The sequence below is a fragment of the Bilifractor sp. LCP19S3_H10 genome (assembly GCF_052119185.1).
Classification (GTDB): Bacteria; Bacillota; Clostridia; order Lachnospirales; family Lachnospiraceae; genus Bilifractor.
In genome coordinates this window covers 1-115,343 of the sequence record NZ_JBQKFT010000005.1, presented here as the reverse complement: position 1 = coordinate 115,343, position 115,343 = coordinate 1, and the positions used below count along the sequence as shown (strand labels likewise).

The following is a 115,343-nucleotide window of genomic DNA, read 5'->3' as shown; positions in this document are numbered from 1 at the left end:
ACTGTCCCGCGGATCAGTGCCTTGATGGACTCCAGCGCCTCCTGTACCTTACCGGTGTAGATCTGAGGGATGACCGCTCTTTTTCCCGAACGGACAACTTCAAGACATTTTTCCGCTGCCTCTCTGCTTCCCTCGCCCTTAAGGGCACTCATTTCCACAACCTCACAGCCGAGCTCCGCCGAAAGCTTCTTCATGTTGATCTTATCGCCATTTTTTCTGACAAGATCCATCATATTCAGAGCAATTACAGACGGAATTCCAATCTCCAGAAGCTGTGTTGTCAGATACAGATTTCGCTCAATATTGGTAGCATCAATAATGTTCAGAATCGCATCCGGTTTTTCTTCAACAAGATAATTTCTGGATACCACTTCTTCAAGTGAATACGGAGAGAGCGAATAAATACCCGGAAGGTCCTGAATGATAACATCCCGGTTTCCTCTCAGCTTTCCTTCCTTCTTCTCAACGGTTACTCCCGGCCAGTTGCCCACGTACTGCGTGCTTCCGGTCAGATCATTGAACAGTGTTGTCTTTCCGCAGTTCGGATTGCCTGCAAGCGCAATCTTGATTGCCATGTCCTTCCTCCTGTTACTCGTTTTATATTTAATGTGTTGCTCTATGTTTTATCTGCTGCATTTGTATTCGTGACTCATCACGTATATTGTGATCCGTCACCCGTGGAAGAGTCTGTTTTAACAAATGTAAGCTTAGACTAACTTTGTGTCCATAAAAAAACGCATTCTCCCGGACGGCAATCATGCCATCTCAAGAATATCTGCGTCTGCCTTTCGAAGAGAAAGTTCATATCCTCTCACAGTGATCTCTACCGGATCTCCGAGGGGTGCCACCTTCCGGACGTAAATCTCGGTCCCCTTTGTGATCCCCATATCCATGATTCTTCTCTTTGTTTTTCCCTCGCCGTGTATCTTCACCACGGTTGAAGTCTCTCCGACTCCAATGTCTCTCAGTGTCTTCATCTGTTCCTCCTGATGGTATTTCTGTTCTGACCGCCCGATTTGTCGCTCATGCCGCGGAAACCATGATCCGTGATGCCATTTCCTTGACGAGTGCAAGCGAGGAATCCTTGATCTTGATGATCAGATTCCCGCCGTGTGAAGAAATGACCTGAATCTCAGCACCGACCACAAACCCCAGATCCTCCAGGTGTTTCTTTGTTTCGGCGGCACCACTGACCTTTCTGACAATAACCCAGTCTCCCTCTGATGCAAATGTTAATGGAAGCATATCAGTTCCTCCTTCCGCTACTCATTTTGCTGTCATTGCTGACATCGGGCCTGCTGGTGCATATGCCACATACGGGCAGGTCCTTCACGGCTGTATCTGTGCATAAGATAGAACAGTCTTACTGTTGTTAGATATATATCATCTCAGCAAGAACAGTCTAATTGTTTTTCGCGGTAATGTCAAGGGCAAAATCCCAGAGCAGCTGCAAAAAGCCGTACCTCCTTACGCAGGCGCAGAAAGCCAGAATCCCCGCACAGATGAAGAACACTGCATCTGTGCGGGGATCTCAGCAGGATCAGTTCCGGCAAAAACTATTAATCTTCGACGATTCTTCCGTCGATACCGATGGTCACAACGTTCCACGGAAGGAATTTTCCGCTGTTTTTCAATGCGTTCTCCGCCGCATACTGCAGTCCTCCGCAGCACGGGACTTCCATCCGCACGATGGTGACACTCTTGATGTCATTCCGCTCAATGATTGCCTGAAGCTTGTCTGTGTAGTCCAGCGGGTCAAGCTTCGGACAGCCTACGAGAACGACATGATTTCTGATAAAATCCTCATGAAAACGCGCATAGGCATAAGCGGTGCAGTCAGCTGCGATCAGAAGCTTTGCTCCGCTGAAAAACGGGGCAACTACGGGAACCAGCCGAAGCTGAACCGGCCATGTCGTCAGCCGGCTGACCGGTTCCGCCGCGCGGCGGCTGTCCGTTCTCTCACTTCCGAAGGCTTCGGAAGGAAGCGTTTTCCCTCCCTCTTCTCCTTCGTCCGACTCTTTATCCCGGTTGATCATCCGGAGTCTGCTTCCCGGACATCCGTGGAACTCTGTTTCTTCCTGTCTCATTTTCATTCTCTCCTTGACCGCTTCTCTGTCATACTCTTCTGCTTCTCTCTCAGTAATCGTGATCGCCCCTGCCGGACATTCCGGAAGGCAGTCCCCGAATCCATCGCAATAGCTGTCGCTGATCAGGTGTGCTTTTCCGTTCACCATCTCAATTGCGCCTTCATGACACGCTTTCGCACAGAGACCGCAGCCGTTACATTTTTCTTCATCTATATGTACAATTTTCCGAATCATTTACTTTCCTCCGCCTCTCTTCTCTCCTTCTGCTTCTTCGCTACAGCCATAAGCTGCTCATAAGCCTCTTCACCAACGCACTGCTTTGCGTATGCACACCACTGCACACAGCTCAGCGCATCATTATACACGACAAACCCACAGTTCTCACACTTTACTTCCGTATCGGTGGAGAACATCTCAATCAGATGTCCGCATTTCGGACATTTTTTCTCCGTGATTGTCGGCGTCTTATCTCTTCCCTGACACCCCATCATTACTGCCATCGTAATTACCTCCGTTCTCAACTCCGGCAGGTGGACTTTACGTACACTGTGTACTCACTGTCCTCTGCCTGAATGTGTGAACAATATATCATATATTTATGTTTTCTTCTGTATCATTTGTTACGAACAAGCACACTTAACGGATCGTGGGCGCCCGATGCAGGGCACACGTACCCCCGGTACATGCGTATGCCCTTCACGGTATTGCAGGGTCCAAGCGCGGCCGCTGGTCGGCATGACCCCCGGTATATGCGTGTGCTCTTCAACACGCATTGATCTGGTTTGGTTTTTAATTTTGCACAATTCGAAAATCGCTTTTATCACAAACTTGTGTTTAATTATTCTAACATAAATTAAAAAGCGTCTTGAAATAATACAGGAATAATGATAATCTGTTTCGTATAAGCATTTAAGTATTTAATGCTTATGGATAACAAGTTCTATTGATTTATATCAGATACGTTCTCATGATATTTACATTTCGCGGACGCTTTGCGATCACCAATATACAATCATGACACGTTCTCCTATCATGGATTTACAGGAAAGCAGGTAAATAATTATGACCATACAGAAATCAGCGGAAGATTATCTTGAAGCAATGCTAATGATGAAGGAGCAGCACGGATATATCCGCTCCATTGACATTGCCGACCACCTCGGCGTAACCAAGCCCAGCGTCAGCTACGCGACCAAGCGTCTCCGTGAAAACGGTTTTATCACCATGGATCATTCCGGCTTCATCACCCTGACCGATAGCGGTATGGAGATTGCAGACCGCATCTACAGCCGCCACAAGATGCTCACCGACTTTTTTACCGCCATCGGCGTTTCTCCCGAAATTGCAAGGACTGACGCCTGCAAGGTCGAACATGACATCAGCGAGGAAACCTTCAAGGCAATGTCCAGGTACAATGAAATCCTGAAAGAGACGCAGAACAAGGCAGCAGCTGAATCCTGAGACAAGAACGTTCTCCTTTCCGCTTGACCATAACTGTTCAAACGCTATAATATATGTTAATTGCAGTTAACTGCATGGAAGCATGGAAAGGAGAACAAAATGTATAAGACTACAGCATCTATTGAGGGAATGAGCTGCGGAATGTGCGAAGCTCATATCTGCGATGTCATCCGCAAGACTTTTCCCCACGCGAAGAAGGTTTCTGCCTCTCATATCAAGAACACTGCTACCTTCCTGACAGATGATGAAATTGACAGCAGTCTGCTGAAGGAATGTATCGAGGAAACCGGTTATCACTATACAGGATGCCGGACGGAACCTTTCGAGAAAAAGGGGCTCTTCCACTTCGGAAAATCCAAGGACTAAATCTGTTCCAAAAAATCCGATAATTAATTTAAAAAATGTTTGACATTTCTAACTAGTTATGATATTGTATTAACCGAAGTTAGTAATCACTAACTGCGCTGCATACAAAATCCTTTCAAAATTGTGATGTCCGGAACGCCACGGACATCGCGGCCGCTTTGGCGCTGCCGTGCATTATCCTAAGCGGGGAATGCAGATCCCTCCGCACCGGCTCCCGGACCTCTCCGGGCAGGGAGCCGGAGAAAATCTGCATTCCAGAAAAAATGCGCGGCAGTCCAATCCGCCGGTCTTACAAAGGACTGCGGACACGCAGTGTGCAGCAACAGACATTTGGGAATGTATACCCATCATAACTAAATGGGACGTGCCCATCACACGCCCCGCCTCCTCAAATGAGAGGTGGCCTCATCACCCACCTCTAATATCTATCCGAAGCACTGCCTCCCATCAAGGCAGTGCTTTATTTGGGTTCTGCGCCTCTCTCGTCCGCCGCTTCCTCTCTCCTCTCTGACGCCGGTTCCGTGCTTTCATTCCGGCCAGCCTCATGGCCGTTTTTTTCTGCCTGTGCCCGCTCCCTGTCACGTTTCTTGCTCTTCCGGTTTTCCAGTACCACCAGAATATAATTGTTGTATACATAATCCGAAATTGCCGCGAACGGAATTGCCAGAAGTATTCCGGGTACGCCGAACATTCTTCCTCCGACAATAATGCAGACGAGAATCCACACCGATGAGACACCCAGCGTGTTGCCAAAAAGCTTTGGCTTGATGACATAACCGTCAATTGTCTGCAGAATTATTGTAAAAATGATAAACCACAGAGCGTGCCATGGATTGTTCAGCACAAGGATAAACGCGCCGACAACCCCGCCGACGATCGGTCCGAAGGTCGGCGCCAGATTTGTCACTCCCACCACCACGGAAATCAGAAGATTATAGGGCAGACCCGCAATCAGGAAAAACACAAAGTTTGAGACTCCGATGATCAGCGCGTCCAGAAGTTCTCCAACAATATAACGGATCATGATTGTATTGCAGTGATTCCAGAATTTACAGGAGCTCTGAAACATCCGTTCTGAGAGAATCGCGTGCATCAGCTTTCCGAACCCCGCCTGAAGCCTGCTCTTGTCCGCAAGAAAATAGATCGACATGATCACGGCAATCACCCAGGTCATGATGTTTCTGCCGATCGAAAACGACGTATTGATGATGCTGTCTACATTAGATGGGATTTTCCCCACTATGGTATCCAGAAGCGCCTGACCGCCGTTGAGAATCTTGGAAAAATCAAACCTTGATCCGGCTGCCTTCTCCTGCAGATTCGCGAGGAGCGTTCGAATCTCATCCGCATATACATTGACATTATTGAAGAAAGTAATTATGCTGTTTACAATCTGCGGGATCAATGCCACCATCAGGAACACAAATCCGGCCAGAATAATCAGGATCGTACAGACAACGGCCAGATTTCTCCGGGCTGTCTCCCTGCGCATCCGGCGGAACACGAAGTGTTCGAATACCTTGGTCAGCGGATCCATGACATACGCGATAATCAGCGCGATAATTACCGGATTGATAAAACCGAAGAAGGCAGCGATGCCTCTGCCGACCACATCAAGATGCGAAAAAAACAAATATACAAGAACGCCGATGCTGATTGCCAGCGCATTGGATGCCCAACGGTTTTTCAGGATGTTTTTGTTGAACTTCATAGGTCACTCCCGGAGTTGTAAGATACAGATTTATGCGCTGCGGTTGCTCCCGCTCGGTTCACGCAGTTGCTGCGCCTGCTTTATGCGGCCGCCCCGCCCGATTCATGGCAGCCGGCTTCATGCGGCCGCCCCGCTCAGTTCACACGGCCGGCTTCCCGCATGTTCCATAGTAATATAGTTCCTGTTTTAATGCAAGAAGGATGCTTGTCCGCAAACGCCATAAGACACCGTACGCAACCCCCACGGGCACTGCCCCTTTCATTAAACCTCCGTTCGATCGGAGGGTTATTCCATACAGAAAGGACGCTTATATGCAGCACAATTTTTTTGCCACGATCTCAAGAATGAAATACATTGAAAGATGGGCGCTCATGCGCAATTCCAGACCAGAAAACCTCAGCGAGCATTCCCTTGAGGTCGCCATGATCTCTCACGCGCTCTGCGTCATAGGAAATGTAAGATATGGGAGACATCTGAACGCAGAAAAGGCCGCACTCTGCGGCCTGTACCATGACGCGTCGGAAATTATAACCGGTGACATGCCGACGCCTGTGAAATACGCGAATCAGAAGCTGAAAACAGCTTACAAGGAAGTGGAGGCGGACTCCGAAAACCGTCTGCTCGATGAACTTCCGGATGACCTCCGTCCCGCCTTTGAAGGGATTTTCCATGCAGAGAGCACGGAAGAAGAGCACTATATGCGCCGTCTGGTCAAGGCCGCCGATAAAATCTCCGCGCTCATCAAATGTATCGAGGAGGAAAATTCCGGCAACCGGGAATTCCGGACAGCGAAATCAACCACCGAAGAATCCATCCGTCATCTCGCCGCTGAAATGCCGGAGGTAACCGACTTCGTGAACGAATTTCTTCCTTCATACGGAAGGACTCTCGATGAACTGCTCACAGAATCAGTCCGACCAAAAACACAACCACACAACAGCTGATCGCCACCGCGAAAAGATCTTCTGTGATCCACGCCACAATCAGCCCGACAATCAATGCCGCCGCGCCTGCTGCAACGTGATTGGTGGCCGTGAGAATGGCCGGAAAGGTCATCACCGCCAGAGTCACATACGGGACGTAATAAAGGAAGGACCGGAACCACCTGCTGCGGATCGGTTTCCGGATGAACAGAAACGGCAGAAGCCGGATGGCATAAATGGTCAGTGCCATGATCAGCAGAGAAAGATATATGTTTTCTGACATCTCAGTTCACCTCTCCCTTCTCCGCCGATTCTTCTCCGTCTTCTCGCGGACGCAATGCCGCCGCAATTCCCGCAATCACAATCGTCAGAATGATGACCCGGAAGCCGGAGGAAATACCGGAAAGTCCGGGAATCACGGAAAACAGCCAGCTTGCAAGCATCGATACACCTACCAGACCGCCGATAAAATGATTTTTCTTCGCCGGCGGAATAATGATCGCAAGGAACATCCCGTACATGGCGACGCCGAGCGCATTGGAAGCCCAGGCCGGCAGGATGTTCCCCATCAGCACGCCGAGAACCGTCCCCGCGCACCAGCCCGAGACCGAAACGGCAGTAATCCCGTAGGTATACCGCGGATCGAGGAAGCCGTCCACAGAGACGGACAGTCCGAAGATCTCATCCGTCATACAGTAGGCCAGGAGGAACCGGTGCAGGGGGCTGTTCTTCGGATCAAGCTTCTGTGTGAGCGAGCAGCTCATGAGAAAATACCGGAGATTGACAATGACCGACGTTGTGATCATCTCGAAGATGCCGGCGCCCGCCGAGATCAGATTAATCGCCGCGAACTGTCCTGCGGACGCCACCATCGTCAGCGACATCACAAAAGACTGCACACTGTTCATTCCGGCGTTTCTGGCCGAGATTCCCAGCGCGAATGAAACGGCAAAATAACCCATACAGATCGGAATTCCGTTGCGCAAACCGTACGCAAACCATCCCGCTGCAGAATGGGGTACCTTTTTCTTTTTCCCCACAGTATCCATCATATCCCCCTGCACACTTCCTTTACTGCCTTATCACAAAGCAGCAAAAAACCTCTTCATCTCTACCAGATCTACCAGAATACCACCGCATTCTCGCACCGACGGTCCAAAGAATTCTTCATCCGAAGGCCTCAGTACGCAATGACCTCGCATCCGTTCTCTGTCACAAGCACCTGTACCTCCCACTGTGCGGACGGAAGACCGTCCTCAGTATAGATCGTCCAGCCGTTTTCCTCATCCTGGAAAATATCATCGCGTCCCATATTCACCATTGGCTCAATTGTGAAGCACATACCCGGTACCATCAGCATCTCCGTCCCCGGAACACTGACGTAGCTCACCCACGGATCCTCATGGAATTCAATTCCGCACCCGTGGCCTCCAATTTCACGCACAACGCTGTAGCCATTCTCCACCGCGTGCTGATGAACCGCGTTTCCCATGTCCCCAAGACAGGTCCACGGCTTCACGTTCTTAATGCCAATCTCGACACATTCCTTCGTGACATCCACAAGCTTTTTCTTCTCCGGTGATACGTTCCCCATGCAGAACATGCGGGAGGAATCCGAAAAATAGCCATGATAAATGGTGGAAACATCTACGTTGATGATATCTCCGTCCTTCAGAATAACATCCGGAGAGGGAATGCCGTGGCACACCTCCTCGTTAATCGAGGTACACACGCTCTTCGGGAACCCCTCGTAATTCAACGGTGCGGGGATTCCGCCCATCTTTGTGGTCGTATCATACACGATCCGGTCAATCTCCTCTGTACTCATACCGATCTTTATTCTGGACGCAACCTCGTCGAGCACCGCGATGTTGATTTTCGCGCTGGCCTTGATTCCCTCGACCTGCTCCGGGGTCTTGATCAGCTTCCTTTCGGGAACGATAAATCCCTTTACCTCAAATTCACGGATTTTTTCATCAAAATCCATATGGCAATGTTTATACTTCTTTCCGCTTCCGCACCAGCAGGGCGCGTTGCGGTCTAATTTCTTATCTTTGAACTGCATATCTGCACTCCCTTTCTGTAATTGGAACGGGACAAACCGAAAGCGGCTGCCGCAGAATGGATCCACTGCACACCTGAACAATCAGTGCCCCGCCTTCAGACAAGAACCGAAAGCGGCTGCTGCAGAATGGATCTGCAGCAGCCGCATGGGTTCATCATCATTCTGCTGTATCAATCAGCTCCTTCAGATGCTCTCTGTCCATCTTCGTGCACATGGCAACGAGCTGATCCAGCGGTACATTGTGAAGCTGCTGCTTCTGACCGCGAACCGTAATGGATACAGTATCCGAAGATGCCTCCTGGTCGCCGACAACAACGATATACGGATCCTTGAAGGTCTTGTAGGTCTTGATCTTCTCGTTCATGTTCTTGTCCGCGTAATCAACCTCTACACGGATACCCGCGTTCTTGAGGGCGTTTACAACCTTCTTCGCGTAGTCGTTATGCTCCGGACGAATCGGAACAACAGCCACCTGATACGGGCTCAGCCAGAACGGGAAAGCTCCCTTGTAGTTTTCGATCAGAATACCGATGAAACGCTCCATCGATCCGAAGATCGCGCGGTGAATCATTACCGGCTGCTTTACGGAGCCGTCCTGTGCCGCGTACTTCATATCAAAATTCAGCGGAAGCTGGAAGTCCAGCTGGATGGTTCCCATCTGCCATTCTCTTCCGAGAGCATCCTTCATCTTAAGATCGATCTTCGGTCCGTAGAATGCTCCGTCGCCCTCGTTCACCTCATAGTTGCCCGGTCCGTATACATCGTCCAGAATATCCTTCAGATCCTTCTCGGCTTTGTCCCATACCTTGATGTCACCCATATAATCATCCGGTCTGGTGGAAAGCTCAGCCTTGTAGGTCAATCCGAAGGTTCCGTAGATCTGTGTCGCGATGCTCATGATATCCTTGATTTCAGAAGCGATCTGCTCCTCAGCCACAAGGATATGCGCGTCATCCTGACGGAACATCTGAACACGGAAGAGACCGTTCAGCTCTCCGGATTTTTCCTTTCTGTGGATGACATCTACCTGATTGATGCGGAACGGAAGATCTCTGTAAGAGCGCAGATGCTTCTTGTACACCAGAATCGCGTTCGGGCAGTTCATCGGCTTGCACGCATAGTAATCGCTCTCATCCTCCTTCACACCCGGGATGATGAACATATTCTCTTTATAGTGGCCCCAGTGACCGGAAGTCTGCCAGAGCTTGGAGTTGCTGAGAACCGGTCCGGAAATCTCCTGATATCCGTGATCCTCATGAATTCCTCTCCAGAAATTCAGAAGAGCGTTGAACATCTTCCAGCCACGGGGAAGCCAGTAAGGCATTCCGGGAGCGCTCTCGTCGAACATAAACAGTTCAAGCTGCGGTCCGAGCTTCTTGTGATCCCGCTCCGCGGCCTCGCGCAGGAGTTTTTTGTACTCCTTGAGCTGCTGCTTGTCCGGAAATGCGGTGACATATATTCTCTGAAGCTGATCCCTGTTCTCATCACCTCTCCAGTACGCGCCGGAAATGGAGCGAACCTCGAAAGCGACATTCATCAGCTCCTGGGAGTTCTCTACGTGAGGTCCTCTGCACAGGTCAACGTAATCATCGCCTGTATAGTACAGGGTGATGGTCTCGTCTTCCGGAAGTTCCTCGATCAGTTCTGTCTTGAACTTCTGATCCTTGAAAATTTCAAGCGCCTCCGCTTTGGATACAACCTTCCGTGTCCACGGTTCTCTTCTCCGTATCACCTCATGCATCTTGTCTTCGATGGTCTTGTAATCATCGTTGTTCAGCGTCCTCGGAAGTATGAAATCGTAATACAGTCCGTTCTCAATCTGCGGACCGATTGCATACTGTACATTCTCTTTACCGAAGAGTTCAATGACAGCCTTCGCAAGGATATGCGCGAGTGAATGACGATAAACCGCTAAAAATTCTTCTTTTTCCATAGTACGTCTCTCCTTTGCTAAGATCGCTACCAGCGATCTGCCTTATATAACTGCCACGCGCCGCTGCATTGCGCCGCTTTGCCTGACGAGTTCGATTATATACCCTCAGACTCGTATTGTCACCCGGAAATCAAACTTCGGCCGGTGTTTCCCTGAATATTGCGACTATCCTGCCGCTCAAACCATGCGTAAAAATACTTACATCAAGATGTGGTAAGTCTTTGCACAAGTTACACACTCCTGGCTTACACCCCGTGCCTCGCGAAGCCTTTTTGCGGCTGCTCAGTTGTCTTCCGCAGTCTTCTGCTGTGTCTGCCGTGCTGCCTCTCATCCGAGAATCTGTCTCACCATCTCCGGCGTGAAGGTAACACCCGCAAGGTCCCCCGTTTCAATCTGATAAAGGGCATTCGCCGCCAGATGTTCCGCCGCCTGCTCCAGATCACGGCAGCCGGGCATCCGGGCAAATTTCTCAATCACGACATCGGCCGCGTCATCCGGAATGATGCACTCTTCTGCCTTCATCCCCATCCGTTTCAGGATCTTCGGAAGAGAAAATCTCGAGAAGATAACCTTCTTTTCTTCCGGCGTATAATCCGGAATATCGATAACCGCGAATCGGCTCATCAGTGGAGCGCTGATCCGAGACTTGTCATTTGCCGTCGCGATCGGATAGACGCCTCCCGTCGGAATCATGCACTCGATGTAGTTGTCGGTATATCCCAGATTATCCAGAAGTGTCAGCAGAGCGTCCGCGGGATTTGCGCCGGAATCCCCCTGATCTGCCTTATCCAGTTCATTGATGATGAAGACAACATTGTCGGAGCCTGCTCTCGAGAACGCCTCCATGATCAGACCCGGTTTCGCGTTCGCGTAAACTCTCGGACTTCCGGTCAGTGCCTCCGGATCCGTTATCGCACTCATATCCAGCGATGCCCATGGAAGTTTCAGGATCCTCGCGACCGCATAGGCGATCTGCGATTTTCCCACACCGGCAGGACCGGCCAGAAGGAGTCCATAGGCAGGAAGAGTGTGTGTGCGGTTGATCTGGATGATCGTCTCAATGATTCTCTGTTTCACCTTTTCCAGTCCGTACAGCTCCTCGTCGAGAATTTCACGGGCGCGCTTCGGATCGATCGACTCAAACCATGCGCCCTTCCACTGAATATTCAGCATCATGGAAAGCGCACGCTGCGCATGCCGTCTCTCGTCCTGGCTGATGGTATTGGTCCGGATCAGAGACAGATTCCGCTGTGCCCATCTCCGGATATTCGACGGAAGGACAGCTCCCGCACACGCCAGAAAATCCGTCATGCTTGAAATGTCCGTCAGCTTTACCTGCTCTTCCTGCTCCTCCTCTTCCTCCTCCGGGTCAGATTCCTCCTGAAATCTCCCCGCCAGAATCCGTCCGATCGTCATCTGCAGAAATCCGTCCGTGCCTGCGGCAACCTTTCCCGAATAATTGACCGCATGAACCTTGTAAATTCCGAAACCATCCGCCATCTGACAGCCGGACAGCCTTACCGGAACCTGATTTTCTCCCAACCATCTGATCAGCCGTTCAAACCTGCGGTCCACCCTGAGGATATCGGTATACTCCGGACCAGCCCCGGTCTTATACTCAAACCCAGTCCTTCTCGAAGGATTCATGAAATTGCCTGTAACATGGTGCTTCAGTTTTTCCCCGGACGGCTGTCTCAGTATGAGAAACGGATGCTCCGGATTCGCTGTATCCGCCTCAGAATCAAATGTCGTATAGGTACATACGGGGCCATCCGGACTTTTTGCCTTCTTCGCCTCCCGAAGAGATTTCAGGTCAAATACCTGACTGCCTCTTGACTGGATTTCCGTCATTTCAATTCCTCCGATAGATAAAAATATAAGAACGTTGTCTTCAGCTAATAAGTTATGGTGCCCTCCGGAGTTCAGCTGCCGCAATACTGATCCCAGAGTATACCTGTCACAGCGAATTTGCCACAATAGGCCTGCAGGATTGCAATTGTTTCTTCACATACTCTTTGAGTCTAACAAAATCGGCTTCGCAAATCAATATTTGCATATGCGACGCGCGTGACGATCCTGTCTGCGTTTTCGAAGAGCTTATACAGTAAACCCCATACGATAAGTCGTGCCACATACTGTATAAGCTACGGATTGCTCCGTGCTTCGCACTCCCGCAATCCTACAGGTATTCGCGTTTTCGCCGTGTTTCACACGGCTTCACGCTCATACCTGTTGCCTTCGAAATCGCATACAGTCTCTTACACACGCTTCGCGCGTGACGATCCTGTCTGCGTTTTCGAAGAGCTTATACAGTAAAAAGGAGCGCGGCCATCGGCCGCACTCCCGTCATTTTAAATGATATTCATCTGAACAATACTGACTTTCAGACAATTAGTCGTACAGGTTCGGAGCGATATCCGGATCGTCGATGTTGTCTGCGTTGTACCAGTAACCTGCTGTCGGAACATCCTGAAGCTCCTGTCCGTTAGCAGCTGCTGTCAGAGCATAGATTGCGTAATATCCCATCATCAGAGGAGACTGGGTAACTGCGCCATAGAGCTGTCCGCTCTGTACTGCTGCCTTGATGGTAGAACCAGCGTCGAAGCCGACACCGATAACGTCGCCGTTGGATACGTCAGAACCAAGAACGGAAAGGTTAGCATCTGCTGCCAGAACACCTTCTGCTGCGGTCTGGTTGGAACCGAAGATTGCGATGGTATCCTCTTTGGAAAGGATGGTCTGTGCCTCTGTGGAGCAAAGCTCTACAGTTGTCTGTGCCGGAACTGCTACCTCGATTACAACATCTGTGTCACCGGTATCAGCGCCTTCAGCGTTGTTTACATAGAACTCGTTGCCTTCTACGGAAACGGTCTTGCCGTCTGCCTGGATGAGCTTGATCATCTCGTTGATGAATCCAAGACCACGCTGCTGAATGTTCAGAGCGGTAGCATCCTGGTTAACCTCACCGATACGAACCTGGCCGTCAGCGTTCTTGATCTCATCCTTGATCGCGTCATACATGTTGTCTGCTGCTACAGAGCCTGCCTGTCCGTTATCTGTTGCTACGGTACATACGATGGATCCGTCCGGAGCATCCGCAACACCTGTATCAAATGCTACAACAGGAATTCCGTCTGATGCGCAGGTCTTCAGAGCGTCAAGTACGGAAGTTGTATCGCAGGCTGCAAGGCCGATTCCTACCGGCTTGGAAGAAATTGCGGAGTTCAGCATGTTAACCTGGTCAGCGATATCAGACTCGGAGTTCGGTCCCTGGCAGTCATAGGTAACACCAAGCTCGTCAGCTGCCTTCTTCATACCCTGCTGAGCGGCATCCCAGTAAGTGGACTGGAAGGACTTAACCAGCATCGGGAAGTTGTAAGCCTCGTTTGCCTTCAAGCCGTCAAACTGCTTTGTAGCGTCATCTGTGCTCTCTGCCGCGGAGCTGCTGGATGTGGATGCAGCAGCAGTCTCAGAACCGCTGGTCGATGCTACGGCTTCTGTGGAAGAGCTGGAAGTGGATGCTGCAGCGCTGCTGGAAGTGGATGCTGCTGAGCTGCTGGATGACTCAGATTTGCTTGCTGATGTACTCGTGGATCCTGATCCGCATCCTGCAAGCAGAGTTGCTACCATTGCTGCACTCATTAAGGTTGCTACGACTCTACGTTTCATGTTTTTCCTCCTTTAAATACATTTATTAGTTTTTGTATTTATTTGCATTCCGAAATGTCCCTTCCGGAAATAACAAATCCAATATATCATTTTTTGAATAAACTGTAAACATTTTTTGAACAATCTGTGTCCAAAATCATCCACAAATTATTGTTTGAAATTTTGTCGCTTTCGTATAAATTCTTTGAAAATGTCAAATCTTTTTCTGAACCCGCGGCCGGATGCAATTCTCAGGCTCGTTGCCGTCAAATATGTCTGACAGCAAAGAACCTTCTGCACCCGCCCGTGGCTGAATGCAAGCTTCAGACTGCAGCTGCGCGGCGTTTCTTGATGATATCAATCAGTACGGCTACAATCAGAACCACACCGGTGATAATCTGCTGCCAGTTCGCCTGCAGACCGATGTAGGGAAGACCTGTCTTCAGGAGGCAGATGATCATTACACCGATGAAGGTACCGATAATGGAACCGTAACCGCCGGTTGCGGATACACCGCCGACAAATACTCCGCCGATGGCATCCATCTCAAGTCCGGCTCCGGTACCAGGCTGTACGGTGGGCGTTACCGCCGCATAGGCGATCGCCGCAAGTCCTGTAAAGAAACCGCAGACAACATAAACCATTACGTGATAGAATTTTACATTAATTCCGGAAAGAGCAGTTGCCTCTCTGTTCGATCCGATGGCAATGGTATAACGGCCGAATCTGGTGTGATTCAGAACGAACTCCATGACAAACATCAGCACCAGCATCACGAAAAATCCGATGGGGAACTTGAACGCTCCTCTTCCGGAGCCGAAGGTCAGCTTGAAGATCGAGTGAAACCATCCGCCGGGCTGCTGCAGCGTCGGCCACGGAGTAGCCGGGCACATAGATCCGATACCACGGGTAATCATACAGGTGGAAAGAGTGGCAATGAACGGAGCCAGTCCCATGACACCGATCAGAACTCCGTTCAGAAGTCCGATCGCGCATCCGAAGAGGATGCAGATCAGCATGGCAGCCACAACCGGAATGTTGTTGTTCCGGATCAGGGTTCCGCCGACCAGCGCGTAGCATACCATACCGGTACCAATGGACAGGTCTACACCTGCGGTAATCAGCGGGAAGGTTACGCCAAAGCCCATCAGCATGTCATAGTAAGAGAAGTCCAGCATACTAAGGATAGAAGAATACTTACGGAACTCCTTACTAAATATGAAATAGATTACCATCAGCAGAATTGCGATGAGTAACGCTATATATCTCTGATCATTCAATAAAGATTTCTTCTTCGTCATGTCTGTCTCCCCCTCAATTGATATTCCGAGTAGCCTTATCCATGATGTTCTCCTGTGTGGCTTCCTCGATCCGGATTTCACCGGTCTTCTTGCCCTCACACATAACCACGATACGGTCACTCATTCTGAGAATCTCAGTCATTTCAGAAGAAATCATGATAATCGATTTTCCTTCTGATGCCAGCTTGTTCATTAATTTGTAGATCTCGTTCTTCGCGCCTACATCGATACCTCTGGTAGGCTCATCAAAGATCAGGATATCACTGTTACGAATCAGCCACTTGGCAATGACAACCTTCTGCTGGTTGCCGCCGGACAGGTTCATAACTAGCTGATCCGCGCTCGGTGTCTTTGTCGCGAGTTCCTTGATCAGTCTCTCTGTCTCCTTCTTTTCTTTTGCCTTATTGATAAAAGGTCCGTTTGAAAAATCATCGAGACATGCCAGTGTAGAATTCTCAATGATCGATTTCTGTACAACAACTCCGAAACGGCGTCTGTCCTCGGAAAGGTATCCGATGCCGGCTTTTACCGCGTCCTGCGGGTTGTTGATCGTAACCTCATGCAGCTTTCCGTCCTTGCCCATGATGGAGATTGTTCCACTCTGCTTCGGATCTGCGCCGAAGATTGCTCTCGCCGTCTCAGTACGGCCAGCACCCATCAGACCGGAGAATCCTAGGATTTCTCCCTTGTGAAGTTCAAAGCTCACATCCTGAACCATATGGCCCGCGTTGAGATGATCCACCTTCAGAACAACCGGTGCGTCCGGCGGACACATGCTGTGCGTCTTCGGATCCTCATAGATTACACGTCCTACCATCATGTTGATGATGTCTTCCTTCGTGGAATCCTTGGTAATCAGCGTTCCTACATATCCGCCGTCCCGCATGACCGTTACACGGTCTGTGATGACCTTGATCTCGTCCATACGATGAGAGATGTAAATAATACCCATGTTCTGCTCCCGCAGATCACGGATGATCTTGAACAGATCATCAATTTCCTTCTCTGTCAGCGCGGCAGACGGCTCATCGAAGATAATCAGCTTGCAGTCATGGGAAATTGCCTTGGCGATCTCGCACATCTGCTGCTTTCCGACTGTCAGATTCTTCATCTTCTCTCTCGGGTTGATATCGATCTTCAGCCGCTCAAACAGCTTTTTGGAATCCTCGATCATCTTTCTGTCATCGATACGGATTCCCTTCTTCGGCTCCCGGCCGATGAAGATATTCTGCGCAACGGTCAGATCGCCGACCATGTTCAGCTCCTGGTGCACGATGACTACGCCCGCGTCCTGAGCCTCTCTTGTGTTGTGGAACTCTACTTCTTTTCCAAAATATGTGATCGTTCCGGAATCCTTCTTGTAAATTCCGGTAAGAACCTTCATCAGTGTTGATTTTCCGGCACCGTTTTCTCCCATCAGCGCATGTACTTCACCGGCTCTTACCTCGAGGTTTACATGATCCAGTGCGTGAACGCCAGGAAAAGATTTATCGATACCCTTCATTGTTAAAATGACTTCGCCCATTCTCTTCTCCTTTCCTTAGTTCTTTCTGCGTCTGGCGGTTACATCGGCGTATACTGCGACGATAACGATGATACCTGTTACAATCAGCTGTATATCTTTACCAAGTCCAAGTGCAAGGATTCCCTCCTGCAGCAGTGAAATGATAAATACACCGATTACCGTTCCGAGAATAGATGCAAGGCCGCCGACCATGGAAGTTCCTCCCATGACGCATCCTGCGATAGCCTCGTTGTTGTACTGATCGCCATATCCCGGCTGAACTGTGGTATATGCTGCCACGAAGAAGATTGCCGCGATACCGGTAAGAAGTCCGCACATTACATATGCGCTCATCTCCCACTTCTTCGTGTTGACGCCGGACAATCTGACCGCTTCACGATTGGATCCCAGACAGAGAATATAGCGTCCCATCTTTGTATTGTAGAGAATGATGCCGCAGATAACAGCTGCGATGGCGAAGATCACCAGGCCGACCGGGAAACCGTTGAAGGATACGATGTTACGGAACCATCCGTTCACCGGATCCGTGGAAAGCGGCCAGCTCTGTGACTGCGTCTTGGTGAATACGGCAGCAGCACCCTTCGCGATGTTCATCGATGCCATGGAAATGATAAACGGCGGGACCTTCTGATACGCCACCATATATCCGTTGAAAATTCCAAATACCAATCCGATAATGATTGCAATGATGATGTCCGCAACCAATGGCATTTTGTAGGAATTCAGGCAATAGCCTCCGACCAGCGCGCAGCAGAACATAACCGGTCCGATCGAGAAATCGATACCTCCTGTTGCGATTACAAAGGTAACGCCGAGTGACAAGAAGCCAAGAAAATAAACGTAGTTCATGGTATTCAGCAGGTGCTTTGTACCCGCGGCCGCAAATCCTTTGATTCCGACACAGAATGCCACGTACATGAGAATCAATACGCAAATCAGTATGATTCTGTTGAATCCGATTTTCTTGACGATTGGGTTTTGCTTGATCTTTTCCAATTTTCTCCCTCCCGATGCATAGTTTTTGCCTTTCAAAGCTCCGGACGATCTGCGGTTATCGGCACCCGTGGCATCCGGCGTTTTGTGAGATTTCACCAAAACCTGTCATGGTGAAACGTTTCGCTGTGTCTTATTATGGCTTAATTCACATTTCTTGTCAATAGTTTTTGCACAAATAAACCGTGTAAATTCACAGTTTGTCGTTCAATTGCACAAACTCTAAAACTCTGCACATTTATTCTCAGCACTCGCATCCCCCTATCGGGCGAATCGAATCCCCCTTCATCACCGTTGCCTTCAGCACAACGTTTCTAGGTGCAAGATCTTCCTTGCTGTTGATCCGTTCCAGCAGCAGCTCTACACTTCTGGACCCAAGTTCCTCCATCGGCTGCTTCATCACGTAAAGCTTCGGACTGATGATCCTCGGCAGAAGAAGATCATCAAATCCAAACAGAGAAATATCTTCCGGGCAGTGAAATCCGGACTCATTCACCGCCATCACAACTCCCAGGTTAATATCGTAATTTGCCATAAAAACCGCCGTCGGCCGCTCCGGCAATGCCAGAAGCTCTTTCATGCTCTGATATCCGTAATCCACCGTCTGGCTTCCCGTCTTGATGTATTCTTTTCGCATCTCAAGCCCATGTTGTTCCATCGCCTCCAGATATCCCTGCATTCTCTGCGCTCCGGTGTATTCATGATCAGAACAGATAATTGCAATCTTTCTGTGTCCCGCACCAATCAGAGTATTTACTGCTTCCTCCGCGGCTTCTTTATTATTGATGGTAACACAGTCTTCCCTGTTTCCATTCAAGGCCCGGTCAATCAACACAATGGGGATGCCGGCATCCCGTGCCGGCTGCAGAAAATCCGCATCCCGCTCTGCCGGTATAATGATGATACCATCCACCTTCTTATTAAGAAGAAACTGCAGATTCGAGTGCTCCATCTCCGCGTCTCCGGCGGAATCGCAGATCAGCACACCATAGCCTTTTTTTCTAAGTTCCTTACCGATGGTGCTCAGAATCGTCCCGTTGAAGATACTGGCAATGTTGTACACGATGACACCGATTGTCTTTGTCCGGTTCGTGACCAGTCCCCTTGCGATTTCATTCGGCCGGTAATGCAGGCGCTTCACTGCTTCCTCGATCTTCTCCCTGTTTTTCGGGAGTACATTTCCTCCGTTGAGATATTTTGAAATTGTCGCAAGCGAAAGGCCGGTTTCCTCTCTGATATCCTTAATGGTTGCAGGCATATTTTTCCCCCTCTTACTCTCTCCGGCGAATTTTTTCGTCACATTTCTAGAACAAAACGTTTCGTAATGAAATAATTATATATTTTTGCACAAATTATTTCAAGAGTATTCTTAAGCTCTATCACTTCTGGCTGCCCATTCCCCTATTTCGAAGCAGGATCATCTGCTGCGTTATTTCTTCTGTTCGATCATTCTTCTTCTCGATTATTCTCTTTTGGCCCAAGGTCGTAAATTCAAGAATTTCTTCCTTACACACAGCACCTTTTCGTTTTACTCTCGCCGTTTACAGGGGTCGTAAATACCAGAATTTCTTCCTTACACACAGGACAGATCTGTCCGTTCTGAACAAGGGAATCTCAACTGTCCTTGCTGATGTATGCGGACCATTCAGACATGATTATGAACGGTCCTGGATAATTCCCTCCTGCACAGGTGAACGGAACTTCCGAAGAGAAATCAGATATAAAAAGCTACCGCCTAAAAGTTCATAGCCGTATGAAATATGGATTGACAGCGTTGGAGCAGGCTGTCAGTATGGAATTAAAAGGATAAATCAGAATTAGAAGCTCGTAATTCTACAGGCGTTTACCAAACCTCACAAGGTTTTCATAAAGTCCTCCGAATACCTGCAGGATTTCGGGAGTGCGGAACACGGAGCAATCCATATCTTATACGGTTTGTGGCACGACGTATCTTATGTGGGTTTCCTGAGGTATGTATGAGCATTTTGAAAAGATAGAAAATTAACAGGAGGAAAGCGAATGAGCGATATTATTCAAATCGATAATCTTAACAAAAGCTTTGGAAGTGTAAACGCTGTTCAGGATTTGAGTTTTCGCGTGAAAAAGGGAGAGCTGTTTGCTTTTCTTGGTATCAATGGGGCAGGAAAATCAACTACAATCAATATCATGTGCGGACAGCTGTCGAAAGACAGCGGAAGCGTTTTTATTTTTGTGTCTTGCTATGTTATAATCTAATTACAAATAGGTCAGTCGTACTTATTATAAAGGTTATAAATACAATGCAATTAGGCACAAATAATCATTCGATATTCGTGCTGCACTATCATCTTATCATGTGCGTAAAATATCGGAACAAGGTAATAGATGACGAGATTTCTATACGTCTGAAAGAAATATTTGTCAGGATCGCTCCTACATATAACATAACATTGGAAGAATGGAATCATGATGTCGATCATGTTCATATTCTTTTTAGAGGACAGCCAAATACAGAGATCAGTAAATTTATCAATGCCTATAAATCTGCAAGCAGCCGTATCATAAAGAAAGAATTTCCTATGATACGTAAATTCCTTTGGAAAGAGATGTTTTGGTCACAAAGTTTTTGTTTACTGACTACAGGAGAAGCTGCTGTAGACATTATTAGGCAATACCTTCAATCTCAGGGTAAGAAAAATGGCAAACAGGGCAATTAAGTATCGGATATATCCTACAACGGAACAAAAGATCATGTTTGCAAAAACCTTTGGCTGCTGCCGCAAGGTTTATAATCTCATGCTCGCAGATAAGGTGGAAGGCTATAAAGCAACTGGTAAATTCCCAACGGTTACACCGGCAAAGTATAAGAAAGATTATCCATATCTCAAGGAAGTCGATAGTCTTGCTCTCGCCAATAAGCAGCTGGATCTGCAGGCAGCTTTTCGCAATGCTTTTAGCAAAACCCGTAAGAAGAAAAATGGTTTTCCAAAGTTCAAATCCAAAAAACATAGCCGAAAATATTATACGACAAACAACCAGAAAGGTACGGTTGCGATTATAGACAACAGGTATATCAAACTTCCAAAGGTTGGTAAAATCAAAGCTGTGATCCACCGCATTCCTGATAGCAGATGGATCATAAAATCTGCTACGGTTTCCCAGGAATCAGATGGAAAATTCTATACTTCTGTTCTTTTTGAATTTGAGCTGGTCGAAAACGGTTATATAGCCGACAAGACAAATGCGATCGGACTTGATTATGCGTCGGATGGCTTATATGTAGACAATAATGGTATTGTCGGCTCAAGCCACAAATACTATCGTGAAAGTCACAGAAAGCTGGCAAAGGAACAGCACAAGCTATCACGAAAAGCAGGTTCTAAAAAGAATGAGATAAAGTCGAATAATTATCTCAAACAACTCCGCAAAGTGAATAAGGTTCACAGACATATTGCTAATCAGCGGCTGGATCATCTACACAAAACATCTACTAAGATAGCCAATCAGTATGATGTTGTTTGTGTGGAGACATTGAATATGCGATCTATGGCAAATCATGGGTTCGGTAACGGAAAAGCCACTCTCGACAATGGATATGGAATGTTTCTTTCGATGCTTGAATACAAGCTGTCTGATAGAAATAAGTATCTTGTCAAAGTAGATAAGTGGTTTCCTTCCTCGCAGCGATGTCATTGTTGCGGCAAAATCCATCCGGAGATGAAAAGTTTGCAGACACGTATCATAAAATGCGATTGTGGGCTCACTATGAGCCGTGACCAGAATGCAGCAATCAATATCCTGCATGAGGGATTACGATTACTTGCTGAAACAGCCTAAACAAAATATATAGTAGGGATGGAATAGCCCGAACTTATACGCCTGTAGACATTGTGTAAGACATTGAGTTACGTATCATCGTAGCCAACGCAGTAGTGGTTGAAGCAGGAAGCTCCGACTTCTATAAGTCGGAGTAGTTCACTGGTGCAGGATAAGGCAAATGGTACGATAAGAGATTTAAGAATATCTCCCATGAAGCCAGCTGCACTCTCGCTGAGTTATTATGTTGCGGCCTTGCTTTCAACACTGATTATTTGCTTTTCTGCAACGGGTATCTGTCTCGCTTATGTGGCTATTGTCGGCTGGTATATGTCGCTCAAAGACATATTCTTTTTGTTTCTGGATGTTTTACTCCTTGTTTTGTTTGGAACAGCATTATCTTCGATTATTAACTTTTTCTTATCAACGCAAGAGCAAATTTCAGCAGTAGGCACAATCATCAGTGCGGGATATGGGTTCATTTGCGGCGCATATATGCCTATTTCTTCATTCGGAAAAGGGCTGCAAAAAATAGTCTTATTTTTGCCGGGTACTTATGGTACATCACTTATCCGAAATCATACCATGCAAGGGGCCCTTGCCGAGATGCAAAATCAAGGTATTCCAGCAGAGGTTATTGAAAAGCTTAAAGATTCCCTTGATTGCAATCTTTATTTTTTCGGAAGTCAGGTAAATATCGGAACAATGTATATGATACTTGGAATTACTATTTTGGTATTGGTTGGGATTTATATTCTGTTAAACAAATTAAAAGATACTATATAAACTTGTCGTGATGATAATGATTTGCCTTGAATTTTTTCCTTAACAGCGAACCCAGTATAGTCAGATATTAACAAAAAGGAGAAGCGCTATGAAAAACAAATTGTTTTTTAAACACATCCTGTTGTTGATAGCAACAACCACTTTGGTTCCGCTTCTGTCTGTACTCATCCTGCACAATACGGTCTTTGCAGCAGCGATACCCGCAGATTTAAAGGAATCCTCAGAAGCCATACAGAAGATGGCTGCGGAATGTTATGAAACGGAACATTCCAAAAAGCCCGACCAGATCACGATCGATTATGACAGCGCCTACGGAATTTATATTGATGTAGATCTTTTCAGCGGAAGCAGTAAATCATTCCGGGAAGTCATGGATTTATGTGCGAAGGCTCCCATGTGCTATATCGTGCCGATTCAAGCAGATGGGCAGACAGCCATTGTTGAAGTCAGTAAAGGACTTCCTCTGAACACTTCCACCTCGAGTCTTCTTACGGAAGAAGAAAAAGAAGAAATCAAGAGCAATGAGGGAAAATGGATACCCGCAAGTCTCACCTTTGAAACGACTCCCCAGAGCACAGAACAGCAGGTTCATGAACTGCTGGATAAAAACGGACTTTCTTCCGAAACAGACCATTGCCTGATAGGCGGAGTTCCCGGAATTCATGATCTGATTCTGGTTGCAGATGCCGGGAACGGCTGTGTCTACATTCCGTTTGACAAGAGTATCTCCACCGCCTATGAATCCAGCGCTAACACAAAGGCCCTCTCAAACGAGCCGATTACAGCCGATTCCTCGGAGGGACAGAGCGCAATGATTACTTCAGACAGTCAAAATATTGCGCAAACCGGAGTGGATGAGGAATTAAAGGAAGGACAGGCGTATTCCTATGAAGATTTTCAAAAGATCGCCCTTAAGAACCGTCAATATGAACAGGCGGACGATATCGTTTCCGGAGATGCGACAGCCGCCGGCCATTCATTCGGATACCATGTCATTCTTGGAATTGGGATCGGAATCATAATCGCAGTCGCAGCGGTACTGATCAGAACGCGATTCAAAAACCGATAAATTGATAAACCGATACACCCGAGAAACCGATAAACCGAGAATATCTTTACTAAGAATCAGTCCGTAAAATAGCGAGATAAAACACGCTGCGCGAGTTTTATCTCGCTATTGCGACGCTCGCGTAAATTAATTTAGGCCCGGCAGCAAGCTGCCGGGCCCATTCAAGCCTCTCATTCTTTGAAGGTCACTGTTCTCAATATCCCTTCACATCAAAATAGTATTCATGCTCTTCCACCGGAATATTTTCCCGCTTCACATGTTCGATGTTAATCCAGGTTCCCTTGCTGATATTGTATACAAGCCGGTAGAGCTGCTCCTTCGTTCCCTGGGCTTCCATGACGACGGATCCGTCCCATTCGTTTTCCACCCAGCCGGTAACGCCCAGCTCCCTTGCCGCATACTTTGCACGATACCGGAACCCGACTCCCTGTACATCGCCGGTAAAGGTCATTCTCTCTCTGATGATTTTTTCTCCGTTTATATCCATAATGAAATCACGACTTCTGTGCCTTGCCTCTGCCTGTCTTTGCCTTTGCCTTGGAATCCTTGTCCTTGGAACTCTTCGTCTCTCTGGATTCCTTTGCCTCCTTGCCGCCCTTATCCTTAGCTTTTTTTAATTTCTTCTTTCCGACTGCTTCCACCACCGGAAGCCGGTACTTGTCCTGATAGGAGTCAAACTCATCGACAAACTCTGATTCGCCGCCGTATTTCACCTCGTTCAGGTATCCGTGCGTCTCGAAGCTGGAATTCTTTGTCTGGATGATGCAAACGCCGACATTGGAACAATGATCAGACACTCTCTCGCAGTTCGTAATGTAATCGGTCAGGATAATACCCAGTTCCACCCTGCACTCGCCGGTTTTCAGGCGATCGATATGACGATTCTTGATCTCCTTGGTCAGATCATCAATGACCTCTTCCAATGGCTCAATCAGCTTTGCCTGCTGCTGATCGTCTTTTTCAAAGGACTCAAGGGTAAGGGTCATGATCTCATTCAGAGCTTCCGTCAGAACCGCAAGTTCCGACTTTGCATGTGCGGAAAACTGAAGCTTCTGATCATGCATCTGTCTCGCAAGCTTCGTCATATTGATCGCGTGGTCACCGATACGCTCGAAATCATTGATGCAGTGAAGCATCTCGGAGATCTGATCGCTGTCCGACTCTGTCATATCCTTGGCGGAGAGGCGCACAAGGTATGTGTCGAGCTCATCCTCCAGATAGTCGAGTTCCTCCTCTTTCTTGACAATCCTTTCAATTTCCTCCTTATCGAAGTGCTCGAACATACTCAATGCGCTGGAGAACGCCTCACGCGCGATCTTCGCCATCTCGATTGTTTTCTCCCGGCACTGACCGACCGCGAGACCCGGGGACAGGAGCAGACGCTCATCGAGCAGTGTGTACTTCTCCATCTCGGTCTTATCGTTTTCATCGACCTTGACCATTCGTTCAACCAGGCGCACAAGCTTCTGTGAGAAAGGCAGCAGAATGACGATGGTTCCGATGTTGAAGATCGTATGGAAGACCGCGATCTGGAAAGAATTGATCACATGATTAAAAATCGGGAGTCTCAAAATATATCGGAGAACAATATAAAGCACCAGCCATATAATGGTGCCGAGAATCTTGATCAGGATGTGCAGTGCAGGAACCCGCTTCGCCTTTCGGCTGACGCCGATGCTTGACAGAATCGCCGTCACACAGGTGCCGATGTTTGCGCCCATGACAATCGGTATAGCCATGCCAAAGCTGATTTTTCCCGTCAGGGAAAGTGCCTGAAGTACACCGATGGATGCCGCGGAAGCCTGAATAACCCCGGTAAATGCCGTTCCGACAAGAACGCCGATGATCGGATTGTCAAACGCAATCAGAATGTTCTGGAACTGGGGCATCTCTGCCAGCGGAGAAACCGAATCCGACATCAATGTCATGCCGTACATCAGGACAGAGAAGCCGCAGAGAATCGTTCCGATGTCTTTTTTCTTCTGTTCCTTGCAGCCCATAATCATGATGACACCGATGATCGCCACAATAGGAGCAAAATTCTGCGGTTTCAGCATGGACACAAAGATGTTGTCCGAGGAAATGCCGTTCAGGGAGAGAATCCAGGCCGTAAGCGTGGTTCCGATATCTGATCCCATGATCACATTTACTGTGGAAGCAAATTCCATAATACCAGAATTGACAAGACCGACAAGCATGACAGTAAGAGCCGAAGACGACTGAATCGCGATGGTGATGATCGCGCCCAGCGCAAGGCTCTCAAGAGGGTTCGCCGTGAGCTTTTTCAGGATGCCCTCCAGACGGCCGCCCGCCATTTTCTCCAGGTAATTCGACATGACATTCATGCCGAAAAGGAAGAAAGCCAGCCCACCAACAAGTGCGAACAGATTATATATTGACATCAATTTTCCTCCTGCACCGGAAGCCCCATTGCCCCGGTACAACTTGCTTTTCCGATAGTCCTGCAAGCTTCACGGCGGCCATCTATCCGTTTTTCCGCACCGCGCAGCTGATATGACAATTTGAAAGGTCTTCCATGCCATATCCAATGCTTCTCCGACTATCTTTGTGTTTACACTACCTTTACGATTGTAGCATAACATTATCCCTCACTTAAACCAAATTTTATAATTTCGGAGATATTTTTTTCCACATAATTCACAAAGAACTCCCATATAATTCACAAAGAACAGGGTGAACATCCTTCACCCTGTTCCTCATGTGGATTATATTATCAAGATGCAAAGCATCCAGTCCCCGGCGCACTCAGTCGCCCTGCTCTGTCGACAGAAGGATACGGTCATTGTTGAAGCTTCGACCGGTTCCCTGCGCGAATTTCTCCAGCAGATCCTCTACTGTCATGCCGTCCCGCTCTTTTCCCTTTACATCAAACACAATTCTGCCGTCGCTCATCATCAGCGTCCGGTTCCCGAGCTCCAGCGCCTGATTCATGTTGTGTGTGACCATCAGACAGGTGATTTTTCGCTCAGCGACAATCTTTCTCGTAAGATCCAGAACCTTCGAAGCGGTAGCCGGATCCAGCGCCGCCGTATGCTCATCCAGAAGAAGGATCTTCGGCGTTACCATCGTCGCCATCAGAAGCGTCAGTGCCTGTCTCTGACCACCGGACAGCAGTCCGACCGGATTCTTCATGCGATCCTCCATCCCCATATCGAGAAGGGAAAGCTGCTCCCGGAAGAATTCCTTCTCCTTCTTGCTGATTCTGCTGAAAATCGCATGTTGTTTCTTCGAGGCTCTCAGATAAGCAATGGCAAGGTTCTCCTCGATCGTCATATGAGGAGCCGTTCCCATCAGGGGATCCTGAAAAAGTCTTCCTATATAAACGCTCCTCTTGTACTCCGGGACATAGGTGATATTCTTCCCGTCAAGAATGATGCTTCCGCAATCCGGGTAAAAGCTTCCCGCAATCGCATTGAACATCGTTGATTTTCCCGCGCCGTTGGAGCCTACGATTGTGGCAAAATCACCATCCTCGAGCACAAGATTTACACCGGTCAGCGCCTTCTTCTCATTGACCGTTCCGACATTGAAGGTTTTTCTGACATTCTTCAGCTTCAGCATGATCTGTCACCTCCCTCTTCCTCTTCCGCTTCTTCCATACTCATCTTCATGGAGGCACGCTTCTGCGCGTGCAGCGCAATCAGCTTCCGGATCTGCGGAGCGGTGAGCGCCACCGCGACAATCAAAGCCGACACCAGCTTGAATGCTTCTGTCGGGATTTTCAGCCGCAGCGCGACAGACATGACAAATCGATACAGAACCGAACCGATGATCACACCGATAATCCGCATCAGCATGCCGCGATTTTTGAAAAACATTTCCCCGATGATCAGCGAAGCAAGCGCGACTGTGACCATTCCCGTTCCGAGGTTGATATCGCTGTTCCCGTTATACTGTCCGATCAGACATCCCGCCATTCCGGTCAGTGAGTTTGCGACGCACAGACCTACAATCGTCGTAAATGCCGGATTAATGGAAGAGGCGCGCACCATTGCTGGGCTGTCTCCGGTTGCGCGGATCGAAAGGCCAAGCCTTGTTCCGAGAAACCAATGGATCGCGAGCACGATCACGGCAAGAATGATCAGCAGAAGAACAAACGGGCTCCAGCTTTTCCACACCTTAGAGGGGTTCAACGATTTGAACATATCAAAAACCGTCGGAGAGCCGAACAGCGACAGGTTGGATGAAAATCCCATGACCGCCAGGTTGATGGTGTAAAGACCCGTATTCACAATAATGCCGGCCAGAATACTCTGAACGCCGAATTTTGTCTGCAGGATCGCGGTGATGAATCCCGAGCAGACCCCTGCAGCCATTGCGGCAAAAATAGCCAGAATCGGGTGTCCCGCAATTGTTACCACCGCTCCGACCGCACACCCCAGCGTATAGCATCCATCCGTTGAAAGATCACAGATATCCAGAATACTGAAGCTGATAAACAATGAAAGCGCAACCAGCGCATAGATCAGTCCGAGCTCCAGAGCTGTCTGGACAATTCCTATCGTTAGAAAACCTGACACGTTCAAACCCTCCCGAAATTCATTCTCTAACCACGAGATAAAACACGCTGCGCGAGTTTTATCTCGCTATCGCGACGCTCGCCGCACACGAATACTTCGCATTCGGCTGCGGCTCACTGTTCGCGTAAATTCAAAAAGCTGACGCGATTGCATGCGTCAGCTCCATTCTATCACGCAATATATGGTTTCGTGAAGCCTCACACGACTAAAGTCACGAGTGTGCGGCAGCTAATCATCAATTCTCAAACTCTTTTGCGGTTGTTGTCTCCTCGACACTGGTGCAATAGGGCTTGAACGCCGCCTTAACCTTATCCAGATCATAGCCAAGTGTCTCGCACACATCCGTATTGATGGTCGCGATACCATTGTCAAAGGTCTGTACCGGAGTTTTTGCAGGGTCAGCTCCATTTACAAGAACATCTGCGACCATGTCAGCCGTAGCAGTTCCGAGATTTGCGTAATCAACACCATATCCGACAAACGCTCCGTTCAGAGCAAAAGAATCCGCTCCGCAGTAATGCGGGATTCCGGCCTCCGCAAGCTTCTGATATATTGCCAGCTCAGCGGTCATCACCGTGTTATCGGTCGGTGTGAAGATTGCGTCGACTCCCTCGGCGATCAGCGCATTAGCCGCGTCGGTGATTCCCGTCGTATCCGTTCCGGTTTTCTCTATATACTTGATTCCTTTTTTGTCCAGGAATGCCTTTGCATCCGCGATCGGCTGCTTGGAGGCATCTTCGCTGTTGGAATACAGAAGACCCACATAGGAGAGATCCGGGTTCTGGGCCAGCATAAGATTCAACACCGCCTCGGTATTCAGCGCATCGGAGGTACCGGTGATATTTGACCCGGGCGCATCCATGCTCTCAACGAGATTTGCGCCGACCGGATCCGAGCATGCTGCAAAAACGACCGGGATCGGGTCATCCTTCGTCGCCGTCTGCATGATCTGTGCCGTCGGCGTGGCAATCGGGACGATGATATCTACCTGGTCCGCAATCAGCTCGGATGCGATCTGCTGGAGCACGGTTCCATCCGCCTGTCCGTTATAGGTGTAGTCGGAATAATCGAAGGTGACGCCAAGCTCCTTCCCCTTTGCGTCCAGCTCTGACTCAATGTTGGACTCAATCTGATTCAGGGATGCGTCGTCCACATACTGCACAATGCCCACCTTGTAGGTTTTCCCGGATGCAGTCCCCGCTGAACTTCCGGATACAGACGTTCCGGTAACAGACGCCGCAGCCGACTCAGAAGATGACCCGGCCGCTGACGCGGAGGAAGCAGAGGAACCCGCTGCCGATGTTCCCGATGCTGTGCTGTTGCTGCCGCATGCTGCAAGTGAGAATGTCATGATGCCGGCTGCCGCGACTGCTGCGATTTTTCTGAATGCTGGATTTTTCATAGTTTTGTTCTCCTCTCTTACTTGTTCATTCCTTCTGCTGAAAACATATGTGCCTTTCATGCCGGAATTGTTTGAACGGAGGGGGATGGTATCCTGTTGCCTTCGAAATCGCATTCAGTCTCTTACGCGCGCTTCGCGGAAGGCGGCCTGACTGCGTTTTCGAAGAGCTGTTCAGTCTCTTTCGCGCGCTTCGCGTGCGACGAGCCTGTCTGCGTTTTCGAAGAGCTTATACAATAAAAATAGCTCTTGTCCCGTATTTGGGACAAGAGCTGTAATTTCTCCTGCGATACCACCCAGATTAGTATACCGGAACTGCCGGACGGGATTCCGTTCCCGATGGCTTCTTCTTCCGAATACTCTCTCATTCCACACACCTGCATGTGCTCCCGATTGATAACGGATGGGTTCCCGTCGGTTCCTACCTGACATATTCCTGCCGCTCAGACCGCCCTCAGAAGTCCATTCACTCCGCATCTACGGCTGCAATCCCACCACCTGCAGCTCTCTTGTACGCTTCCTGCAAAGCTACTATTCTTCCTCAATGGTTTGAGTCGATTATAAGCAGAGCAGGATTTTTTGTCAAGAAATTTTTCACAAACTCACTCACCTTTAAAATTCTTCATGATAAATATCTCTTCACGCCTGATCATTGTTTCTTTGCCTTTACAGACTTCTGTCCCTCTTCATGATCAATCTTCCCATGGTTTTTCGGGCTTTCCCGAAAGCAACGGGTCAACGTAAGCGTATCGCTCCGGTTCTTTCCCGATTTTTCTGAAATAAGCCTTGATGTCTGCCTCGTGGCCGATATCATTCGGCTCATAGATTCGTTCTTCACGGATCTCATCAGGAAGATACTGCTGCTCCACCCAGTGATTCGGATAGTTATGCGCATACTTGTAACCGACACCACGGCCAAGCTTTTTGGCACCTTTATAGCTGGAGTCCTGCAGATAGGATGGAATCGGCAGATTTCCCGTTTTCCGGACCAGTGACAATGCTTTTTCAATGCCTAGATAAGCAGAATTGGATTTCGGTGCGGAAGCAATATAGGATGCCGCCTGTGCGAGAATGATTCTTCCCTCCGGCATTCCGACACGCTCTACACCGAGCGCCGCCGATGCTGCAACACAGATAGCCATCGGGTCTGCATTTCCGACTTCTTCTGATGCCGCTACCAGCATCCTGCGCGCAATATACTTCACATCCTCTCCCGCCTCCAGCATGCGTGCCAAATAATAAAGCGCCGCATCCGGATCTGAACCGCACATGGACTCGATAAAGGCAGCGATCGTATCATAATGATTATCGCCTGTCTTGTCATAGCGGATTGCCTTCTTCTGTATGCACTGCTCTGCCACTTCCAGCGTAACGTGGATTTTCCCGTCGCTTCCCGGTTCTGTGGTAAGAACGGCGAGCTCTATGGCATTTAGCGCGGCACGGGCATCCCCATCCGACACATCTGCAAGGAAATCTGCTGCCTCCTCTGTGATCTCTGCATGGTAGGGCTTTACTCCTCTGTCGGAAGTGAATGCTCTGTGAATTAAGGTCAGGATATTCTCCTTCGACAAGGGTTTCAGTTCGAATATTCTCGATCTCGAAAGCAGCGCTCCATTCACTTCAAAATACGGATTCTCTGTCGTTGCGCCAATCAGAATCACCGTGCCGTCTTCCACATAAGGCAGGAGATAGTCCTGCTGTGCCTTGTTAAAGCGGTGGATCTCATCGATAAAAAGAATCGTCTTTCTGCCGTAACCTCCCAGGTTTTCTTTCGCCTTTGCAACAACTTCCTCCAGGTCTTTCTTTCCCGCAATCGTTGCATTCACCTGGTGGAAATCTGCAGATGTCGTCCTCGCGATCACACGGGCAAGCGTTGTTTTCCCCACGCCGGACGGGCCATAAAAGATGACCGAGCTGATCCGGTCTGCCTTGATGGCACGATACAGCAGCTTGTCTTTCCCGATAATGTCCTCCTGTCCGACTACTTCGTCCAGAGTCTGTGGACGCATTCTGGCGGCAAGAGGAGCTTCGTTTTCTTTCCGCTTCCCGGCTGCATATTCGAAAAGATCCATCTTCTGTCCCACCACCCTTTACTTTTGTTCTGTATCTCCATACAGTTCTTTTTCGTACTTGAAACCCCAGTTCATAATCGCATAAAATACTGGGAGCAGATCTCTTCCCATCTCCGTCAGGGAATACTCCACGTGCGGCGGAATCTCATTGAATTGCTTTCTTGTGATCAAACCGTCGTCCTCCAGTTCCCGGAGTCCTTTGGTGAGCATCGTATTTGTAATGCCCGGAAGATCCTTCTTCAGCTGTCCGAATCGAACTGTGTCATAAATGCACATCTCATACATAAGCTGTGATTTCCATCTGCCCTGCAGCATTATGAGAAGCGGAGTGACAGGGCAATGCCCATCCTTCGTTACAATTCCTTTTTTTATATTCTCCAGATACTCCGGGTAACTCATATATTCTTCCGGTCTTATTTCTTTTTTCTCTGTCATGGCACTTCCTCTCAGAACAGATCTGTCCACTTTTTGATACCTTCTGCAGAAACATCCGCTGTACCCAATATTAATATGCTGCCTTATTTGTACATTTAAGATACCATATTTAAATTATCTATCAAGTACGCAGTTTTTTCTAACATAGTATCATGTATGATACCATTCGTACATTACCGGCATTTGGAATGTAGCCATAAACCATATTTTCCTATATCAATTAATATGCCGGACACGACTTTATAAAGTGCCATCTTTTAAAACAATTGATCTGTTTATTTCCTGAATGTTCTCTCCAACTGTTCCCGTATCTGACCGATCACCTTCAGATATTCTTCATCTGATTTTCCAGTCGGATCCTCAAGTCCCCAGTCATCATCAAAATTTCTCCCGATGAACGGACATTTCACCCCGCATCCCATGGATATGGCGATGTCCGGAGCCGGGATGTCCCGGATCGTCTTCGAATACTGAGAATGCATGTCAATTCCAAATTTTTCTTTCATGATACGGACTGCATTCTGATCGATCTGTTCCTTCGGAACGGAACCCGCTGAGCAGAATTCGTACCCTTGATATCCGGCATACTTTGCAAGTGCTTCGGCCATCTGACTGCGGCAGGCATTATGCGTACAGATGAATGCTACGATTTTATCTGCTGTTTTATCTGCTGTTTTATCTGCTGTTTTATCTGTTGTTTTATCTGACATTTGAAAACCATCCCTTTGTCTTATTTGCAATTTTTACGAGTGTCAGCATGACCGGCACCTCTGTCAGTACGCCTACAGTCGTCGCAAGTGCCGCAGGGCTTGTGGTTCCAAATAGCGCAATCGCAACCGCGACGGCCAGTTCAAAGAAGTTGGATGCGCCGATCATGCCGGCAGGTGCTGCGATTTCAAACGGCAGCCGCATTAGTCTGCCCGCTCCGTAAGCAAGGAAGAAAATCACAAACGTCTGGATGATGAGCGGAACCGCAATCAGCAGGATGTGCAGCGGGTTACCAAGAATAACCTCTGCCTGTGAGCTAAAGATGATCACCAGAGTCAGAAGGAGTCCGATCGTCGTGGCGTTGTCAAACTTGTGGACAAATTCATTCTCCAGATAGTCTTTTCCCTTCTTTTTTGTTACCGCAACGCGGGTGATGACGCCTCCTGCAAGCGGAATGACCACGAAGAGAAAAATGCTTACGAAGAGCGTACTGTACGGTACGGTTACGTTCGAAACGCCCAGCAGGAACTTCACGATCGGCACAAAGGCGATCAAAATGATCAGATCATTTGTCGCTACCTGCACCACGGTATAGGCAGGATTGCCGTTCACCAGAGTGCTCCAGACAAAAACCATCGCCGTGCAGGGAGCAGCACCAAGCAGCACCGCGCCTGCCAGATACTGTGTCGCCAAATCCGGGGTAATGAAATTTTTAAATACCACAAAGAGAAAAAGCGACGCAAAGCCATACATCGTAAACGGCTTGATCACCCAGTTGACGATCCACGTCAAAAAAAGTCCCTTGGGATTTTTCCCGACTTCCTTCACACTCTGGAAATCCACCTTGATCATCATCGGATAAATCATGATCCAGATGAGAATCGCAATCGGTATGGAAATGCCGGCGATCTCCATTCGTCCCAGCACCTCCGGAACGGCTGGGATAAAGTGGCCAATCACAATACCGGCCGCCATGCAGAGCAGAACCCAAACCGTCAGATATTTCTGAAAAAAGCTGATACCAGCCCGCTGTTTTGTTTCCATTGATGTCTATCCTTTCTGTTATGTCATTCGTGACCTTGCTTATCTTTTATGTCATGCGTGGCCTTACTTATCTTTTATGTCATGCGAGTCCCAACTTATTTAACAGTTTCTGTATATCAGACGCTTTCAAAACCTTTCCCATGGAAACGACCTGCTCTCCCACCACCAGAGCGGGCATACGCATCACACCATACTTTGCGATTTCCTTCATATCCGTGATGTATTCAATCTTTGCCGGATCGCTCATTGCAGATACTGCGTCTTTTGTATTTTGCAGAAGCGTCTGGCAATTTTTACACCCGGAACCCAGGATTTTGATTGTTAAAACATCCCCTGTCTTCAGTCCTGCTTTGCCCACTATCCTTAACTTTTCTTCCTGGACTATATCAGCAGCTGTTTTACCGCAGGAGCACTTTGCCTTCACTGCTTCCTCCTTGTTTTCTTTCTTTTTTCCAAATAATCCCATTTTCATTTCTCCTTCCGCTACTAATTATTGCCGCATCCGCAGCCACAATTCTTTTTATCCGTTTCTTCCGTCACACTGCCGCAGCACCCGCCTGCTGTCCCATTTGTCTTCCCGCCTCTTGCCGGAGGTACCCATCCGGTATCATCACCCACATACGTAATCGCTCCAACAGAGCACCGGCTGCCACAGCCATGACAGTGATCTATACAGTTCTCCGGATGAATCACTCTCGGAGTCGACGCGGCTGCCAGATCATAAACGCCATGTGCACACATCCCGCTGCAGGTGCCACACTCTGCACAAAGCAAATAGTCAATAACCGGATACCAGGTCCTTGCCATAACGATTCCTCCTTCAAATTCCTCAGATAATGAAAGGTTGTATAAAGTTAAAGAAATAACCCACGATCATAATACCAACGGTACAGATTGCAATAAACGTTGCCAGAAGCTTCGGCTTCACAGCTTTCCGCAGCATAATCAGTGACGGGAGCGAAAGCGTTGTCACCGCCATCATAAACGAGAGCACAACACCGAGAAGAGCACCTTTTGACAGCAGCGCCTCTGCAATTGGAATCGTTCCGAAGATATCTGCATACATAGGAATTCCGATGACCGTGGCCAATATCACGCCCAGCGGATTCCCATCTCCAAGAACTTTCTCCACCACGCCCTCCGGAATCCAGTTATGAATTACCGCGCCGATCCCGACGCCAATCAGGATATAAGGAAATACTTTCTTAAACGTTGAAACAACCTGATCTCTCGCATAGATAAGCCGATCCTTAAAGGTCAGCTCCGGAGATTCAATGTTTACCACGCTGTTGCTTTGATAAATAAACTCTTCAACGTATCTCTCCATATGCAGGCGCTCAATCCATGTGCCGCCTGCGACAGCGACAATGAGTCCCAAAACGACATAGATCACAGCCACCTTTGTTCCGAAAATACTCATCAGAAGCAGCAGGCTTCCCAGATCCACCATCGGCGACGAAATCAGAAAAGAAAAGGTCACGCCAAGCGGAAGCCCTGCGCTGGTAAAGCCAATAAAAAGCGGAATAGATGAGCACGAGCAGAACGGCGTTACCGTGCCAAGCAGTGCGCCGATACAGTTAGCCCAGATTCCATGGAATCTGCCCAGGATCTTGCGGCTTCTCTCCGGTGGAAAATAGCTCTGGATATAGCTGATCAGGAAAATCAGAACACAAAGCAGGATCGTGATCTTTAATACGTCATAGATAAAAAATAAAACACTGCCGCCGATACGTGTATTCGTATCAAGGCCGAATCCTGTCAGCACGGATCCAATCAGAAAGTTCAGCCATTTCATGCCCAGAATCTGATTTTGAAGGAAGCTCCATATCATTGACAGTCACACCTTCCATCTGAACACCCGTTTTTTTTCTCACAATCCAGTGCACCGATAAAGCGCTGGAAATCCCGCAGGGTTTCGCAGTTCAAAGAGTAGTGGCTCCATTTTCCCTCTTTACGGACATTGACCAGCCCGCAGTCACAGAGAATCTTCATGTGATGGGAGAGCGTCGGCTGTGTAATATCAAACGCCTGAAGAATCACGCAGGCACACTTTTCACATCCGGAAATCATATTCACAATTCGAAGTCTGTTCGGATCTCCCAGTGCTTTACAAATGGAGGAAACCTGATCTTCTGTCATGCCAACATATAACCTTCTTTCTTAAGTATTGATGATCATCTATGTGTCAGGCTATCACGCGCATAGATATGTGTCAATATATCCCTGTAAAAAAACGAGATAAAACACGCTGCGCGAGTTTTATCTCGCTATCGCGACGCTCGCCGCACACGAATACTTCGCATTCGGCTGCGGCTCACTATTCGCGTAAATAAAAATGAGCACTATCTGACTTACGCTCTGTTTCTGTAAATCAGATAGTGCTCATTCTGTATAAAGCAATTCGGCTGTCAGAGATTGCCGTCTAAACAATTCGGCCGACAGAGATTGCTTTCTAAAATAATTCAGCTGTCAGAGACTGCTGTATAAATGTTTCCAAACGCTGCTCATTTTGGTCTGCACGGCGCATGAAGTAAGCTTTTTCCTGCCCGTCCCGTCATTCACTCTCAATCATACAATCTTCTCAGATAGATGACGATTCCGATCATATCCGCAACCGTAACGACAATTGAAATAATTCCCATGATCGGGGTCTCGATGAGTGCCATGAACACTTCCACTGCAGAGAGGATGATCAGAAATACCCCTACTGCCCTCTGATATCTGAGCCGGTTCTCCGGACTCAGTTTCCGCTTATCCCGGTACTTTCCACTGAACGCATCCAGAATTCCCTGTCCTTTTCCCGCAAAAAACACAATTGCAAGCAGGAAAAGTATTCCCGCAAGGAACCAGTCAAAGGTACTGTTAAACATAATCATCCTCCATATCCCGGCCGCCGGATCAGCTTCCGCCGTGCCGCTGCAAAATATCCTCCGGCCGTCGTATGCTCAGCTTCTAAATCTGCCATCCGGCCTCTATATTCCGTCTTTCTCCGTCTCCGGCCCGCGCATCATCAGAACGGCATCTTCCACCGGAGACGTGTAATAATTCCTGCGAACCCCGGTTTTCCGGAATCCGGCATTTTCATACAGCCGGATTGCTGGCGCATTGCTCTCCCGCACCTCAAGAAAAATCTTCCGGATGCCCCGCGCTCCCGCCGTCTGTATAAGTCCTGATACCAGACAGGTTCCAATATGGCGGTTCCGATATCTCCGGTCCACCGATACATTTGTGATGTCCCCCTCATCAGGGAGCCCGTATTCTCCGATGTATCCGACGATCCTTCCATCCACCACCGCAACAAGAAAATCCGCATCTTCCCTGTCCAGAAAACCCTGATAATCTTCTGCGGTCCATGGTCTGGAGAAGTTTTCCTGCTCAATTTTCTCTACCTCCGGAAGATCCGCCGAAACCATTCTCCGGATCTCAGGAGTCACAGGAACACTCTGCGCTGATGCATCATCCTTCCCTCTGTTCCCGCGCCTTCCCATCAGGAGTAATCCCTCGGCTTCAGCTTTTCCGAATTTTTCTCAATTTCCTTTACCGGAACACCCTTCGCGGTCTGTTCTCTCTCTGCCTGTGAGGCGCGGAGGTATTCCGGCCGGTGTTCATCTGCCGTAACCGTCATTCCCCGGGAAAAATATTTTTCGCCGAGAGCTCCGACCGCGCCTGCCCTCTGTCTGTTCAGGTGTGCAGGCGCCACGGTGAACGGAACCTTCAGCAGCTCGCGGATTCGGTCCAGATAAGGCCGAACCCCGTCCCCAAGCAGAATGACCGGCTCTCCGAGGCAGTTCAGTTCCTCCATAAGGTTCTCCACCGCTTCGGCGCACTGCGCCTTCACCGCCGTGAGCTCGTGATTCACAAACCGGTAGATCCCGGTATATACCTGGGCTCTCCGGGCATCCATCATCGGGACGATCAGCCCTTGTGCATCATAGAGATTATACGCTAATGCGTCGACCGTAGGTACCTCAACCAACGGCTTATCAAGTGCCAGACCGAGACCCTTCGCTGTAGCTGAGCCGATTCTGAGTCCGGTAAAGGAGCCCGGCCCCTTGGAAATGGCAATCGCGTCAATGCTGTTCAGATCCAGATCGATCATCTGCGCAATGGCATCCAGCATAGGAAGCAGCGTCTGCGAATGTGTCTTCTTGTAATTCACCGTGTACTCGGCCAGCAGCGTATCGTCCTCCAGAAGGGCGACGGACGCTACAAGACCTGAGCTGTCAATTGCCAGTATCTTCAATCGTAATCCTCCGATAATCAAATCCCTTGTCAGGATCTTTTTCAATCGTCACATGAATCGCGCCTTTCGGTATAATATCCCGAACCATATCCGCCCACTCAATCAGACAGACACCGCCGCCGTAAAAATAGTCGTCATATCCGACTTCCTCCATTTCTTCCGGCTCTTCAATCCTGTAGACATCAAAATGATAAAACGGTATTCTGCCGCTCAGGTATTCCTGCACGATCGTAAACGTCGGACTGCTCACCGGCTCGGTCACCCCGAGGCCCTCTGCCAGTCCCTTTGCAAATACGGTTTTCCCTGTGCCGAGATCCCCATCCAGTGTATAAATCGTTCCCGGAACCGCCTTCTCCCCGAGTTTCCGGGCAAATGAACGGGTTTCCTCCGGGCTTCTTGTCTCAATAACCATTCCGACTCAAGTCCCTCCGGTTTTCCTGTCATGTGTCGCACAAGCGTCTTTTATTTTATCACATTTTACCGTATAATAACATACGTTCCATTCCTGAAAACAGGGTGCTTATATCCGCTGCTCTTACAGCCTGTTCAAAATACACGGTTCGGCCTTACCGGTGACGGCCTGGTTCTCACATCCGTATTTATTTACAGCATGTTCAAGGGCAGTCCGTGGACAATAACTGCATCCTGACCAGGACACATTTTATAAATACAGATAACAAGGAGAAAAATTATGGCCAATCCTATCGTTACCATCACCATGGAAAACGGCGATGTCATGAAGGCAGAGCTCTATCCGGAAACCGCGCCGAACACCGTCAACAACTTTATCAGCCTTGTCCGCAAGGGATTCTATGACGGGCTCGGATTTCACCGCATCATCTCCGGCTTCATGATCCAGGGCGGTGATCCTGCCGGCAACGGAACCGGTGGCCCCGGCTATTCCATCCGCGGCGAATTTTCCGGCAACGGTTTCCGGAATGATCTTTCGCACGAGCCGGGCGTGCTCTCCATGGCTCGCGCTTCAGATCCGGATTCTGCAGGCAGCCAGTTCTTTATCATGCACAAATCCGCAGATTACCTGGACGGACAGTATGCCGCCTTCGGAAAAATCATTGAGGGCATGGACGTTGTGAACAAGATCGCCGAAGTTCCTACAGACTGGAGCGACCGCCCCACAGAGCCTCAGGTTATCAAATCCATGACCGTCGATACCCTCGGTGTAGATTATCCCGAGCCAGAAACGCTGTAAAGAATTGATGAGGTATGTCATCTGGCACGTACATTGGGATATCATTCTTCCCCAGATTCAAGAATGAGTTTTCCCCCGGCCACGCCAAACCAGGCGCGGCCGTTTTTTCTGAGTCGGGCTCTGGCAGAGGTTGCCTCCGTGATCTCCCTCGTAAAGCGTCCCTCATCTGAAGCAGGCAGAACAACACGGATCCGTACCACATCGGAAAAATCAGACTCTACCGTATGAATTTTCTCTTGTCCGATCAGATACTGAATCTTTCCCGCATCCGTGTAATCCGCGACGATGTCCAGAAGTACCCCGTTCTCCTTCTCGATCAGGATACTCTTCCCGATTCCATCTCTGGAAGCCTGTGTGTAGGCTCTCACAAGTCCTCCCGTCCCGAGCAGCACACCGCCGAAATATCTCGTCACCACTATGCAGGTATCCGTCAGTCCCGCTCCTGTAAGTACGTCCAGTATCGGCCGTCCCGCCGTACCCGATGGTTCTCCGTCATCGGAGGCCTTCACATTTCCACCATCCTTTCCCAGAACCCAGGCGTAACAGTTATGTCTCGCATCCCAGTATTTTTTCTTCATCTCTTCAACGAAAGATGCAGCCTCCTCAACACTTGTCACATGACGAACAGTAGCAATAAATACCGACTTCTTCTCCTCGTACCTTCCCTCGCCATTCTGATACACCGTGCGATACCGCTCAGGTAGATTTTCCCCTCCTTGAACGTCTGTCGCCCCGCTCGTTTTCCCGAATTCCTGCTCTGTCTTTCCCTCTGCTTTGTTTTTGGTTTTATTTTCTGATTTACTTTTTGTTTTGCTTTCGGTTCTTCTTGATTTTCCCATGGATCCATACTACCATAATTTATTCTTTATTTCATTCTGTAATTTTGATATAATTATCGGATTAAGGATTCCCGCAGTATTCCATCAGACAAGAGGCTCCTGTCACAGGCTCTGAAAGGGCATCTGCCGCCGGCTCTGAAATTCCTGCCGCTGGCACCTGCGGCCGCCTTCCTCTTTGTTTGCTGAATACCGGGCAATAAAGCAGCTCAAATGCCTCCTATTCTGAGGCATAAATGTTATTTTTTTATTTTCAACCGGGAAACATTGATCCGATCCGGATTCTTCCGGATACGGCGGGACACAGTTTTGCAAAATATCTGCCTATGACCTGAAAACATGGGGCGCAAAACCCAGGGAACAGTCTTCATGGCAAAGAACCCGGGAACTGTCTTCATGGCAGAGAACCCGGGGAACTGTCTTCACGGCAGAGAACCCGAAAACTGTCTTCCGTCCGGAACAGGATATGCCCGGAGAAGGAGCTTTCATGAATTTTGGCAAACACGGTGTTCAGCAGGAGCGCGAACGCCTGGATTCGGCTGCCCCGAAACTGGCAAGCCGCATCAGCGTATCCGTCCTGCGTGTCATCATTTACTTACTGATCGCAGCCGCCGTATTCGGCATCTGCCTCGGCATCGGTGCCTATCGCGGGATCATCGCGGACGCGCCGGAGATCACGGACTCCAATATCACGCCTCTCGGCTATGCGTCCTTTGTATACGACGGTGACGGAAATCAGATACAGAAGCTGAGCTCCGCAGAAGGCAACCGCGTCTCAATTTCCATCAACGAAATTCCAAAGAACATGCAGCATGCCATCGTTGCGATCGAGGATTCTCGTTTCTATCAGCATAACGGAGTTGATCCGCACGGAATGCTTCGTGCCATCATGGTCATGCTGAGTTCGAATTTCTCGGAATCTGAAGGAGCGAGTACCATCACTCAGCAGCTTCTGAAGAACAATGTTTTTACAGACTGGATGAATGAATCCAGGATGGGGACGATCAAGCGTAAGATCCAGGAACAGTATCTTGCCGTTCAGCTGGAGTCATCCCTTCGGAAGGCCGGAGAGGACCCCAAGTCGGTGATTTTGGAAAACTATCTCAACACCGTAAACTTTGGCAACAACGCCTACGGCGTGCAGACTGCGGCACAGACTTACTTCGGCAAGGACGCAAAAGATCTGACGCTTTCCGAATGCGCGGTGCTTGCCGCGATTCCCCAGAACCCCAGCCAGTTTAATCCGATCCTTTACCCCGAGGAGAATGCGGGCCGTATGAAGACGGTCCTCGAGTACATGCTCCAGCAGGGCTATATCACAGAGAAGGATTACAAAGAAGCTCTCGCAGATAACGTTTATGACCGGATTCAGGAGAACCAGAACAATGAGGTTACACAGGATTCCACGGTGTATTCCTATTTTGTCGATGAACTGATCAGTCAGGTCAAAGACGATCTGATGACCCAGAAGGGTTATACGGAGGCTCAGGCCAATAACCTGATCTACAGTGGCGGGCTCCACATTTATTCCACTGAGAACTCTGATATTCAGTCAATTATGGACAGTGAATTCTCGGATGAGTCGATTTTCCCCGCAGATTCCCAGATCAGTCTGGACTGGGCACTGACTGTTGATAAGGCTGACGGAAGCAGGCAGAACTACAGCGTTGAAATGTTGGTGCAGTACTTCAAACAGCAGGGAGATGCCGACTTTGATCAATACTTCAGCTCCCAGGAAGAGGCACAGAGTTACATCGACCAGTACAAGGCCTCCGTTGTCGGAGACGGTGATACCATCGTCGCGGAACGGACCGCATTCGTTCCGGAACCGCAGGCCTGCATGACCGTCATCGACCAGTCGACCGGATATGTCGTTGGCATCGTCGGCGGACGCGGTGAAAAAACAGCGAGTCTTACCCTGAACCGTGCGACGGATTCCCTTCGTCAGCCAGGCTCCACCTTTAAGATTCCTTCCACCTATGGTCCGCTCCTTGATAAGGGAAAAATAACCCTGACCTCCAGGGAAACGGACGATGCCGCATACTACGCGACCGGTCAGGAAGTCAACAACGCGGACAACACGCATCACGGCACAATGACGGTGAGAAACGCGATTCAAACCTCGAACAATGTCATCGCATTCAAGCTGATGCAGGAACTGACGCCTGAAGTTGGCCTCTCTTATCTGAAAAAGCTCGGCTTCACGACACTGGACAGCGACAATGACAACTCGCCCGGACTTGCTCTCGGCGGCATCACCAACGGTGTCAGTGACCTTGAACTCACGGCCGCATACGCAGCCATTGCCAACGGTGGCACATATAACCGCCCGGTATTTTACACAAAAGTCACCGATCACAGCGGTAAGACGATTCTCGAAAATTCAGGGCTGAGCCGCCGCGTCTTCAAGGAAAGCACCGCCTATCTTCTGACCAGTGCGATGCAGAGCGTCGTTCAATCCGGAACCGGAACACCTTATCAGCTTTCCTCCGGCATGCCGGTTGCCGGAAAGACAGGAACAACTGATTCCTACGTAGATCTTCAGTTTGTCGGCTATACGCCATACTACACTGCCGGCATCTGGACCGGATACGATACAAACGTGGAACTTCCCGAAGCAGACCGGACCTACATTTCCACACTCTGGACGAACGTCATGAGCCGTATTCATGAATCCCTTCCCATCAAGGAATTCTCGGTTCCGGATTCTGTAGAACAGCTTACCGTATGTGCAAACACAGGCCTTCTGCCGAATACCTATTGCCCTACCGTCACCGATTACTTTGACGTAGCGAATGCACCAACGACCATCTGCACCTACGACGCACCGGCGCCGACCGCAGCGCCGACTGCGGCCCCAACCGCTGCGCCTACCGCTACGCCCACTGCCGCAGCCGGCGACAATAATACCGATGCAAACCAGCATACGGAGAACACAACCGGTGAAGGTACCGGAGAGAATGCACCCGCGGAGAGCGCAGGCACCGAGGGGGACGCCTCTCCCGGCAACACCGGAGAGAATACCCAGACAGACCAGACCCAGTGACCGACTGCATGGATTTTCTGATCTCCTGATTGTGCAGAATCATTTAACCACCTGGAAATATGAGATTATTTACAGGATCATTTATTTTTTGATTGTACATGTCATTTATTCTCCGCCCGTCTTGTGACAGGCGGAGATTTTTTACGCGAACAGTGAGCCGCAGCCGAATGCGAAGTATTCGTGTGCGGCGAGCGTCGCGATAGCGAGATAAAACTCGCGCAGCGTGTTTTATCTCGTTGAAATTCTTGATTCCCGCCGCCCGGCAGTCCTGTGAGGAACAACGGATCCTGTAAATACACTGCAGCATGTGAAAAAATATATATAATATAACTTCCTGGAGTTAGTTTATTTCCTGGAGTTAGCTTATCTCCAGGCCCCATTAATTATCCTGTCAAAATGGGCGGAACAATAGCCCCCTGCAGATCATATGTCTTCAGGGGGCTATTGTTCAAATTTATTAACGATTATATTAACGATTATTATCCAGAGAAGATTTCTTCCTCTGCTCCACTGCCTGGCATCCACTCACGCATTACGTTCGCACACCGATTACGTTCACACTCATTACGTTCGCACACTTATTACCTTCACACTCATTGTGTTCGCGCACCGATTATGTTCACACTCTGCTCACGGATGGCTGCGTTTTCTCGCCAGATTAGCCTGAACACGTTTGTAAAGCTCCTGCGCCGCGTTGTAGCCCATCTTCTTCTGACGATGGTTAACGGCAGCCGTCTCAACGATAACCGCCAGATTACGTCCCGGACGGATTGGAAGAGAATGACATACAACCTTATTGCCCAAAAATTCCGTATACTCCTCCTCAAGTCCGAGGCGGTCGTATACCTTATCCTTATTCCACTCCTCCAGCTTGATGACCAGATCTATGGTATGTGTATTCTCAACGCTCTCGACACCGAACAGCGTCTTCACATCGATAATTCCGATACCGCGAAGCTCGATAAAGTGACGGGTGATGTCCGGCGAAGTTCCGACCAGTGTCACATCATCAATCCGGCTGATCTGTACCACATCATCCGTGATCAGACGGTGGCCACGCTTGATCAGCTCCAGAGCGGCCTCACTCTTTCCGATTCCGCTCTCACCCATAATCAGCACACCTTCACCATAGACATCGACAAGCACGCCGTGGATCGAAATTGTCGGCGCCAGCTGAACATTCATCCACCGGATGATCTCAGCGGTGAACGCAGATGTCGTTTTGTCGGTTCCAAAGACAGGCGTATTATATCTCCTGCATATTTCCAGGAGCTCTTCACCGGGCTGCTCTGAGGTTGTGAAAATAATACACGGAACCCCCTTCGAGACAAATGCCTCAAACGATTCCTTCCTCTTATCATACTCCATGCGATTCAGGTACGAAAGCTCCACAACTCCGATAATCTGAACTCTCTCATTTGCAAAATGCTCAAAATATCCGGTCAGCTGAAGGGCCGGACGATTGATTTCAGGAACCGTGATCTCCCTGTCCCCGAGATCCGTATCCGGAGTCAGGTTTTTCAGATCCATGTCCTTTTCGAGCTTTTCCAGCGTGATAAATTTAGATGTCATGCCGAATCCTCCCAGAAATTTGCAGGTAATTCGCACCCGTTCTCTTTCCTGCTCCGTGTGCGATGAGACCTGTTCTTTATGTAATCTTCCTTTGCAGATCTCTTTCCCGCGTCACATGTGGTGAGACCTGTTCTTTATGCAATCTTCCTTTGCAGATCTCTTTCCCACGTCACATGTGGTGAGACCTGTTCTTTGTGCAATCCTCTTTTTAGATCCCTTTCCCGCGCCGCACGCGTTGAGACCTGGCTGCAAATATGAAATGCCTTATATAAGACAGTATACCACGCACACACCTCTTTGCACGATTCTTTTCCTGCTCTAAAGTCAAAACTTTTCTCCCGTCAAAAGACAAGTCTTGTGTCCCGCAAATTGAACGTCTGCTCAATCACGATAACTGTTCTGCTTTTTTATGAAAAAAATCATAGACACTCTTCGCGGCTTTTTCATTCATCCCCGGCAGGCTTCTCAGCTTCTCGATGTCCGCCCTCCGGATCGCCTCGATGTCCGGGAAGGAGCGCATCAGCTCACGCCTCCGCTTCTCTCCAATATCCGGAATATCGTCCAGGATCGAATGCACCTGCTCCCTGCTTCGCAGCATCCGATGATATTCAATCGCGAACCGGTGTGTCTCATCCTGAATCCGGGTAACCAGATGAAAGCCCTCGGAATCTGTATCGATCGGAATCTCAACATTGTTGAAATAGATCCCTCTGGTCCGGTGCCTGTCATCCTTCACCATTCCCGCGACCGGTATCGACAGGTTCATTTTTTCAAGAACGGAAAGAGCGATGTTCACCTGTCCTCTGCCGCCGTCCATCAGCAAGAGATCCGGCAGCTTTTCAAAGCCGCTGTCTGCCTGAACCCCTCTCCGGAATCTCCTGGTAAGAACCTCCTCCATGCTTGCGTAATCATTCGGTCCCTCAACAGACTTGATCCGGAACTTCCGGTAATCCGCCTTCTTCGGCTTGCCCTGCTCATACACCACCATAGAGCCGACGCTCTGGTAACCGCTGATATTGGAGATATCGTACGATTCGATACGGTCCGGCGGCTCGATTCCGAGCCACTGCCCGATCTCGTTGACCGCTCCGATCGTCTTCGCGACATCCTTTTTGATCCGTTCCCGGTCCTGTGTCAGAATGATCTGCGCATTCCGCTTCGCAAGATCCACAAGCTTCTCTTTTTTGCCCTTCTGCGGAACGAGGATCCTCACCTTTGTACTGCCGGCATTTTTCTTCCCGGTCAGCCATTGCTCCAGAAGCTCCCTTTCCGCAATGTCATCCGAAAGCATGATCTCATGCGGAATGAAAGGAGTTCCGGAGTAAAACTGCTGCAGGAAGCTCTCCATGACCTCGCTGCGGCTCTCCTCGTTCGCGATTTTCAGATAAAAATGATCCCGTCCGATCAGTTTGCCGTCTCTGACAAAAAATACCTGCGCGATGGCATCCTCTCCGTCTGCCGCAAGTGCGATCACATCCTGATCCTCTCCGCTTCCGGAGGTGATCTTCTGTCTCTCGCTTACCTTCTTCACGGCACCGATCAGGTCTCTCAGCGAAGCGGCCTCCTCAAAATTCAGCGCATCGGCGGCCTCCTGCATTTTCGCCTTCAGTTCCTGAAGCACATCCTCCGTCTTCCCGTTCAAAAAAGCAATCGCATCATTGACCTGCTTCCGGTATTCCTCCTCTGAGATCCATCCCTGACAGGGTGCCTTGCACTGGTGGATGTGATAGTAGAGACAAGGGCGCTCCTTTCCCTGATCCTCGGGAAGTTTTTTGCTGCAGTTCCGGAGGTGATAGAGCTTCCGGACCAGATCGATCGTCTCCTTTGCGGCGGCCGCGTCCGGATAAGGCCCGAAATACTGCGACTTGTCCTTTTTCATCCTGTGCGCATACAGAACCCGGGGAAAATGCTCCTGCACCGTAACCTGGATAAAGGGATATGCCTTGTCATCCATCAGCATGGTATTGTACTTCGGCCGGTATTCCTTGATCAGGTTGCACTCCAGAACGAGGGCCTCAACCTCCGAATCCGTCACAATGTACTCAAACCGCGTAACCTGCGGCACCATGCTGTAGATCTTCAGCCTCTTGTTTCTGCTGTTAGAAAAATACTGCCGCACGCGGTTCCGCAGCTTAACGGCCTTCCCCACATACATGACCTCATCCTGAAGCCCGTGCATGATATAGACGCCGGGCTTCTGGGGCAGTTTCTTCAGCTCCTCCTGAATATCAAATGCCATAAATGCTCCTGTCTCTTCTGAATCATCCCAAGAAATGACGCACAGAGCAGGCCTTTTCATACGTTCCTCATCCGGACAGCCAGCCGGCTCTGCAGCCGCAGCCCGCTGCATCCCGGGTGTTCACGGTCGTGGCCGCTCTGCAGCAACGGCAGTCAGACAGCACTGTTCCCGTACTGTATCCGCGCTGTCAGACAGCTCTGCAGCCGCAACTCGCTGCATCCCGGGTGTTCACGGTCGTTCAGGACGGACGATTCTGCGAACGCTCCCCGATGACCGTATTCATGATTCTCATGAATTCCTTTCCGGTGATTGTCTCCTGAATAATCAGATAACCGGCAAGCCGGTCAAGCACATCCCGGTTCTCCCTGAGCATCTGCTTTGCCTTCTCATAGGATGCTTTCAGCATCTTCATGATCTCATGGTCAATCTCTGTCGCCGTCTCATCTCCACAGTCCAGAACTGCTCTGCCGTTCAGATATTTGCTCTCGGTCCTGGCAAGTCCCATCAGGCCGAACTTATCAGACATGCCGTACTGCGTGATCATCGCGCGGCAGATCTGTGTCGCCTTTTCAATATCGTTTGAGGCACCGGTCGTAACATCGCCGAAGACAATTTCCTCCGCCGCTCTTCCCGCGAGGAAGCCCGTCACCATGTCCTCCAGCTCCTTTCGCGAGTTCAGATATTTCTCCTCCTCCGGAACCTGCATAACATATCCAAGCGCTCCCATGGTACGCGGAATAATCGTGATCTTCTGTACCGGCTCGGAATGCTTCTCCAGCGCGTTCACGAGCGCATGACCCACCTCATGATAGGCGACGATCCGGCGCTCCTCCTTGCTGAGAATGCGTTCCTTTTTTTCCTGTCCCACAAGAACAACCTCGACGGCTTCCTGCAGATCCTTCTGGGACACTGCCCGCCTCCCGTGCTTGACAGCCAGGATGGCAGCCTCATTTACCATGTTCGCAAGATCAGATCCTACGGCTCCTGAGGTTGCGAGCGCAATTTCCTGAAAATTCACGGTTTCGTCGAGCATAACCTTTCTCGCGTGTACCTTCAGAATGTTTACACGCCCCTTCAGATCCGGGCGTTCCACAATAATTCTCCGGTCAAAACGTCCCGGCCGAAGCAGTGCGGGATCCAGCACCTCGGGACGGTTTGTCGCGCCGAGCACCAGAAGTCCCGATGCACTGTCAAAGCCGTCCATCTCGGCCAGAAGCTGATTCAGCGTCTGCTCCCGCTCGTCATTACCGCCGCCGTAGCTGGAATCCCTCGTTTTTCCGATGGCGTCGATCTCATCGATAAAGATGATGCATGGCGCCTGCTTTTTTGCCTCCTCAAACAGATCCCGCACACGGGAGGCGCCCACGCCGACAAACATCTCTACAAATTCCGATCCGGAAAGGGAGAAAAACGGGACATGTGCCTCACCGGCAACCGCTTTTGCCAGCAGTGTCTTTCCGGTTCCCGGAGGGCCTACCAGAAGAGCTCCCTTCGGAAGCTTCGCACCGATCTGTGTGTATTTCTGCGGATTATGCAGGAAATCAACCACTTCCTGCAGAGATTCCTTCGCCTCTTCCTCTCCTGCGACGTCCGCAAACGTTACGCCGGTTTCCTTCTGCACATAGGTCCGGGCCTTGCTCTTTCCGACGCCCATGACGCCGCCGCCCTTTCCCATATACCTTAGTACCAGGTTCAGGCCAATCATCATGATCAGAATCGGTATCACAATCTGAAATACCGCAGACATCACCTGCGAGCCGACGCTGGAGGATTTCTTCTCGTAAGTGATATCCGTGCCCTTCAGCAGCTCATTCAGGCCGTTCTCATCGCCGACCAGCGTGGCGCGGTAGGTATATAAGGACAGTTTGTCTCCCTCTTTGAACTTCGGAGTTACCGTCAGCGTGCCGTTCTGCAGCACAACCTTCGACACCTCATCCTTCTCCACCATCTGCACGAATTTGTCATAGGTGATTTCCTTCGATGAAGACGACTGGAACATGCTACTGATCACACTGAAAATAATCACTGCCAGCATAATCGCCGTCACGATGATCCAGATCGTCCGGTTATTCCGTCCCGGACCGTTTCCCGAATCCGGTCCGTCATTATCATTGAAATTAAATGACATATCCCTGTTCCCTTCTGAATTGGCCGAAAAATGCAATTCAAACAGTACGTATCCCTGTTGATCGCACGAGTTCTTATTTTCCAGCGCGCACCCTGTCCATCAGGTATCCCTGCTGATCGTTGTACTTTTCGCAGAAGGCATCCGTCGCCGCCCTGGTAAATACGGCGAGCTCCTTCTCCGCATTCATGACCTGCGGAGTCTCATATGCAAGACGATACACCTCGCCGGCAATCTTCGATATCAATGTCTCGCTCTTCATATGCCCCAGTCCGAGCAGAATCGAGCCATAATTCTTGTCTGTCTCACAGAGGTGGAAGTACAGAAGCGTCATATTAAACAGCTCCTCATAAAGCACCTCCTCGCCGATCTCACCGTACTCTCCGGCGAGCTCCACCTTCCAGTCCGACAGCACGGAAGCCTTTTCCTTTTCGATCTTTTTTCTCCCGAAAAATCCCTTCGATGTCGTGTGCACATAGTAAAGGCTCATCCAGCCGCGGATAAAATAGTCGACATCCTGGGAATTCAGCTTGCCGTAGCGCTCCTGCAGAAGTTTTGCCCGGAGCTCATTGTCCGGTGCATCTCCCTCCTCGGAAATTGCCTGATCCAGGATCTCCTTCCTCCTGCTGTAATCAAGCTCACGCATGTATCTCTCCACCCACTGCTTTCTCTCCATCTCGTCCTCCGATAATACTCTCTAATCCGATAATGCTCTATGATCCGATAACGCTCTATGATCTGATAACGCTATATGATCCGATAACGCTCTCTAATATGTTTCCGGTTCCCATCCAGAACGTTTTCGGATTCACCGTCATAATCTCCATACCTGCAGCAGAAAAAAATCAGATGAAAGCTTCCGCCGCATCCTTTATTCTGCCTGTCAAATGCAACAGCACAGCGGAATGCCGCCGCCTCCCAGGCAGGTACAGCATGCCAGCGTTCCGCAGATCGCCGCGGCGGTTCTGGCACAGGTGCTGCCTCCCTGACTGTCGGTTCCGCCATAACAGGGAGAACCCTCATAGCCATAACCCTGACCCATGTCATTATACCAGGCTCCTCCGGCTGAAATCTGCTGATAAAGCTGCCGGTACCGGCCGTTGTCCGGCTCCATATTGCATGCGGTCTGCGCGTCGTTCTGCGCAGCCACGTTGTTTCCAAGCCCGTAATTGGCCACGGCGTGCAGATAATACCACTCCGCATTCCGCTCCGGAATATTCTCCAGCACATTCATAGCCTCTGTGAAATGCCTTGTATTGATATAGTTTGCGGCCGCCTGCATCTCCGGATTCTCATACGGCGAATCCGATCTCTGACCATATCCGCCAAAACCGCCGTATCCATATGCGCCGGATCCTCCGGGAATCTTCCCGGACCGCTCGTCCATGATTTGTTTGTATGCTTCCTGAACAAGCTTGAACATCTCCTCTGCCTTGTCCTTGTTGGGATTGTTGATATTGGCATCCGGATGGTACTTGCGGCTCAGCCTGCGGTACGCTTTTTTTACCTCTTCATCACTGGCATCCCTTGAGACACCCAGTACTTTATATGGGTCCTGCATGTGTTCCTCTTTCTGTCTTCCGCCCGGATCCTGTCCGGCGGATCATTTTATTATAAATCATCCTTTGCTTCTTGCAAAGTCCTTTGCGCTTCGGCCATCTTCGCCCGCTTCGCGCGGTACTTCACCCAGATGCCCGAGTAGATGATATTCCGCAGCAGCTCCTCGTCCAGAAGGATCGGCAGCTTCTCAAAATATTTCGCAATTCCTGCCGCCTGCATTGTCAGGATATCGCCGGCGCGCATCTCATAATCCGCCTCTCCGCAGATCGACAGGAACGGATTATAGCTGCTGTTTCTGCGGTCCTTTTCCAGATCATCCCAGGCATCCATCAGATAGATGAACTTCCCGAGGTAAAAACCGATCTGCCCCAGATCTTCGGACCAGATATCCTCCCGATACCGGAAAATCTCTGACATAAGCCTGCCCGTCAGACCCGCAGCTCTGTCCAAAGAGCGGTCATTCTTCTTCTCAACCGCGTGCAGCTCTTTTACATATCGCAGAATCGCCTGTGTTTGCCTCGGATATTTCCGAGACGTTTTCAGGTAGGCCGGACGCAGGAGACGGTACGCCGCAAGGCTCGTCCCCTTCTTCTCATCAATCCAGTCATCCTCGAGATTGTGAAATACCAGCATCAGATTCATGTCAGCAGCATAAGCCGTGTATTCATTCCGGATCACCCGCTGCTTTCTTGCGGGATGAAGAATGCATCTCTCCTCTGTGATCCCGGAAGGTCCCTCGTACAGAGCATTCAGAAGAATTGCCAGAAACGTCATGTCATAGGTGAGTGTCGCCCGCGCGGCTTCTCCGCAGGAATCCTTAAGATCCCGACAGACACCGCAGTAAAACTCACGGTAACGGTCCAAATCCTTTCCCTTGAGTTCCTCCCGGTCAATCGTGATATATCCAAACATACATCCCTCCATCATCCGCTCATCAGGTATTTACGTATTTTTGATAAACTGTGTATGACACCTCGGGCAGGTGATCTGAATATGGCCCTTGCCCTTTGGCACACGAACCCTCTGCCCGCAGCTCGGACACCGGAAATACGCGTGATCCCTGTCCTTTGCCGCACGCATACCACCTGTAAAAAAAGACTTCACCCGGTTCCACCCGGACAGAAATCTCCGGTTCTCCTCCGCCCGTCTGCTGATATTTCTGGACATCATCCGGAAGAAAATCCAGACAAGCAGCATGGCCGTCACTATACTGAGAAAAATATTCGGCACAAAGGCAGACACAAAAAGCAGGGCAATCTCAACATACAGAAGCACCCGCCCCAGCTGATCCACTCCGTATCGCCCATACATCACACGGCTCACCCAGTCTCGAAATCGATTCATATTTATACCTCCCAAAGTCACGGCCCGATTCCGCCGCTTCCCGCTTCTCAATGTCAATACTTTATCGCGTTTATCCATTGATTGCAATTTTACAATATATAAAATTTTCCGAAAGACGCAATCTCCATTACGTACCAAACCTGACACTTAGAAGAGCTCAACGCTCAAGAGTAAGGCCGTAAACCGCACTCTGTCTCTGAACACTTTTCCGGCTTTCCTCACTCTTCCCTGACTCTTCCTTGGCTCTTCCTTGACTTCCCTGACTCTTCCTTGGCTCTTCCTTGATCTTACTTGACTTCCCTGCCTCTTTCTTGACATTTCCACTGCATGAAGATATCTTATAAAAGGTATCCTGATCAGTATACAAAACAACTGTGAAAAATTGGTGATTACGCACATTCGCCCTGATTATCAGGCTATACACCATTCGCAGATTATACATTGCCGCAGATTATGCATTATACCAGGAAGGGATCACAGAATGAACAAATCAGAAAACGGCCTCCCGGATGACCGGAAGAATATCACAGGGAACAGCAGCCACAGGAAATACCCCTGGACCATGCGCAGGATTACCGCCCTTGCAGGCATTATCCTTCTGCTCGTGATGTACGCCCTCACCATGGTGTTCGCACTGGTGAAAAGCCCATACTCGAAGGGACTTCTGATGGGATCGATTTTCTGCACCATAGCTGTCCCCGTACTCCTCTATGCCATGACAATGGTCGCCAGACTCGTCCGCGGGAAAGGAATTCCTGAAGCACACATATCAGCCCCGGCAACACATGCCCCGGATTCAGCCAAGGCTGCGGACCCGGAGGCACATGCAGCCGGAACATCCAATGCTCCAAATCCGAAAGCGCCTAAAACCGAAACGGCAAGCATCCCGGCCCCGGAAACGCCCACAACCGAAAAGGCCGGGATTGCGGACCCGGCATAATATAACACCGGGGACTGACTCCCGTGAAAAATAACCGGCTCTTATCCGGCACATCAGATTTCTTCTATATACTACACAATACTACACAGAGAGACCCGCAGGTGAACTCCATCACCTGCGGGTCTCTGTATCTTTAAATAATCATACGGCCAATCATGCGGCCGGCACAGGTCGCATGACTTCCGGCATCACTGTCAATCCTTATCCCAAAGCGCGTCTGTTCCGTCCTCGTCCCAGAGATCACGCCAGTCGGTTGCGCCCGGCCACAGGAATACCTGTCCCTTTACCAGCCGGTTCCCGCATTCCATGCCACGGATCTCTTCCATTTCCTCATCGGTCAGCGGATCCTCCGTCACACATTTCAGATTCGCCGTATAATTTTTCTCCTTGATCGAGAATGGAATCGGGGTGTGCCCCTTCTGAACCGCCCATTTAATCGCGATCAGAACCGGGTGTACGCCGTGAGCCTCCGCAATCTTGCGGATTACAGGCTGCTGAAGATCCGCCACATCTTCCGGTGTGCGGTCTCTCTCCGGACGGTCAGGCGAACCGAGCGGACAGAATCCCACGATTTCAATTCCCTGGGAACGAATATAATCATACAGCTCCTGCTGCTGGAAACACGGATGAAGCTCCATCTCGATGCAGGCCGGTTTGACCCGACACAGCGGAAGGACTGCCTTCAGCTTCGGCAGCGTCATATTTGACATACCAATGTGCTTTGTAAGGCCCATATCCACCAGGCGTTCCATCTGTCTCCAGGTTGCCATGAACCTCTTGACCGAAAACGGTTTGGAATTTGGATTCCGCTCCGTCACATCGCATTTCGGCGGATGATAATTCGGGAATGGCCAGTGAACATAGTACATATCCAGATAGTCAAGCTGCAGATCCCGCAGTGTGCGTGCACAGGCCAGAAGAACATCCCCTTTACCGTGCATATCGTTCCACACCTTGGAGACGATGAACATGTCCTCCCTCTTTACCTCTCCGCTCTGGAACGCCTCCGCAAAGACCTCTCCGATCTGGTCCTCGTTTCCGTAGCACGCCGCGCAGTCAAAATGACGGTATCCTACCCGGATAGCGCCGCGAACCGCGTCACGCACCTGCTCCGGTGTCGCATGATCGGACCCGAAGGTTCCCATTCCGACCGCCGGCATTTTTGCTCCTGTGTAGAGCGTTCTTTGAGGGATTTTCGCAGGATCAATAAATTCCATTTCTCATTCCTCCTCTTCTAAAAAATATCCATACATCTTTGATCAGGTTTATCCTTCTTTATCGTACTCTGATGATCTCCACGCGATCCCGGATAGCAGTCATGTCCTCCATCCGGAAAAATCCGGTTCTGTCGGTCATCGCGCTCGCTGCCGATATTGCGCTGGCAAGTCTCAGGCAATCCTTCATGTCCAGTCCCCGCGCGATCCCGGCGGCAAAGCCTCCGATCATGGAATCTCCGCAGCCGACTGTATTGACCGCATTGATTTTCGGGACGTGAGCCTCGTATACCCCTTCTTCACAGGACATAAGCGACCCTGCACTTCCCAAAGAAATCACAACGGTCGGAATTCCCTTTGCGTGAAGCTCACCTGCCGCCTCCAAAAGCTCGTCCCGGTTCCCCTCCGTCAGCGTTCTTCCGACCAGCATCTGAATCTCATCGATGTTCGGCTTGATCATGAACGGCCTGTAAGCGACGCACTCCTTCAGCGTGCTGCCGCTCGTATCCAGAATCACTTTTTTTCCTGCCGCACGCCCTGCGTCGATCAGCCTCTTGTACAGACTGCTGTCGCAGCCGGAAGGCATTGACCCCGAGATCGTCGCCACCGCAGCATCCGAGATATGCTCACTGAATGTCCGGACCAATGCGTCCTGATTTGTTTCCGTTGCCTCAAATCCGGGCTCCAGAAATTCTGTCTGCGTTTTATTCACTTCGTCCCAAATATTGATGCAGGAACGCGTCTCTCCGCTGCACCACACAAAATCCTCGCGGATTCCCTCCCGGTGCAGATGTTCCTGTACAAACTCACCGGAATGACCTCCGAGGAACCCGGTCGCCAGGATTTCCTCCCCGGCGATATGCGCAGCTCTGGAGACGTTCAGCCCTTTCCCACCGGCCGAGCGCTCGCAGATTTTTACACGGTTCACCTCGTTCACCCCGAAGCCGTCCACGACGTATCTGGTGTCCACCGCCGCATTTGCGGTTACTGTCAGTATCATACCATATCCTCTCTGTCTTTTTCCTGATTCAATTGCTCTCCATTCTGTTCTCAGCCAGAACTTATCCTTTTTACTTCTCGGAGTCGATCAGAATCTTTCCCTTTACCTTGCCGCGTTCCTTATACCACTGGAACGCATCCGCGATCTGAGAAAGCGGTACAATCTTCCAGATCATTCTCGGATCATATTTCAGCTGGCCTGTGGCAAAATAATGCGCCACATCGGTCCACTCATGACCCGGGAACGGAGCCGAATAGGACATCCAGGATCCGGTAAGCGTAAATTCCTTCCGGTTCAGATTCTCCCACTCGCTCACCGTAAATGTCAGTTCCTTCTTCGGTGTTCCGATGAAGCAGACGCCGGCCTTATTCGCCGCAAGCTGGAATGCCATCTTCATCGTGATGGTGTTGCCCGCCGTCTCATAGATATAGTCATAGCCGACGCCATCGGTCTGAGCCATCGCCTGATCCATAAAGTCATCGTCCAGGGTATTGATCCCGGCGTCCGCGCCAAGCTCTTCGGCAAGAGCCAGTTTTTCCGGAACGATATCAAAAACCACAACCTTCTTCGCGCCGAAGATCTTCGCCCACTGCGCCGTCAGCATACCGATCGGGCCGGTACCGAGAATCGCGACGGTGTGGCCGCCCTTGTATCCCGTTCTTTCCAGTCCGTGAAGCGCGATCGTTGCCGGCTCAAAAAGCGCCGCCTGCTCAAAGGAGATGGATTTGTCAAATTTCACTGCATTGATTTCCGGGACGCAGACATACTCAGCGAAGGATCCGAACTGACGGGAACCGATAAAGCTGTAATGCTTGCACAGAGAATAGTCGCCTCTCGCACAGTCCGGGCACTTCATGCAGGGAACCAGCGGAACGCCTGCCACATAGTCTCCCGGCGCCACCCTTGTCACGCCTTCACCGACCTCTTCCACGATTCCGGAAAATTCATGTCCCAGAACATTCGGGAAAAAGTGACACGCGTCACCGTTAACCCTCGGCACATCAGAACCGCAGATTCCGGTATATTTAACCTTGATCAGCACCTCTCCCGCCTTCGGCTGCGGCTTTTCAATATCCTCGTAACGAAGATCATCTCTTGCATGTACCACGCCTGCTTTCATCATGATTGCCATCTTTTCTTCCTCCTGAAGAATTTCTTACGAACACTGCATATTGCACAACATTTAACAAAGATATTTATTCAAATTGACAGCGGCCATCCGTCGCTGACAGTCTGTTGTCTCAAAAACTGCCCCCATTTCGTCTCATAAGTCCCTCGAGATCCCGGTACAGTTCCAGATATGTCTCATAATTTTTCTGATAAACAGCCGCGTTTCCGGGATCCGGCTCATGTCGTCTCGTGTCATGAACCGTGAGCGAAACCGCTTCTTCATAATCATGGTAGAATCCGCAGCCGACTCCGGCGAGCATAACCGCGCCGAGCGTCGTTGCCGTGTCAGAGGACGGAACGACAATCGGCTTCCCTGTGATATCCGACTTGATCTGCGTCCACAGCAGCGAATTCGCCGAGCCGCCCATCGCGCGGAGCAGCTCGACATGCGCCCCCGCTTTCTCAGCCACATCCAGATTATGCTTCAGGGCGTAGGCAACGCCCTCCATGCAGGCACGCACCATGTGCCCCTTTGTTTTCGAGAAATCAAGCCCGTAGAACACGCCCTTTGCGTCCGGATTCCAGATCGGCGAGCGCTCTCCGCTCATATACGGGAGAAAAACAAGTCCGTCCGATCCGGCCGCAACCTTTTCCGCCTCATGATTCAGCTGCACGAGAGACGGCTCTCCGGTCTTCTCCGCCAGGAGACGCTCCTCTCCGGCGAACTCCCGCTCAAACCACCGCATCACTCCGCCGCCTCCGGTCGTACCGCCCTGCAGCAGCCATTTGCCCGGAATGACATGAAACGACAGAATCAGCCTGGGATCCGCCTTATATTCATCCAGGCACACGCTCATGCCGCCAGCCTGTCCTCCCTGCTCCTGTGTATCCCCGTCGTGAATCACGCCGGCGCCAAGCGTTCCGCACGCGGCATCAAGACCTCCCGCAACTACCGGCGTTCCCTCCAGAAGTCCCGTTTCCTTCGCCGCTGCCTCTGTCACCTTACCGATCACCTGATCACAGTTCACGATCTCCGGCAGGAACTCCCTCGGGATTCCGATCTCGGATGCCATATCATAATCCCAGACACCCCTTCTCATATCAAAGCAATGCCAGCCGTACGCGTCACAGATATCTTCCGTCATCTTTCCGGTCAGACGGTATCCGATGTATCCGTTCGCGTGCAGAATCTTGTCCGTGTGCGCATAGACCTCCGGAAGGTTTTCTCTGTACCAGAGAACCTTCGGCGTGGTGTAGGAAGGCTGCAGCGCGTTTCCTGCAAGATCAAAAATCCTGTCCTGTCCGATCCGTTCATTGATCCGGTCACACACAGACTGCGCGCGGGTATCCATCCAGATCGGCGTATTCGTCAGATTCTTCCCGTCCTTATCCAGAGCGATGGCGGACCAGCCCTGCCCGTCGATTCCGATTCCACAGATATCCGCAGGCTTCACCTTCCCCTCAGCCCAGATCTTTGCCAATGCCTCACAGACGCCCCGGTACCAGTCCTCCGCATTCTGTTCCGCCCAGCCCGGGTGAGGATAATAAACCGGATAATCACCCGTCGCAGATGCCTCCACCCTGCCGTACCGGTCAAAGACAGCCACCTTACAGGCACTCGTTCCGATATCTATTCCCAGTAAAAACTCTCCCATAGTTTCCTAACTTCCTCTCCGGCATCCCAATGCTCCAACGCTGCGTTAGATAAAGCAGGGAACCTGTTCATTCTGCGTTATTCCGGCCAGGCGCCGGCCTGCCTACAGCATCATTTCGCGTTATTCCGGTCAAGCACCGACCTGCCCTCCAGTATCGTTGTACCGAGCCAGATATGCCTGCGCGCTGATGCATCAGACTCTCCATTTTCCGCATCTCCGATCTCACCGAGCCGCTGCAGCATAATCTCCGCTGCCTTCTCGCCGATTTCGTCAACCGGCTGATTGATGATCGTAAGTTTCGGGTGCACTGCCCTCGCGAACTGGGGGTTATCGAATCCCACGACGGAGAGCTCCCCTGGAATCTCGATTCCGGACTCGTTGGCGCCAATCATGGCACCTATCGTCATCCGATAATTCGAAATCACAACCGCCGTCATTTCCGGATGCATCTGCCGTAGCGTCTCAATTCCACAGGTGCCGCTTTCGATCGAATCATCTCCGTGAAAGATATAATCCTCGGCGCAGACAATTCCGTTTTTCTCACACGCCTCACGGTAGCCCCGCATTCTCTGCCTGGCAGCGTTGATCTCCTCCGGTCCGGCAATCATCCCGATATGCGTGTGCCCCTTCTTCACCAGAAGATCCACCGCCGAACGAATCGCCGCACGGTTGTCTACACAGACCGAATCCACATCCAGTCCCTCAATCTGCCGGTCAATCAAAACCACGGGCTTTTCCGTCCGGATAAACTTCCGGAGATTATTCCCGGTAGCGTCAACCGGAAGCACCACGAGTCCGTCTACCCTGCGTTTCAGAAGAAAATCAACAGCCTCCCTCTCCCTGGCGCTGTCTGTCCGGCAGTCGCAGACCAGCATGGCATAACCGTGCTGACGGAGAATATCCTCGATTTCGCTTAACACTCTCGCGCAGAACGTGCTGTTCAGCTCGGGAATTACCGCGCCGATCATCTTCGTCCGATTCGTCTTCAGCTGCCGCGCCGTCTCGTTTACTTCATAGTGAAGCTCCCCGATCGCCGCCTCGATCTTCGCCCGGTTCTTCGGCCGTACATTTCCTCCATTCAGATAGGAGGAAACCGTCGCTACGCCGCACCCTGCTCTCGTCGCAATGTCCTTTACCGTAGCCGCCATACTTCCTCCCTCCCGTCTTACGGCGTCGTTCAGTCGTTCTTTCGAAGCCCTCCTGCAGTTGCCTGACGATCACTCGTCCGGATCAATTTCTCTGCGTTTTCAGCGCTCCTGTCTCATTTCGGATCCGTCCGGCCTCAGCTCTCTGCTTTGCCGTCGCAGCTCTCTGCCTTACCGTCGCAGTTCTCCGCCTTGCCTTCTCAGTTCTCTGCCTTGCCGTCGCAGCCGCAGACCGTCATGCGGTACTTCACCTGCTCAACAACCGCCGCTCTTCCTGCTGCCTGATACTTCTTCGGATCGAATACGTCCGGATCCTCAGCGATGTATTTCTTGACAGCGTCTGTATATGCCTTGCGCAGCTCGGTCGCGAAGTTCACCTTGCAGATACCTCTCTCCACGCAGCTTCTCACCTGTTCATCCGTAAGCCCGGATGCTCCGTGCAGCACAAGCGGAACGTCAACCACCTCACGGATCTCTGCAAGCCGGTTCACATCCAGAACCGGTGTCCCCTTGTAGAAGCCGTGAGCAGTGCCGATGCCGACCGCCAGTGAGGAAATGCCCGTGCGCTCCGCGAATTCCTTCGCCTCCTGCGGATCCGTGTAGATGTCGTCACCGGAAGATACCGTGTCGTCCTCCTTGCCGCCGACCTTTCCAAGCTCGGCCTCTGTCGGGATACCGACTGCTGCCGCCATATCTGCTACCTTCTTGCTGATCGCGATGTTCTCCTCGAAAGGAAGCTTTGATCCGTCGATCATGACAGAGGTGTACCCCGCGACAATGCACTTCACGGCCATATCAAAGCTCGGGCCATGATCCAGATGAATGCATACCGGCACACTGGCTGTCTCTGCGACCGCCTTCACCATATTCGCGAACATCTTCGGGGTGGCGTATTTCAGCGTGCCGCCGGTGGTCTGGATCATAACCGGTGCCTTCAGTTCCTCGGCTGCCTGAACAATTGCCTGCACCATCTCCATATTCTCAGCATTAAATGCGCCGACTGCGTAATGTCCCTTCTGTGCATCCAGAAGCATCTGTTTTGAAGTAACGAGTGCCATGTAAGTTCCCTCCTTGTAATCATGCCCATTCGGAGGCCGTGAGATATGCTCCGGCAGACCGAATCGTTTCGGTTTTGGTTTCATTATAGGATGTCCCCACACCTCTGTCAATCACTTTTTCCGAATCGATTCGGTTTTGAGCGAAACGTTTCATTTTTCTATTGAATTGTGACAGAAAAAAAGATAAAATAGGTGTCAGCAGACTATATATGTGTGGTGTAAGGCACCACGGAGAAAGGAGTTTTTATCATGTTAAAAAATGTACCGGCAATCCTGCCGCCCGAGCTTCTGAAGGTTATCTGTGAGATGGGCCATTCTGACCGTCTGGTAATCAGTGACGGAAACTTCCCGGTTCCGACCAAGGGGAAGAACGCGGTCATCGTCCGCATGGACGGTCACGGCGTACCTGAAATTCTTGACGCGATTCTGCAGCTCTTCCCGCTGGATCCCTATGTTGAGCATCCGGTAAATCTGATGGAAGTTATGCCTGGCGACAACGTCGAGACACCGATCTGGGACACCTACAAGGAAATCGTTGCGAAGTATGACAAGCGCGGAGCCGACGCCATCGGCACAATCGAGAGATTCAAGTTCTATGAGGAGACCGAGAAGACCGCTTACTGTGTCATCTCCACAGGCGAAACCGCTCTCTATGCAAACATCATGCTTCAGAAGGGCGTTGTGACACCGGATATGCAGCCGGCACCTTATCAGAAGTAAAATCCTGCCTGCTATACGCGACAGACGATATCGGGCAGTCATGCAGAACCTCTTTGGAACAGACTGCATATCAGTAGAACAAACATAACAGACTGCATGTCAGTCATTAGAAAGGAGACCGCCGCACAGATTCAAATCTCTGTGTGGCGGTCTCCTTTTTCTCTGATATCTGATGCTCTTCTGCTACCTGATTTTTTTGAACGGAACGAGCATGGAATATGAGCAATTTACAGGAATGAACAGTTGAACACATCCGCGATGCTACATGAAAGCAAGAAAATGGAAGAAGCAAGAGGGCAGCCACAGCCGTCCCTCTCTACCATAGACTGCGTTTCCGCTGTCACTTCCCCTTCCCGCAGCAGTCCTTATACTTCTTTCCGGAACCGCAGGGGCAGGGCTCATTTCTTCCGATCTTTCTGGAGGTGCGCCGATAGGTTCCTCCGTTTCCAACCTCCGGCGACTGCTTTTTCATCATTTCATGGTAGGAATCCGCAAGCCGCCCGCGCAGGTCATCCAGTCCAATATCATCCATGTCTGCGTATTTCTGTATATCCTGAAGCAGTTCCTTCTCAAAGGCGGCCGCATCATTACGGGCACGGCCGATCAGCTCCGCCACGATCAGATAGCTCTGCGGATAATGTGTCTGGAAATAGGAAATCTCATTCTCGTGCTGCGGCAGATACTGAATCATCTGCCAGCAGGCAATCCTCGCGTTAATCCGGATGCCGTTCGCCACATATTCGTCCGAGGAATTCTCCATCTCACCGATGTGCTGCTCCGAATAAATGTTATTCACAAAATCTTCCAGCAGAGGGGAAATCTCCCTGTCGTCACGCAGGCTATAGGACTCTGCGGCTAAATAGGCGCTCGTGATGGTTTCCTGGTATTTCCCCTGCATCACCCCGAGCCTGGATACGAAAGTGACAAATTCCACAAACGGATTCCGAAGCCATTTTTTCTCCAGCTCCATACTCATGACCACGATCAGATCCGCGAGATATTGCTGATAATCCGCCACATGCTCCGCATGTCTCAGAAAATCCTTGTAATCCTCGAGGTCCTTCAGGAACAGATCCTGATTCATGGACACCTCGAGTTCCAGTGCTCTCTGGAACACACCGTCCATCCATCTCTCGTTGGGCACGAATTTCTCCTTATCGTACTGGATAATGTCCTCCCGGAACGCCTCCAGTGCTTTTTTCTTCAGCCCCAGATTTTCCAGGCAGTCCCCATACGCAGAATAAACCATCGGTTCGTACTCTTTTAACGGAAGAATTTTACCGAACTCGGCAGCAGCCTCCCGGTATTTCTTCTGCGCATGGTATGATTTTGCCAGCTGGACGGCCGCCTTCTCAAAATCCGGATGTGCCTCGATCACCTCCCTGAAGATCCGCTCCGCATCCTCAAATCTGCTTTTTTCAAAAAGGCACACTCCATAAACCGTCTGCACATACGGATAATCCGGCTTTTTCTGCAGAATTTCCCGGCACATCTCCTCTGCCTTTTCGGAATCGCCGTCTCCAAAGACATCCAGCATCGCACGGACCTGTGGCCGCATCTCCTCCGGCGCCTCTCTCACGTACTGTTCAAGTGTTTCCGCCACATTTTCATTTTTCACAGCTTTTACAATCTCTGCCATTGAACCATCCTCATTCTGATCAAATTTTCGATATCATACATTTACTGTATAAGCTCTTCGAAAACGCAAACAGGATCGTCACGCGCGAAGCGTGTGTAAGAGACTGTATGCGATTTCGAAGGCAACAGGTATGAGCGTGAAGCCGTGTGAAACACGGCGAAAACGCGAATGCCTGTAGGATTGCGGGAGTGCGAAGCACGGAGCAATCCGTAGCTTATACAGTGTGTGGCACGACTTATCGTATGGTCGTTACTGTCTGACAACATTTTAACGCAAAACCGGGTGTGCTGCCACCTGAAAAAAACTGCTCTGCCGCCTTAAAACCCGAAAGCACATTTTCCCACGTTCTGCCTACGTATCTGCCTACATATCTGCCTCCTGATCCGGATACATAAGAAATGACACCATAATTGCCGTTCTCTCCTGTGTGTCATTAAGGTCTACCTTGTATTTGTCTTCAATTCTTCTAATCCGGTACAGCAGGGTATTCTTGTGAATATGAAGGCGCTCCGAAGCCCTGACAAGACTTCTCTCCTCCTGCAGGTATACCTGCAGTGTATGAAAATACTCCGTATGATTTCTCCGGTCTGCAAAACGGAGCTGCTTCAGAACCGGATGTTCCAGATCAATGGATACATTTTTTCGCAAAATATTCTGCAGATAGTAAACGACACACTCCCGGCAAAACATGACGCGCCGCCCGTTCCGCTCCCCGTAATGCATCGCGATATCTGCCTGTTCAAAATACTGTCGAAGCTTCATCACATCCTGAAACGGATAACTGATTCCCATATACAGGTCAACCGGTTTCAGATACCGGGTCAGGTCCTGCAGAAAGCGGGAGAACTGCAGATGCGTCGCATTTACGACCATCATCAGGCCTTTATCGACCTGGAGCACATAGCAATCGGAATAAAGCTGTGAAATCTGATGAATCAGCCTCTCATACACCAGTTCACTTCCAGCACTCACCTGAAACCGGAGGACCCGTTTACTGTCCTCATCCTTCCAGCCGATTCTCCGGAAGAACTGATACACCGTATCGCTTTTCATCACCGGATCCTGCCGCAGCAGCCTCAGAAAGACCGCATTCTGCTCCGGAGCCTCCAGGACGATTCCATTTCGATCCCACCAACGCAGAATCTGAGCATTAAATACATGGAAAACCTGCCGTGCCGCCTCTCCGCCTTCCGTCCGGCCAAGTGTCACAAAGCTGAAGCCCCAGAAAAAGCCATTGATAAAAATATTCTGAACAAGAGAATTCTTTTTCAGTATTGGTTCCTGAAAATAATACGAGTTTCGATTCGTGAGATTGGACTGCAGGCTTTTTACCACAGGGACTACATGATCCAGAGGCATTCCTCCCTCTATCCGCAGCTGGTCAGCATACTCAGCCGGAACTGTTTTTTCGATGTACTGCCTTCCCGCAATACTTTTCAGGATAAATCCGCTGTTCATCACAACTACCATTTCCTGAAAAATATTCGCCGCCTCCTGCGTAATATCCTGCAGCGAACAGTGAGCATCAATCAGATCCCGCACATGAAGATCCCACTCCAGATACCTGTCGATGGTGTACTGAACCTTTTCGTAGATTTCCTCCATACTCCCGCAATCTACAACCAGATAATCATTTCTGTTGACACAGATCACCCTGTTCTTCATGGTCGGGATAAAATCCTCGGAAGGGCAGATATAGACCGTGTGCGGGCTGACATTGTCGCCCCTGAACAAAAGCGAAACATTACGGATACTCATCTCACCGCCTGAAATATGGCTGTCGATTGCATATTCCTTCAGATTGTCCCGAATGATCCACATGCTAAGATACATCTCGAATATTTCCTCCGTCCTCGGCCCTGACACCCGTCTCACCCGTCCAGAAAAACTGCCGCCTCTCTCGTCACACTTCCTCCGCCTTCGGTCCTGACACCCGTCTCACCTGTCAGATATCTTGTGATTCTATAACAGGTACCTGTGCTTATTATAGCATATTTATGTGTTTACAGCCCATATTCAACTGCTCCCTCAATGCATACAATAAAACCTATACGATGCATCACGCTACACACTGTATCAGTTGCCGATCGCTCCGTGCCTTGTACTCGCGCAATCCAACACCGTACAGATCTGCCATGATGCTGAAAGCAAGAACACTCCGGAAAATTCTGAGAACGTAAAAAAAAGGAGGAACCTACACATGTTATCACCAAAAGAGAACTACAGACAGATTTTCCTGCACAAGCCGGTGGAATACACACCCTGCACCATTACAGACGGGGCAATCTTCGGATTCGGAGCAAAAAATGGTCCCTGGTTTGAAAAAGGCCCAGAGGGCGGTGGCTACGATGGATTCGGTGTCCGCTGGGTCACCCCTGACTCGGGCAATAATGCAGCCATCCCCGCTCCCGGTGAATTCATTCTCGATGACATTACCGAATGGAAAAAGGTGAAATTCCCGGATCTGGACAATTACGACTGGGAAGATGAGGCTAGAAAAGACTTCTCCGGAATAAACCGTGACAATGTGCTCGTTGAGTTCGGCGTAGGAAACGGTGTATACGAGCGGCTCGCCGCTCTGATGGGTTTTGAAGAGGCACTGATCTCCCTTGCCATGGAGCCTGAAGCCTGTATGGAATTTTTTGACAAGGTTTCCGATTATCAGTGCGAATACATCGATTATATCGTCAAATATTATCATCCGGACATCATCAATTACTATGACGACATCGCAACACAGCGAAACCTGTTTATGTCGCCTGCCACTTACCGGGAACTGATCAAACCCTTCCACAAGAAGGTAATGCAGCATATTCATGAAAAAGGATGCTACACCATGCAGCATACCTGCGGTCATGCTGAATCTGTTATCGAAGATATGATTGATATCGGCGTGGACTGCTGGGTATCTGTACAGCCCTGCAACGACATTCAGAATCTGATCCAGCAATATGGAGACCAAATCTCCTTTGCAGGCGGTATGGACACAAACGGCGCAGTCGCCGGTGAAGGCGCGACCCCGGAAATGATTCGCGCCGAGGCCAGACGTGTCGTTGACGAATACGGAAAATACCATAAAGCTTTCGCCCTGTTCGGTTTCTTCCTGAATCATGATCCGAAAGCTCTCGGTCAGAACTTCGGCATTCTGTTTGACGAATTCATGCCATACCGGATGACCAGATGCAACAGCCTGACATAAGCAAAATGCACCACGGCCGGAATTTCATTAGAAGTTCCCGGTCAGCCAGGCCTTAAAGCAAACGCAGGCAAAATATATCAATTCCGGCATTCCATAAGAATCCTTGAAATTCCTGATCAGACAGAAGTTATAGATGTCAATTACCCACTATCTTAAGGCAGTAGATTTCCGCCTACAGCAAAGAAAGGCTTTTGTATATGAAAATCATAATCCTCGGCGGCTTTCTCGGGGCAGGGAAAACCACCGTCCTGCTTCAATACGCGCGCAGCTTGATCTCGCACAGCACGCAGAACGGCAATCCTGTCGTCATACTTGAGAATGAGATCAGTGAAGCCGGCGTTGACAATCAGCTTTTGTCACGCAATCATTTTCTCGTAAAAAATATCTTCTCAGGATGCATCTGCTGTACCAGCTCTGCGCAGCTGGAGCAATCCGTCCGGGAAATCGAACGAAACTACTCGCCGGAATATCTCCTGATCGAATCAACTGGGATGGCATATCCCGACAGCGTCCGCCGCACCCTCAGAGATGCCGGCAGCTGGGATACGGGAATCGTTGCGCTTGTCGACTGTAAAAGATGGCACAAAGTGAAGTGTGCCATGCCTGACTTTGTCACCAGCCAGCTGAAGGATGCATCTGTCATACTCGCCAACAAGATCGATAAGGTCAATGAAAATGAGCAAAGAGAAGTCATTGCCGACGTCAGCCGCTATAACTCCAGTGCCCGCATCTTCCCGATCAGTGCCATAAAAAAACAGCCCGATGAGCTGTGGACGAAGATCACATCTCTGTGCCTGGGAAAGGGGTAATTTTATGCCGAAAAATGACAGAAACGTAAATACAGAAGATCCAGTGACGGAAATCGATAACATTCCAGATAACGATCGTTGCCTGACGAAAGCCGGAAACCAGCCGTACCGGCAGGAACAAAATCATCCGGACCCTCATCATTCGGATCAGCAAAATCCGAATCAGCGCTGTACGGATCCTCACCATTGGGATCATCACCATCACGATCAAAAGAGTGACCCTTCACTTCCCCTGGTCGATGTAGATGTTCTGGACAATGCTGTAATCGGCACGGTCAAGTGTAAAATCCCCGGAGAATATGAAGCGGCAAAGAAGAAGCTTGCAGAAGCCATGCAGAAAACCGCCAGGGATGTAGAATCCTCTGGCGGACTTATCGGGCACATCAAGGCATTTCTCAGACAAGAATGCAGAACCTGCACGATTTCGATCACCGAAGCCGGCGATATGCAGGAAAAAGAAGATGAGAACCCGTCACTCTACGTTGACAATGCAGCAATTGTCTTTGGCATCTCAGCCACAGAACTGGAGAAGATCCTGAGACACTGCTTTGCCGCATGGCTCTGAAAAAATAAGTTGTTCTGAAGAAGTACTGCTCGTAATGCGCTGCTTCGCCGCATGGCTCTGAAAAAATGATTTCCTGCTCTGAAGAAGCGTTTCTCTTACTTCCCGGCGTCCACCCGGCTCACGCACTTCACGCCGAGCCTGACCACGTTGACGTCTGAGAAATTATACTCCGCGTACCGGTATATACACGGAATCTTGTATTCTTCACCGGTCTGCGCACTATAGGCGACCAGCGTCGTACGGATCTGATCCATATCGCAGAGGTTCTTCAGCATGCCATACTGACACTTCAAAAGAGCCGTGCCTTCCGGCATCAGCTCTGCCTCCACATACCGCCCGGAACCGAGATCTCCGATTCTTCGGGAGAGATAATACAAACTGTAGCGGTACTTCTGACACTGGCCGTCAATCTCACGGATCTCCTCCGCCGTAATATCCGCATTATTAAGAGGAACCGTGAAACTGATCTCCGTTTTCCTGTTCTTTGGATACGTGCGTATTGCCTCCGCACGAAGAGCATCTGTCTTCATCTTGATATCATGGTACTGTGTCTCTGTGGCGTTTTTCACGAGATCCGCAAGGAAAAGCTCCAGTCTCAGGCGATCCTGATCCCCTTTCTTCTCCTGCTCCAGCATCTTCCGGTACTCCGTCTCATAACCAGGGTGAATCCGCTCCATGACCTCCTCATTGAAGCAGATTTTATCCTCCTGTGAAACGGGAGATGTCCTTAGAAGCCCGTTCCTGTCTTCCCTCTCTCTCTCCTGATTCGCCGCCTTCTCCGAAGATACGGCTCTCTCTTCCGTTCTTTCGGGAAACGTCTCCTGGTGATACCGGCGCAGATATTCCTTCACATTTCTGAAATTCATACCGCTGTAGTCACAACAGTTGATCCGGTCCAGATCGTTTTCCATCGCGCCATTCATCTGTTTCGCAATGCACTTCTCTGTTCTTCGCTCCCGAAGAGACTCCAGGAAGGAATTCCGTTTTCTTCTTTTTTCTTCCGCCATAAAAGCAACCTTTATCTGTAATATGATTCTAAACGATTCTCCAATAGCCCGGCTCTCCAATATCCGGGCTTATATACATTATACCATCAGAGCGAGCTTCCTTCCGCAGTAAATTCCGAACAGGCAGCAGGCAACGCTCAGCACGATATAAGTTCCTCCCGCAAAGTACGCCCTTTTCTCCAGCAGCCGGAACGCCTCCAGCGAAAAGGTTGAGAAAGTGGTGAATCCCCCGCACACTCCTGTCTTCCAGAACAGTACCGCATTTTGCGATACGCCCTCTTTTCCGGAAGCTGCACCGACCACAAAGCCGATCAGAACGGCGCCGGCGATATTCGTAAGAAGCGTCAATACCGGAAAATCTGTCTTCACCGGAATCAGACTGATCGCATACCTTCCGACAGCACCAAGCGCGCCTCCCAGTGCGACAAACAAAAAACCCATTTTTCAGATCCTCCTGCCCACATAATTAAGAAGTGCTCACAGAAGAGCCCGCCGCGGAAACAGCGTTCTCTGTATCCTCGTCCTGAAAATCAATTTTGACCTTATAAGCAGGCGATATTTCTTCCACAACTGGTTCATATGTTTCATATGCCTGCATTTTTGCGAAGGAATCCGCCTGTTTCATAGCCTCCTCAGTGCTCAGGCTATCTCTGAGTTTTTCAACTGCCTCTGTCTCAAAGCTCTTGCTTTCCTCTGCATTCATTTTGATGTCGCCGAATGCCAGCCAGCCTCTGCTGGTATCGCCGACCTCTGTCTTCTCCGGGTCAAAGACAACCGAATGTAATTCAGCTCTTGGAATCTTAATTGTGATCTGATATTTTTCCTCATCCAGCGAGATGTCTTTCGCCGTGATATCGGTCAGGTCAATGGTGTACTCTCCGGTTCCATGAATCGTCAGAATCTGTGATTTGTTGAATACAGCCCAGTTCATGAATCCCGTATTCGTAATCGTTGTATTCACGGAAGCGTCCCGCTCTTCCACAATCAGGAGCTGCTTCTTCTTTGCAAGGCCGAGAATCGGTTTTTCGAAATCCACAGCCTTAAACCCGAAAATACCATGGTTTTCCAGCGTAAGATCGTGATCCTCTACAGGCTTCACCTGTTCATGGTTTACCCGCCAGGATGAATACACCTTCACCCCAAAGACACATGCCAAGACCAGGACGATCAGAAACAGAACTCCCCTGACCCCGATTCCCCTTCTTCTGCCCGCACCGCCATATTTCTTAAAGGCACGTGCAACTGACTCATCCACAGCGTTGGAAACGACCGTTTTCAATTCTTCATCGTTTGTATGAATCTCACTCATCTGCAAATCCTTTCACAGCAAGTACCCAAGTACCTTTGTAACTTTCCGTACGTCATCATCTCAAGCGGAAAAATACCACCTGTGCGCTCTTATGATTGCGGTGCAGAATAGTCACATCCATTTTATAACAAATCCCTTTTATCGCAAATCTCTTTCTCAAAAGTTTGTAAAGGAAAAAGCCGCAAACCCCCATTCTTTAAGGATTTGCGGCTCTTCCACCAAATATCGAGGTTACTGGATTCGAACCAGCGGCCTCTACGTCCCGAAGAGCTCCAGAAAACAAAAATATTGGTTCGAAAAGAGCCAGAAATGCAGTAATAGCAAGGGCTCGCGGGACATTGCATTTACTTCGATTTTCTTGCGTTTATTTTGCTAGATCACGGGTTCTGTCATACTTTTGTCGGATCATTTCAGGCAGGCTGATGAATCGTTATTATTTCTTGCAACGGAAAACATCCATACCATATGCTGTTCTTACACCAGCTCACTATGTTTAGTTCTTAACAGTCTTTATATCTGAATCCCACACATAGCAAATCGCAAAATTCATTTTTATGCCATTGACATGATTTCTTTCTTAGCAAATTTACCTGCTCCTCTGTAAGACCAGTATAATCTACAATCTTTTGTTCAGGCTCACCACTTTTAATCATGCGTTCGGCCATATCCACCTGCGCCTTGTCATAACCTCTTTCAGCGCCCTTATTCTCAATCACATCACTATAATTACACATATCATTCACCTCCTGCACAATTTCTTCGGTGATCTCAATCTTAAAATCTTTTTCCATTCGCATGAGCTTTTCTTCAGGCTGTATTATAGTGGAAAGGATCGTAATCAGCATCTCATGTAGTTTCGTGGCTTTATTTCCGGCCTTTTCCAGCTCATCATCCTTTGGCAGCCGGATCATGACCACACGCATTAGGTCTATTCTCGGATCTCCATCATAACTGCCATATAGATTTTCACCAGTAACCCCATACTGTGTAATTGTATTCGCCCACTTCTGAGGACAGTTCATTACAATCCAGATAGAATAAACTTTCTGTAAATTCTCATAATGATCTCTCTTGACATTGCGTCACATTTGTTCAGAAATCAATCGGCAACAGTACGCAATACCCCGCGTTTCAAGATAATAAGAACGGTAAGGTGTTCCCTGTGCTTCAATATTGATGATCAACGTATACTCCGCCGGAGTCTTTCCTTTCGGAGATTTTGCGAAGAACCTCACATCATAAGTGACTGTATTTTCGCCCAGTTCCGCACTCTCCTGAGGCATCCCTGTAATCATATCATTAGTTGTGCCAGGATACACAGGGATTGACGCAACCGAGGGATTTTCAATCAGTTCTTCTATTTCTTGTCTGTTAAGACCTTCAAATTCTGAGACGGTATACTGCAAAATCCATGCAAGCACTGGCTTCTCAGCCAGTATCTTCTTGATTGCAGTATCCAGTTTAGCTTTGTAACCAGCGGTTACAAGAGTCTGTCCCAGTGTGTTCAGTCTTTTTCCCACAGGAACACTCCTCCTTATGATTCAAGAGTAACATCAGGATCCTGACTGGTCAATGCCAGGATATAAATCATAAGTTGCCGATAGCTTTCCCTTGATTGCTTTATTAAAGATCCAGCTCCAGTCTCTGTCTTTCCGGATAGTATTCACTGCAGGAAATCCAGAATTTTTCCTTTTCTATAGATTTCCATTGCGCATCCGTAAACGAAATGCTATGGATAACATAATACAAATCACTTTCTGCTTCTCCCCCCACGGGAATCGTGATATTGATACCAGAGGTACCAGTACTGTCACCTGATGAAAGGAATTCCAGCGATACGCCTTGGGAATACCCGGTTGTCGACATGTAAAATTCAGACAGGTCAACTGTCTCCTCGCTGCTTCCCATATTCGCAAATAAGAGGTGCGCATGTATGACGCGATAATCTCCCTGTCCATTCGGATTGATCTGGTCACTCTTCCAATTCTGCGGCATATATTCAGAATCTTCTACTTTGATTGTGACGGAATCATTGAAGGAGAGCGCTTCCCCTTCAGGCACACTGTTTAGCGCAGTCTCTGCATATGCACGGTTTACATTACGATATCCAATTCCGAAGGTGACCGTAAGTGCAGCCAGAACAGAGAGAATCAAGGATACTTTTACTTTATTTTTCACCTGTTATCCTTCCCTCCTCCATACAGTAGACCTTATCAGCTGCATTTCCTAAGTCAGCCAGATCATGCGATGCCACAATAATCAGCGCGCCTCTCTCCTTCTCCTCCTGTATCAGCCTCCAGAAATTCTCTGTACTTTTCTGGTCCAGTGCGTTTGTCGGTTCATCCAGGAGTATCAGGTCCGGCTTTTCCATGATGGCGGCAGCGATTCCCACCTTCTGCTTCATGCCGAGGGAGCATTGTCTGAATTTCTTGTTGCGGTTGTCAAACATCCCCACCCGCTTTAAAACCGCTTCAATTTCGTCCTTTCCTATGACACCGCGGATTTCAGCCAGGCTTTCCAGATTATCCATAACCGTGTAGTTATTCAGAAATCCGGGCGATTCAATTAATACGCCGCAGCTTTCGGGAAATGAATGTCTGCGGTCCAGCTTTTTCCCGTCTATGATCACCTCGCCTTCACTTGGAAGCACCAGCCCGCAGAGAACGCGAAGCAGCATGGATTTTCCGCACCCATTTTTACCCTGCAGTCCGCAGATACAGCCTTTGTCCAGAGAAAAGCTGATATCCTGAAGGATTTCAACACCCTTAATCATTTTTGAAACATGCTCCACCTGAAGATAACCCATACGTGCTCCTTTATTTTTATCCATGAACGATAAAATCTTTTTTCTGAATGTATTGATATGCAATTACAATAGACAGAAAGGCAGCTGCGGAAGCAGCAATACCTGATATCCCCAGACGCACGTGTCCGTCAAGTCCTGGCTGTAAACGTGTCCACATCGTGGCGTTCAGGAAAAGGACGTCATTCATCCAGGCAACAGTCAAGACCAATAAGATAACCAGACTGATGAAACCATACAGGCATCCGGAAATTTCAGAAACCAGGAACTGGATCATGCCGGCTGCAATCAGAGAAATAAGAAGCATCCAGCAAAACCCGGGAAAACAGCTGCGGAAAATCTGCTGCGAAATATCTGTCTGTGTCAGGGCACCCTGTACTTCCTCATGGACCTGTAATCCGGCGTTTCCCGAACCGGCACAGCCTGCCAGATATAAAGCCAGTATTGCAGCTATCGCATAAACAAACGCATCCAGCAGTATCCAGCAGATGATCCTTCCACTCCACGCCAGCCTGGAAGGATACCGGATGATTCTGCCCTTCATAGCCAGTCTGAATTCCTCCGATAAGCGAAGGCATAAAATCAGGACAAACCCAAGGTAATATGCGAACCAGAATATCGGTACATTAAAGGGCGGGCCGTCCTGCACAAGATATGGCGGCAGGTTTCCCTTGAAGAAAAACAGCATCAGGTCTCCTGCCGACCAGGCGATCCGGCTCTGTCTGTACTGTTCTATGTTCGAAAGATTTGTCCGGAACAGAAGGAAAGCAAACAGGACAAGCCCGAAAGCTGTCAGCAGCAGACACAGCTCATGCTTCGTCCACGTTACAACCCTGATATGCTTTTTCCTATTTCTGGAAATAATCCCTGTGTTCAAAGAAAGACCTTCCTGCCTGTATCATGATAAAGGCACCAATAGAGCATAACGCCACTGTCAGAAGATACCATTGTGCATTCTTAACAAAACCATACCGGATATTGATCAGGTCAAAAAATACAGGAACCTGGCATCTGGATTCGACCACCCCGATACCTATAAATAAAAGCATGCACCAGACACTGCCAAGCCTGTTCCACGAACAGATATCCTGCAGGATGAAAATCAGCAGGTATTTCATGAACAGACAATAGCATGCAAAAAGGAAAACCCACCCGGTTTCAATATGCACTACGGAAAATGTCTCCGCATAAAAAAAGCTGGAATCCGAAAACCAGTTATTTGCCGGAATTGAAAAAATCCCCGCTATAAGAAACGTTCCTGCAATCTGGACCACAGCCAGGTAGACCGCAAACAAGGCAGAGGACTTCATCATATTATCAAAAATCTCTTTCCTTGTTCTCAAACGGACAATGGACTGCGCATGATATGTCTTTACATGAATCGCCCAGTTGGCAAGTGCAGCCGCAGGAACGATAACAATGCCCATGGAAACACTGTCCTGGAATTTACGCATAAGGTCCAGAAAACATATATCAAGCCGGTAAAAATCACACAACCTCCGAAACACAAGAAAAACACCCAAAATTGCGATCAGAATCCAGATGGCAGGCAGTCCAAGGACCAGAATGCCTCTGCAACATTTCTTATGTTTATAGGCATCGCTTTTTCCCATATCAGACATTCACTTCTATCCTCAGAACAATTACTGTACGTCCTCTTTCATGCCCTTCTTTATGAAAATGAAAAAAAACAAAACAAGAGCCGCTGCTATGGCCAGTCCGGCATAAAGAGGGTGTACCGTTGATCCATACCCCGCCATGGAAAAATAAATTGGTGAAAAATCATACATACCCGTCACACTGCAAAGGATATGCCAGATCAGCTGTAAAAAGAACGGAATAATAATCACTACAACCAGATAATCTGAAAGAAAACAGCACAGCAGTGCTATTCCGGCATAAAATCCGCCAATCAATCCATCAAACAGAATAAATAGCAATAAGTAAACGGTCGGATGAGAGAAATACAGCTGATAACCCGGGGTTGTTATTGAGATGCCATTTCCAAATATTGAACTCGGCAATAAATTTGGAAGCAGGACAAGTGAAAACAGGTAATTCATCAATAATGGCAGCATCGTAATAATTGCCCCGGCTATGATACTGCCGCAAAATTTGGTTTGAAGATATTTTCTTCTGTCAACCCTGACCAGTATTGATTTGAGGTACCCTGCATGCAGATCCTCAAAAAAAGTGATCGCATAGGGCATGGAAGCAATAATCGGTAATAACATAAAGAACAAAAACGCTTCTACCGAAGTGCCACTTCCGATCATGCACTTTACCGATGCTGTGTTGGGCTGCAGAGAACGCAATTTTTCATAAAAAAGCGTATGATTCGCAAGAGATGCAGGGACCTGCTCCCTGAAAATCTGCGTCAAAGCAATGCAGGCGCCAGTCAGAAGGCCTACCCAGGTCCCGCTGTTCTTCATACTTCTTTTTATACCGATAAGAAATAAACTTTCTGACTGGTACACCCTGCACGCTCCTCTCTCATAAAGGCATTTTCATATAGCACGCTTATCATTCGTTCAGAACTGATGATAAATACTCAGTTTAAAACAACATAGCCATTTAAATCACGACTGCCTCCCACAGTACCGGAAGGATTAATTTCCAGCCAGAGCAGATGGTTATTCACACACTCATCCGGAGGAAGGAATACAATCTTCTTTTCAATCGTTTCTCCTGAAGGGATACTTTCCTGAAAGTATGATTTTGAAAAACCTCTGTCATCCGATACTGCAATCACTTCACCTGTGTAATTCGAACTCATTCCAACTCTAAGCCACAAATCCCCCCAGAGAAGGCCATCGTAATCTTTCTTGGAATCATTGGTCACACTGATATCGACGATAAGACATGAATATCCATTTAAGATATTTCCCTGATCATCTACTTCTGCAATACCATAATTTGCAATTTTTTCACGTGCATTTGCTGAAAGTGTGTCCGGCAGTTTTTTCTGGACCTCAAACGCGGGATTAACATTAAAAGTCAGGGGTTCAGAATAAGCATTATAGTAATCCTCTTCCGTATTCACTGCTATGGTATCAGCAAAATCGAACTTTACAGTTATATCTTCTCCTGCGCTTACACAACTATTCGGATTGATCTTTCTTCCCCTTGCATGCAGATAATTAATCAGGCCTTCCTTTCCCGTATATATCTCGGTACTGGAAGATATCTCCCCATCAGATGAGGATTTCTGATCCGGATTCTCAGCACTCGCAGAGGCTCCTGAAGAGGATACCTGATCACTATTCTGATCGTTTTCATCAACCGACACACTTACGGATGTTTGATTTTCTGCAGCATATGGGTCTGCATCAGCTCCATTGCCGCTATAAACAGGACGGCTCAAATTAAAATACCGGAAAACCAGAAGTCCTGAAATAATGGCAATGGCGGCGATAATAACAGATAACAGTTTGTGTTTCATACTTGATCCTCAGACACTATCAGGACTCCATTTTCCTGAAACAGTAGCAGACGGCACTGAAGTAATGTATAGATAGCAATCTCGTTTTCCACTTTCATCATTTTTTTGCAAAATAAACTAAGATGTAATTGCTACCTCCTAAATCCATTCTGTTCATCCGTTCTGTTTAGATGCCTCCGTCTGCCTGCGTAAATTAAAGTAATTATTCCGTAGCCAAGCATCACAAAAATAAGAGGGTGGACATATATTTCCACTAGACTAAATGTACAATATCCCACACCTAAAATCATGATATTGATGGAGATCACCAAAATACCACTCATGAACTCTCTTTTCATTGTATCCTCGCCTCTATTTCTTGTTGCAAGAAACAGAAACACACCTGTCAAAAGCCCCGGAAAAACGGTATACAGCAACAAAAGAAACGGCAGAATTGAGGTGGGATTTGACCTTATTAAAAAATTAAGGGGCTCCCTACAAAACAGATCTATTAGTACCATTCCCTGTGCCAATAGAGTGAATCCCAAAATGGAGATATGGCGAGAGGCCTTTTTATTTTTATCCATGAAGATGTCTCCTTTGTGCATAAATCATACGAGTTAAAAAGCGAAGCATTGAAGATTTAAGGTCCAGCTTCGACTTGATCCCTGTGATAATCTCAAAGAAAAGTAGGCACCTAAAGATCCATTTGTTGAGTATATAGAATTATTAAATCCAGTATATAGAGAAGTCCCACTTTTTATATCGCCTTCTTTTATTTGCGTTTTCCATTGATTTGTATGTCCAGCGCCAGAGCAATTGGCTTTTATATGTGCAGTATTGCTTACAGAAGTTCCATCATTAGGATTTGGATCCCTCCAGATCCCTGATACACGAGTCAATAAATATTCTGAAGGAGCATATGCATTGTTCTCTGTATAATAAATAGTTACTGTTGCTGATATATAACCCGTCGAATCGCTTCCTGATACACTATGATTATGAGAGAAAGTTGACATTGGAACCAAATATTTATAAGTTACAGTTTGCTCATTATCATTATTTGCCAACGAACGAAGTTTAGTATCCTTATACCCTGTAATATATATGATGTCACCATTATCACTTATCAATTGACCTTGTACCGTATCTGAGAAAGCTCTATCTTTGTTGTTATTAGTACCAGCATATACAGGTGTGATGGCCATAACTAGTCCTAGAACAGCTGATGTAACAATTGCTAAAAATTTCTTCATAAGCACCCCCCGATCTTAAAAAATTCGCCGTATTTACCAATTACGCCCGACATTAATGATTATTAGCTTCAGTAATATCTTTTATTACTGGTTTTTCTTAATGTCATAAACCGACAAGGCGATGATAATACAATCGGATATTATGGTTAATAGGTGGTGCTATAACATTCTTTTATATATCCGTTCACTGATCAAAGATGTACTATGATAAATTAGAGAGAAAAATTTAAAGAAAAGATTTTCAATACAATGGAACCGCCTCGTTTTGTCATAAAAATATAACAATTAATTGATATTAACTGATATTATCATAGCATATCAATTACATTATTTCAATAGCAAAAAAAAGGCTCTTCGGGCATCCCTGTGGGTGAGAAATGCCATTTTATCCAGTAATTACACTGCTTCCGACACTATAGTAGGTTTTCGATTTTGAAGTGGAACGGCGATATCAGAGCATACAAGATATACGATATCCATTATATTCTGTATATTGCGAAACCCATAAGCTTTGCGGATAATCAATTTGATTTTATTGTTGGTTGCCTCAATCCTGGCATTGCTCAATCCAAGCCGGATCGTGTTAAGGATGTGATCCTTATGACGCTTAATCTTCTCATATAACCTGAATCCGTGAAACCCGCACCATATAATTTTTCAAAAGCGCAAGTTTCAATATTTGCACTTGCTTTTTGTTTTAGTTTATCTCTGAGTAAAGGTGTCAGGAACGGATTAAAAAAAGAATATAAAGTCGTTTATGTAAATTTAATCGGAACCTGACACCAGACATTCCTCCTTTGAATGATTGTGTGAGAACTACCATTCTACCAGAGAATGCCCGCTATGGACATTTTTATTGCTGCCACACCGCCTTGGGAGCGGGAATGGAGTCAGGGGATCGTGGAATAAACCGAAGCACCGTTTTCTGGTGCGAGGATTTATGCCGCGAAAGCCCTTGACGGAATGACACGGAGTACCCTTTATCCGCAGGAAGCAGGAAAACTGCTTCCCTGCCTACCCGGCGAGGGGCGGGTCCGGGCAGAGCCCGGGAGGTGACTCAAGTGTCCAACTTCATTTTACAATCGGCGAAAAAATTTATTTTTTTCAAAAATACCCCACCAAATGACCCCTTTCTGTCCATGTACTTATGAAGGGGTTTTTAAAAGATCTCTTCACCGGACCTTGACAACTGAAGAGATCTTTTATCAGGTACTTCATTTCTGTGTCTGTGCTTTGAAAGGTGCGAGCCGTTTTTCTCTGGTACGCGATGATCCGATTCGGGGAGCGAACAATACCACGAAAAAAGATCTGCGGACTGCTTCCGCGGATCAGGCGATGACAGGACGTAGAATGATACTTCCGCCTGCAGCAGGCATGACAATCCTGCAACTGGCAGGGCATTCGGACCCGGGCAGATTCCCGGGCAGGACAAATTCACTTGGACCCGTGGTGATGATCAGCAGTCATCCGCCTGATAAAATCCCTCACGCGGTCATGCTGCCGCTTCCCGGGGCAGGAGATAAATACAGGAAAAATCAGCAAACATCCAGTAACCGTAAACCATCAGTTACACAGAACCATCGCAACTGTCTCCGCACGATCTTTGTGCCTGATAGTCAGGGCTGATTCAGAAAAGCATTCATTTACCCAGGAGGTGATAAAGATAAACAACAAGAGAACACCCGAACAGCTACAGCAGGAATTAGACCAGACAAAACACCTGAAGAAATATTACGAGAATGAAATCAAGATCAGAAAGGCACAGCTCAGCCATCTGAACCGCAGAGAACGGACACACCGGCTTTGCAGCCATGGCGGCATGCTGGAGAAGTTTATTGAACGTCCGGACATGCTCTCCGACGAGCAGATTATGCAGCTTCTCTCCTTTGCCTTTCATAAAAATGATGTACAGGCACTGCTAAGACAGATGATAAAGGACGCAGAAGAAAAGAGCTATGGACAGTCCCTCTGATAAGAGGGCGCAATTATACACCCTGGCGGTTGCAATTGCGTCAAATGCCGTCCAGGTGCCGCCGACAGATCCATGCTGCAGAGCAGGTCACGCTGCCGTCCACCCGGCCGAACATCCGGTACGGCAGATGGTGCCTGCTCTGCTGATCCGGTGGGAACCATGTTCCCCCTGCGCCGTCTTCAGACGGCTACCCTCTCTTGTACATACGCATAGAGCATATAAACGAAAAACATCTGCCAACCTGCAGCCTGCTAAAAACAGAATAACCACAAACCTATACATAAGACCGACGGTTCTTTCCAATAAGAACGTTGGTCTTTTTCAGCCGAGGAGGAAATTTATTGAACAGAGAAAATATTAATCATGCGCAGCAGATGCTGCTCAAATACTGCCAGCAGCGAAAAATGACAGACATCAAAATCACAGGCATTGCCAAAGTGTCCGCCACTAATGCAGAAGGAAAGCCATTACATCTTACCGTTAATCTGTATGGCGACATCATGGACGCTGAAATAAACAGGACCATCGCAGATGGGAACACATCCCACAATATCATGCGGATCAGTGAATACCCGACGAAATGGACAGACAGGAAAGAATCAGTCCTTACAGCATGCAGAAAAGCACGAAATGCAAAAACAGAATCAAAGAATCGAGCGGACAGCAACTCTTTGTCCAGCAGGAAAAGATATGATGCCGCGAGGTGACCTGCCCGCATTTTTCTATTTCTATCAGGTCCCGTTACAACAAGAAGACCGGATCAAAGGGATCCGCCGTAGCAGGCGCAGCCTACCAGAGTGCCCAGCGGCTGTTCTGCGAATACGACGGCCAGGCCAAGAACTATGCCTACAAAAAACCAGAGCTCGTCTACTCAGAAGTCATGCTTCCGGCAAATGCCCCGCCGGAATACGCTGACCGTTCCAGGCTCTGGAATTCCGTTGAAGCATCGGAATCAAGGTTTGATGCCCAGCTTGCGCGGAGCATTATTGCGGCACTTCCAAGAGAGCTTCCTATGGAACAGTCGATTGAAATGGTCAGGGAATTCTGCAGAAAAAACTTTGTGGACAACGGCATGTGCTGTGATATTGCCATCCATGACCCGTCCCCGCCCGGCCACAATCCGCATGTCCACATCATGCTGACGCTTCGGGGAATCGATGAGAATGGCCTCTGGCTTCCCAAATCCAGGAAGGAGTACATCCTGGACAAAGAAGGAAACAGGATCCGGCTGAAAAGCGGCGCATGGAAAAGCCGGAAGGTCGATACCGTTGACTGGAACCGGAAAGAGAATGCAGAGATCTGGAGAGGCAGCTGGGAGAAGATCCAGAACCGGTACCTGGAGAAAAACAAATGTCCGGCACGGGTAAGCCTGCAGTCTTATGCAAATCAGGGAATCGATCAGATTCCGACAGAACATATGGGACCGGCCGCAACCGCCATGGAGAAGAAGGGCATCAAGACAGACGTTGGAAATCTTAACCGCGAGATCTGGGAAGCCAACTGCCTGCTTCAGTCCATCCGTGACATGATCCGGATGCTGGCAGAATGGATCTATGCGTTTTATCAAGCTGCCCAGGAGGCGAAGGCCGGCAAGACAGCACAAGCAAAGGAGAAGGCAAAGGCAGAAGCACAGGCGGAACCTGAACCGATTTATCTGCGGGAACTGATAAAGGCAAAGCTGGATATTCGAGCGAAGGAAAGGGCCCTGTGGAGCCACCACGCACAGACAAACGGGGCCCTCCGTGATTGTTCAAACGTTATGTTTTTCCTTGAATATATGGACAATCACGGAATCCGTACGGTGAATGATTTAAACGAACGCCTCTCCGAAACGTACGAGAAAATTACCTCGATCCGCAGATCTGTGAAAGCAGCACAACGGAGGATCCAGACCATTTCCAATATCAGAAAAGCCTTGAAAGATCTCCGTGAAACCAGAGCAGTCCACGACAAATATATGCAGATCGGATGGAAAACCCGGAAAGAAAAGTTCCGCGCAGAGCATGCTGACGACCTGAACCGGTACGAATCCGCCAGCCGCTTTCTCCACAAAAATGTAACAGATGACAAGATCAGCTTTGCTGCACTTGCCAGAGAAACCAGAAAGCTGGAGAAAGATATCGCCTCGTATACCGAGGAGCTTGCCGATATACAACGCAATCTGAAGATGCTAAAGGATATCCGATATTTCGTCCGGGACCTTCTTCCGGAACTCTCTCCGGAGGAGAAGCATAAAGTGAAGGAAAAGCGTTCCGTCCGTGAACAGCTCGAGGCAAACAGACAGATACTGTCAGCAGAAGCCTGGAACAACAGATCCGGCATAAGAAAGGAGAAGAGCCGGTGAAAATTAAAATACATGAGATAATCGGCAATCTGGAGATTTAACTGAATTCTAATTGAACAGGCACAAAACCTGATCCTGGTACACCAATACATAAAGCTCTTGTCCATCTCATACGAGATGGACAAGAGCCTTTGTTATTGCCAAAGGCCACAACAGAAAGGAGGAACATGGGATTATTTCAAGATGTAAAAAATTACGTCACAGCGCGGCAGGCTGCCGAGGCTTACGGCATTGCTGTCAACCGGAACGGAATGGCAAGATGCCCTTTCCACCCCGACAGGACACCCAGTATGAAGCTTGACCGCCGGTTTCACTGCTTCGGATGCGGAGCAGACGGAGATGCCATTGACCTGACTGCCAGATTATTTGATCTGGATCCCCTGCAGGCAGCTAAAAAGCTCGTATCCGATTTCAATCTCCCTGTAAATACAGGATACAGAGATCCTGGCAAAAACAGACCGAGCCAATCGCATCAATTCACTTATTACGAAAGAAAATCTGAAGAGAAACCCTACAGAAACTGGCTCTATGAAAACACAAGGCAGTTTCTTGAATATGAGGAGATCCTGAAGGACTGGATGCATTCGAAGGCGCCGCAGTCCCCGGATGATACATGGAATGACCAGTTCACAGAAGCCGGGCATCAGCTCCCCTACATTAAATATCTTCTGGACCAGCTGATGCTTGGGGATGAAAAGACGAGACACGAATACTACGAAAAAGCAAAAGAGGAGGTAGAACGACATGCAAAACGGGCAGAAGAGATCCGATCCGAATCAGCTGCAGAAGCAGTCGGTATCGGAAGTGATCAGAAGGATGGAGATATCGGAGAAGGGGACTCCAAAACAGAATATCGAGAACATGGTCATAGCGTTGGAATATGATCCTGTTCTTGCTGGTTCCATCCGGAAGAACGAGCTTACAGACCGGATCGACATTGTAAAACCGATGTGGTGGAAAAGAGAAGAATCAGCTCTTACTGACACAGATGAGGATTACCTCATGATGTACCTTGAAAAGATGTATGGCTTAAACAATGAGAAGAAAATACGGAAAGCACTGGCAATTACAGCCAACAATCACTGGTATCACCCCATCCAGGACAGGCTGAATGCCCTGAAGTGGGACGGCACCGAGCGGATCCGATATGTGCTGCACCATTTTCTCGGCGCTGATACTTCCGATCTGACTTATGCATGTATGAAATTATTCTTACTTGGCGGCATCAGCCGGATTTTTCATAAAGGCTACAAGTTTGAAACCATGCTCTGTCTTGTCGGGGCGCAGGGCGCCGGAAAATCGACCTTTGCAAGGTTACTTGCCCTTCAGGATGAATGGTTCTCCGATGATCTGAAGAACCTCAACGATGAAAACGTATACCGGAAGATGGCCGGACACTTCATCATCGAATTCTCTGAGATGCTCGCCACCATGAATGCCAGAAGCGCCGAGGAAATCAAGTCCTTTCTCAGCCGTCAGAAAGAGACCTACAAGGTCCCCTACGAAACACATCCCAAGGACAGACCGAGGCAGTGCATATTTATCGGGACCACCAACAAGAAAAAGTTCCTGCCCTTTGACCGGACCGGCGCAAGACGCTTTATGGTGGTCCAGTGCAATGCAGAGAGGGCTGAAGCAGATATCAATGAGGATGAAGCCGCTTCCAGGGTCTATATCGACCAGGTATGGGCTGAGGCTATGGAAATCTACAGGCACGGGAAATTCCGCCTTGCCCTGCCAAAGGAGATGGAAAGAAAGCTCCAGGTGTATATCAGGGAATTCATGCCGGACGATACCCGTGAAGGTGTAATACAGGGCTTCCTTGATGATTATACCGGCAAGTATGTATGCACCAGGCTTCTGTATGCAGAAGCCTTTAACCATCTGTATGACGAGCCCCGGGAGTTTGAACTGCGGGACATCTCTGAAATCATGAACACCTCTATCAAAGGCTGGAGGAAATGCAAACAGCACCGCTACAGAAAATACGGTGTGCAGTGGAGCTGGGAAAGAGACCCTGCCGCGCAGGACGTCACAGACAGTTCCAAAAACACAGGCGGGTTTTCGCCGGTTCCCCGGCAGGTGGAGATCCCTTTTGATACCCCTGACAAAAAAACAGCTTCCTGCACGAAGGAAAGTGATACTCCGGTGACGGGCAGTTGACGCCCTCCTGCCCTGTGTTTACAGGGCTTTTTGTCTATTTCCTATATATGTCACTCTACTATTATAAAAAAAAATAAATATTAAGAAAGACAGTAGATGTGTAAAGGATGGAGAAGTTTCCCGGATGAGTGACTACATTTAGTGACGCTCCGCCTTGAAGGGTGCTTTTAAAAACATCCCCCGCACAAACGCAGCACACATCCGGACATCATCGACAGAGCCGGGCCTGATCAACGCCACAAATGACTGGCCCGGTGAACCATTCCGTAAACAAAAGTATTCCATACATTTCTCAGGAGGAATCATAACATGCTTGAAAACTACCCCGAAATTCTCACACTGGAAGACGTCTGTAAAATCATGCGGATCAGCAAGCCCACCGCATCCTCTCTGATCCGCAGCCACAAGCTGGACGCACGCATGGTAGGCAGAGCCTACAGGATCAGCAAGTCATCTCTCATCCGTTTCTTTGAGGGAAACGGGGAAAATAAAGAAACAGTGGGGAATAAAGAAAATACAGAAGATATCACACAGACAGAAAAAGAAAAAACTACAAGCAGACGCAGAGAAAATGATATACTGTTATAAATAACGATTCTCAGTCTGCCGGTCACATAAGGAGGTAAAAAATTGACTGGCACATTTACTACAAAAACACATTCATCAGGAAGAACCTATTACTATATCGCACTGCGCTACAAGGACCCCAAAACAGGATTGTGGCGAGGGAAGCTTGTCAGCACACATATCCAAGTAACGGAAGCTAAAAAGAAAAAGGCACATCCCCGCCCGGTCAACGCAGACAAGCTGATGGCCAAGGCTTATAATGACTACGCCTATCTGGAAGAAGACATATCAGAGCTGTCAGCCGGTCTTGATCCCATGATCACTCTCGGAGCTTACCTGGATGTCCTTCTGCAACGCAAAAAGAACGATATCCGTACTTCAACCTACGACAAGTATACCTACCAGATCAACCGGCTTAAAAGAGACTTTGAGATCTCCAGAAAGCCCGTCAGGTCCATTACCACACCGCAGGTGAAGGCCTTTCTTGAAACGGCAAGACTCACCGGAAAAATAAACCAGAAAACCGGCGAACGTGAACCCCTCTCTGTCCGCACAGTCAGAGAGTACAAGGCTCTTCTGGTTGAGGCATTTACCTGTGCCAGAATCGATGGCTTGATAAAGTATGATCCAACTGCAGGGTTGAAGGTAAGTAATAAGTCCAACAAAAAATTCTCTGAAGACTATCTCTTCCTCAAGGAGGATGAGATCCAGGACATGTTGGAATACCTCTCCAAAAACGATGCCCCGCTTCTTCCCATTGCCTTTATGGGTGTCTACATGGGTCTGCGCAGATCAGAAATCCTCGGTCTGAAATGGTCAGCCATTGACTGGGACCATAAGATCGTACACATCCGGCACACAGTAGTGCGGGAGAGGACGGTCTATGCCGAAGATCAGACCAAATCTCTGGAGAGCAGAAGAGACCTGCATCTCTTTCCCACTGCAGAAATCTGCCTGAAAAAGATTCTTGCACAACAGATCCTGGATAAAAAGTTCTTCAAGGACGAATACCAGAACAAAGACGGCTATGTCTTCTGCTGGCCTGATGGGCACAGTTATGATCCAAACTGGGTATCACGGCGCTTCAAGACCGATATGCAGCGCTTCGGACGTCCGGAGATCACGCTTCATAAGCTCCGTCACACCTGCGCTTCCCTGCTGCTGGACAAGAACTGGAATATCAAGAAAGTACAGTACTGGCTGGGACATGAGGATCCAGACACCACACTCCGTATTTACACACATTATATGAAGCATCAGTCCAACATGGACTCCGGTATCATTGAAGATCTGAGCGCACCTGCGAGAACTTTATTCGCATAATCGGTTTTGTTATATTTTTTGTTATATCACGAAGATTCATGCAGATTTCCGGATAAAAAGGTGAAAACCCGTGAAAACAAAAAGATACCGCAAACCCCCATTCTTTAAGGGTTTGCGGCATCTCCAAAACGATTATCGAGGTTACTGGATTCGAACCAGCGGCCTCTACGTCCCGAACGTAGCGCTCTACCAAACTGAGCCAAACCTCGACAGCCTCTTGATTGATGCGTTGATCAATCAGCGAGTCTTATCATACTAAATTCATTCATGAATGTCAACCCCTGTTTTTAATTTTTTTATTTTCTTTTTCCACTCATTTTTACACAATGAAAATGCATCGCTTGCATCAAAGAGAACAATTGTGAAAGGAGCCAGAAATAAAATAGCAGCCCTTTCGGGATTTTTTTCGCACATCAGACAGCGTACTGCTTTACCAGCTCAAGGAGTGTTTCCTCGTTTCCTTCCATCCACTTTGCGAACGGAACCTGTTCTTTTTCGACAATTCTTCCCAGCGCGACCAGGAAGTCGGGGATATCCTTTGCCAGCAGCACAATTTTACTTTCTGCCAGCTTTTCCTTCCCCGGAATGCTGCTGCCTCCGTACGAGAAGAAGAACGCATCTACACGGTTTCCATCCTGGTCTTTGCGGATGGCACCTCTCCACCCGATCAACCCGATCTGCTGCGCTGCGCAGGAAGAAATGCAGCCGGAGATCCGCATCCGCGGCAGCGTATGTGGGGAGAAATGCTCTTTCCGGACCGCCTCCAGGCAGTTCTGCAGCAGTTTCTGAGAATCCGCCGGACCGATGTCACATCTTGCGTGCCCGACACAGGAGATGGACTGCTCAAAATCGCTCGAGCAGCCGTCTTTTGTAAGCTCCAGCATGCTTCGGGCCTCATCCCCGGTGCAGTTGACGATGTAAAGGCCGCCCGTCGTCGTCAGACGCAGTTCCGTCTCTCTCCAATTACGGGCCAGATCCATGATCTCCCGGAGTCTTCCCAGAGACAAATACCCTCCCTGCGGATGGTAGGCAACCGCGCAGAGCCCCTTCTGCTTCTGCGGGATAATTCTCGGATCCTCCGGCAGAGAATCTTCTCCCGTCTTCGTCACCTGCTCTTCCACGACGGACAGATCCAGATTTCCCTCCGCTTTTACTTCCTGCAGATGCAGGGCAAAGGTGCTTTTAAACCCGTCGACGCCCATGGTCTCCTGGAGAAAACGGCTCCGCGCCTTGTTCCGATTGTTGTAATTGCCATTCTCCATGTAGACATCCAGCATGGTCCTGAGGTAATAGAGAATCTCGGACGGATCCACATGCGAGCCGACCAGAACGCCAATTCTTGGCTTGATACCAAGCCCACCGGCAGCAAATACATCAAAGGTATGATCCGGATTTGCCAGAAATCCGATATCCTTCATCGTGATATGCATCTCCCCGGAAGGAAAAGAAGCGAATCCGATCTTGAACTTTCTCGGGAGCGGACGCACGCCGATGTAGCGCAGGAGATAGTCATCCGCCGCTTTCGCATAGGGCTGAACGTCAAAGTACTCTTCTGTTGCCAGACCGGACAACGGTGTAGCCGTAATGTTGTTCGGGTTGTCTCCGCCGCTTCCTCTGGTCACAATTCCTTTGTCCAGAAGACGCAGCACCAGCCTGCGGCCCGCATGCGGATTCAGATCATGCAGCTGCAGTGCCTGTCCGGTACTGATCTTCAACGTATCCACGCCATAGTAGGTACAGGCATCCAGAATCGCCGCCGCCATGTCCGCAGTCAGCCGCCCGCCCGGCACACGGATTCGGAGCATCTGATGATTATCTCTCTGCAGATAATCGCCAAATCCCTTTGAGATACCCGTGTACTCTCCGGCATCAATTTCGCCCTTTTCGTATTTGTGAGAGGCATTTTCAAATGCATTAAAATCTTTATAAAAACGGTTGATTGCTGAATCTTTCTTATCCATGCTTCCATCCCTTTTCTATGTGATTTCTTCATTTTGCTGATAGTCTATCACATTTCATCCGACATTTTCCGTACCATTGGAAACACTCCTGACAGGTTTTTCAGAAAAAGTCGCCCAGGTAAGGGATTCCTCATTACCCATCGCCTGACTGTTTTGCGGATACTGCAAGAGATCAACCTCTTTGCTTATACAAAATTATCCCCGCACACAGACCGAAGCGTCTGCCGACGGGGATATAGCAATATTTTCTGCAGGGTTCCAAATGATGTCCATCTAAGTAAGTCTCCTGCAGAAAATATATGCTGTCGTCATTGATCCGGCATTTGCCGAAGACCTCCTGTGATCGTTGCTCTCCGATCACAGGATTGTCTTCGTGCCGCCGATATTTGTAGTATTTATGGTATCTGTATTATTTATATTTCTTGTACAGAGGTCCGAATGCAGCGCATGCTCTGTAGTCTGCCGCCTCTTTGTCCTTTGTGCCAAATGCGTTCCATGCAGCCGGACGATAGATCTTCTCATCCGGAATGTTGTGCATGGCAACCGGAATACGAAGCATGGAGGCGAAGGTGATCAGATCTGCTCCTACATGGCCGAATACGGTAGCGCCGTGGTTTGCGCCCCAGTTGCGCATGACATCGTATGCGGTGCAGAATGCGCTTCCCGGAATGTGGTCAACACGCGGTGTGAACCATGTGCAGGGCCATGTGTAATCGGTTCTCTTCCAGAGGGTATCGGTAACCTCATCCGGAAGTGCTACGGTCCATCCTTCTGCGATCTGCAGGAACGGTCCGAGGCCCTTTACCAGGTTCAGACGAACCATGGTTACCGGCATCTCTGTCTTTGTAAGGAATCTGGAGGAATATCCGCCTCCACGGAAGTATCCGTTGTCAGCCGGCGGCCACTCGGTAGCCTCACACATTGCCTTCTGATCGTCCTCGGTCAGCTCCCACCACGGCTTGATTGTCGGGTTGCCGTCCGCATCCTTGCAGACACCGGAGAAATCAAGTGCAGATGCGCCGGAGTTGATCAGGTGCAGGAAACCATCGGCATCCTTTGCGTGACCCTCAATGTCATAGCCGGTTACTCTCTTTACAGATTCGCCGCTCCAATAGGTACGCACATCAGAGAACATTGCCGCGCGGCCGGTAAGCTGCTTCTCAAACAGCATGCACAGTCCGTTCAGGCAGTCATTCTCGGTAGCGAGAACATAGGGCTCACGTGCGCCGTCATAGTCGAAGGAAGTGGAAAGGAATGCTTCCGGATAGTCACAGTTCGGCCAGTGATCGGTCCACTGTCTCTGTCCCTGGAATCCGCCGACAATGGCGTTGTGTCCGAGTGCTTCCTCTTCGAACTTCTGTCCGCCTGCAGTGACCTTCTCGTCCGCCAGCTTTGCATTGCCGCGCATCAGATCCTTGATGATAATATACATCTTGACCGTGAACTCCCACTGCTCGTCCTTAACCTCACGGGACTTCTGGATCCACTCCGGGTTCTTGTCCCATGCTTCCTTACAGTTCTCTTTTGTCCACTTCAGCGCTCTCTCGAACTCTGCCTTGTCATAGATTCCCTCTTCCATACGGCGAAGAACTTCTACCTCATCCACAGACTCTACGCGCATGCCGAGGTAAGACTCCAGGAAATCCTGATCCATGATGGATCCGCCGATACCCATCGTAACGGAGCCGATCTGCAGATAGCTCATTCCGCGGAGAGACGCCGCTGCAACCGCAGCGCGTCCGAAACGAAGAAGCATCTCCGTTACGTCATCCGGAATGGTATCATCGTCCGCTTCCTGTACGTCGCGGCCGTACATTCCGAATGCCGGGATTCCCTTCTGCGCATGTGTCGCAAGAACGGATGCCAGATATACAGCGCCCGGTCTCTCTGTCGCATTCAGTCCCCACACGCCCTTGATTGTGGTGGGATCCATATCCATTGTCTCAGATCCGTAGCACCAGCACGGTGTAACGGTAAGGGTAATATCAACCCCTTCTTTCTTGAACTGCTCCGCGCAGAGCGCGCTCTCGCGCACACGTCCGATTGTTGTATTTGAAATGACTACCTTAACCGGTGTTCCGTCTGCGTATCTCAGGTTGTCCTCATAGAGCTTCTTCGCTCTCTCGGCCATTCCCATTGTCTGCTCTTCCAGAGATCCTCTGACGTCCAGAGGGCCCTTGCGTCCGTCAATTACCGGACGAATTCCAATGACCGGATGTCCGCCGATCAGTTTTCTCTCGTCTGCCATATTTGCTTACCTCCCATATGATATTTGATACACAGATCGTCAGCGTAACGTTTCGCTGATAATCCTGAAAAAAACAGGCGTTCCGCCCAACTCATGGCACAATTGTAGCACTTTTCTCGGTCAAAAGATAGTGTTATAATCGTTTCGTATGGTAATATATTCACATTTTTATATTTTTTGTATGATAATCACAAATGTTGCGTCTGTTTTTTATTCATTTTGTCTGATAAGACTTCACTTACCAAAGCTGCACGGATTCAGCCGGCGGCTTAGAAAGGAACCTGTCATGCAGTTTATGGATCTGAACGAGAAGCGCCGCCACGGCACCTCCGATTTTCCCTTTGCCTTCTATCATCTCGACGGCCATCACCCCCGGTATGTCATGAACTACCACTGGCATCAGGAATATGAGCTGATCCGGGTTCTCTCCGGAAAACTGGAGATGACACTGGATGAACGCACAACATCCGTAAAACCCGGAGACCTGGTCTTCGTTCATGGAGGCGTTCTCCACTCCGGCATGCCCGAAAACTGTGTCTATGAATGTCTGGTATTTGATCTGAATGTGTTTACGAGACACAACTCCAGCAGCGGGAGCTATATCCAGAAGATCCTCGACCGGTCCGCTCTTGTCTTCGATCATTTTGAGAGAGAAAAGTTCTCCTCCGTCATTCCGGTCACCGATCACATCTTCGAGGCCATGAAGAAACGCTATCCCGGATATCAGATGATGGTGATCGGCGAACTCTATCATTTCTTTTCGCTCGTCTTCCGTCATCACCTCTATCTCGAATCGGTGCCCCAGACCCGGAAAGGCTACCGGAAGGTGCTTCAGCTCCGCAAGGTGCTGGATTACATCGACAAAAATTACAGCCAGCCCATCACACTGGATGAGCTGGCTGCCGCCGCATCGATGTCCCCGAAGTATTTCTGCCGCTTCTTCAGCAGCATGACCCACCGGACACCGATGGATTATCTGAATTATCAGCGCATTGAGCACGCCTGCTACGAGCTGTCTACGACGGACAGCACTGTGACCGATGTGGCGTACGCCTGCGGTTTTGGAGATGTGAGCTATTTCATCAAGATTTTCCGCAAATACAAGGGCATGACTCCCGGCACATATTCCGGGAGATAAAAATTCCTCTGCTTCCCTCTGCTAATCTCTAATGACTCTTCTCCGCGTTTTTCTGCTCCTCCTGCTTCATGGCGGCCGTCCTCTTACGGTTTGCCAGATAAGCGATCAGTTTTTCGAAATACACCTTGAGCAGACCGCCGCAGGGAACCGCAATGATCATTCCCAGAAGGCCTCCGATTTTTCCTCCGATCAGCAGTGACACGATGACCAGAACCGGATGGATCCGGATGCTGTTCCCCAGAAGCTTCGGATTCACGACATTGCCGTCAATCGTCTGCAGGATAAACAGCACAGCCATCGCAACAACGAACCGTTTCATATTCCAGTTCAGCAGACACACCACAGCCGTAGAGCCATAGGCCACAAAGGGTCCGACGTACGGAATCAGGTTCCCGATGCCCGTAAGTACGCCGATAATGATCGAATATTTCACGCCGATAACCGAGAGAGTGATACTCACCGCCACAGACATGAACAGGGCGTCCATCAGCTGACCCCGGATGTATCCGGAGAATACCCGGTCTGCCTCTGACGCAAACTCTTCCAGGTATTTTCTTCCTTTCTTCCCCGCGATGGTACGGAACACGTGACCCCAGTACTTCTTCAGGCCTTCTCCGTCGACCATGAAGTAGATTCCGAAAATAATCGCGAACAGAAGCATCGAGAAAAAAGACGGAAGGTTCTTGATCCCGACGATCAGATTTGACGCAATCTTCTCGATGGATTCCGACAGGCTGTCTCCCGCCTGGTTGATGAAGCTGTTGATCTGATCCGATGAGATATTCAGCCGGTGCAGCACCGATTCGATATTGCGCGCAAGTTCGTTCAGCGTATCAATAAATCCGTTGATAATCGTGTCAAAACTGCTCAGACTGATCACGCTCAGCTGGCTCGTGATGGTCGATACGATGAGCGAGAGGATGACGAACAGAATCACCGCGACGATCACGCAGGTGATCGCAACGGCCAGTCCCCTCGAAGACTTCCGTTTTTTTCCCGTCTTTCCCGGGTTCTCTGATTTTTCCCTTATTCCCGGTTTTTCTGCTTTTCCTCGTTTTTCCGCCTTTCCTGGTTTTACCGCCTTTGCGTTTGTACCACCCGCGGATCTCCGATTGGAAAGCCGGTCTCTCAGAGCATCAATATGGCGTTCAAAAAAGTTGACCATAGGATACAGCAGATACGCGAATACGAGACCCAGGACCAGCGGGCGGATAATCACGCCCAGCCACCGGAAGCCGGAACCGATCGCTCCCGCGATATTTCCGACATGATCAAACATCCGGATCAGGAAATAGATGATCATCACCGTAATCACAACATAGAACGAGATCCTGGTGTATTCGGGGCGGAAGTTGTCACGCATCCGTCTCTTCGACGGCTTCTTCTCCTCGCCACTCTCCGCATTTCCGCAGGAATTTTCCGGATTTTCCGCTGCAGCGCCGGAATTCCCGTGGTTCTCTGCTTTGTCGCCGGAATTCCCCGGATTTCCCGGTGCGCCTTCCGGCGGCGAAGGGTTCCTTCCCTCTTTTTCTTCCGTTACTGATGCCTGCTTCTTTTTCTCTTCCATAATTCGTGCAATGATTCACCTCTGGACGTATCCTCAGTCAGGTCCGCCAGTTTGCAGATCGCAGTGGCTGAATGTTCTCTCCGTCCTTCACACCGTGACCCCTCAATGTCCTCTCGGCCTTACGTGCTATGGTGCCTGAATAACTCCGGCTCTCATGCCGCGGCATCAGACTGTCATATCGGGCTTACAGATCGCAGTGGTTGACTGTTCTCGGGAACGGAAGCACGTCGCGGATGTTGCCCATTCCTGTCAGATACATCACGCATCTCTCAAATCCGAGACCAAATCCGGAATGACGGGTCGTTCCGTACTTCCGCAGATCCAGATAAAAATCATACTGACTCATGTCCATCTTCAGCTCTTCCATGCGTGCCTTCAGCTTGTCGTAATCTTCCTCTCTCTGGCTTCCGCCGATGATCTCTCCGATTCCCGGTACCAGGCAGTCCATGGCAGCAACCGTCTTCCCATCCGGATTCAGCTTCATGTAAAATGCCTTGATATCCTTCGGATAATTCGTCACAAAGATCGGTTTCTTGAAGACCTTCTCGGTCAGATATCTCTCATGCTCGGTCTGAAGGTCGCATCCCCAGCTCACCTTGTAATCAAATTCATCGTTGTGCTTCTCCAGAATGTCGATGGCCTCGGTGTACGTTACGCGGCCAAAATCGGAATTCACGACATGATTCAGGCGATCAAGCAGTCCCTTGTCCACGAACTTGTTGAAAAATTCCATCTCCTCCGGCGCGTTCTCAAGGACGTAACGGATGACATACTTCAGCATAGCCTCCGCGCATTCCATGTCGTCCTCCAGATCCGCAAAGGCGATCTCCGGCTCAATCATCCAGAACTCCGCGGCATGACGGGTGGTGTTGGAATTCTCTGCGCGGAAGGTCGGACCGAAGGTGTAGATCTTGCGGAACGCCTGCGCAAAGGTCTCGCCGTAGAGCTGACCGCTTACCGTGAGGTTGGTTGGCTTGTTGAAGAAATCCTGGGAGTAATCAACCGTTCCGTCCTCATTTTTCGGAACGTTCGCCAGATCCAGCGTAGTGACCTGGAACATCTCGCCGGCTCCCTCCGCATCACTGGAAGTAATCAGAGGTGTATGCACATACACGAAGTCATTTTCCTGGAAGAACTTGTGAATCGCATAGGCAATCAGGGAACGCACACGGAAAGTAGCCTGGAAAATATTTGCGCGGGGACGAAGGTGTGAAATTGTCCGCAGATAATCCATCGTGTGCCGCTTCGGCTGAAGCGGGTAATCCGGCGTCGAAGCTCCCTCAAGCACGACGCTCTCCGCCTGAATCTCAAACGGCTGCTTCGCATTTGGTGTCGCCACCAGCGTACCCTCGACAATGATCGCCGCGCCGATATTCAGTGAGGAGATTTCCTTGAAATTATCCAGCTTGTCCGCGTATACAATCTGCAGGGTCTCGAAGAAGGTTCCGTCGTGCAGTACGATAAATCCGAAGGTCCTGGAATCCCGGATATTGCGGACCCATCCGCCGACCTTGATCTTCTGACCGATGTATTTCTCACGTTCCTTATAAATCTCTCTGACTGTAACCAAATGTTCCATGATATGCCTCTTTCTTCTATTTAATTACTGATAAAAACACTTAATCTGAATTATATATCACCTCTCTCGAAATAAGCAATATGCAATTCTGAGTACGGATGTGCCACATCCGCTCACTTCTCACGTCGTTTGCCCGCTTCTCAGGATATTCGCTCATTCCTCAGGTCGTTTGCTTGCTCCTCAGGTTATTCGCTCACTCCTCAGGTCGTTTGCCCGCTCCTCAGGTTATTCGCTTACTCCTCGATATGCTCTCTCCCGACCCGGATGATCGTATGTACGTGTTCATCCGCAAGCGAATAAAAAATCTGTTTTCCGTCTCTTTTTGCTTCTACGAGCTTGGACTGCCGCAGGATCTTCAACTGGTGCGATACCGCGGACTGTGTCATATTCAGAAGCTCAGCGATCTCACCGACGCTCCGTTCCGAATCAAACAGAGCAAACAGAATCCTGATTCGCGTAGAGTCTCCGAAAACCTTAAACAGCTCGGCCAGATCGAACATCTCATTCTCATCCGGCATACAGCATGGTCTTTTCTGAACGGTATTTTCTTTCATTTCAAATCCTTCTCCCGCTCATCCGGCATACAACAGGTTCTTTTCTGGACTGTATTTTCTTTCATTTCAAATCCTTTTCTCTCCATATCACTTTCTGCATACTTATTTTTTTACGCTGCGCCAGTAGAGCGTTCGCTATTTATCAAGACCCATTGATACACGGAAGGCAGTCTTATCCTTTCTTGTAGCTCAGTGTTCTCGTCGAGTTCAGGACACAGATCAGCAGTACTCCAGTATCCCCGAACACCGCGAGCCACATCGGCGCAAGTCCGACAGCTGCCAGAAGCAGGATAGCAATCTTGATTACAATCGCCAGCACAATATTCTGTCTCGCAATTCGTATGGTTTTTCTTGAAATCCGGATCGCTTTCTCTATCTTCGAAGGCTTGTCATCCATCAGGACTACATCTGCCGCCTCGATCGCGGCATCCGACCCAAGCGCACCCATAGCGATTCCGACATCTGCCCGTGCAAGGACAGGCGCATCGTTGATTCCGTCTCCTACGAATACAAGAGAGGTTCCGTCCGGTTTCTCATCAATCAGCCTCTCGACCTCGGATACCTTGTCCGCCGGAAAAAGCTCCGCTCTGTACTCGTCTAAGCCGAGGTCTGCAGCAACCTTTTCCGCAACCTTCTCCCGGTCTCCTGTAAGCATCACCGTCTTCCGGATACCGACCGCCTTCAGCGACGCGATCGCCTGCGCCGCATCCGGTTTTTCAACATCATTGATGTGGATATGACCTGCGTACTTACCCTCGATCGCTACATGAATGATTGTGCCCGGCTCATTGCAAATCTTCCACTTTGCGCCGACATCCTCCATCATCTTCTGATTGCCGACACACACCGTCTTTCCGTTTACCGCAGCACGGATTCCCCGGCCGGCAATTTCCTCTACATTCTCAACCTCACAGCCGTCATTTTCTTTTCCAAATGCCTGCCGCAGGGAGACAGCGATCGGATGAGTGGAATACCTTTCTACATGCGCCGCCAGGTGAAGCAGTTCCTTCGCTTCGATGCACTCCGGATGAAGCGTCGTCACTTCAAAAACACCCTTCGTCAGTGTTCCGGTCTTATCGAACACTACGGTATCCGCCCTGGAGAGAGCATCCATATACCCGGATCCCTTGATCAGAACACCAATTTTGGACGCGGCGCCGATTCCTCCGAAAAACGCAAGCGGCACGGAAACTACCAGCGCGCATGGGCAGGATACGATCAGGAAGGTCAGCGCACGGAGCAGCCATGTGGCAAAATTCCCGACAAAATCACCCGAAATAAGCGGCGGAAGAAAAGCCACAACAGCCGCTGCAAGCACGACAATCGGCGTGTAAACCCTGGCGAATTTTGAAATAAATTTCTCGCTCCTTGACTTCCTGCTCCCGGCATTCTCTACAAGTTTCAGGATCTTCGCGGCAGTTGACTCCCCGAATTCCTTTTCCACCTTCATCCGGAGAAGCCCGTTCTGATTCACGCATCCGGAAAGAATCACGTCTCCGGTTCTGACATCGCGCGGCAAGCTCTCGCCGGTCAGCGCCACTGTGTCAAGACTTGAACTTCCCTCCACAACGATTCCGTCCATCGGGACTTTTTCTCCCGGCTTTACCACAAGGATATCGCCGACCTTCACCTCCTCAGGATTTACCGTTTTCACTTCTCCGCCGCACTCAAGGTTCGCGGTATCCGGACGAATGTCGAGCAGCTGCGATACCGCCCTTCTGCTGTTGCCCTCGGCAATCCCCTCAAACAGCTCTCCAACCTGGAAAAACAGCATCACGAACACTGCCTCCGGAAACATCGCTTCTCCTCCCGGTACAAAACCGATCAGCAGAGCTCCGGCCGTCGCGACGGTCATCAGAAATGACTCGTCAAACACCTCGCCGTGAGAGATTCCCTCGCCGGCCTCCCGAAGGACATCGAATCCCGCTGCAATGTAAGGCACCAGATAGATCAGCAGACGCTGCCACATTTCCAGACTGGGAAGAGCACGGTTAATCAGGTATGCCGCGATCAGAAGCCCTGTTGAAACGACGATCTGAATCAGTTTCTGCTTTGGCTCCATCTCATCGTCATCATCATCGTCATTATCTTCATCGTCATTCTCGTCGTCAGCATCATCTTCGGCCTTTTCTTTCTTCACAGGCTTCTGCCCTGATTTCCGTTGCTCTGACTCCTGCTGTTCTGACTGCGGCTGTCCTGAATTCTCCGATCCAGACCGCTCCTGTTCGGGCCTGTCATGTTCAGGCCCATCCTCTTCTAACTGTTCCTGTTCAGCCCGCTCCTTTCCGGACCGTTCCTGTTCTGACCGCTCTTGTTCAGCCCGCTCTTTTTCGGACCGCTCCTGCTCCCGTAACAGTTTCGCCGCGTCGAATTTCCTGGTCTCGGAATTCTTCAGCGCCTCCTCCCGCTCTTCCGCCAAGCGTTCCTCTTTCTCCTTCTGCTCTATCTCCGCAGCCTTCACTTCCTGTGACACTTTCTCCGCGTCACGAATCAGCTCCGTTCCTTTCTTCCTGATGTCATCCATGTCGCTCATAGGCACCCCCTGTCTGTTGAAATTTCTTCATGTGGCAACGATATTTTCTTTTGTTTTATTAAACATATGTTCATTTATTCATATGTAATTTAAAAATACACCTGCGTCTGGTCTTTGTCAATGCTATTATCGGCTTAATAAAATTGACAACAAAGCCACCGGACCAGCCGGTGGCTTTGAATTCCGTTCTCATCGGAAGCTCTTTACCCAGTTCACCAGGGAATCATGCCAGATATTCTCCGCCACATCGCGCTTCATCTGATCTGTGACAGGTCCATTCGACGCAAGTTTTGCCAAAATAGCCGCCTGCAGTTCCTCGACTGTCATCTCCTCGTACGATTTTCCAGCTGCTTCCTTGAGAAGTCTCCCGGTCTTCTTCTCTATGCTTTCCTCCGAAACCTGCTCTCCAGGCTGCCGTATTCCGGATTCCGTCTCCGCTGTCAACGTATCCTTCATTTCGGAGTCTGCCCCGCATGCCGCGCCATCCTTTACTTCGGATTCCGCCTCACATGCCGCGCCATCCTTCATTTCGGATTCCACCTCACATGCCCGAGTATCCGCAATGTCGGTTTCCTCCTCACATGCCGGAGTATCTATGTTTCCTGATTCTGCCTTGCATACCGGTGTTTTCATGAAATCCGGGTTCTCCCCTTCCGCCGCCGGGATCCAGATCTCTCCGGAATTTGCCTTGATTGTGACGGTCAGCTGCCCGTTCTGCGCGGTCACCGACGTTCCGGCAAGTCCTCCGACAAACCGTTCCCCGCCCTCGGCAGATATCGTCATGGTAAAATCATTGTCATCATTATTTACCGTGACCAGCACATTCTCCCCATTCCACTCCCTGGCAAACGCATACTGCCGGTTTGTCAGCAGAAGTTCTTTATACGCTCCATACGAAAGTGCCTTCACCGACTGCCGGATCCGTCCAAGCGCAGCGATTTCTCTCGTGATCGGATTTGTTCTTACCGCATCCCTGTAATCATCGAGGTTCAGCTCCGGCCGAAGCGATGCGTCACTTCCCCATTCCTTGCGTCCCTCGATGCCGAACTCCGAGCCATAATAGATCGACGGCACTCCCGGAAGGGTATAGAGCAGGACATGTACCGGGAACATATGTGCCTTATTGTTCAGCTTTGTGTAAATCCGCTCCACATCATGATTGTCCACAAAATTGTAGAGACCGAGTCCGTCCGGCCGGTTGCCGCCCATTTCGTACAGCCTTCGTACCGTGTGCGCAATCTCAAAATAATTGTGCTCATTGTGTCCGGAATAGAGTGCCTTGTGCAGACAGTAATTCGTGACAGCGTGGAGCATCTCCGGATTTGACCACCGGATATAGTCGCCGTGAATGACCTCGCCCATCAGCCAGAAGTCCTTCTTCACCTCATTGGCGGTTCTGCGCAGACACTTCATAAAATCAAAATCCAGCACATCTGCCGCGTCCAGGCGAATGCCGTCCACATCAAACTCCTTCACCCAGAACCGGATCGTATCACAGATGTAATTCTGAACCTCCGGGTTTCTCTGGTTCAGCTTGACCAGCAGATTGTATCCGCCCCAGTTCTCATAAGAAAATCCATCGTTGTACTCATTATTCCCGCCGAAATTTACATTGCAGTACCAGTCCCGATATGCAGAGCTCTCACGATTCTTCTGCAGATCCCGGAACGCGAAGAAGTCTCTTCCAGTATGGTTGAATACACCGTCAAAAATAACCCGGATTCCGGCCTTATGGCACCTTGACACGAACTCCTTCAGATCCTCGTTGTCTCCCAGTCTGCTGTCCAGTTTCCGGTAATCGGTGGTATCATATCCATGACTTGCCGATTCAAAAAGCGGTCCGATATACAGCGCGCTGCATCCGATCTCCTTCATATGATCAATCCATGGGATCAGCTTCTTCATGCGGTGCACAGGCTCACTGTAGTCATTCTGCTTCGGCGCGCCGGTAAGTCCCAAAGGATAAATATGATAAAAAACCGCTTCATCGTACCATGCCATAATGTATTTCTCCCTTCCTTATACAGTTCTCTCATTATATTCAGACCTACCTATTTCCGTTCACCAGATAATCAGACATACCTGTTTCGATTCGCCGCATATTCAGATCTGCCCATTTCTCTTCACCGGATAACCAGACATACCTGTTTAGGCTCGCCGCATAATCAGGTATACCTGTTTCTGTTCACAGTGCCCGTCAGGTCGCGAATTTTCTGCTCTGCTGTCATTCGCGGCCGCGCCGCGTCAAGCATCATTCTGTGAAATCATTGATTCATCAGCGTTAAGAAAACAAGAACGAATCCCTGGATATTGCAGATCATCCCGCTGAATACTCCGATCCATTATATAACATACAAAAAGAAAATGACAGAAAAGCAACACACAAAAAGAAAAGACAGAAAAGCAACACATAAAAAGAAAAAGACAGAAAAGCGGCAGTCTCAATCAAGAGATCCATCCGTTTTCTGTCCATTTTCCGATCTCCGGTTTTCTCCGGAGAAAAATATCTGTTCTGTTTGCATTGCTCAATAATCCTTCGCCGAAGCTCCGGCTCTTACCTTCCGGAGTCTCCGAATTGCGGTCTCCTTCTTTCATCAGAAGCCCATCGGATTACGATATCCGCTTCTTCTTGCGATATCACCGTAGAAATCAACAACCTCTCTCATATATGCATGGAAGCGATCCTTAAGAGATGTCTTTGTATTTCTTCCGTTATATACTCTTGCTGTGTTCTTTCCCATTACATTGTTGTTCTTTGTTGTTGCGTTTGTGTTCATCATAATCTATATCCTCTCTTTCGTAATGATCTGTCTGTTGTATAGGTTCTCAGGTGTTTCCAGGCTTTCCGAGTCTTCCCAGATCTTTTCAGGTCTTTCACGACCTTTTCAGATCTTTTCAAATCTTTCCCGGTTTCCTGATTTCCTTGTTTCTTATTGCTTTGTTTCTTCCTCGCTGCAATTGTAAAATACCGCATATTCTGATATACTTCGCTTCAAAAGGAATAAAAAACCAATCAAATCTTGCAAGGAGGACCGCCGTGATACCAATTTACGAAGAAAGCGCCGATCATCTGCAGATCGTGAAGCAGAATTCTATTCATATTCCTCCCCATCTGCACCAGTCAATCGAAATCATTCTTGTGACGAACGGTTCGATTGTAGCCGGAACCGGAACCGACCTGTTCGAGATGAAGCCGGGTGATCTCGGCGTCATCTTCCCGAATCTCATTCACCACTATCAGGTTTTTTCCCAGGGCACGAATCAGCACGTCACCCTTCTGGCATCTCCGGCCTATTTCGGAATCTATGCAGACTTTCTTCGAAACTACGAGCCGGAGAATCCGGTGATCCCGAAGGAGCAGGTTCCGCCGAATGTAATCTATGCGCTGAAGAACCTGATGAAAATCAATCGCGAACATCTGTATTCCTCGCCTGATTTTCTCAATCCTACCCACGGAAATAATAATGTTCCCGAGCTTCCGCCGCAGGATCTCTCTGATCTGGCAGAAACCGCGGACACGGCTGTGCCTTCCGATGCATCAGGTATCGTCGCGATACAGGACAATGAAAGCTGTTCCGTCACATCCGCGCCGAAGCACGCCTCCGACAGGACTGTCCCTCAAAGCACTGGTACAAAGTCTGGAAAGGTCTCCCGCTCCTCTCCCATGTCCGAGCAGCTGAATGCCGCCTGCATCAATACGCTGAACCACTCCTTCACACAGATCATTCTTGCCAGCAGTCTCCCTCTTCTGAAGCTGCAGAAAAGAACAGATCTGAAGGATCACGACATCGTATATCAGACAGCGGTGTACATATCCGCTCACTACCGGGAGGACATCTCTCTGACCACGATGTCGCAGGCGCTCGGAATCAGCCCTTTTGCACTCTCCCGGGTCTTTTCCGGTGTGTTTCACCAGAATTTCAACCATTATCTCAACGATGTCCGGCTTCAGCATGCGTCCGCGCTCCTTGCAGACAGCGACCGTTCTGTCACGGATATCTACCTCGACTGCGGTTTCCAGAGCCAGGCGACCTTCAACCGCGCGTTCCAGGCCAGATACCACATGGCGCCTAGGGACTACAGGAGGCAGGCATCCCTCACCTCACAGTAAGCAGACCGTTCCCGATCTACAAAATATATATTCAAACATATCCGTCCCGCCCTGCCCGCCCGGGCACCTGACCAGATCCGGTATACAAAATACATACTTAAACATATCTGTCCTGCTCTGCGCGCCTGGGTTCCTGACCTGATCCGCTCCGGCTCACAAAAGATATACACACACAGAAAGCCCTGTCAATCGTGACAGGGCTTCCCGCTTATCCTTTTATTTTCTTAATTCATTCCGCGCAGAATCTCTCGTTATGAAGCAGTCTGTGCTCCTTCCCCTTGAGCATTCCGTCATAAAGTGACAGTATCGTCGGATTCTCGTTGCACTTGCGGATCACCGAGCTGTGGTCAGCCTTATAGATGCCGTCTCTTCTGGCAGCCTTCGTGCGGTCGCCGGCAAGACGAGGCTGTCCTCCGCCCATGATACATCCGCGGCGGCAGGCCATCACCTCGATGAGATCGAAATGCTTCTCGCCGCTTTTCACCTGTTCCATCACCTTTCCGGCGTCCGCCAGTCCGGATACGACGCAGATCTTCAGCTCTCTGTCCTTATAGGGAACAGCGAACTCGCGGATGAACTCATCTTCACGCACGCCGCAGGCTGCGATCCGATCCAGCGTCTCCTGGTCATGTCCTTCTGTAATCCTCCGCAGAACCGCCTCGGTCACACCGCCGGATACACCGAAGATAACACCGCCGCCGGATCCAAGACCGAATGGAACATCGGAAGCCTCCGGCTCCAGATCCGCGAAATCAATTCCCGAGGTACGGATCATATCGATCAGTTCGGTCGTTGTCAGAACATAGTCCGTATCCTGCTCTCCGTCTGTGAAGCTGTTCGGTCTCTTCGCCTCCATCTTCTTCGCCGTACACGGCATGATGGATACCATGACCGTTCTTCTGCCGTCCGTATTATTTGCCGGATCACGATAATACTCCTTTGTAACCGCGGAGAGCATTCCCTGCGGTGAACGGCACGTCGAAACATTCGGTATAAGATCGGGGTACTGATCGCCCACAAACTTTACCCACGCCGGACAGCAGCTCGTCAGAAGCGGCAATGCTCCCCCGTTTTCCACGCGGTCCACAAACTCCGAAGCCTCCTCCATAATGGTCAGATCCGCGCCGAACGTGGTATCATACACCTCGTCAAAGCCGATGCGGCGTAGTACGTTCGCAATCTTGCCCATCACACTCTTGCCCTTCGGAAGGCCGAAGGCAGCTCCCACCGCCACACGGACAGCCGGTGCTACCTGAGCGATCACGCGCACATCCGGATCTCCAAGAAGATTCCACACCTCTGTCCGGTTGTGGTGGATGCTGATCGCGCCTGTCGGACAGAATACACGGCACTGTCCGCAGTTTACGCAGTCGGTCTCTCCGATCGGCTTGTCAAACGCAGGCATAACCATGGCTTCCGCGCCGCGGTTTGCGAAATTGATCGCCTCGATTCCCTGCAGCTCACTGCATACGCGGACGCAGTTCCCGCAGAGGATGCATTTATTCGGATCCCGTACAATCGACGGGGAGCTGAAATCCAGTGGCATCTGCTCCTTGTAGTTCTGGAAGCGCACATGCATGATGCCGAAACGCTTTGCCAGTGTCTGAAGATTACAGTCACCGCTTTTTTCACAGGTCAGACAGTCTCTGCAGTGCGCCGCCAGAAGAAGCTCAATGATCAGCTTGCGGTACTTGCGAAGCCTTTCCGTATTGGTGCGGATCACCATTCCGTCCCGGGGCTCCTCGGAGCAGGAGGCAAACATTCTTCCCCGCTCATCCTCAACCATGCACAGTCTGCACGCGCCAAACGTAGACAGCTCCGAGTGATAGCAGAGGGTAGGGATATCGATGCCCGCTTTTCTGATGATTGTAAGAAGATTTTTCTCGTCGGTAAATTCGACTTTTCTGCCGTCAATCGTTATAACTCCCATCTCATCCCTCCTATGCCTCAATATAAATCGCGTCGAACGCACAGTTGTCCTTGCAGGTCGAGCACTTGATACAGAGATCATTATCAATGTGATAGCACTCCTTGCGGACACCTGTGATCGCACCGACCGGACAGTTCTTCGCGCACTTTCCGCAGCCGCGGCAGAATTCCGGATTGATCACAAACCGGCGCAGCGCGGTGCAGACCTTGGCACGACATTTTTTGTCCACGATATGCTCGATATATTCATCCCGGAAGGTATTCAGGGTACTCAGAACCGGCAGCGGCGCACTCTTGCCAAGTCCGCACAGAGACATGTTCTTCACCATTGTCGCCAGTTCCTCCAGGCGGTCCAGGTCCTCCAGCTCGCCCTTGCCGCCGACAATCTTCTCCAGTATTTCCAGCATGCGCTTTGTGCCCTCACGACATGGAACGCACTTTCCACAGGACTCTCTCTGCGTGAAGCTCATGAAGAATCGGGCAACCTCCACCATACATGTGCTGTCATCCATGACAACCAGACCGCCGGATCCGACGATCGCTCCGTATTTCTTCACCGTCTCAAAATCAAGCGGCACATCCAGATGGTCCTTCGTCAGGCATCCGCCGGAGGGGCCGCCGATCTGAACCGCCTTAAAGGTTCCGCCGTCCTTCATTCCACCCCCGATGTCAAAAATGATCTCGCGGAGCGTTGTTCCCATCGGGACCTCGATCAGACCGGTATTCTGAATGGAGCCGGTCAGAGAGAAGGTCTTCGTGCCGGGTGAACTCTCGGTTCCGATGCTGCGGTACCAGTCTGCACCCTGAAGCACGATTTTCGGTACGTTTGCATAGGTCTCGACATTGTTCAGAACAGTCGGTTTCGCCCACAGGCCCTTCTCAACCGTTCTCGGCGGCTTGACTCTCGGCATGCCCCGGTTTCCTTCGATTGATGCGGTCAGCGCAGAGCCCTCTCCGCAGACAAACGCACCGGCACCGCGGTTGATATGCATATGGAAGTTGAAATCGGTTCCCAGGATGTGATCACCGAGCAGTCCCTTGTCCTCCAGCTCCGCGATCGCGTGGCGCAGTCTTGCAACGGACATCGGGTACTCCGCACGCACGTAGATGTATCCGTTTTCACTGCTCACCGCATATCCGGCGATCATCATGCCCTCGATCAGCTTGTAGGGATCTCCCTCCATAACAGAGCCGTCCATGAACGCTCCCGGGTCTCCCTCGTCGCCGTTGCAGACGACATAGCGCTCCTTCTCCTTCTGACGCGCCACCTGCTTCCATTTTCTTCCCGTGGGGAATCCACCGCCGCCTCTTCCTCTGAGTCCGGACCGGTCGACCTCATCGACGATTTCCTCCGGTTTCATCTCGAAAAGCGCCTTCTGGAATGCCTGAAATCCTCCGGACGCAAGATACTCATCCAGAGACTCCGAATCGTACTTTCCGCAGTTTTCCAGAACAATCCGGGTCTGCTTCGCAATAAAAGGAATCTCATCCGGCGAAGTATATGTCACGCCCTTCTGCTTGTACAAAAGGCTCTCAATGACATCATCGCCCATAACAGTGCGGTTGAAAATCTCCTGACAGTCGGACGGCTGTACCTTCGTATACTGCACAACCTTATCGCCCTTCTGAATTCTCACAAGCGGTCCGAGCTCACAGACGCCCTGGCAGCCGGTCTTCCGGACTCCCAGATGTGCCTCCGGACCATGGGATCCGAACTCCAGGGTCACGCCCGGCGTATCCCCGACAATACGCATGAATTCTTCATATACCTTCTCAGAACCGGACGCGATACAGCCAGTACCGGAACAGACGAGTATACGGCAGTCATAGGAAGCCATTACTTCATTGGCAAGCTCTGTTCTCTTCTTCAGATCCTCTCTCGTTCTAATCATTCCGGTCACCTCGCAGTTCATGAATCAGCTCCAGCGCCGATTCCGGCGTCATCTTCGGATGAACCTCCTCGTTAACCATGACCGTCGGAGCCAGTCCGCATGCTCCGAGGCACGAAACCGTTTCAACGGTAAAAAGCATGTCGTCCGTCGTGTGTTTCTTCGCGCTCAGCCCGAGCTCCTTCTGGAACGCCTCCAGAATCGGCGCGGATTTTCTGACATGACAGGCCGTGCCGTCACAGACCTTGATCACATACTTTCCCTTCTCCTCGAACGAAAAGTTCTCGTAGAATGTAGCCACGCTGTAAGCCTTGGACTCACTGATACCGATCTGCTTCGCCACGTAGGTCAGCAGCTCGCCCGGCAGGTATCGATATTCCGCCTGAATATCCTGCATAATCGGAATCAGCGACGATGGCTTTTTTCCATAGCCGGCAATAATTTCATCCGCCTTTTTGTAGTAGCATTCTTCCAGCATACCATCCCTCCTTATCCATGCGGCCCTTACGGGTCACTGTTTTTGGCCATGCTTCGATTATATCGCAAATAAGATGAAATATAAACAATATATATGTAAATATTTCAATTATTTTGTATCTTATGATGGTTATAAACCTCTATTTCAGAATTTTGTATTGTAAAATTAGCCAAACCTAACTCTTGAAACGCAAGTGTATTCATTGCATTTGCATCACACCGTTTTTCTCTGTGGCAGTTCCTGATGGTGACGTTTTCATGAATCACAGCCTATGAAACGTGCGCAGCCCCTATGGCAGACTCGCCGAAAACGAGATAAAACACGCTGCGCGAGTTTTATCTCACTATCGCGACGCTCGCCGCACACGAATACTTCGCATTCGGCTGCAGCTCACTGTTCGCGTAAATTGAAAACGAGACCGCCCGGGAATTTCCCGGACGGTCTCGTCCACAATCAGCATATGTGATTCATTTCATTCACACTGCGAACAGAAGCTGTTACTGCGCAGTCTTTGTTGCGTACATGAAGTACTTGTTGCCGGTCTTGGTCATGTATACGCCGGAAACGTTGGACTTCATCATGTAGACATCGTTGTAGAAGTAGAGCGGGATTACCGCGTTGGTATCCATCAGCATCTTCTCGGCCTTTACAAGGTCATCGGTACGCTTTGCGATGTCTACCTCTGTGCGGGCATCCTCAAGAAGCTTATCATAATCCGCCCAGTTCTGCGGTGCCGCAGAGGTCGGGTTCTTGCCGAACTGCATATCGTTGTTTCCGCTGCTGGTCTGGAATACCTCAAGCATGTTGGAAGGATCATCATAGTCTGCAACCCATCCGCCGCGGCACATCGTGTAGTTTCCATTCTGACGGTCAGCAATGAATACCTTCCAGTCCTCGGTCTTGATGTTTACTTCGATTCCAAGCTTGCTCAGGTCGTCCTGAATCAGCTGAGCAGCCTTCTCATTGGTTGAACCGGAGTTCGTCAGGTACTCAATGGAAATCGGTGTAGACGGTGTATAGGTTCCATCACCATTATCGGTAAAGGTGTAGCCGGTAGCGCTCTCCAGAAGCTTTACAGCCTCCTCAACGTTGTCAGCTCCTGTGGTAGCAGCGTCATAATACGTCTGAGACCAGGTGCTACCGTTTCCGTCAGACATCGCGGACGGAACATAGGAACCTGCCGGCTCCTGACCGGTCTGACCTACGGTATCCGCAAGATACTGTCTGTCGATAACCAGAGAGCATGCCTTACGGAAATCGCTTGCCTGCTGCTCGGTCATTCCGTCAAAGAGAGATGCATTGACATTGAAACCGGTGTATACGGTTCCAAGCATATCCGCGATATAGAAATCAGAGAAGTCCTTTACATTCGGAACCTCGTCGGTGGAAATATTATCGATGAAATCAAGATCTCCGCTGTTATATGCCGCAAAGGTAGCGGTGTCATCCGCGGAAAGCATGAAGTTCAGCTTATCGATGGTTACGTTATCTGCATCATAGAAGTTCGGGTTCTTTGTATATTCCATGGATGCGTCATGATTCCATGCTGTGCAGGTGTAAGCACCGTTGGATACAAAGCCTGCCTCAGCAGCCCAGTTTCCGGGATTGTCGCCGTTCGGGTCTGCCGCTTCAACGGATGCCTGCGGAACCGGATCAAATACCGGGAACGCAAGAAGCTGGTCGAAGTATGCACACGGATTGTTCAGTGTGATGGTCAGTGTGTAATCGTCCGGAGCTTCTACTTTAAGCGTTCCGTCATCATTTTTCGCGATAACGTCAAAAAGATATCCGTAATCCGCCGCGGTGTCCGGATTTGCTGCACGGTTCCAGCTGTATACAAAATCCTTTGCCGTCAGGTCTGTGCCATCGGACCACTTTGTCTGCTTCAGCTTGATGGTCCACTGGGTTCCGTCATCGGAGATCTGCGGATCGCCGTCCGCGATCGCCGGCGTGAGCTTGTCATCCTTGTCATAGGTGTACAGACCTACGAAGGAGTTGACTGCCAGGCAGGCACCGTCAACGGTGTTGTTCAGCGCAGGATCCAGATGCTGCGGCTCAGACGCGAGGTTGATGTACAGTGTGCTTGCATCAGAATTCAGCTTTGCGCTGGAAGGAGTCTTATCTCCGGCAGTGCCGCCTGCCGCTTCACTTCCTGTGCTTGTTGCTGCAGCTGCATTCGAACCGGAAACAGCGTTGCCTCCCTCCTTGAGAGAACCGGCATTTCCACACGCGCCGAGGCCGACTGCCATGGCAGACGCCAGCACTAATGCGACTAACTTCTTTTTCATATTTCTTCCTCCTGATTTCTGCTATCTGTTGCCAGATAGATATTTATGTCAAACTCCCCTGCGGGAGATGTGACCTCAAAAAGCCATTGATATGCATATAATGGTTTATGTCAGACTCCCCTGCGGGAGATATGACCGTAAAAGATCAATACGGAATATTCCGCCTGTCAATTACTCACTCCAGCCGATTCCGCATATATTCTTGCTGATACCGCATCATTTACCGGTTCCAGCACGCACACCTGTGTCCGTTTCCCCTGTCTGTCAGAGGCGGTCTTTCCTGCGTACACTTCTCCGTTGCATACTTGCAGCGCGTACGGAACGGACAGCCGGTCGGCATATGAAGAGGACTTGGCACATCGCCCTCCAGAATGATCCGGTGACTGTGTCTGGCCGTTTCCGGATCCGGAATCGGAATTGCGGAGAGCAGCGACAGCGTGTACGGATGAATCGGATGATTCATCAGCTCGTCCGCGTCCGCAATCTCCATCATGTGCCCCAGGTACATAACCGCAATACGGTCGGAGATATGCTGCACAACCAGAAGGTCATGCGCGATGAAGAGATACGCGATGCCCAGCTGATCCTGCAGATCCTCAAACATGTTCAGAACCTGCGCCTGAATCGATACGTCCAGAGCAGATACCGCCTCATCGCAGACGATGAAGGACGGATTTACTGCCAGCGCACGGGCAATGCCGATTCGCTGTCTCTGTCCGCCGGAAAACTCATGTGCGTAGCGCATCGCATGCTCGGCATTCAGTCCGACGGTCTCCAGGAGCTTTAAGATCTTCTCTCTCCGCTCCTGTCTGTTCTTGTACAGGTGATGAGTGTCCAGCGGCTCTCCGACGATGTCCTCAACCGTCATACGGGGATCCAGCGAAGAATACGGATCCTGGAATACCATCTGCATCTTCTTCCGGTAGGGAAGCATGTTGACCTCAACACGCTTTCCCTTCTTCGGCCTGCCGTTTGAATCGAGAACCGGATTTCCTTCCTCATCGTACATATCGCCGCTGTCGAAGAGCACCTGATCCTCGAAGGTGATCCGTCCTGCCGTCGGCTCATACAGCCGCAGAAGCGTGCGGCCGACCGTCGTCTTGCCGCATCCGGATTCTCCTACCAGCCCCAGGGTCTCACCCGGCATGATCTCAAAGCTGATATCATCTACTGCCTTCAGCGGAATCTTATGAAAGCCCTGGGATACTGAGAAATACTGTTTCAGATGCTCTACCTTAAGGAGCGGCTTTTTTTCCTTGTCACTCATGCCTTTACCTCCTCATTTTCATACAGGTCCATCACATTCATCCAGCAACTCGCCCGATGCTCAGGCCCTACCTGGTACTCGTCCGGAACCTTTTCCAGACAAATCTTCATGGCATTTTCACACCGCGGGCAGAAAGCGCAGCCCTTCGGCATGTTGAGGAGGTTGATCGGCGTTCCTCCGATCGGAACCAGCCGTTCATTCATGTTTTCGGTCGTCGGAATGGAACGCAGCAGCCCCTTTGTATACTCATGCGCCGGATGATAAAAAATAGCATCCGCGGTGCCGCGCTCGCAGACACGTCCGCCGTACATAACGATGATCTCATCACACATGGACGCAATGACGCCCAGGTCATGCGTAACCATGATAATCGCCATACCCATCTTCTTCTGCAGATCCTGCATCAGCTCCAGAATCTGCGCCTGAATCGTCACATCCAGTGCTGTGGTCGGCTCATCCGCGATCAGAATATCCGGCTCACAGCAGAGCGCCATGGCAATCATAACACGCTGGCGCATGCCTCCGGAGAGCTCGTAGGGATACTGCTTCATCCGGCTCTCCGGCTCGTTCACTCCGACGAGTGTCAGCATCTCAACCGCCCGCTTCCAGGCCTCGTCCTTATTCTTGTTCGTGTGAAGAAGAATCGCCTCCTTCAGCTGATAACCGATTGTGAACACCGGATTCAGGGAAGTCATCGGATCCTGAAAAATGATCGACACCTTCTCACCGCGGTACTTCGACAGCTTTTTCTCATCCCACTTCGTGATATCCTCGCCCTTGTAGCGGATCTCCCCCTCCACCACCTTTCCGGTCTCGGCGAGAATCTGCATGATTGAATACGCGGTTACTGATTTTCCGGATCCCGACTCTCCCACGATTCCGAGGGTCTTGCCCTTCTCCAGATTAAATGTGACTCCGTTTACCGCCTTTACCTCACCGGCATCTGTAAAAAAGCTTGTATGGAGGTTGTCAACCTCCAATAGTAAATTATTTTCTTCAGACATGATTTTCTCTGCCCTTTCATCCTTTCTGATTTTCCGGAAAAATTCAGGTACCATTTTTCCGGTAAACACCGCACCTCTCAGGAAATTCTCCTGGAACCTACATCCGGCGCCGTCGATCAGCACCCGTTCTGGTATAAGACCCATAGGTCCTCCATACCGCAGCTTTTATCCGGCGCCGTCGATCAGCGTCCCTGCCTGGCATACACCCGCCAGAGGCTTGACATACCCCAGCTCCGGCAATGCCGGATCTGTCAGTTCAGCTTCGAATCAAACGCGTCCCGGAGCCCGTCGCCGATCAGGTTCAGCGCAAGAACGATGACTACGATAACCAGAGCGGGAACCAGCAGACGGTATGGTGCAGAGGTAATCGTGGCCCGGGCATCATTTGCCAGGGATCCGAGGGATGTCATCGGAAGATTGACACCAAGTCCGAGGAAGGAAAGGTAGCTTTCGGTGAAAATAGCACTCGGCACCTGAAGAGCCGTTGTAATGATAATGATGGAAAGTACATTCGGCACGACATGCTTTCTCATGATCTGACCATTCGGCGTTCCGATCGCTTTTGCCGCGAGGATGTACTCATTGTTCTTGATCGAAAGGATCTGTCCTCTGACCAGCCGGGCCATGCCCACCCAGTAAAGGAGGGCAAACACAATAAACATCGCCAGCATGTTGCCGCCGAGCTTTGCGAGCACGGTCCCCTTGATCAGAGGCGTCAGCCGCGCGTTCAGCACCACGGACAGAAGAATGATGATCAGCATATCCGGCAGAGAATAGATGATATCGACGATACGCATCATGATCAGGTCCACCTTGCCGCCGAAATATCCGGAGATTGTTCCGTAGAGAACACCGATGATCAGAACCATGACCGCCGATACGACACCGACAGAAAGGCTGACTCTGGTGCCGTATACGACACGGATGAAGTAATCACGCCCCAGGGAATCGGTTCCAAGAATATGTGGAAAAAGTCTCACTCCGGTGCTCTGCATGTACTGCAGCTCCCGCTGCGAATAATACATCGGCGGCAGATTGACCGCCGTACCGTCACGATGACCGTTCACGGTAATCATGTCACTGTAGCTGTACGGAACAATCATCGGAATCACGATAATCGCCACAATCAAAAGGATGAGAACAACGATGGAAGCCATCGCCATGTGGTTTTTTCTCAGACGGCGGAGTCCGTCCTTCAGGAATGTAGAGGACTCCCCCATAACATCCTGCTGTTTCTTCTCCTCATCGGTTGCTTTTTCAAAATTCTTCTTATTAAATTTGCTCAGATCGATCTGCGCAGACAGAATCTGGCGTTTCTTGTATATATTCTCTGTTTCAGTCATTTCAAAGCTCCTTCTGTGCGATCATTCAAAATTGATTCTCGGATCGATCAGCTTGTATACAATATCGGTAATCAGGTTTGCAACGATCATCAGAACCGCGAGGAAGATCGTTGTCGCCATGATCACGGAGTAGTTCCGGTCGGTAATGGCTTTCACAAAATAGGTTCCAAGACCCGGAACAGTGAAGATTGTCTCCACGACCATCGATCCTGTGATGATATACGCAATCTGCGGTCCGAGATAGGTCACGACAGGAATCAGACCGTTCTTCAGCGCGTGCACAAAAATGATCTTTGACCGGCTGACGCCCTTCGCTCGCGCAGTGCGGATATAGTCCTGGCTCAGCGCGTCCAGCATCGATGTCTTCGTCAGACGCGTGATATACGCCGTCGGGTAGACAGCCAGAGAAATCACCGGGAGCACAAGGCTCGGATTTGAGCTGAATACCGGGAAAATCGCAAGCTGCACGCAGAACACCAGAAGCAGCAGAGTTGCCAGAATAAAAGAAGGCATCGCCGTACCCAGCGTCGTGAAGAAGATAATGATACGATCCGGCACCTTATTCCGCTTCAGCGCAGCAATGGAGCCGAGAATCACGCCGAATACAACAGCGATGATCATGGCGATTCCGCCCAGCTTCACGGAAACCGCGAACTTGGAGAAAAGATCCGGGCCGATCTCTCTTCCGTTCTTCATATCAATTCCCCAGTCGCCATGCAGAAGATTTCTCATATAGAGAAGGTACTGCTCTCCCAGGGGCTTATCCAGATTGTACCGCTTTGTCAGCGCGTCCATAACCGCCTGGCTCGGAGCCTTCTCCGCCGTGAAAGGCCCTCCCGGGATCAGGTTCATAACAAAGAATGTGATGAGTGTAACGATGATAATGGACGCAATCGCCAGCACCACACGTTTTACCATGTACTTAGTCAATTTTTCCTCCTCTTTCCTAAGCAGAGACTGCCTCGGTGCTGTGTAACCTCTGTTTTTCTTCTAAATTAACGCTTTACAGTAATAAAGAAAAAAAAAGTGTACAGATCGAGATCTGCACAGCTTGTACATCATGTCTGCTTATTTTATTCTACACTTATTCGAATTATAATAAATACTATATAAAAAACGGCGTCATTCGTCAACTGTAAAGTTGAGAATGTATTAATGTCTTTTTAATAATTCATTAATAAGGGGCATAAAAGGCAGCCCTCTCCGGCTGCGGTATTTCCCGCTGTAAGAGAGGGCTGCCCCATGCTTCTCAATTAGTTTTTGTCATCTGGCACAATACTTATCGATCCATGCCATATGCCGTTACTGTTTCTTCTCCTTTTTTCTCTTGCGAATGAGAACGCCGATTCCGGCTGCTGCTCCGAGCACGATAATCACGTTGACCCCAATCATTCCAGCGTCACCGGTCCGAACCGCTCCGGTATGAACGAGTTTTGTTCTCCGCTCCTGAATTGTATCCGGATTCTTCCGGATTGTATTCCCGGTATGGACTGGTCTGGTCGACGGCATTTCTGTCGGCGGTGCAGTTACCATCGGGGTCGGAGTAACCGTTGCCTGCGGTGTAATTACCGGTTTTTCCGGCTGTGTCGGCTCTGCAGGTTTCGTCGGTGGTGTCGGTTCCGGATTCTCCGGTTCCTCGGATTTCTCCACTTCCGTTGTTACGGTTGCGGTTCCCGGATCCGGTGTATTGAGGCCATCCGCCTGTCCTGCCACTACATTTGTCACACTTCCGTTTGCTGCGTCTGCCGCCGTCACGGTATAGGATGTCGTATAAGTCAGCGTATCACCTGCCATGAGGCTGTCCGCCGTCCACGTCGCATTGGTCAGATCGTCCGTAATCACAAGTCCCGTCAGGGCAACAGTTCCGTCGTTCGATACGGTAATCCGATACGTTACCGTTTCTCCCGCCACATACTTGCTGCCGTTCTTCGGATTGCTTGTAACTTCCTTGCTGATCGTCATGTGTGCGAAATCATCCTCTGTGTCAGAAGCCTCCCATGTCTTACCCGGCTCGTCGGGATTGCCGCCCGATTCATCCGGGTTGCCGCCCGGCTCACTGCCGCCGGCTTTCTCAAACACGGCTTTCACGGTATTGCTGTACTCTCCGGCCTCAATATCCGCCGCAGTTACCACGTGAACAGCCTTCGCACTTATTGTTTCTCCCGGCTTTACATTCTCGAAGGTAACGGAATCCGCACCATCCTCAAAGGTAACGCCGTCCTGCTCCTGCAGGATGATGGTTCTCACATCGTCATAAATATTTGTTACGTTGATTGTAAATTCAATCGAATCTCCAATCTGATAGGTCTTGTCTTCATGTGTCTTTGTCACTACATTATCCGGCGTAACTTCGTTGTCCGTTACTTCCAGCTCTCCGAACTCGAGACTAATCTCGTAGTTCTCCGCGTAGTTCTTCGATACCTTATCGTCTTCCTCCTTCTGATCCGCCGTCTTCAGTGCTTCCGCCAGACTCGGCTGAACCCTGGTCTGAGCTTTTTCACTGATCGTGTACTCAAAGGTATTAGCACTTGATCCGACAAGAGTCTGACTTCCAGTGAAATTGAAGGTAATCTGATCCTTTTCTGCTATTCCGAGTGCAAGCTTGTCCTTGTCTGCTATTGTCAGATCATTTTTATCTGCCAGCATCGTTAACGGAATGATATCATCGCCAAGTACAAGTGTGTGATTTGTCAATGGCTCCTTATCATATTTCTTCGAAGCACTGCCACTCTTCAATGTTATTTGTTTTTTATTGATCGTAAGCACTCCATCTTTCACAGTCACCGTAACCTTCTTATAATTATCGGTGCCTCCGATTTCAAAGCTTCCTTCCGTCAAACCCATCGGATACTCGCCCGCATCTGTTCCCTTTGCTGCTGCTTTCACGTCTTTCTTCAGAGATACCGTGATCCCTGCAGGAAGATCGGTCGTCGTATACCCACTCACCGTCTTCTCTGTACCGTCGTAGGTCTGTGTCTCAGTATTTCCAGTGATCGTGATATGAGCCTCACCGGCTGCCGTTATCTCAAGCTGTCCATAGTTCTGCTCGATCTTGTAATTGTCGCCGTTGGTTCCTTCCTTCAGTGTGTAATCGAAGGTATTGTCCTTTGTTCCCTTTTCGGTAATCGTCGCGAAGTTGCTGTACGCTGCCCCATCACTGCCGACAAATCCTTTCGCGGTTGCCATTTCAACACTGTGAGTGTTGCTATCATACGGCCAGCTTCCGCTTCCCGATATGATGGTTACTGCCTTCGGGATTACCTTCAGCGTTACGGTTGTCTTCGCCGTTTCATAGTTTGCATTCTCGGCCTTGACATTAACTTTCTGCTCGCCGACATCCTTGATGCTTGGAGCTTCTGTCGTCCACTCACCATTTCCTACCTGATAGGAAATCGTTGTGCCTTCGGTTACGCTTGCGCTTGCACTTGCTGCGTGAGACTCGCCATCGTATTCGCCTTCGTAACCGTTAGCGGTAAGTACCAATGAGCCAGACTTGCTGATGGTAAAGGTTCCTGTCTCATAGCTCACCTTATAGTTGCCCTGGCTTTCCGCTCCGGCTGGCGTGATCTTATAGGTGCCAACGTCTTCGCCTTTTTCACGACTCAGCGTATAGCGGACTGTATCGTTACCCAGCGTGCCGCTTACTTGTGCAGTTAATTCAGGATCAGCAGCTCCATACGTCTTGCCCGTGTTCTCAGCCGTGACTGTTACTGCCTTCGGGGTTACCTTCAGCATTACTTTTGTCTCTGCCGTTTCATAGTTTGCATTCTCGGCTTTGACCTTGACTGTCTGCTCGCCGACATCCTTGATGCTTGGAGCTTCTGTCGTCCATTCCTCATTTCCTACCTGATAGGAAATCGTTGTGCCTTCGGTTACGCTTGCGCTTGCACTTGCTGCGTGAGACTCGCCATCGTATTCGCCTTCGTAACCGTTAGCGGTAAGTACCAATGAGCCAGACTTGCTGATGGTAAAGGTTCCTGTCTCATAGCTCACCTTATAGTTGCCCTGGCTTTCCGCTCCGGCTGGCGTGATCTTATAGGTGCCAACGTCTTCGCCTTTTTCACGACTCAGCGTATAGCGGACTGTATCGTTACCCAGCGTGCCGCTTACTTGTGCAGTTAATTCAGGATCAGCAGCTCCATACGTCTTGCCCGTGTTCTCAGCCGTGACTGTTACTGCCTTCGGGGTTACCTTCAGC

The 115,343-nt window shown here is 49.6% G+C and carries 105 protein-coding genes, 1 tRNA gene, 1 pseudogene and 1 other annotated feature (1 of these 108 running past the window's edge); of the genes and pseudogenes, 24 read left to right on the top strand and 83 right to left on the bottom strand.

Going from position 1 to position 115,343, the window contains the following annotated elements; all coding sequences use genetic code 11:
- The 5 genes from feoB to ACTQZS_RS05735 all read right to left on the bottom strand — a co-directional run.
- A protein-coding gene (gene feoB / locus ACTQZS_RS05755) for a ferrous iron transport protein B (RefSeq protein ID WP_441474967.1) crosses the window boundary here: on the bottom strand, positions 1 to 575 show its 5' portion. The gene continues 1,570 nt to the left of window position 1, outside the view; only the first 575 of its 2,145 coding nucleotides appear in the window; the start codon lies at positions 573 to 575; its stop codon lies off the left edge, out of view.
- 180 nt (positions 576 to 755) lie between these two features.
- Entirely contained in the window at positions 756 to 977 is a 222-nt protein-coding gene (locus ACTQZS_RS05750) for a FeoA family protein (protein ID WP_441100751.1), read from the bottom strand.
- Between the two features lie 46 nt (positions 978 to 1,023).
- Positions 1,024 to 1,245, bottom strand: coding sequence for a FeoA family protein (locus ACTQZS_RS05745; RefSeq protein WP_441100752.1), 222 nt, complete (start codon positions 1,243 to 1,245; stop codon positions 1,024 to 1,026).
- 314 nt (positions 1,246 to 1,559) lie between these two features.
- Positions 1,560 to 2,321 carry an ATP-binding protein gene (locus tag ACTQZS_RS05740; RefSeq protein WP_441474966.1) on the bottom strand — a complete coding sequence of 254 codons (762 nt, stop codon included), beginning with the start codon at positions 2,319 to 2,321 and terminating at the stop codon, positions 1,560 to 1,562.
- The gene (locus ACTQZS_RS05735) at positions 2,318 to 2,587 is read right to left on the bottom strand and encodes a hypothetical protein (RefSeq protein WP_441474965.1); all 270 of its coding nucleotides are present in this window, start codon (positions 2,585 to 2,587) and stop codon (positions 2,318 to 2,320) included. Before ACTQZS_RS05735 ends, ACTQZS_RS05740 begins: the two co-directional genes overlap by 4 nt.
- Positions 2,588 to 3,149: 562 nt before the next feature.
- Between ACTQZS_RS05735 and ACTQZS_RS05730 the strand changes: the two genes are divergently transcribed.
- Positions 3,150 to 3,548: a metal-dependent transcriptional regulator gene (locus ACTQZS_RS05730; protein WP_441100755.1), complete on the top strand. Its 399-nt coding sequence runs from the start codon at positions 3,150 to 3,152 to the stop codon at positions 3,546 to 3,548.
- A 99-nt stretch (positions 3,549 to 3,647) separates the two neighbouring features.
- A complete protein-coding gene (locus ACTQZS_RS05725; protein ID WP_441474964.1) occupies positions 3,648 to 3,914 on the top strand; it encodes a heavy-metal-associated domain-containing protein in 267 nt (88 codons plus the stop codon).
- Between the two features lie 460 nt (positions 3,915 to 4,374).
- On the opposite strand, the gene ACTQZS_RS05720 is transcribed toward ACTQZS_RS05725, so the two are convergent.
- A complete protein-coding gene (locus ACTQZS_RS05720) occupies positions 4,375 to 5,625 on the bottom strand; it encodes an AI-2E family transporter (RefSeq protein ID WP_441474963.1) in 1,251 nt (416 codons plus the stop codon).
- A gap of 311 nt (positions 5,626 to 5,936) precedes the next feature.
- On the opposite strand from ACTQZS_RS05720, the gene yfbR reads away from it, so the two are divergent.
- Positions 5,937 to 6,569, top strand: a complete 633-nt coding sequence (gene yfbR, locus ACTQZS_RS05715; protein WP_441474962.1) for a 5'-deoxynucleotidase — start codon at positions 5,937 to 5,939, stop codon at positions 6,567 to 6,569.
- On the opposite strand, the gene ACTQZS_RS05710 is transcribed toward yfbR, so the two are convergent.
- The 10 genes from ACTQZS_RS05710 to ACTQZS_RS05665 all read right to left on the bottom strand — a co-directional run bounded on the left by ACTQZS_RS05710 (position 6,526) and on the right by ACTQZS_RS05665 (position 19,271).
- Positions 6,526 to 6,831 carry an AzlD domain-containing protein gene (locus ACTQZS_RS05710; protein ID WP_441474961.1) on the bottom strand — a complete coding sequence of 102 codons (306 nt, stop codon included), beginning with the start codon at positions 6,829 to 6,831 and terminating at the stop codon, positions 6,526 to 6,528. The two genes, yfbR and ACTQZS_RS05710, sit on opposite strands and share 44 nt — an antisense overlap.
- A gap of 1 nt (position 6,832) precedes the next feature.
- On the bottom strand, positions 6,833 to 7,597 hold the full coding sequence (locus ACTQZS_RS05705; RefSeq protein WP_441475037.1) for an AzlC family ABC transporter permease: 765 nt from the start codon (positions 7,595 to 7,597) through the stop codon (positions 6,833 to 6,835).
- A 131-nt stretch (positions 7,598 to 7,728) separates the two neighbouring features.
- Complete coding sequence (locus ACTQZS_RS05700; protein ID WP_441474960.1) at positions 7,729 to 8,613, bottom strand: methionyl aminopeptidase; 885 nt, start codon at positions 8,611 to 8,613, stop codon at positions 7,729 to 7,731.
- 157 nt (positions 8,614 to 8,770) lie between these two features.
- Positions 8,771 to 10,546 (bottom strand): threonine--tRNA ligase, encoded by a 1,776-nt coding sequence (thrS, locus tag ACTQZS_RS05695; protein ID WP_441474959.1) that lies wholly within the window; start codon positions 10,544 to 10,546, stop codon positions 8,771 to 8,773.
- Between the two features lie 327 nt (positions 10,547 to 10,873).
- The gene (locus ACTQZS_RS05690) at positions 10,874 to 12,397 is read right to left on the bottom strand and encodes an AAA family ATPase (protein WP_441474958.1); all 1,524 of its coding nucleotides are present in this window, start codon (positions 12,395 to 12,397) and stop codon (positions 10,874 to 10,876) included.
- Between the two features lie 540 nt (positions 12,398 to 12,937).
- A complete protein-coding gene (locus ACTQZS_RS05685) occupies positions 12,938 to 14,215 on the bottom strand; it encodes a substrate-binding domain-containing protein (RefSeq protein WP_441474957.1) in 1,278 nt (425 codons plus the stop codon).
- Between the two features lie 302 nt (positions 14,216 to 14,517).
- On the bottom strand, positions 14,518 to 15,495 hold the full coding sequence (locus tag ACTQZS_RS05680) for an ABC transporter permease (RefSeq protein WP_441100821.1): 978 nt from the start codon (positions 15,493 to 15,495) through the stop codon (positions 14,518 to 14,520).
- A 13-nt stretch (positions 15,496 to 15,508) separates the two neighbouring features.
- Complete coding sequence (locus ACTQZS_RS05675; RefSeq protein WP_441474956.1) at positions 15,509 to 17,020, bottom strand: sugar ABC transporter ATP-binding protein; 1,512 nt, start codon at positions 17,018 to 17,020, stop codon at positions 15,509 to 15,511.
- A 15-nt stretch (positions 17,021 to 17,035) separates the two neighbouring features.
- Entirely contained in the window at positions 17,036 to 18,016 is a 981-nt protein-coding gene (locus tag ACTQZS_RS05670) for an ABC transporter permease (protein ID WP_441474955.1), read from the bottom strand.
- Positions 18,017 to 18,257: 241 nt separating this feature from the next.
- Positions 18,258 to 19,271: a LacI family DNA-binding transcriptional regulator gene (locus tag ACTQZS_RS05665; RefSeq protein ID WP_441474954.1), complete on the bottom strand. Its 1,014-nt coding sequence runs from the start codon at positions 19,269 to 19,271 to the stop codon at positions 18,258 to 18,260.
- A 761-nt stretch (positions 19,272 to 20,032) separates the two neighbouring features.
- On the opposite strand from ACTQZS_RS05665, the pseudogene ACTQZS_RS05660 reads away from it, so the two are divergent.
- The 5 genes and pseudogenes from ACTQZS_RS05660 to ACTQZS_RS05640 form a co-directional block, all read left to right on the top strand.
- Positions 20,033 to 20,215, top strand: a pseudogene (locus tag ACTQZS_RS05660) (ATP-binding cassette domain-containing protein); the annotation flags it as partial.
- Between the two features lie 77 nt (positions 20,216 to 20,292).
- Positions 20,293 to 20,709: an IS200/IS605 family transposase gene (gene tnpA / locus ACTQZS_RS05655; protein ID WP_441474953.1), complete on the top strand. Its 417-nt coding sequence runs from the start codon at positions 20,293 to 20,295 to the stop codon at positions 20,707 to 20,709.
- Positions 20,690 to 21,829, top strand: a complete 1,140-nt coding sequence (locus ACTQZS_RS05650) for an RNA-guided endonuclease TnpB family protein (protein ID WP_441474952.1) — start codon at positions 20,690 to 20,692, stop codon at positions 21,827 to 21,829. The genes tnpA and ACTQZS_RS05650 overlap by 20 nt, the downstream gene beginning before the upstream one ends.
- Positions 21,830 to 21,973: 144 nt before the next feature.
- Positions 21,974 to 22,594 carry an ABC transporter permease gene (locus ACTQZS_RS05645; protein ID WP_441474951.1) on the top strand — a complete coding sequence of 207 codons (621 nt, stop codon included), beginning with the start codon at positions 21,974 to 21,976 and terminating at the stop codon, positions 22,592 to 22,594.
- Between the two features lie 88 nt (positions 22,595 to 22,682).
- A complete protein-coding gene (locus tag ACTQZS_RS05640) occupies positions 22,683 to 23,663 on the top strand; it encodes a hypothetical protein (RefSeq protein ID WP_441474950.1) in 981 nt (326 codons plus the stop codon).
- Positions 23,664 to 23,856: 193 nt separating this feature from the next.
- Here ACTQZS_RS05640 and ACTQZS_RS05635 read toward each other — a convergent pair whose 3' ends face one another.
- The 17 genes from ACTQZS_RS05635 to tsaE all read right to left on the bottom strand — a co-directional run bounded on the left by ACTQZS_RS05635 (position 23,857) and on the right by tsaE (position 38,517).
- Positions 23,857 to 24,144: an acylphosphatase gene (locus tag ACTQZS_RS05635; protein ID WP_441475036.1), complete on the bottom strand. Its 288-nt coding sequence runs from the start codon at positions 24,142 to 24,144 to the stop codon at positions 23,857 to 23,859.
- Between the two features lie 13 nt (positions 24,145 to 24,157).
- The gene (locus tag ACTQZS_RS05630; protein ID WP_441474949.1) at positions 24,158 to 26,065 is read right to left on the bottom strand and encodes a Na/Pi cotransporter family protein; all 1,908 of its coding nucleotides are present in this window, start codon (positions 26,063 to 26,065) and stop codon (positions 24,158 to 24,160) included.
- Positions 26,066 to 26,429: 364 nt separating this feature from the next.
- Positions 26,430 to 27,245, bottom strand: a complete 816-nt coding sequence (locus ACTQZS_RS05625; RefSeq protein ID WP_441100829.1) for an ABC transporter ATP-binding protein — start codon at positions 27,243 to 27,245, stop codon at positions 26,430 to 26,432.
- Positions 27,239 to 28,204, bottom strand: coding sequence for an ABC transporter permease (locus tag ACTQZS_RS05620; RefSeq protein ID WP_441474948.1), 966 nt, complete (start codon positions 28,202 to 28,204; stop codon positions 27,239 to 27,241). The genes ACTQZS_RS05625 and ACTQZS_RS05620 overlap by 7 nt, the downstream gene beginning before the upstream one ends.
- A gap of 235 nt (positions 28,205 to 28,439) precedes the next feature.
- Positions 28,440 to 29,606, bottom strand: a complete 1,167-nt coding sequence (locus ACTQZS_RS05615; RefSeq protein ID WP_441474947.1) for an ABC transporter substrate-binding protein — start codon at positions 29,604 to 29,606, stop codon at positions 28,440 to 28,442.
- 255 nt (positions 29,607 to 29,861) lie between these two features.
- Positions 29,862 to 30,157, bottom strand: a binding site (T-box leader).
- Between the two features lie 138 nt (positions 30,158 to 30,295).
- Positions 30,296 to 31,675, bottom strand: a complete 1,380-nt coding sequence (locus ACTQZS_RS05610; protein ID WP_441474946.1) for a replication-associated recombination protein A — start codon at positions 31,673 to 31,675, stop codon at positions 30,296 to 30,298.
- An 18-nt stretch (positions 31,676 to 31,693) separates the two neighbouring features.
- On the bottom strand, positions 31,694 to 32,110 hold the full coding sequence (locus tag ACTQZS_RS05605) for a winged helix-turn-helix transcriptional regulator (protein ID WP_441474945.1): 417 nt from the start codon (positions 32,108 to 32,110) through the stop codon (positions 31,694 to 31,696).
- A 275-nt stretch (positions 32,111 to 32,385) separates the two neighbouring features.
- On the bottom strand, positions 32,386 to 32,820 hold the full coding sequence (locus ACTQZS_RS05600) for an arsenate reductase/protein-tyrosine-phosphatase family protein (RefSeq protein ID WP_441474944.1): 435 nt from the start codon (positions 32,818 to 32,820) through the stop codon (positions 32,386 to 32,388).
- Positions 32,810 to 33,862 (bottom strand): ACR3 family arsenite efflux transporter, encoded by a 1,053-nt coding sequence (gene arsB / locus ACTQZS_RS05595; RefSeq protein WP_441474943.1) that lies wholly within the window; start codon positions 33,860 to 33,862, stop codon positions 32,810 to 32,812. The genes ACTQZS_RS05600 and arsB overlap by 11 nt, the downstream gene beginning before the upstream one ends.
- 79 nt (positions 33,863 to 33,941) lie before the next feature.
- Positions 33,942 to 34,328, bottom strand: a complete 387-nt coding sequence (locus ACTQZS_RS05590; protein ID WP_441474942.1) for a thioredoxin family protein — start codon at positions 34,326 to 34,328, stop codon at positions 33,942 to 33,944.
- 20 nt (positions 34,329 to 34,348) lie between these two features.
- The gene (locus ACTQZS_RS05585; RefSeq protein WP_441474941.1) at positions 34,349 to 34,669 is read right to left on the bottom strand and encodes a 4Fe-4S dicluster domain-containing protein; all 321 of its coding nucleotides are present in this window, start codon (positions 34,667 to 34,669) and stop codon (positions 34,349 to 34,351) included.
- A gap of 22 nt (positions 34,670 to 34,691) precedes the next feature.
- Positions 34,692 to 35,693 (bottom strand): permease, encoded by a 1,002-nt coding sequence (locus tag ACTQZS_RS05580; RefSeq protein ID WP_441474940.1) that lies wholly within the window; start codon positions 35,691 to 35,693, stop codon positions 34,692 to 34,694.
- Positions 35,690 to 36,001, bottom strand: a complete 312-nt coding sequence (locus ACTQZS_RS05575) for an ArsR/SmtB family transcription factor (protein ID WP_441474939.1) — start codon at positions 35,999 to 36,001, stop codon at positions 35,690 to 35,692. The genes ACTQZS_RS05580 and ACTQZS_RS05575 overlap by 4 nt, the downstream gene beginning before the upstream one ends.
- 425 nt (positions 36,002 to 36,426) lie before the next feature.
- A complete protein-coding gene (locus ACTQZS_RS05570; RefSeq protein ID WP_441474938.1) occupies positions 36,427 to 36,732 on the bottom strand; it encodes a DUF3784 domain-containing protein in 306 nt (101 codons plus the stop codon).
- 102 nt (positions 36,733 to 36,834) lie between these two features.
- Positions 36,835 to 37,350 carry a ribosomal protein S18-alanine N-acetyltransferase gene (gene rimI, locus ACTQZS_RS05565; protein ID WP_441474937.1) on the bottom strand — a complete coding sequence of 172 codons (516 nt, stop codon included), beginning with the start codon at positions 37,348 to 37,350 and terminating at the stop codon, positions 36,835 to 36,837.
- Positions 37,350 to 38,105 (bottom strand): tRNA (adenosine(37)-N6)-threonylcarbamoyltransferase complex dimerization subunit type 1 TsaB, encoded by a 756-nt coding sequence (gene tsaB / locus ACTQZS_RS05560; protein WP_441474936.1) that lies wholly within the window; start codon positions 38,103 to 38,105, stop codon positions 37,350 to 37,352. The genes rimI and tsaB overlap by 1 nt, the downstream gene beginning before the upstream one ends.
- On the bottom strand, positions 38,086 to 38,517 hold the full coding sequence (gene tsaE / locus ACTQZS_RS05555) for a tRNA (adenosine(37)-N6)-threonylcarbamoyltransferase complex ATPase subunit type 1 TsaE (RefSeq protein ID WP_441474935.1): 432 nt from the start codon (positions 38,515 to 38,517) through the stop codon (positions 38,086 to 38,088). Before tsaE ends, tsaB begins: the two co-directional genes overlap by 20 nt.
- A gap of 279 nt (positions 38,518 to 38,796) precedes the next feature.
- On the opposite strand from tsaE, the gene ACTQZS_RS05550 reads away from it, so the two are divergent.
- Positions 38,797 to 39,315, top strand: coding sequence for a peptidylprolyl isomerase (locus ACTQZS_RS05550; protein WP_441101225.1), 519 nt, complete (start codon positions 38,797 to 38,799; stop codon positions 39,313 to 39,315).
- Between the two features lie 41 nt (positions 39,316 to 39,356).
- On the opposite strand, the gene ACTQZS_RS05545 is transcribed toward ACTQZS_RS05550, so the two are convergent.
- Positions 39,357 to 40,154, bottom strand: a complete 798-nt coding sequence (locus ACTQZS_RS05545; protein ID WP_441474934.1) for a YigZ family protein — start codon at positions 40,152 to 40,154, stop codon at positions 39,357 to 39,359.
- A 484-nt stretch (positions 40,155 to 40,638) separates the two neighbouring features.
- On the opposite strand from ACTQZS_RS05545, the gene ACTQZS_RS05540 reads away from it, so the two are divergent.
- A complete protein-coding gene (locus ACTQZS_RS05540) occupies positions 40,639 to 43,197 on the top strand; it encodes a transglycosylase domain-containing protein (RefSeq protein ID WP_441474933.1) in 2,559 nt (852 codons plus the stop codon).
- A 630-nt stretch (positions 43,198 to 43,827) separates the two neighbouring features.
- On the opposite strand, the gene hprK is transcribed toward ACTQZS_RS05540, so the two are convergent.
- The 7 genes from hprK to ACTQZS_RS05505 all read right to left on the bottom strand — a co-directional run bounded on the left by hprK (position 43,828) and on the right by ACTQZS_RS05505 (position 52,037).
- A complete protein-coding gene (gene hprK / locus ACTQZS_RS05535) occupies positions 43,828 to 44,769 on the bottom strand; it encodes an HPr(Ser) kinase/phosphatase (RefSeq protein WP_441474932.1) in 942 nt (313 codons plus the stop codon).
- Between the two features lie 385 nt (positions 44,770 to 45,154).
- The gene (gene uvrC / locus ACTQZS_RS05530; protein ID WP_441474931.1) at positions 45,155 to 47,008 is read right to left on the bottom strand and encodes an excinuclease ABC subunit UvrC; all 1,854 of its coding nucleotides are present in this window, start codon (positions 47,006 to 47,008) and stop codon (positions 45,155 to 45,157) included.
- A gap of 238 nt (positions 47,009 to 47,246) precedes the next feature.
- On the bottom strand, positions 47,247 to 49,136 hold the full coding sequence (gene ftsH / locus ACTQZS_RS05525) for an ATP-dependent zinc metalloprotease FtsH (protein ID WP_441474930.1): 1,890 nt from the start codon (positions 49,134 to 49,136) through the stop codon (positions 47,247 to 47,249).
- Positions 49,137 to 49,209: 73 nt separating this feature from the next.
- On the bottom strand, positions 49,210 to 49,809 hold the full coding sequence (locus ACTQZS_RS05520) for a DUF6553 family protein (protein WP_441474929.1): 600 nt from the start codon (positions 49,807 to 49,809) through the stop codon (positions 49,210 to 49,212).
- Positions 49,810 to 50,016: 207 nt separating this feature from the next.
- Positions 50,017 to 50,694: a J domain-containing protein gene (locus tag ACTQZS_RS05515; RefSeq protein WP_441474928.1), complete on the bottom strand. Its 678-nt coding sequence runs from the start codon at positions 50,692 to 50,694 to the stop codon at positions 50,017 to 50,019.
- Positions 50,695 to 50,744: 50 nt separating this feature from the next.
- Entirely contained in the window at positions 50,745 to 51,605 is an 861-nt protein-coding gene (locus ACTQZS_RS05510; RefSeq protein ID WP_441474927.1) for a DUF5685 family protein, read from the bottom strand.
- Positions 51,606 to 51,635: 30 nt separating this feature from the next.
- The gene (locus ACTQZS_RS05505) at positions 51,636 to 52,037 is read right to left on the bottom strand and encodes a hypothetical protein (protein ID WP_441474926.1); all 402 of its coding nucleotides are present in this window, start codon (positions 52,035 to 52,037) and stop codon (positions 51,636 to 51,638) included.
- A 481-nt stretch (positions 52,038 to 52,518) separates the two neighbouring features.
- On the opposite strand from ACTQZS_RS05505, the gene ACTQZS_RS05500 reads away from it, so the two are divergent.
- A complete protein-coding gene (locus tag ACTQZS_RS05500; protein ID WP_441474925.1) occupies positions 52,519 to 52,977 on the top strand; it encodes a hypothetical protein in 459 nt (152 codons plus the stop codon).
- A gap of 194 nt (positions 52,978 to 53,171) precedes the next feature.
- On the opposite strand, the gene ACTQZS_RS05495 is transcribed toward ACTQZS_RS05500, so the two are convergent.
- The 6 genes from ACTQZS_RS05495 to fba all read right to left on the bottom strand — a co-directional run bounded on the left by ACTQZS_RS05495 (position 53,172) and on the right by fba (position 60,159).
- Entirely contained in the window at positions 53,172 to 54,194 is a 1,023-nt protein-coding gene (locus ACTQZS_RS05495) for an aldo/keto reductase (protein WP_441474924.1), read from the bottom strand.
- Between the two features lie 58 nt (positions 54,195 to 54,252).
- The gene (pfkB, locus tag ACTQZS_RS05490) at positions 54,253 to 55,191 is read right to left on the bottom strand and encodes a 1-phosphofructokinase (protein ID WP_441474923.1); all 939 of its coding nucleotides are present in this window, start codon (positions 55,189 to 55,191) and stop codon (positions 54,253 to 54,255) included.
- 70 nt (positions 55,192 to 55,261) lie between these two features.
- On the bottom strand, positions 55,262 to 56,311 hold the full coding sequence (locus tag ACTQZS_RS05485; protein ID WP_441475035.1) for a galactitol-1-phosphate 5-dehydrogenase: 1,050 nt from the start codon (positions 56,309 to 56,311) through the stop codon (positions 55,262 to 55,264).
- 121 nt (positions 56,312 to 56,432) lie between these two features.
- Entirely contained in the window at positions 56,433 to 57,956 is a 1,524-nt protein-coding gene (gene xylB, locus ACTQZS_RS05480) for a xylulokinase (protein ID WP_441474922.1), read from the bottom strand.
- A 110-nt stretch (positions 57,957 to 58,066) separates the two neighbouring features.
- A complete protein-coding gene (locus tag ACTQZS_RS05475) occupies positions 58,067 to 59,104 on the bottom strand; it encodes a LacI family DNA-binding transcriptional regulator (RefSeq protein WP_441474921.1) in 1,038 nt (345 codons plus the stop codon).
- Positions 59,105 to 59,301: 197 nt separating this feature from the next.
- The gene (gene fba / locus ACTQZS_RS05470; RefSeq protein ID WP_441474920.1) at positions 59,302 to 60,159 is read right to left on the bottom strand and encodes a class II fructose-1,6-bisphosphate aldolase; all 858 of its coding nucleotides are present in this window, start codon (positions 60,157 to 60,159) and stop codon (positions 59,302 to 59,304) included.
- Positions 60,160 to 60,408: 249 nt separating this feature from the next.
- On the opposite strand from fba, the gene ACTQZS_RS05465 reads away from it, so the two are divergent.
- Positions 60,409 to 60,879, top strand: a complete 471-nt coding sequence (locus ACTQZS_RS05465; protein WP_441101241.1) for an RbsD/FucU family protein — start codon at positions 60,409 to 60,411, stop codon at positions 60,877 to 60,879.
- A gap of 340 nt (positions 60,880 to 61,219) precedes the next feature.
- Here the strand turns inward: ACTQZS_RS05465 and ACTQZS_RS05460 are convergent, their stop codons facing one another.
- Positions 61,220 to 62,518: a tetratricopeptide repeat protein gene (locus ACTQZS_RS05460; protein ID WP_441474919.1), complete on the bottom strand. Its 1,299-nt coding sequence runs from the start codon at positions 62,516 to 62,518 to the stop codon at positions 61,220 to 61,222.
- A 363-nt stretch (positions 62,519 to 62,881) separates the two neighbouring features.
- Positions 62,882 to 64,351 (bottom strand): PucR family transcriptional regulator, encoded by a 1,470-nt coding sequence (locus ACTQZS_RS05455; protein WP_441474918.1) that lies wholly within the window; start codon positions 64,349 to 64,351, stop codon positions 62,882 to 62,884.
- 367 nt (positions 64,352 to 64,718) lie between these two features.
- Here ACTQZS_RS05455 and ACTQZS_RS05450 point away from each other — a divergent pair, with 367 nt between their 5' ends.
- The 3 genes from ACTQZS_RS05450 to ACTQZS_RS05440 all read left to right on the top strand — a co-directional run bounded on the left by ACTQZS_RS05450 (position 64,719) and on the right by ACTQZS_RS05440 (position 67,091).
- Complete coding sequence (locus tag ACTQZS_RS05450; protein WP_441474917.1) at positions 64,719 to 65,717, top strand: uroporphyrinogen decarboxylase family protein; 999 nt, start codon at positions 64,719 to 64,721, stop codon at positions 65,715 to 65,717.
- A 197-nt stretch (positions 65,718 to 65,914) separates the two neighbouring features.
- Entirely contained in the window at positions 65,915 to 66,526 is a 612-nt protein-coding gene (locus tag ACTQZS_RS05445; RefSeq protein ID WP_441474916.1) for a GTP-binding protein, read from the top strand.
- Between the two features lie 4 nt (positions 66,527 to 66,530).
- The gene (locus tag ACTQZS_RS05440) at positions 66,531 to 67,091 is read left to right on the top strand and encodes a hypothetical protein (protein ID WP_441474915.1); all 561 of its coding nucleotides are present in this window, start codon (positions 66,531 to 66,533) and stop codon (positions 67,089 to 67,091) included.
- Between the two features lie 95 nt (positions 67,092 to 67,186).
- Here ACTQZS_RS05440 and ACTQZS_RS05435 read toward each other — a convergent pair whose 3' ends face one another.
- From ACTQZS_RS05435 to ACTQZS_RS05370, 14 genes are all read right to left on the bottom strand, one after another.
- Entirely contained in the window at positions 67,187 to 68,098 is a 912-nt protein-coding gene (locus ACTQZS_RS05435; RefSeq protein ID WP_441474914.1) for a hypothetical protein, read from the bottom strand.
- Positions 68,099 to 68,176: 78 nt separating this feature from the next.
- Positions 68,177 to 68,539 carry a fluoride efflux transporter CrcB gene (gene crcB, locus ACTQZS_RS05430; protein ID WP_441474913.1) on the bottom strand — a complete coding sequence of 121 codons (363 nt, stop codon included), beginning with the start codon at positions 68,537 to 68,539 and terminating at the stop codon, positions 68,177 to 68,179.
- Positions 68,540 to 68,564: 25 nt separating this feature from the next.
- Entirely contained in the window at positions 68,565 to 69,407 is an 843-nt protein-coding gene (locus tag ACTQZS_RS05425; RefSeq protein WP_441474912.1) for a DUF4230 domain-containing protein, read from the bottom strand.
- 500 nt (positions 69,408 to 69,907) lie between these two features.
- Positions 69,908 to 70,429 (bottom strand): hypothetical protein, encoded by a 522-nt coding sequence (locus tag ACTQZS_RS05420; protein WP_441474911.1) that lies wholly within the window; start codon positions 70,427 to 70,429, stop codon positions 69,908 to 69,910.
- A gap of 60 nt (positions 70,430 to 70,489) precedes the next feature.
- Entirely contained in the window at positions 70,490 to 70,927 is a 438-nt protein-coding gene (locus ACTQZS_RS05415) for a hypothetical protein (RefSeq protein ID WP_441101251.1), read from the bottom strand.
- 103 nt (positions 70,928 to 71,030) lie between these two features.
- Entirely contained in the window at positions 71,031 to 71,585 is a 555-nt protein-coding gene (locus ACTQZS_RS05410; RefSeq protein WP_279199018.1) for a hypothetical protein, read from the bottom strand.
- Complete coding sequence (locus ACTQZS_RS05405; RefSeq protein WP_279199017.1) at positions 71,575 to 72,237, bottom strand: ABC transporter ATP-binding protein; 663 nt, start codon at positions 72,235 to 72,237, stop codon at positions 71,575 to 71,577. Before ACTQZS_RS05405 ends, ACTQZS_RS05410 begins: the two co-directional genes overlap by 11 nt.
- Positions 72,230 to 73,087: a hypothetical protein gene (locus tag ACTQZS_RS05400; RefSeq protein WP_279199016.1), complete on the bottom strand. Its 858-nt coding sequence runs from the start codon at positions 73,085 to 73,087 to the stop codon at positions 72,230 to 72,232. Before ACTQZS_RS05400 ends, ACTQZS_RS05405 begins: the two co-directional genes overlap by 8 nt.
- Entirely contained in the window at positions 73,059 to 73,832 is a 774-nt protein-coding gene (locus ACTQZS_RS05395; RefSeq protein WP_279199015.1) for a hypothetical protein, read from the bottom strand. The genes ACTQZS_RS05400 and ACTQZS_RS05395 overlap by 29 nt, the downstream gene beginning before the upstream one ends.
- Before the next feature lie 21 nt (positions 73,833 to 73,853).
- A complete protein-coding gene (locus tag ACTQZS_RS05390) occupies positions 73,854 to 74,687 on the bottom strand; it encodes a hypothetical protein (protein ID WP_441101254.1) in 834 nt (277 codons plus the stop codon).
- Between the two features lie 74 nt (positions 74,688 to 74,761).
- Positions 74,762 to 75,652 (bottom strand): hypothetical protein, encoded by an 891-nt coding sequence (locus tag ACTQZS_RS05385; RefSeq protein WP_279199013.1) that lies wholly within the window; start codon positions 75,650 to 75,652, stop codon positions 74,762 to 74,764.
- A 131-nt stretch (positions 75,653 to 75,783) separates the two neighbouring features.
- Positions 75,784 to 76,218 carry a hypothetical protein gene (locus ACTQZS_RS05380; protein ID WP_279199012.1) on the bottom strand — a complete coding sequence of 145 codons (435 nt, stop codon included), beginning with the start codon at positions 76,216 to 76,218 and terminating at the stop codon, positions 75,784 to 75,786.
- A 33-nt stretch (positions 76,219 to 76,251) separates the two neighbouring features.
- On the bottom strand, positions 76,252 to 76,887 hold the full coding sequence (locus tag ACTQZS_RS05375; RefSeq protein WP_279199011.1) for a hypothetical protein: 636 nt from the start codon (positions 76,885 to 76,887) through the stop codon (positions 76,252 to 76,254).
- A 396-nt stretch (positions 76,888 to 77,283) separates the two neighbouring features.
- Positions 77,284 to 77,499, bottom strand: a complete 216-nt coding sequence (locus tag ACTQZS_RS05370) for a transposase (RefSeq protein ID WP_441475034.1) — start codon at positions 77,497 to 77,499, stop codon at positions 77,284 to 77,286.
- A gap of 1,042 nt (positions 77,500 to 78,541) precedes the next feature.
- Here ACTQZS_RS05370 and ACTQZS_RS05365 point away from each other — a divergent pair.
- From ACTQZS_RS05365 to ACTQZS_RS05335, 7 genes are all read left to right on the top strand, one after another.
- On the top strand, positions 78,542 to 78,859 hold the full coding sequence (locus ACTQZS_RS05365; protein WP_279199010.1) for a DUF3847 domain-containing protein: 318 nt from the start codon (positions 78,542 to 78,544) through the stop codon (positions 78,857 to 78,859).
- 341 nt (positions 78,860 to 79,200) lie between these two features.
- Positions 79,201 to 79,566, top strand: a complete 366-nt coding sequence (locus ACTQZS_RS05360; protein ID WP_441474910.1) for a hypothetical protein — start codon at positions 79,201 to 79,203, stop codon at positions 79,564 to 79,566.
- Complete coding sequence (gene mobQ / locus ACTQZS_RS05355; protein ID WP_279199008.1) at positions 79,563 to 81,203, top strand: MobQ family relaxase; 1,641 nt, start codon at positions 79,563 to 79,565, stop codon at positions 81,201 to 81,203. Before ACTQZS_RS05360 ends, mobQ begins: the two co-directional genes overlap by 4 nt.
- Before the next feature lie 167 nt (positions 81,204 to 81,370).
- The gene (locus ACTQZS_RS05350; protein WP_279199007.1) at positions 81,371 to 82,087 is read left to right on the top strand and encodes a CHC2 zinc finger domain-containing protein; all 717 of its coding nucleotides are present in this window, start codon (positions 81,371 to 81,373) and stop codon (positions 82,085 to 82,087) included.
- On the top strand, positions 82,020 to 83,366 hold the full coding sequence (locus tag ACTQZS_RS05345) for a VapE domain-containing protein (protein WP_441475033.1): 1,347 nt from the start codon (positions 82,020 to 82,022) through the stop codon (positions 83,364 to 83,366). Before ACTQZS_RS05350 ends, ACTQZS_RS05345 begins: the two co-directional genes overlap by 68 nt.
- Positions 83,367 to 83,675: 309 nt before the next feature.
- Positions 83,676 to 83,954, top strand: coding sequence for a helix-turn-helix domain-containing protein (locus tag ACTQZS_RS05340; protein WP_279199006.1), 279 nt, complete (start codon positions 83,676 to 83,678; stop codon positions 83,952 to 83,954).
- Between the two features lie 42 nt (positions 83,955 to 83,996).
- Positions 83,997 to 85,256, top strand: a complete 1,260-nt coding sequence (locus ACTQZS_RS05335) for a site-specific integrase (protein WP_279199005.1) — start codon at positions 83,997 to 83,999, stop codon at positions 85,254 to 85,256.
- 135 nt (positions 85,257 to 85,391) lie between these two features.
- Here ACTQZS_RS05335 and ACTQZS_RS05330 read toward each other — a convergent pair.
- The 4 genes from ACTQZS_RS05330 to ACTQZS_RS05315 all read right to left on the bottom strand — a co-directional run bounded on the left by ACTQZS_RS05330 (position 85,392) and on the right by ACTQZS_RS05315 (position 89,465).
- A tRNA-Pro gene (locus ACTQZS_RS05330) sits at positions 85,392 to 85,465 on the bottom strand.
- Positions 85,466 to 85,517: 52 nt separating this feature from the next.
- On the bottom strand, positions 85,518 to 85,670 hold the full coding sequence (locus ACTQZS_RS05325) for a hypothetical protein (RefSeq protein WP_441474909.1): 153 nt from the start codon (positions 85,668 to 85,670) through the stop codon (positions 85,518 to 85,520).
- Positions 85,670 to 87,217 (bottom strand): nitrite/sulfite reductase, encoded by a 1,548-nt coding sequence (locus tag ACTQZS_RS05320; RefSeq protein ID WP_441474908.1) that lies wholly within the window; start codon positions 87,215 to 87,217, stop codon positions 85,670 to 85,672. The genes ACTQZS_RS05325 and ACTQZS_RS05320 overlap by 1 nt, the downstream gene beginning before the upstream one ends.
- 409 nt (positions 87,218 to 87,626) lie before the next feature.
- A complete protein-coding gene (locus ACTQZS_RS05315) occupies positions 87,627 to 89,465 on the bottom strand; it encodes an L-fucose isomerase (protein WP_441101354.1) in 1,839 nt (612 codons plus the stop codon).
- Between the two features lie 286 nt (positions 89,466 to 89,751).
- On the opposite strand from ACTQZS_RS05315, the gene ACTQZS_RS05310 reads away from it, so the two are divergent.
- On the top strand, positions 89,752 to 90,603 hold the full coding sequence (locus ACTQZS_RS05310) for an AraC family transcriptional regulator (RefSeq protein ID WP_441474907.1): 852 nt from the start codon (positions 89,752 to 89,754) through the stop codon (positions 90,601 to 90,603).
- A gap of 28 nt (positions 90,604 to 90,631) precedes the next feature.
- Here ACTQZS_RS05310 and ACTQZS_RS05305 read toward each other — a convergent pair whose 3' ends face one another.
- From ACTQZS_RS05305 to ACTQZS_RS05275, 7 genes are all read right to left on the bottom strand, one after another.
- Complete coding sequence (locus ACTQZS_RS05305; protein WP_441474906.1) at positions 90,632 to 92,170, bottom strand: AI-2E family transporter; 1,539 nt, start codon at positions 92,168 to 92,170, stop codon at positions 90,632 to 90,634.
- A 184-nt stretch (positions 92,171 to 92,354) separates the two neighbouring features.
- Positions 92,355 to 93,749, bottom strand: coding sequence for an asparagine--tRNA ligase (gene asnS / locus ACTQZS_RS05300; RefSeq protein ID WP_441474905.1), 1,395 nt, complete (start codon positions 93,747 to 93,749; stop codon positions 92,355 to 92,357).
- 233 nt (positions 93,750 to 93,982) lie between these two features.
- Entirely contained in the window at positions 93,983 to 94,303 is a 321-nt protein-coding gene (locus ACTQZS_RS05295) for an ArsR/SmtB family transcription factor (protein WP_441474904.1), read from the bottom strand.
- A gap of 172 nt (positions 94,304 to 94,475) precedes the next feature.
- The gene (locus ACTQZS_RS05290; protein ID WP_441475032.1) at positions 94,476 to 96,365 is read right to left on the bottom strand and encodes a heavy metal translocating P-type ATPase; all 1,890 of its coding nucleotides are present in this window, start codon (positions 96,363 to 96,365) and stop codon (positions 94,476 to 94,478) included.
- 660 nt (positions 96,366 to 97,025) lie between these two features.
- The gene (locus ACTQZS_RS05285) at positions 97,026 to 98,837 is read right to left on the bottom strand and encodes an alpha-amylase family glycosyl hydrolase (protein ID WP_441474903.1); all 1,812 of its coding nucleotides are present in this window, start codon (positions 98,835 to 98,837) and stop codon (positions 97,026 to 97,028) included.
- 444 nt (positions 98,838 to 99,281) lie between these two features.
- Positions 99,282 to 99,431, bottom strand: coding sequence for a hypothetical protein (locus ACTQZS_RS05280; RefSeq protein WP_441474902.1), 150 nt, complete (start codon positions 99,429 to 99,431; stop codon positions 99,282 to 99,284).
- Entirely contained in the window at positions 99,431 to 99,616 is a 186-nt protein-coding gene (locus ACTQZS_RS05275; protein WP_441474901.1) for a hypothetical protein, read from the bottom strand. The genes ACTQZS_RS05280 and ACTQZS_RS05275 overlap by 1 nt, the downstream gene beginning before the upstream one ends.
- Before the next feature lie 257 nt (positions 99,617 to 99,873).
- On the opposite strand from ACTQZS_RS05275, the gene ACTQZS_RS05270 reads away from it, so the two are divergent.
- On the top strand, positions 99,874 to 100,947 hold the full coding sequence (locus ACTQZS_RS05270) for an AraC family transcriptional regulator (protein ID WP_441474900.1): 1,074 nt from the start codon (positions 99,874 to 99,876) through the stop codon (positions 100,945 to 100,947).
- A gap of 229 nt (positions 100,948 to 101,176) precedes the next feature.
- Here the strand turns inward: ACTQZS_RS05270 and ACTQZS_RS05265 are convergent, their stop codons facing one another.
- The 9 genes from ACTQZS_RS05265 to ACTQZS_RS05225 form a co-directional block, all read right to left on the bottom strand.
- On the bottom strand, positions 101,177 to 102,877 hold the full coding sequence (locus tag ACTQZS_RS05265) for a [FeFe] hydrogenase, group A (protein ID WP_441474899.1): 1,701 nt from the start codon (positions 102,875 to 102,877) through the stop codon (positions 101,177 to 101,179).
- Positions 102,878 to 102,887: 10 nt separating this feature from the next.
- Positions 102,888 to 104,768 (bottom strand): NADH-ubiquinone oxidoreductase-F iron-sulfur binding region domain-containing protein, encoded by a 1,881-nt coding sequence (locus ACTQZS_RS05260; protein WP_441101440.1) that lies wholly within the window; start codon positions 104,766 to 104,768, stop codon positions 102,888 to 102,890.
- Positions 104,761 to 105,243, bottom strand: coding sequence for a complex I 24 kDa subunit family protein (locus ACTQZS_RS05255; RefSeq protein ID WP_441101439.1), 483 nt, complete (start codon positions 105,241 to 105,243; stop codon positions 104,761 to 104,763). Before ACTQZS_RS05255 ends, ACTQZS_RS05260 begins: the two co-directional genes overlap by 8 nt.
- Before the next feature lie 497 nt (positions 105,244 to 105,740).
- The gene (locus tag ACTQZS_RS05250) at positions 105,741 to 107,531 is read right to left on the bottom strand and encodes a peptide ABC transporter substrate-binding protein (RefSeq protein WP_441474898.1); all 1,791 of its coding nucleotides are present in this window, start codon (positions 107,529 to 107,531) and stop codon (positions 105,741 to 105,743) included.
- Between the two features lie 220 nt (positions 107,532 to 107,751).
- Complete coding sequence (locus ACTQZS_RS05245) at positions 107,752 to 108,798, bottom strand: ABC transporter ATP-binding protein (protein WP_441474897.1); 1,047 nt, start codon at positions 108,796 to 108,798, stop codon at positions 107,752 to 107,754.
- Positions 108,795 to 109,802 (bottom strand): ABC transporter ATP-binding protein, encoded by a 1,008-nt coding sequence (locus ACTQZS_RS05240; RefSeq protein WP_441101436.1) that lies wholly within the window; start codon positions 109,800 to 109,802, stop codon positions 108,795 to 108,797. The genes ACTQZS_RS05245 and ACTQZS_RS05240 overlap by 4 nt, the downstream gene beginning before the upstream one ends.
- A gap of 251 nt (positions 109,803 to 110,053) precedes the next feature.
- Entirely contained in the window at positions 110,054 to 111,145 is a 1,092-nt protein-coding gene (locus ACTQZS_RS05235) for an ABC transporter permease (RefSeq protein ID WP_441101435.1), read from the bottom strand.
- Between the two features lie 21 nt (positions 111,146 to 111,166).
- Positions 111,167 to 112,075, bottom strand: a complete 909-nt coding sequence (locus ACTQZS_RS05230; protein WP_441474896.1) for an ABC transporter permease — start codon at positions 112,073 to 112,075, stop codon at positions 111,167 to 111,169.
- 372 nt (positions 112,076 to 112,447) lie between these two features.
- Positions 112,448 to 115,343 (bottom strand): MBG domain-containing protein (locus ACTQZS_RS05225; RefSeq protein ID WP_441474895.1); only part of this gene is annotated, 2,896 nt, incomplete at its 5' end.

What these genes read in the sequence shown, in the direction of transcription:
- ACTQZS_RS05580 (WP_441474940.1), bottom strand. Translation starts at nt 35,693, where the DNA reads ATGATATGGAGCTTCCTTCAAAATCAGATTCTGGGCATGAAATGGCTG.
- ACTQZS_RS05700 (WP_441474960.1), bottom strand. Translation starts at nt 8,613, where the DNA reads ATGCAGTTCAAAGATAAGAAATTAGACCGCAACGCGCCCTGCTGGTGC.
- ACTQZS_RS05255 (WP_441101439.1), bottom strand. Translation starts at nt 105,243, where the DNA reads ATGCTGGAAGAATGCTACTACAAAAAGGCGGATGAAATTATTGCCGGC.
- ACTQZS_RS05500 (WP_441474925.1), top strand. Translation starts at nt 52,519, where the DNA reads ATGAACAAATCAGAAAACGGCCTCCCGGATGACCGGAAGAATATCACA.
- thrS (WP_441474959.1), bottom strand. Translation starts at nt 10,546, where the DNA reads ATGGAAAAAGAAGAATTTTTAGCGGTTTATCGTCATTCACTCGCGCAT.
- ACTQZS_RS05245 (WP_441474897.1), bottom strand. Translation starts at nt 108,798, where the DNA reads ATGAGTGACAAGGAAAAAAAGCCGCTCCTTAAGGTAGAGCATCTGAAA.
- ftsH (WP_441474930.1), bottom strand. Translation starts at nt 49,136, where the DNA reads ATGTCATTTAATTTCAATGATAATGACGGACCGGATTCGGGAAACGGT.
- rimI (WP_441474937.1), bottom strand. Translation starts at nt 37,350, where the DNA reads ATGGGAAGGCGCGGGAACAGAGGGAAGGATGATGCATCAGCGCAGAGT.
- ACTQZS_RS05735 (WP_441474965.1), bottom strand. Translation starts at nt 2,587, where the DNA reads ATGGCAGTAATGATGGGGTGTCAGGGAAGAGATAAGACGCCGACAATC.
- ACTQZS_RS05290 (WP_441475032.1), bottom strand. Translation starts at nt 96,365, where the DNA reads ATGGAGCCAAAGCAGAAACTGATTCAGATCGTCGTTTCAACAGGGCTT.
- ACTQZS_RS05750 (WP_441100751.1), bottom strand. Translation starts at nt 977, where the DNA reads ATGAAGACACTGAGAGACATTGGAGTCGGAGAGACTTCAACCGTGGTG.
- ACTQZS_RS05545 (WP_441474934.1), bottom strand. Translation starts at nt 40,154, where the DNA reads ATGGGAAAATCAAGAAGAACCGAAAGCAAAACAAAAAGTAAATCAGAA.
- ACTQZS_RS05450 (WP_441474917.1), top strand. Translation starts at nt 64,719, where the DNA reads ATGTTATCACCAAAAGAGAACTACAGACAGATTTTCCTGCACAAGCCG.
- ACTQZS_RS05475 (WP_441474921.1), bottom strand. Translation starts at nt 59,104, where the DNA reads ATGGCGGCTACGGTAAAGGACATTGCGACGAGAGCAGGGTGCGGCGTA.
- xylB (WP_441474922.1), bottom strand. Translation starts at nt 57,956, where the DNA reads ATGGGAGAGTTTTTACTGGGAATAGATATCGGAACGAGTGCCTGTAAG.
- ACTQZS_RS05265 (WP_441474899.1), bottom strand. Translation starts at nt 102,877, where the DNA reads ATGGGAGTTATAACGATTGACGGCAGAAAAGTCGAATTTACCGACGAG.
- ACTQZS_RS05705 (WP_441475037.1), bottom strand. Translation starts at nt 7,597, where the DNA reads ATGGATACTGTGGGGAAAAAGAAAAAGGTACCCCATTCTGCAGCGGGA.
- ACTQZS_RS05640 (WP_441474950.1), top strand. Translation starts at nt 22,683, where the DNA reads ATGAAAAACAAATTGTTTTTTAAACACATCCTGTTGTTGATAGCAACA.
- ACTQZS_RS05720 (WP_441474963.1), bottom strand. Translation starts at nt 5,625, where the DNA reads ATGAAGTTCAACAAAAACATCCTGAAAAACCGTTGGGCATCCAATGCG.
- ACTQZS_RS05260 (WP_441101440.1), bottom strand. Translation starts at nt 104,768, where the DNA reads ATGATTAGAACGAGAGAGGATCTGAAGAAGAGAACAGAGCTTGCCAAT.
- ACTQZS_RS05425 (WP_441474912.1), bottom strand. Translation starts at nt 69,407, where the DNA reads ATGAGTGAGATTCATACAAACGATGAAGAATTGAAAACGGTCGTTTCC.
- ACTQZS_RS05465 (WP_441101241.1), top strand. Translation starts at nt 60,409, where the DNA reads ATGTTAAAAAATGTACCGGCAATCCTGCCGCCCGAGCTTCTGAAGGTT.
- ACTQZS_RS05540 (WP_441474933.1), top strand. Translation starts at nt 40,639, where the DNA reads ATGAATTTTGGCAAACACGGTGTTCAGCAGGAGCGCGAACGCCTGGAT.
- ACTQZS_RS05375 (WP_279199011.1), bottom strand. Translation starts at nt 76,887, where the DNA reads ATGAAGAAATTTTTAGCAATTGTTACATCAGCTGTTCTAGGACTAGTT.
- yfbR (WP_441474962.1), top strand. Translation starts at nt 5,937, where the DNA reads ATGCAGCACAATTTTTTTGCCACGATCTCAAGAATGAAATACATTGAA.
- ACTQZS_RS05325 (WP_441474909.1), bottom strand. Translation starts at nt 85,670, where the DNA reads ATGTGCGAAAAAAATCCCGAAAGGGCTGCTATTTTATTTCTGGCTCCT.
- ACTQZS_RS05280 (WP_441474902.1), bottom strand. Translation starts at nt 99,431, where the DNA reads ATGAAAGAAGGAGACCGCAATTCGGAGACTCCGGAAGGTAAGAGCCGG.
- ACTQZS_RS05625 (WP_441100829.1), bottom strand. Translation starts at nt 27,245, where the DNA reads ATGCTGAAGCTGAAGAATGTCAGAAAAACCTTCAATGTCGGAACGGTC.
- ACTQZS_RS05615 (WP_441474947.1), bottom strand. Translation starts at nt 29,606, where the DNA reads ATGAAAAATCCAGCATTCAGAAAAATCGCAGCAGTCGCGGCAGCCGGC.
- ACTQZS_RS05725 (WP_441474964.1), top strand. Translation starts at nt 3,648, where the DNA reads ATGTATAAGACTACAGCATCTATTGAGGGAATGAGCTGCGGAATGTGC.
- tsaE (WP_441474935.1), bottom strand. Translation starts at nt 38,517, where the DNA reads ATGGTTATTGAGACAAGAAGCCCGGAGGAAACCCGTTCATTTGCCCGG.
- ACTQZS_RS05605 (WP_441474945.1), bottom strand. Translation starts at nt 32,110, where the DNA reads ATGACAGAGAAAAAAGAAATAAGACCGGAAGAATATATGAGTTACCCG.
- ACTQZS_RS05650 (WP_441474952.1), top strand. Translation starts at nt 20,690, where the DNA reads ATGGCAAACAGGGCAATTAAGTATCGGATATATCCTACAACGGAACAA.
- ACTQZS_RS05295 (WP_441474904.1), bottom strand. Translation starts at nt 94,303, where the DNA reads ATGAAAGAAAATACCGTTCAGAAAAGACCATGCTGTATGCCGGATGAG.
- ACTQZS_RS05435 (WP_441474914.1), bottom strand. Translation starts at nt 68,098, where the DNA reads ATGGCGGAAGAAAAAAGAAGAAAACGGAATTCCTTCCTGGAGTCTCTT.
- ACTQZS_RS05380 (WP_279199012.1), bottom strand. Translation starts at nt 76,218, where the DNA reads ATGGATAAAAATAAAAAGGCCTCTCGCCATATCTCCATTTTGGGATTC.
- ACTQZS_RS05420 (WP_441474911.1), bottom strand. Translation starts at nt 70,429, where the DNA reads ATGAACTGTCCTCAGAAGTGGGCGAATACAATTACACAGTATGGGGTT.
- ACTQZS_RS05505 (WP_441474926.1), bottom strand. Translation starts at nt 52,037, where the DNA reads ATGAATCGATTTCGAGACTGGGTGAGCCGTGTGATGTATGGGCGATAC.
- ACTQZS_RS05385 (WP_279199013.1), bottom strand. Translation starts at nt 75,652, where the DNA reads ATGAAACACAAACTGTTATCTGTTATTATCGCCGCCATTGCCATTATT.
- ACTQZS_RS05690 (WP_441474958.1), bottom strand. Translation starts at nt 12,397, where the DNA reads ATGACGGAAATCCAGTCAAGAGGCAGTCAGGTATTTGACCTGAAATCT.
- ACTQZS_RS05445 (WP_441474916.1), top strand. Translation starts at nt 65,915, where the DNA reads ATGAAAATCATAATCCTCGGCGGCTTTCTCGGGGCAGGGAAAACCACC.
- ACTQZS_RS05315 (WP_441101354.1), bottom strand. Translation starts at nt 89,465, where the DNA reads ATGGCAGACGAGAGAAAACTGATCGGCGGACATCCGGTCATTGGAATT.
- ACTQZS_RS05345 (WP_441475033.1), top strand. Translation starts at nt 82,020, where the DNA reads ATGGAGATATCGGAGAAGGGGACTCCAAAACAGAATATCGAGAACATG.
- ACTQZS_RS05570 (WP_441474938.1), bottom strand. Translation starts at nt 36,732, where the DNA reads ATGTTTAACAGTACCTTTGACTGGTTCCTTGCGGGAATACTTTTCCTG.
- asnS (WP_441474905.1), bottom strand. Translation starts at nt 93,749, where the DNA reads ATGGAACATTTGGTTACAGTCAGAGAGATTTATAAGGAACGTGAGAAA.
- ACTQZS_RS05665 (WP_441474954.1), bottom strand. Translation starts at nt 19,271, where the DNA reads ATGCCTGCAACCATTAAGGATATCAGAGAGGAAACCGGCCTTTCGCTT.
- ACTQZS_RS05590 (WP_441474942.1), bottom strand. Translation starts at nt 34,328, where the DNA reads ATGGGATTATTTGGAAAAAAGAAAGAAAACAAGGAGGAAGCAGTGAAG.
- ACTQZS_RS05685 (WP_441474957.1), bottom strand. Translation starts at nt 14,215, where the DNA reads ATGAAACGTAGAGTCGTAGCAACCTTAATGAGTGCAGCAATGGTAGCA.
- ACTQZS_RS05740 (WP_441474966.1), bottom strand. Translation starts at nt 2,321, where the DNA reads ATGATTCGGAAAATTGTACATATAGATGAAGAAAAATGTAACGGCTGC.
- ACTQZS_RS05235 (WP_441101435.1), bottom strand. Translation starts at nt 111,145, where the DNA reads ATGACTGAAACAGAGAATATATACAAGAAACGCCAGATTCTGTCTGCG.
- ACTQZS_RS05350 (WP_279199007.1), top strand. Translation starts at nt 81,371, where the DNA reads ATGGGATTATTTCAAGATGTAAAAAATTACGTCACAGCGCGGCAGGCT.
- pfkB (WP_441474923.1), bottom strand. Translation starts at nt 55,191, where the DNA reads ATGATACTGACAGTAACCGCAAATGCGGCGGTGGACACCAGATACGTC.
- ACTQZS_RS05240 (WP_441101436.1), bottom strand. Translation starts at nt 109,802, where the DNA reads ATGTCTGAAGAAAATAATTTACTATTGGAGGTTGACAACCTCCATACA.
- ACTQZS_RS05575 (WP_441474939.1), bottom strand. Translation starts at nt 36,001, where the DNA reads ATGACAGAAGATCAGGTTTCCTCCATTTGTAAAGCACTGGGAGATCCG.
- ACTQZS_RS05600 (WP_441474944.1), bottom strand. Translation starts at nt 32,820, where the DNA reads ATGTCAGATAAAACAACAGATAAAACAGCAGATAAAACAGCAGATAAA.
- crcB (WP_441474913.1), bottom strand. Translation starts at nt 68,539, where the DNA reads ATGGGTTTTTTGTTTGTCGCACTGGGAGGCGCGCTTGGTGCTGTCGGA.
- hprK (WP_441474932.1), bottom strand. Translation starts at nt 44,769, where the DNA reads ATGACATCTAAATTTATCACGCTGGAAAAGCTCGAAAAGGACATGGAT.
- ACTQZS_RS05285 (WP_441474903.1), bottom strand. Translation starts at nt 98,837, where the DNA reads ATGGCATGGTACGATGAAGCGGTTTTTTATCATATTTATCCTTTGGGA.
- arsB (WP_441474943.1), bottom strand. Translation starts at nt 33,862, where the DNA reads ATGGAAACAAAACAGCGGGCTGGTATCAGCTTTTTTCAGAAATATCTG.
- ACTQZS_RS05680 (WP_441100821.1), bottom strand. Translation starts at nt 15,495, where the DNA reads ATGACGAAGAAGAAATCTTTATTGAATGATCAGAGATATATAGCGTTA.
- ACTQZS_RS05510 (WP_441474927.1), bottom strand. Translation starts at nt 51,605, where the DNA reads ATGTTTGGATATATCACGATTGACCGGGAGGAACTCAAGGGAAAGGAT.
- ACTQZS_RS05250 (WP_441474898.1), bottom strand. Translation starts at nt 107,531, where the DNA reads ATGAAAAAGAAGTTAGTCGCATTAGTGCTGGCGTCTGCCATGGCAGTC.
- ACTQZS_RS05515 (WP_441474928.1), bottom strand. Translation starts at nt 50,694, where the DNA reads ATGCAGGACCCATATAAAGTACTGGGTGTCTCAAGGGATGCCAGTGAT.
- ACTQZS_RS05395 (WP_279199015.1), bottom strand. Translation starts at nt 73,832, where the DNA reads ATGTCTGATATGGGAAAAAGCGATGCCTATAAACATAAGAAATGTTGC.
- tnpA (WP_441474953.1), top strand. Translation starts at nt 20,293, where the DNA reads ATGCAATTAGGCACAAATAATCATTCGATATTCGTGCTGCACTATCAT.
- fba (WP_441474920.1), bottom strand. Translation starts at nt 60,159, where the DNA reads ATGGCACTCGTTACTTCAAAACAGATGCTTCTGGATGCACAGAAGGGA.
- uvrC (WP_441474931.1), bottom strand. Translation starts at nt 47,008, where the DNA reads ATGGCATTTGATATTCAGGAGGAGCTGAAGAAACTGCCCCAGAAGCCC.
- ACTQZS_RS05610 (WP_441474946.1), bottom strand. Translation starts at nt 31,675, where the DNA reads ATGGATCTTTTCGAATATGCAGCCGGGAAGCGGAAAGAAAACGAAGCT.
- ACTQZS_RS05275 (WP_441474901.1), bottom strand. Translation starts at nt 99,616, where the DNA reads ATGATGAACACAAACGCAACAACAAAGAACAACAATGTAATGGGAAAG.
- ACTQZS_RS05585 (WP_441474941.1), bottom strand. Translation starts at nt 34,669, where the DNA reads ATGGCAAGGACCTGGTATCCGGTTATTGACTATTTGCTTTGTGCAGAG.
- ACTQZS_RS05675 (WP_441474956.1), bottom strand. Translation starts at nt 17,020, where the DNA reads ATGGGCGAAGTCATTTTAACAATGAAGGGTATCGATAAATCTTTTCCT.
- ACTQZS_RS05710 (WP_441474961.1), bottom strand. Translation starts at nt 6,831, where the DNA reads ATGTCAGAAAACATATATCTTTCTCTGCTGATCATGGCACTGACCATT.
- ACTQZS_RS05495 (WP_441474924.1), bottom strand. Translation starts at nt 54,194, where the DNA reads ATGGAATTTATTGATCCTGCGAAAATCCCTCAAAGAACGCTCTACACA.
- ACTQZS_RS05485 (WP_441475035.1), bottom strand. Translation starts at nt 56,311, where the DNA reads ATGAAAGCAGGCGTGGTACATGCAAGAGATGATCTTCGTTACGAGGAT.
- ACTQZS_RS05310 (WP_441474907.1), top strand. Translation starts at nt 89,752, where the DNA reads ATGCAGTTTATGGATCTGAACGAGAAGCGCCGCCACGGCACCTCCGAT.
- ACTQZS_RS05630 (WP_441474949.1), bottom strand. Translation starts at nt 26,065, where the DNA reads ATGTCAATATATAATCTGTTCGCACTTGTTGGTGGGCTGGCTTTCTTC.
- ACTQZS_RS05745 (WP_441100752.1), bottom strand. Translation starts at nt 1,245, where the DNA reads ATGCTTCCATTAACATTTGCATCAGAGGGAGACTGGGTTATTGTCAGA.
- ACTQZS_RS05405 (WP_279199017.1), bottom strand. Translation starts at nt 72,237, where the DNA reads ATGGATAAAAATAAAGGAGCACGTATGGGTTATCTTCAGGTGGAGCAT.
- ACTQZS_RS05340 (WP_279199006.1), top strand. Translation starts at nt 83,676, where the DNA reads ATGCTTGAAAACTACCCCGAAATTCTCACACTGGAAGACGTCTGTAAA.
- ACTQZS_RS05460 (WP_441474919.1), bottom strand. Translation starts at nt 62,518, where the DNA reads ATGGCAGAGATTGTAAAAGCTGTGAAAAATGAAAATGTGGCGGAAACA.
- ACTQZS_RS05320 (WP_441474908.1), bottom strand. Translation starts at nt 87,217, where the DNA reads ATGGATAAGAAAGATTCAGCAATCAACCGTTTTTATAAAGATTTTAAT.
- ACTQZS_RS05550 (WP_441101225.1), top strand. Translation starts at nt 38,797, where the DNA reads ATGGCCAATCCTATCGTTACCATCACCATGGAAAACGGCGATGTCATG.
- ACTQZS_RS05730 (WP_441100755.1), top strand. Translation starts at nt 3,150, where the DNA reads ATGACCATACAGAAATCAGCGGAAGATTATCTTGAAGCAATGCTAATG.
- ACTQZS_RS05520 (WP_441474929.1), bottom strand. Translation starts at nt 49,809, where the DNA reads ATGGAGAGAAAGCAGTGGGTGGAGAGATACATGCGTGAGCTTGATTAC.
- ACTQZS_RS05440 (WP_441474915.1), top strand. Translation starts at nt 66,531, where the DNA reads ATGCCGAAAAATGACAGAAACGTAAATACAGAAGATCCAGTGACGGAA.
- ACTQZS_RS05305 (WP_441474906.1), bottom strand. Translation starts at nt 92,170, where the DNA reads ATGGAAGAGAAAAAGAAGCAGGCATCAGTAACGGAAGAAAAAGAGGGA.
- ACTQZS_RS05455 (WP_441474918.1), bottom strand. Translation starts at nt 64,351, where the DNA reads ATGTATCTTAGCATGTGGATCATTCGGGACAATCTGAAGGAATATGCA.